Source organism: Herbaspirillum frisingense, assembly GCF_047325095.1.
In the GTDB taxonomy this organism is placed as follows: domain Bacteria; phylum Pseudomonadota; class Gammaproteobacteria; order Burkholderiales; family Burkholderiaceae_D; genus Herbaspirillum; species Herbaspirillum frisingense.
Genome location: NZ_CP168558.1, coordinates 5,178,949 through 5,294,291 on the forward strand (window position 1 = coordinate 5,178,949; position 115,343 = coordinate 5,294,291).

At 64.6% G+C, this 115,343-nt stretch carries 96 protein-coding genes, 1 other RNA gene and 1 pseudogene (2 of these 98 only partly in view); 36 read left to right on the plus strand and 62 right to left on the minus strand.

The features are described 5' to 3' along the window. The 9 genes and pseudogenes from ACEOAC_RS23585 to ACEOAC_RS23625 all read right to left on the minus strand — a co-directional run. On the minus strand, positions 1-71 hold the 5' end (the start) of the coding sequence (locus ACEOAC_RS23585) for a hypothetical protein (protein ID WP_077235785.1). The gene continues 187 nt to the left of window position 1, outside the view; 71 of the gene's 258 nt are visible here — the first part of the coding sequence; it begins with the start codon at positions 69-71; its stop codon lies off the left edge, out of view. A gap of 101 nt (positions 72-172) precedes the next feature. Next, positions 173-436 (minus strand): translation initiation factor IF-1, encoded by a 264-nt coding sequence (gene infA, locus ACEOAC_RS23590; protein WP_102663301.1) that lies wholly within the window; start codon positions 434-436, stop codon positions 173-175. Positions 437-948: 512 nt separating this feature from the next. Next, positions 949-2,001, minus strand: coding sequence for an ABC transporter substrate-binding protein (locus ACEOAC_RS23595; protein WP_413443701.1), 1,053 nt, complete (start codon positions 1,999-2,001; stop codon positions 949-951). Next, a complete protein-coding gene (locus tag ACEOAC_RS23600) occupies positions 1,998-3,206 on the minus strand; it encodes an NAD(P)/FAD-dependent oxidoreductase (RefSeq protein ID WP_413443702.1) in 1,209 nt (402 codons plus the stop codon). The genes ACEOAC_RS23595 and ACEOAC_RS23600 overlap by 4 nt, the downstream gene beginning before the upstream one ends. Beyond that, complete coding sequence (locus ACEOAC_RS23605) at positions 3,203-4,654, minus strand: FAD-dependent oxidoreductase (protein ID WP_413628609.1); 1,452 nt, start codon at positions 4,652-4,654, stop codon at positions 3,203-3,205. The genes ACEOAC_RS23600 and ACEOAC_RS23605 overlap by 4 nt, the downstream gene beginning before the upstream one ends. A 4-nt stretch (positions 4,655-4,658) precedes the next feature. Beyond that, positions 4,659-4,964 (minus strand): annotated as a pseudogene (locus tag ACEOAC_RS23610) ((2Fe-2S)-binding protein); the annotation flags it as partial. Next, the gene (locus ACEOAC_RS23615) at positions 4,961-5,755 is read right to left on the minus strand and encodes an ABC transporter permease (RefSeq protein WP_006713200.1); all 795 of its coding nucleotides are present in this window, start codon (positions 5,753-5,755) and stop codon (positions 4,961-4,963) included. The gene ACEOAC_RS23615 and the pseudogene ACEOAC_RS23610, both read right to left, overlap by 4 nt. A 3-nt stretch (positions 5,756-5,758) precedes the next feature. Beyond that, positions 5,759-6,676: an ABC transporter permease gene (locus ACEOAC_RS23620; RefSeq protein ID WP_413445539.1), complete on the minus strand. Its 918-nt coding sequence runs from the start codon at positions 6,674-6,676 to the stop codon at positions 5,759-5,761. Next, positions 6,673-7,758 carry an ABC transporter ATP-binding protein gene (locus ACEOAC_RS23625; protein ID WP_006713198.1) on the minus strand — a complete coding sequence of 362 codons (1,086 nt, stop codon included), beginning with the start codon at positions 7,756-7,758 and terminating at the stop codon, positions 6,673-6,675. The genes ACEOAC_RS23620 and ACEOAC_RS23625 overlap by 4 nt, the downstream gene beginning before the upstream one ends. Positions 7,759-8,026: 268 nt before the next feature. Between ACEOAC_RS23625 and ACEOAC_RS23630 the strand changes: the two genes are divergently transcribed. The 9 genes from ACEOAC_RS23630 to yacG all read left to right on the plus strand — a co-directional run bounded on the left by ACEOAC_RS23630 (position 8,027) and on the right by yacG (position 16,509). Continuing rightward, a complete protein-coding gene (locus ACEOAC_RS23630) occupies positions 8,027-8,884 on the plus strand; it encodes an IclR family transcriptional regulator (protein ID WP_241812499.1) in 858 nt (285 codons plus the stop codon). Continuing rightward, the gene (locus ACEOAC_RS23635; RefSeq protein WP_413628610.1) at positions 8,881-9,837 is read left to right on the plus strand and encodes a 2-hydroxyacid dehydrogenase; all 957 of its coding nucleotides are present in this window, start codon (positions 8,881-8,883) and stop codon (positions 9,835-9,837) included. Before ACEOAC_RS23630 ends, ACEOAC_RS23635 begins: the two co-directional genes overlap by 4 nt. A gap of 157 nt (positions 9,838-9,994) precedes the next feature. After that, entirely contained in the window at positions 9,995-11,287 is a 1,293-nt protein-coding gene (locus tag ACEOAC_RS23640) for an HlyC/CorC family transporter (protein WP_077235793.1), read from the plus strand. Positions 11,288-11,408: 121 nt separating this feature from the next. After that, positions 11,409-12,545: a GspE/PulE family protein gene (locus ACEOAC_RS23645; RefSeq protein ID WP_413628611.1), complete on the plus strand. Its 1,137-nt coding sequence runs from the start codon at positions 11,409-11,411 to the stop codon at positions 12,543-12,545. Next, the gene (locus ACEOAC_RS23650; protein WP_413628612.1) at positions 12,532-13,773 is read left to right on the plus strand and encodes a type II secretion system F family protein; all 1,242 of its coding nucleotides are present in this window, start codon (positions 12,532-12,534) and stop codon (positions 13,771-13,773) included. Before ACEOAC_RS23645 ends, ACEOAC_RS23650 begins: the two co-directional genes overlap by 14 nt. 80 nt (positions 13,774-13,853) lie before the next feature. Beyond that, the gene (locus ACEOAC_RS23655; protein ID WP_413628613.1) at positions 13,854-14,717 is read left to right on the plus strand and encodes a prepilin peptidase; all 864 of its coding nucleotides are present in this window, start codon (positions 13,854-13,856) and stop codon (positions 14,715-14,717) included. A 9-nt stretch (positions 14,718-14,726) separates the two neighbouring features. Further along, on the plus strand, positions 14,727-15,347 hold the full coding sequence (gene coaE / locus ACEOAC_RS23660) for a dephospho-CoA kinase (RefSeq protein ID WP_413445379.1): 621 nt from the start codon (positions 14,727-14,729) through the stop codon (positions 15,345-15,347). A 191-nt stretch (positions 15,348-15,538) separates the two neighbouring features. Further along, positions 15,539-16,294 carry a cell division protein ZapD gene (gene zapD / locus ACEOAC_RS23665; RefSeq protein WP_006713184.1) on the plus strand — a complete coding sequence of 252 codons (756 nt, stop codon included), beginning with the start codon at positions 15,539-15,541 and terminating at the stop codon, positions 16,292-16,294. A gap of 29 nt (positions 16,295-16,323) precedes the next feature. Next, positions 16,324-16,509: a DNA gyrase inhibitor YacG gene (gene yacG / locus ACEOAC_RS23670; RefSeq protein WP_413445378.1), complete on the plus strand. Its 186-nt coding sequence runs from the start codon at positions 16,324-16,326 to the stop codon at positions 16,507-16,509. Between the two features lie 87 nt (positions 16,510-16,596). On the opposite strand, the gene mutT is transcribed toward yacG, so the two are convergent. The 7 genes from mutT to ACEOAC_RS23705 all read right to left on the minus strand — a co-directional run bounded on the left by mutT (position 16,597) and on the right by ACEOAC_RS23705 (position 25,059). After that, positions 16,597-17,010 carry an 8-oxo-dGTP diphosphatase MutT gene (mutT, locus tag ACEOAC_RS23675; RefSeq protein ID WP_241812504.1) on the minus strand — a complete coding sequence of 138 codons (414 nt, stop codon included), beginning with the start codon at positions 17,008-17,010 and terminating at the stop codon, positions 16,597-16,599. Then, on the minus strand, positions 17,010-17,885 hold the full coding sequence (locus ACEOAC_RS23680; RefSeq protein WP_413445377.1) for an ATP-binding protein: 876 nt from the start codon (positions 17,883-17,885) through the stop codon (positions 17,010-17,012). Before ACEOAC_RS23680 ends, mutT begins: the two co-directional genes overlap by 1 nt. Positions 17,886-18,074: 189 nt before the next feature. Beyond that, positions 18,075-19,310, minus strand: coding sequence for a bifunctional glutamate N-acetyltransferase/amino-acid acetyltransferase ArgJ (argJ, locus tag ACEOAC_RS23685; protein ID WP_006713178.1), 1,236 nt, complete (start codon positions 19,308-19,310; stop codon positions 18,075-18,077). Positions 19,311-19,345: 35 nt separating this feature from the next. Continuing rightward, positions 19,346-20,104 (minus strand): SGNH/GDSL hydrolase family protein, encoded by a 759-nt coding sequence (locus ACEOAC_RS23690; protein ID WP_413628614.1) that lies wholly within the window; start codon positions 20,102-20,104, stop codon positions 19,346-19,348. Between the two features lie 12 nt (positions 20,105-20,116). Continuing rightward, on the minus strand, positions 20,117-20,917 hold the full coding sequence (locus ACEOAC_RS23695; protein WP_413445004.1) for a DUF2272 domain-containing protein: 801 nt from the start codon (positions 20,915-20,917) through the stop codon (positions 20,117-20,119). Positions 20,918-21,083: 166 nt separating this feature from the next. Beyond that, entirely contained in the window at positions 21,084-23,837 is a 2,754-nt protein-coding gene (secA, locus tag ACEOAC_RS23700; RefSeq protein ID WP_413445003.1) for a preprotein translocase subunit SecA, read from the minus strand. Positions 23,838-24,081: 244 nt separating this feature from the next. After that, complete coding sequence (locus ACEOAC_RS23705; protein ID WP_006713171.1) at positions 24,082-25,059, minus strand: M23 family metallopeptidase; 978 nt, start codon at positions 25,057-25,059, stop codon at positions 24,082-24,084. A 53-nt stretch (positions 25,060-25,112) separates the two neighbouring features. Here ACEOAC_RS23705 and ACEOAC_RS23710 point away from each other — a divergent pair, with 53 nt between their 5' ends. Beyond that, a complete protein-coding gene (locus ACEOAC_RS23710) occupies positions 25,113-25,667 on the plus strand; it encodes a DciA family protein (protein WP_413445002.1) in 555 nt (184 codons plus the stop codon). A gap of 130 nt (positions 25,668-25,797) precedes the next feature. On the opposite strand, the gene lpxC is transcribed toward ACEOAC_RS23710, so the two are convergent. The 17 genes from lpxC to mraZ all read right to left on the minus strand — a co-directional run bounded on the left by lpxC (position 25,798) and on the right by mraZ (position 45,806). Further along, positions 25,798-26,733 carry a UDP-3-O-acyl-N-acetylglucosamine deacetylase gene (lpxC, locus tag ACEOAC_RS23715; RefSeq protein WP_413445001.1) on the minus strand — a complete coding sequence of 312 codons (936 nt, stop codon included), beginning with the start codon at positions 26,731-26,733 and terminating at the stop codon, positions 25,798-25,800. A 179-nt stretch (positions 26,734-26,912) separates the two neighbouring features. Next, positions 26,913-27,419: a peroxiredoxin gene (locus ACEOAC_RS23720; RefSeq protein ID WP_006713165.1), complete on the minus strand. Its 507-nt coding sequence runs from the start codon at positions 27,417-27,419 to the stop codon at positions 26,913-26,915. Positions 27,420-27,601: 182 nt separating this feature from the next. Further along, on the minus strand, positions 27,602-28,789 hold the full coding sequence (gene ftsZ / locus ACEOAC_RS23725) for a cell division protein FtsZ (protein ID WP_006713164.1): 1,188 nt from the start codon (positions 28,787-28,789) through the stop codon (positions 27,602-27,604). Between the two features lie 353 nt (positions 28,790-29,142). Then, positions 29,143-30,375: a cell division protein FtsA gene (gene ftsA / locus ACEOAC_RS23730; protein WP_008334543.1), complete on the minus strand. Its 1,233-nt coding sequence runs from the start codon at positions 30,373-30,375 to the stop codon at positions 29,143-29,145. Between the two features lie 10 nt (positions 30,376-30,385). After that, the gene (locus ACEOAC_RS23735) at positions 30,386-31,156 is read right to left on the minus strand and encodes a cell division protein FtsQ/DivIB (RefSeq protein ID WP_413444845.1); all 771 of its coding nucleotides are present in this window, start codon (positions 31,154-31,156) and stop codon (positions 30,386-30,388) included. A gap of 30 nt (positions 31,157-31,186) precedes the next feature. Beyond that, positions 31,187-32,191 (minus strand): D-alanine--D-alanine ligase, encoded by a 1,005-nt coding sequence (locus ACEOAC_RS23740; protein ID WP_234295268.1) that lies wholly within the window; start codon positions 32,189-32,191, stop codon positions 31,187-31,189. Next, positions 32,188-33,615 (minus strand): UDP-N-acetylmuramate--L-alanine ligase, encoded by a 1,428-nt coding sequence (gene murC / locus ACEOAC_RS23745; RefSeq protein WP_413444846.1) that lies wholly within the window; start codon positions 33,613-33,615, stop codon positions 32,188-32,190. The genes ACEOAC_RS23740 and murC overlap by 4 nt, the downstream gene beginning before the upstream one ends. Next, complete coding sequence (murG, locus tag ACEOAC_RS23750; protein ID WP_413444847.1) at positions 33,612-34,694, minus strand: undecaprenyldiphospho-muramoylpentapeptide beta-N-acetylglucosaminyltransferase; 1,083 nt, start codon at positions 34,692-34,694, stop codon at positions 33,612-33,614. Before murG ends, murC begins: the two co-directional genes overlap by 4 nt. Further along, positions 34,691-35,956: a putative lipid II flippase FtsW gene (gene ftsW / locus ACEOAC_RS23755; protein ID WP_006713154.1), complete on the minus strand. Its 1,266-nt coding sequence runs from the start codon at positions 35,954-35,956 to the stop codon at positions 34,691-34,693. Before ftsW ends, murG begins: the two co-directional genes overlap by 4 nt. Further along, positions 35,953-38,106 carry a UDP-N-acetylmuramoyl-L-alanine--D-glutamate ligase gene (murD, locus tag ACEOAC_RS23760; protein ID WP_413628615.1) on the minus strand — a complete coding sequence of 718 codons (2,154 nt, stop codon included), beginning with the start codon at positions 38,104-38,106 and terminating at the stop codon, positions 35,953-35,955. Before murD ends, ftsW begins: the two co-directional genes overlap by 4 nt. Positions 38,107-38,213: 107 nt before the next feature. Then, positions 38,214-39,383: a phospho-N-acetylmuramoyl-pentapeptide-transferase gene (mraY, locus tag ACEOAC_RS23765; protein WP_006465517.1), complete on the minus strand. Its 1,170-nt coding sequence runs from the start codon at positions 39,381-39,383 to the stop codon at positions 38,214-38,216. Between the two features lies 1 nt (position 39,384). Next, positions 39,385-40,827, minus strand: coding sequence for a UDP-N-acetylmuramoyl-tripeptide--D-alanyl-D-alanine ligase (locus ACEOAC_RS23770; RefSeq protein WP_413628616.1), 1,443 nt, complete (start codon positions 40,825-40,827; stop codon positions 39,385-39,387). Beyond that, positions 40,824-42,350: a UDP-N-acetylmuramoyl-L-alanyl-D-glutamate--2,6-diaminopimelate ligase gene (locus ACEOAC_RS23775; protein ID WP_413628617.1), complete on the minus strand. Its 1,527-nt coding sequence runs from the start codon at positions 42,348-42,350 to the stop codon at positions 40,824-40,826. Before ACEOAC_RS23775 ends, ACEOAC_RS23770 begins: the two co-directional genes overlap by 4 nt. Then, a complete protein-coding gene (locus ACEOAC_RS23780) occupies positions 42,350-44,128 on the minus strand; it encodes a peptidoglycan D,D-transpeptidase FtsI family protein (RefSeq protein ID WP_006465514.1) in 1,779 nt (592 codons plus the stop codon). The genes ACEOAC_RS23775 and ACEOAC_RS23780 overlap by 1 nt, the downstream gene beginning before the upstream one ends. Beyond that, positions 44,125-44,397: a cell division protein FtsL gene (gene ftsL / locus ACEOAC_RS23785; RefSeq protein ID WP_077235811.1), complete on the minus strand. Its 273-nt coding sequence runs from the start codon at positions 44,395-44,397 to the stop codon at positions 44,125-44,127. The genes ACEOAC_RS23780 and ftsL overlap by 4 nt, the downstream gene beginning before the upstream one ends. After that, positions 44,394-45,365 (minus strand): 16S rRNA (cytosine(1402)-N(4))-methyltransferase RsmH, encoded by a 972-nt coding sequence (gene rsmH, locus ACEOAC_RS23790; protein WP_413628618.1) that lies wholly within the window; start codon positions 45,363-45,365, stop codon positions 44,394-44,396. Before rsmH ends, ftsL begins: the two co-directional genes overlap by 4 nt. A 12-nt stretch (positions 45,366-45,377) precedes the next feature. Next, positions 45,378-45,806, minus strand: a complete 429-nt coding sequence (gene mraZ / locus ACEOAC_RS23795; RefSeq protein WP_006465511.1) for a division/cell wall cluster transcriptional repressor MraZ — start codon at positions 45,804-45,806, stop codon at positions 45,378-45,380. Between the two features lie 888 nt (positions 45,807-46,694). Between mraZ and ACEOAC_RS23800 the strand changes: the two genes are divergently transcribed. After that, on the plus strand, positions 46,695-46,979 hold the full coding sequence (locus tag ACEOAC_RS23800) for an HU family DNA-binding protein (RefSeq protein ID WP_006465510.1): 285 nt from the start codon (positions 46,695-46,697) through the stop codon (positions 46,977-46,979). 343 nt (positions 46,980-47,322) lie between these two features. Beyond that, positions 47,323-47,802 carry a DUF1348 family protein gene (locus ACEOAC_RS23805; RefSeq protein WP_182993560.1) on the plus strand — a complete coding sequence of 160 codons (480 nt, stop codon included), beginning with the start codon at positions 47,323-47,325 and terminating at the stop codon, positions 47,800-47,802. A 33-nt stretch (positions 47,803-47,835) separates the two neighbouring features. Here ACEOAC_RS23805 and ACEOAC_RS23810 read toward each other — a convergent pair whose 3' ends face one another. Further along, positions 47,836-49,005, minus strand: coding sequence for an enoyl-CoA hydratase/isomerase family protein (locus ACEOAC_RS23810; RefSeq protein ID WP_413444981.1), 1,170 nt, complete (start codon positions 49,003-49,005; stop codon positions 47,836-47,838). Positions 49,006-49,074: 69 nt separating this feature from the next. Continuing rightward, positions 49,075-49,409: RNase P RNA component class A (gene rnpB, locus ACEOAC_RS23815), an RNA gene on the minus strand. Between the two features lie 179 nt (positions 49,410-49,588). Here rnpB and ACEOAC_RS23820 point away from each other — a divergent pair. Together ACEOAC_RS23820 and ACEOAC_RS23825 are read left to right on the plus strand one after the other, a co-directional pair. Continuing rightward, entirely contained in the window at positions 49,589-50,863 is a 1,275-nt protein-coding gene (locus ACEOAC_RS23820) for a D-amino acid dehydrogenase (protein ID WP_413444980.1), read from the plus strand. Positions 50,864-50,948: 85 nt separating this feature from the next. Next, the gene (locus tag ACEOAC_RS23825) at positions 50,949-51,701 is read left to right on the plus strand and encodes an HpcH/HpaI aldolase family protein (protein ID WP_413444983.1); all 753 of its coding nucleotides are present in this window, start codon (positions 50,949-50,951) and stop codon (positions 51,699-51,701) included. Between the two features lie 25 nt (positions 51,702-51,726). Here ACEOAC_RS23825 and ACEOAC_RS23830 read toward each other — a convergent pair whose 3' ends face one another. From ACEOAC_RS23830 to ACEOAC_RS23840, 3 genes are all read right to left on the minus strand, one after another. Further along, complete coding sequence (locus ACEOAC_RS23830; protein ID WP_413444979.1) at positions 51,727-52,734, minus strand: aldo/keto reductase; 1,008 nt, start codon at positions 52,732-52,734, stop codon at positions 51,727-51,729. A gap of 351 nt (positions 52,735-53,085) precedes the next feature. After that, a complete protein-coding gene (locus ACEOAC_RS23835; RefSeq protein WP_413445626.1) occupies positions 53,086-54,114 on the minus strand; it encodes an AraC family transcriptional regulator in 1,029 nt (342 codons plus the stop codon). Positions 54,115-54,419: 305 nt separating this feature from the next. Continuing rightward, positions 54,420-55,433 carry a LysR family transcriptional regulator gene (locus ACEOAC_RS23840; RefSeq protein ID WP_006465501.1) on the minus strand — a complete coding sequence of 338 codons (1,014 nt, stop codon included), beginning with the start codon at positions 55,431-55,433 and terminating at the stop codon, positions 54,420-54,422. A gap of 420 nt (positions 55,434-55,853) precedes the next feature. On the opposite strand from ACEOAC_RS23840, the gene ACEOAC_RS23845 reads away from it, so the two are divergent. The 5 genes from ACEOAC_RS23845 to ACEOAC_RS23865 all read left to right on the plus strand — a co-directional run bounded on the left by ACEOAC_RS23845 (position 55,854) and on the right by ACEOAC_RS23865 (position 63,361). Beyond that, positions 55,854-56,717: an alpha/beta hydrolase gene (locus ACEOAC_RS23845; RefSeq protein WP_413628619.1), complete on the plus strand. Its 864-nt coding sequence runs from the start codon at positions 55,854-55,856 to the stop codon at positions 56,715-56,717. Between the two features lie 10 nt (positions 56,718-56,727). Beyond that, on the plus strand, positions 56,728-57,927 hold the full coding sequence (locus ACEOAC_RS23850; protein ID WP_413628620.1) for an efflux RND transporter periplasmic adaptor subunit: 1,200 nt from the start codon (positions 56,728-56,730) through the stop codon (positions 57,925-57,927). A 101-nt stretch (positions 57,928-58,028) separates the two neighbouring features. Then, positions 58,029-61,253 (plus strand): efflux RND transporter permease subunit, encoded by a 3,225-nt coding sequence (locus tag ACEOAC_RS23855; protein ID WP_006464058.1) that lies wholly within the window; start codon positions 58,029-58,031, stop codon positions 61,251-61,253. A 33-nt stretch (positions 61,254-61,286) separates the two neighbouring features. Beyond that, on the plus strand, positions 61,287-62,804 hold the full coding sequence (locus ACEOAC_RS23860; protein WP_413628621.1) for an efflux transporter outer membrane subunit: 1,518 nt from the start codon (positions 61,287-61,289) through the stop codon (positions 62,802-62,804). A gap of 53 nt (positions 62,805-62,857) precedes the next feature. Further along, the gene (locus tag ACEOAC_RS23865) at positions 62,858-63,361 is read left to right on the plus strand and encodes a DUF1993 domain-containing protein (RefSeq protein ID WP_413445074.1); all 504 of its coding nucleotides are present in this window, start codon (positions 62,858-62,860) and stop codon (positions 63,359-63,361) included. Between the two features lie 118 nt (positions 63,362-63,479). On the opposite strand, the gene ACEOAC_RS23870 is transcribed toward ACEOAC_RS23865, so the two are convergent. The 5 genes from ACEOAC_RS23870 to ACEOAC_RS23890 all read right to left on the minus strand — a co-directional run bounded on the left by ACEOAC_RS23870 (position 63,480) and on the right by ACEOAC_RS23890 (position 71,206). Continuing rightward, positions 63,480-64,964, minus strand: a complete 1,485-nt coding sequence (locus ACEOAC_RS23870) for a SulP family inorganic anion transporter (RefSeq protein WP_413445075.1) — start codon at positions 64,962-64,964, stop codon at positions 63,480-63,482. A 90-nt stretch (positions 64,965-65,054) separates the two neighbouring features. After that, positions 65,055-65,795 (minus strand): response regulator transcription factor, encoded by a 741-nt coding sequence (locus ACEOAC_RS23875; RefSeq protein WP_006464062.1) that lies wholly within the window; start codon positions 65,793-65,795, stop codon positions 65,055-65,057. Beyond that, a complete protein-coding gene (locus tag ACEOAC_RS23880) occupies positions 65,792-67,861 on the minus strand; it encodes an ATP-binding protein (protein WP_413628622.1) in 2,070 nt (689 codons plus the stop codon). The genes ACEOAC_RS23875 and ACEOAC_RS23880 overlap by 4 nt, the downstream gene beginning before the upstream one ends. A gap of 8 nt (positions 67,862-67,869) precedes the next feature. Continuing rightward, positions 67,870-69,474 carry a hypothetical protein gene (locus ACEOAC_RS23885; protein WP_413628623.1) on the minus strand — a complete coding sequence of 535 codons (1,605 nt, stop codon included), beginning with the start codon at positions 69,472-69,474 and terminating at the stop codon, positions 67,870-67,872. A 76-nt stretch (positions 69,475-69,550) separates the two neighbouring features. Beyond that, positions 69,551-71,206: an HD domain-containing phosphohydrolase gene (locus ACEOAC_RS23890; RefSeq protein ID WP_413444777.1), complete on the minus strand. Its 1,656-nt coding sequence runs from the start codon at positions 71,204-71,206 to the stop codon at positions 69,551-69,553. A gap of 479 nt (positions 71,207-71,685) precedes the next feature. Here ACEOAC_RS23890 and ACEOAC_RS23895 point away from each other — a divergent pair, with 479 nt between their 5' ends. Then, the gene (locus ACEOAC_RS23895) at positions 71,686-72,459 is read left to right on the plus strand and encodes a 3',5'-cyclic-nucleotide phosphodiesterase (protein ID WP_241812523.1); all 774 of its coding nucleotides are present in this window, start codon (positions 71,686-71,688) and stop codon (positions 72,457-72,459) included. Positions 72,460-72,536: 77 nt separating this feature from the next. Here the strand turns inward: ACEOAC_RS23895 and ACEOAC_RS23900 are convergent, their stop codons facing one another. The 4 genes from ACEOAC_RS23900 to ACEOAC_RS23915 all read right to left on the minus strand — a co-directional run bounded on the left by ACEOAC_RS23900 (position 72,537) and on the right by ACEOAC_RS23915 (position 82,077). Further along, positions 72,537-73,316 carry a FecR domain-containing protein gene (locus ACEOAC_RS23900; RefSeq protein WP_413444776.1) on the minus strand — a complete coding sequence of 260 codons (780 nt, stop codon included), beginning with the start codon at positions 73,314-73,316 and terminating at the stop codon, positions 72,537-72,539. A 22-nt stretch (positions 73,317-73,338) separates the two neighbouring features. Continuing rightward, positions 73,339-77,541 carry a beta strand repeat-containing protein gene (locus ACEOAC_RS23905; protein ID WP_413628624.1) on the minus strand — a complete coding sequence of 1,401 codons (4,203 nt, stop codon included), beginning with the start codon at positions 77,539-77,541 and terminating at the stop codon, positions 73,339-73,341. A 1-nt stretch (position 77,542) separates the two neighbouring features. Beyond that, positions 77,543-79,192: a ShlB/FhaC/HecB family hemolysin secretion/activation protein gene (locus tag ACEOAC_RS23910; RefSeq protein ID WP_413444177.1), complete on the minus strand. Its 1,650-nt coding sequence runs from the start codon at positions 79,190-79,192 to the stop codon at positions 77,543-77,545. A 611-nt stretch (positions 79,193-79,803) separates the two neighbouring features. Beyond that, a complete protein-coding gene (locus ACEOAC_RS23915) occupies positions 79,804-82,077 on the minus strand; it encodes a CHASE2 domain-containing protein (protein WP_241812527.1) in 2,274 nt (757 codons plus the stop codon). Between the two features lie 216 nt (positions 82,078-82,293). On the opposite strand from ACEOAC_RS23915, the gene ACEOAC_RS23920 reads away from it, so the two are divergent. Beyond that, a complete protein-coding gene (locus ACEOAC_RS23920; RefSeq protein WP_413444175.1) occupies positions 82,294-83,136 on the plus strand; it encodes an aldo/keto reductase in 843 nt (280 codons plus the stop codon). Between the two features lie 18 nt (positions 83,137-83,154). Here ACEOAC_RS23920 and ACEOAC_RS23925 read toward each other — a convergent pair whose 3' ends face one another. From ACEOAC_RS23925 to ACEOAC_RS23945, 5 genes are all read right to left on the minus strand, one after another. After that, positions 83,155-83,820: an aspartate/glutamate racemase family protein gene (locus tag ACEOAC_RS23925; protein ID WP_006464072.1), complete on the minus strand. Its 666-nt coding sequence runs from the start codon at positions 83,818-83,820 to the stop codon at positions 83,155-83,157. 22 nt (positions 83,821-83,842) lie between these two features. Beyond that, a complete protein-coding gene (locus ACEOAC_RS23930; protein WP_077235829.1) occupies positions 83,843-85,291 on the minus strand; it encodes an MFS transporter in 1,449 nt (482 codons plus the stop codon). 467 nt (positions 85,292-85,758) lie between these two features. Beyond that, positions 85,759-86,607 (minus strand): MurR/RpiR family transcriptional regulator, encoded by an 849-nt coding sequence (locus ACEOAC_RS23935; RefSeq protein ID WP_413628625.1) that lies wholly within the window; start codon positions 86,605-86,607, stop codon positions 85,759-85,761. A gap of 81 nt (positions 86,608-86,688) precedes the next feature. Beyond that, the gene (locus ACEOAC_RS23940) at positions 86,689-87,945 is read right to left on the minus strand and encodes an Hsp70 family protein (protein ID WP_039875855.1); all 1,257 of its coding nucleotides are present in this window, start codon (positions 87,943-87,945) and stop codon (positions 86,689-86,691) included. A 214-nt stretch (positions 87,946-88,159) separates the two neighbouring features. Then, a complete protein-coding gene (locus ACEOAC_RS23945; RefSeq protein WP_077235831.1) occupies positions 88,160-88,906 on the minus strand; it encodes an SDR family oxidoreductase in 747 nt (248 codons plus the stop codon). 179 nt (positions 88,907-89,085) lie between these two features. Here ACEOAC_RS23945 and ACEOAC_RS23950 point away from each other — a divergent pair, with 179 nt between their 5' ends. After that, positions 89,086-89,976: a LysR family transcriptional regulator gene (locus tag ACEOAC_RS23950; RefSeq protein WP_413444173.1), complete on the plus strand. Its 891-nt coding sequence runs from the start codon at positions 89,086-89,088 to the stop codon at positions 89,974-89,976. Positions 89,977-90,016: 40 nt separating this feature from the next. On the opposite strand, the gene ACEOAC_RS23955 is transcribed toward ACEOAC_RS23950, so the two are convergent. Next, positions 90,017-90,760: a CDP-diacylglycerol diphosphatase gene (locus ACEOAC_RS23955; protein ID WP_413444172.1), complete on the minus strand. Its 744-nt coding sequence runs from the start codon at positions 90,758-90,760 to the stop codon at positions 90,017-90,019. Between the two features lie 211 nt (positions 90,761-90,971). Here ACEOAC_RS23955 and ACEOAC_RS23960 point away from each other — a divergent pair, with 211 nt between their 5' ends. Then, positions 90,972-91,436, plus strand: a complete 465-nt coding sequence (locus ACEOAC_RS23960) for an Lrp/AsnC family transcriptional regulator (protein WP_241813603.1) — start codon at positions 90,972-90,974, stop codon at positions 91,434-91,436. Positions 91,437-91,567: 131 nt separating this feature from the next. After that, positions 91,568-92,662, plus strand: coding sequence for a saccharopine dehydrogenase family protein (locus ACEOAC_RS23965; protein ID WP_413444171.1), 1,095 nt, complete (start codon positions 91,568-91,570; stop codon positions 92,660-92,662). A 16-nt stretch (positions 92,663-92,678) separates the two neighbouring features. On the opposite strand, the gene ACEOAC_RS23970 is transcribed toward ACEOAC_RS23965, so the two are convergent. From ACEOAC_RS23970 to gcvA, 3 genes are all read right to left on the minus strand, one after another. Beyond that, a complete protein-coding gene (locus tag ACEOAC_RS23970) occupies positions 92,679-93,440 on the minus strand; it encodes a glucose 1-dehydrogenase (protein ID WP_182993534.1) in 762 nt (253 codons plus the stop codon). Positions 93,441-93,503: 63 nt separating this feature from the next. Continuing rightward, the gene (locus tag ACEOAC_RS23975) at positions 93,504-94,340 is read right to left on the minus strand and encodes an EamA family transporter (protein ID WP_413444170.1); all 837 of its coding nucleotides are present in this window, start codon (positions 94,338-94,340) and stop codon (positions 93,504-93,506) included. A gap of 89 nt (positions 94,341-94,429) precedes the next feature. After that, on the minus strand, positions 94,430-95,332 hold the full coding sequence (gene gcvA / locus ACEOAC_RS23980) for a transcriptional regulator GcvA (RefSeq protein ID WP_413444169.1): 903 nt from the start codon (positions 95,330-95,332) through the stop codon (positions 94,430-94,432). Between the two features lie 135 nt (positions 95,333-95,467). Here gcvA and ACEOAC_RS23985 point away from each other — a divergent pair, with 135 nt between their 5' ends. The 3 genes from ACEOAC_RS23985 (at position 95,468) to ACEOAC_RS23995 (ending at position 97,681) form a co-directional block, all read left to right on the plus strand. Continuing rightward, positions 95,468-96,130 carry a transcriptional regulator gene (locus ACEOAC_RS23985; protein ID WP_039875813.1) on the plus strand — a complete coding sequence of 221 codons (663 nt, stop codon included), beginning with the start codon at positions 95,468-95,470 and terminating at the stop codon, positions 96,128-96,130. A gap of 112 nt (positions 96,131-96,242) precedes the next feature. After that, a complete protein-coding gene (locus tag ACEOAC_RS23990) occupies positions 96,243-97,223 on the plus strand; it encodes a threo-3-hydroxy-L-aspartate ammonia-lyase (protein WP_006464085.1) in 981 nt (326 codons plus the stop codon). A gap of 98 nt (positions 97,224-97,321) precedes the next feature. Continuing rightward, on the plus strand, positions 97,322-97,681 hold the full coding sequence (locus ACEOAC_RS23995; protein ID WP_077235840.1) for a 5-carboxymethyl-2-hydroxymuconate Delta-isomerase: 360 nt from the start codon (positions 97,322-97,324) through the stop codon (positions 97,679-97,681). A 171-nt stretch (positions 97,682-97,852) separates the two neighbouring features. On the opposite strand, the gene ACEOAC_RS24000 is transcribed toward ACEOAC_RS23995, so the two are convergent. Further along, the gene (locus tag ACEOAC_RS24000; RefSeq protein ID WP_006464087.1) at positions 97,853-98,263 is read right to left on the minus strand and encodes a hypothetical protein; all 411 of its coding nucleotides are present in this window, start codon (positions 98,261-98,263) and stop codon (positions 97,853-97,855) included. A 605-nt stretch (positions 98,264-98,868) separates the two neighbouring features. Between ACEOAC_RS24000 and ACEOAC_RS24005 the strand changes: the two genes are divergently transcribed. Then, the gene (locus ACEOAC_RS24005; RefSeq protein WP_241813608.1) at positions 98,869-99,963 is read left to right on the plus strand and encodes a GGDEF domain-containing protein; all 1,095 of its coding nucleotides are present in this window, start codon (positions 98,869-98,871) and stop codon (positions 99,961-99,963) included. Between the two features lie 96 nt (positions 99,964-100,059). Here ACEOAC_RS24005 and ACEOAC_RS24010 read toward each other — a convergent pair whose 3' ends face one another. Beyond that, positions 100,060-101,286, minus strand: a complete 1,227-nt coding sequence (locus ACEOAC_RS24010; RefSeq protein ID WP_413444328.1) for an arabinose transporter — start codon at positions 101,284-101,286, stop codon at positions 100,060-100,062. Between the two features lie 176 nt (positions 101,287-101,462). Between ACEOAC_RS24010 and ACEOAC_RS24015 the strand changes: the two genes are divergently transcribed. After that, positions 101,463-102,095, plus strand: a complete 633-nt coding sequence (locus tag ACEOAC_RS24015) for a TetR family transcriptional regulator (protein WP_241813610.1) — start codon at positions 101,463-101,465, stop codon at positions 102,093-102,095. Here the strand turns inward: ACEOAC_RS24015 and ACEOAC_RS24020 are convergent, their stop codons facing one another. Continuing rightward, a complete protein-coding gene (locus ACEOAC_RS24020) occupies positions 102,096-103,118 on the minus strand; it encodes a LacI family DNA-binding transcriptional regulator (RefSeq protein WP_413444327.1) in 1,023 nt (340 codons plus the stop codon). Between the two features lie 6 nt (positions 103,119-103,124). On the opposite strand from ACEOAC_RS24020, the gene ACEOAC_RS24025 reads away from it, so the two are divergent. The 6 genes from ACEOAC_RS24025 (at position 103,125) to ACEOAC_RS24050 (ending at position 110,021) form a co-directional block, all read left to right on the plus strand. Next, complete coding sequence (locus ACEOAC_RS24025; RefSeq protein ID WP_413444326.1) at positions 103,125-103,421, plus strand: hypothetical protein; 297 nt, start codon at positions 103,125-103,127, stop codon at positions 103,419-103,421. Positions 103,422-103,479: 58 nt separating this feature from the next. Continuing rightward, entirely contained in the window at positions 103,480-104,643 is a 1,164-nt protein-coding gene (locus ACEOAC_RS24030) for an ABC transporter ATP-binding protein (protein WP_413444325.1), read from the plus strand. 72 nt (positions 104,644-104,715) lie between these two features. Beyond that, entirely contained in the window at positions 104,716-106,692 is a 1,977-nt protein-coding gene (locus ACEOAC_RS24035; RefSeq protein ID WP_413444324.1) for a beta-galactosidase, read from the plus strand. 176 nt (positions 106,693-106,868) lie between these two features. Then, on the plus strand, positions 106,869-108,113 hold the full coding sequence (locus tag ACEOAC_RS24040; RefSeq protein WP_413444323.1) for an ABC transporter substrate-binding protein: 1,245 nt from the start codon (positions 106,869-106,871) through the stop codon (positions 108,111-108,113). An 85-nt stretch (positions 108,114-108,198) separates the two neighbouring features. Next, a complete protein-coding gene (locus ACEOAC_RS24045; protein WP_241813615.1) occupies positions 108,199-109,149 on the plus strand; it encodes a carbohydrate ABC transporter permease in 951 nt (316 codons plus the stop codon). Positions 109,150-109,169: 20 nt separating this feature from the next. Continuing rightward, the gene (locus tag ACEOAC_RS24050; protein WP_006464096.1) at positions 109,170-110,021 is read left to right on the plus strand and encodes a carbohydrate ABC transporter permease; all 852 of its coding nucleotides are present in this window, start codon (positions 109,170-109,172) and stop codon (positions 110,019-110,021) included. Between the two features lie 11 nt (positions 110,022-110,032). Here the strand turns inward: ACEOAC_RS24050 and ACEOAC_RS24055 are convergent, their stop codons facing one another. Further along, positions 110,033-110,881, minus strand: coding sequence for a hypothetical protein (locus tag ACEOAC_RS24055; protein WP_413444322.1), 849 nt, complete (start codon positions 110,879-110,881; stop codon positions 110,033-110,035). A 260-nt stretch (positions 110,882-111,141) separates the two neighbouring features. Between ACEOAC_RS24055 and ACEOAC_RS24060 the strand changes: the two genes are divergently transcribed. Continuing rightward, on the plus strand, positions 111,142-111,288 hold the full coding sequence (locus ACEOAC_RS24060; RefSeq protein WP_158243296.1) for a hypothetical protein: 147 nt from the start codon (positions 111,142-111,144) through the stop codon (positions 111,286-111,288). Between the two features lie 59 nt (positions 111,289-111,347). Here ACEOAC_RS24060 and ACEOAC_RS24065 read toward each other — a convergent pair whose 3' ends face one another. Next, entirely contained in the window at positions 111,348-112,820 is a 1,473-nt protein-coding gene (locus ACEOAC_RS24065; RefSeq protein ID WP_241813617.1) for an efflux transporter outer membrane subunit, read from the minus strand. Beyond that, on the minus strand, positions 112,820-115,343 hold the 3' portion of the coding sequence (locus ACEOAC_RS24070) for an efflux RND transporter permease subunit (protein ID WP_241813618.1). Its footprint extends 620 nt past the window's final position; only the last 2,524 of its 3,144 coding nucleotides appear in the window; its start codon lies off the right edge, out of view; the stop codon is at positions 112,820-112,822. The genes ACEOAC_RS24065 and ACEOAC_RS24070 overlap by 1 nt, the downstream gene beginning before the upstream one ends.

Below are 115,343 nucleotides of genomic sequence, written 5' to 3' on the forward strand. Positions count from 1 at the left end.
TGCCGTCCACTGCATCTCAGCGACACGCGGAAACCCTTGTACTGCTCCAGATGTTCGACCGGAAGATGCATATTCTTTTTCTCTCGCAAAACCGATCCATGAGCGCGTGCTAGCCAGTCACGCCGGATGGCGTGGTGGCATATCCAGGCGACGCGATGCGTCGCGCCAGCGATCAGCGGCGACGGAAGCCCGGACGGGGGCCGGTGGGGCCGCGCTGCTCCAGGTGACGGAAGATGATGCGGCCCTTGTTCAGGTCGTAGGGCGACAGTTCCAGGGTGACCTTGTCACCGGCCAGAATCTTGATGAAGTTCTTTTTCATGCGACCAGCCGTATAGGCGATCAGCGAGTGGCCGTTGTCCAGCGCGACACGGAAGCGCGAATCAGGGAGGACTTCGGAAACTTGTCCTTGCATTTCAATCAGTTCTTCTTTTGCCATTTTCTCTTTCTTGTGCATGAGCGCGCGACCTCCAGCGAGGAAGGGCTCGGGGATTTGCAATCTCTGGCTTTGACGACTGGCCACGCAAACAGGCGGCCGGGAGCGTTAAGGTCGGAGGACAGGCGAACGCGCTTGCGGTGAGACCGATAGCGTTGGTTCTTTACTCGGGGAAGCGGATGAAGATGCGGATCACGCGGATTGCAGGGATCGGACTGCGGCAAGGCGCGTGGAGATCAGGATTTCCGCTCTTTTCTTGAGCGATCCCCTCATTATACGCGAATTTTGCCTTGAAGGCCAATGCGCCCCGTACGCCACGCTCATCTACGCCACAGCAGAATCGAGAACGATTGATCCATCCGGCAGATAAGCTGCGGTACCGGCACAGAAAAAAAACGCCACCGCGAAGGGTGGCGCCAAAGACTGCCAGAGGTTCTGTCATTGGCCGCAATCGGCCAGATGATCCGGCTGCGCCATAGGAGCAGATCACGCGCCGACCTCGCCTGCACGGCGAATCATCGTTCGATGGTGCGGCTCCAGCGGGTATTCCAGACGGCACGGTTCTTGTTGATCTCGTCCCAGTCCACTGCCCGCGCCGCCTTCACGAAGCCATTCATGCGGGCCTGTTCGGTCGCTGCCGGGCCGCTGACCTGGACCTTGGTATTGGTCGGGTTGTAGTTGCCGTTTTCCAGCGCCAGGGCCTGCGCCTGCGGCGAGAGCAGGTAGGCCGCCAGTTCCTGGGCCAGTTGCGGCTCGGTGTTGTTGGCGATCACGCACTGCGCCACCATCAGCACGATGGCGCCTTCCTTGGGCTGCACATATTCCACCGGCACGCCCTTGCTCTTGAGGATGGTGGATTGGGTCGGGGTGTAAGGGAACAAGGCGGCTTCCCCGGTCTGCGCCATCTCGGAGATCTTGGCCGAGTTGGAGATGTACTCCACCACATTGGGGCCGATGGTCGATGGCCAGGCCTTGAAGCCCGGATCGACGTTGGCATCGGTACCGCCCTTGAGCTGGTTGAAGGCAAGGAAGGCATGCAGGCCGAAGGTCGAGGAAGGCAGCGACTGGAATACCACCCGCCCCTTCAGTTTGGGATCGGCCAGGTCCAGCCAGGAGGTCGGCGGCGCCCAGCCCTTTTCCGCATAGACCTTGGTGTTGTAGGCCAGGCCAGTGACGCTGATGGTCACGCCGGTGGCCATGTCGTCCTTGATGTGCGCCACCGGCAGCAGGTTGGCCAGGTTGGGATTGGGCTTCTGTTTCTCGCACAGGCCCATGCCGACGGCCCGGTACATGACACCATCATCGAGAAACATCAGGTGCATCTGCGGCTTGTCCTTGGCGGCCTGGGCCTTGGCCAGGATATCGGCGGAACCGCCCGGCACCACAGCGATCTTGACGTTGTGCTTCTGTTCAAAGGGGCCAAAGACCGCTTGCGTGAAGGTCTTTTCCATGTTGCCGCCGTTCATGCCGATGTAGAGCGTGCGGGTCTGCGCCTGGGCGCCGCCACAGGCCAGCAAGGTCATGCCAAGGGCGGCGGCCAGCGCGCCGGGACGGGAAAGCGACATCATGAGATCTTCCTTTCAGGGTGGGAGGACAGCAGGTCGGAGGTATCTGTGCCATCGGTGCCGACCACGGAGATAGTGGAGACGGCAGGCCTGGGCGCAAAACGGGCAATCGAGAATGCATCCAGGTCGATATTGCTGCGGCCATGCAGCACCAGCTCGGCCAGCGCTTCGCCGGCAGCCGGGCCGATCTGGAAACCGGCGCCGCAGAAGCCGAAGCCATGCAGCAGGCCCGGCTGCGTGCTGCTGGGGCCGATCACCGGGTGGTGGTCCGGCAGGTAGCCTTCCACTCCGCTCCAGGTGCGGATGATGTGGACATGCCGCAGCGCCGGCAGCAAGGCCGCCGCTTGCGGCAGCAGGCCGAGGATGGAATCGTGCGAGGCGCGGGCGCGCTGTTCATCCAGCACGTAGCCGCGACCACCGCCCAGCACCACGTTGCCACGGGCCACCTGGCGGCAATAGATCGATCCCCCTTCCACGCCCAGGCTCCAGGGCAGGAAATGCGGGATAGGCTCGGTCACCACCATGCTGGGATGACCGCTGGTCAAAGGCGCGGCCTCACCGAAGGCTTGCGCCACCCGGTTGGCCCAGGCGCCGGCGCAGTTGATCAAGACCTCGGCGCGCAACTGCAAAGGCGCTTCGCCATGCCGTGCTTCAGCCACGAAACTCTGGCCGTCATGGCCCACCTGCAATACTTCGCAGCCCTCGATGATGCGCGCCCCGGCCGCCTGCGCAGCGCGGGCAAAGGCCGGCGATACCAGACGCGGATTGGCCTGGCCGTCTTCCGGACACAAGGAGCCGCCGACCGCCGCGCCGCCCAGCCAGGGGCATTGCTCACGCAGCCGCTCGCCGCTGATCAGTTCGATGCCCAGCCCATAAGGCCGGCTCAGTTCGGCGTAGGCTTCCAGGGCCTGCATGTCGGCTGCGCTACGGGCCAGCTTGAAGTGGCCACTGCGTTCATATTCGCCGGTGGTGCCGATGAGCGACTCCAGCTCGCCCCAGATCTGGTGCGCCCGCTGCGACAGCGGCAACTGCACCTCGGGCCGACCCTGGCGACGCACGCCGCCGTAGTTCACGCCACTGGAACGCGAACCACAGAGATCGCGCTCGAGCACCGTCACGCGACGGCCGGCCTTGGCCAGCACCAGCGCAGCCGATGCGCCGACGATGCCGCCGCCGATGATGAGCACTTCAGTGGAAACGGTATTCACGATGCATCCTCCCCGGCATGCAAGGCAATGACCTGCGCTGACGGCAACGCAGTCGCCGGCACATGCATGCCCATGGGAATGGGCTTGATCGGCGCCTGACCGCGCAGGCGACCGACCTCGGCCACCGGTATCGCAGCCGCATGGGCCAGTATCTCCGCTGCCGCGGCACCGCACATGCGTCCCTGACAGCGCCCCATGCCCACGCGGGTCAGAGCCTTCAGGCGATTCATTTCAGCTGCGCCTTTTTCGCGCACGGCTGCGCGCAACTCTCCGGCGCGGATGTTTTCGCAGCGGCAGATCACCAGATCATCGGGGGCGTTGGCCGCCCAGTGCTCCGGGAAGGGAAAGGCCCGCTCCAGCCCCACGCGGAAGGCGCCGATCTGCGCGAGCGTGGCCTCGATCTGCGCCACCCGGGCGCCATCGACGGTGATGCCGCGATCCTGCAACAGCGCCAGCGCGGCAAGCTCACCGGCCAGTTCGGCAGCGTCCGCACCCATGATGCCGGCGCCGTCGCCGGCCAGATAGACGCCCGGCACGCTGCTGCGGGTAGCGCGATCGCGCACCGGCAGATGCGCCCGCTGCAGCGGGTCGAAACGGAAGCGGCAACCCAGCAGGTCGGCCAGTTGCGTTTCGGAGCGCAGGGCATAACCGAAGCCGACGGCATCACAATCGATGCGCCGCTCGGCACCCGCCCTGGCGCCAGCGCGGGCAGGCGGGTGACGACGCCAGACCACGCTCTGCACGCGCGACTCGCCCTCCACCCGCAGCACCTCGGCATGGGTGTGGACGGGCACGCCATGCAGCCTCAGCCAGGCCAGATAATAGATGCCCTTGGCCAGCAAGGCCGGCTGGCCCAACATGGCCGGCAGTGCCGCGATGCGGTCGGCCAGGCTGCTGCTGTCGAGCACGGCGGCCACATGGGCGCCGGCCTTGGCGTATTGATAGGCCACCAGATACAGCAGCGGACCATTGCCGGCCAACACCACCGAGCGGCCGATGGCGCATCCCTGGAACTTGAGCGCAACCTGCGCGCCACCCAGCGTATAGACGCCCGGCGTGGTCCAGCCCGGGAAGGGCAGGACGCGGTCGGTGGCGCCGGTGGCGACAATGATGTCTTCCCAGGCCAGGGTGGCCGCGGACTGGGCCTGGCCATCCATCAGGTCGAGCAGGCCGGGCTGGGCATTCCATACCAAGGTCTGCGGACGATAATCGATGGCCTCGCGCAAGGCATGGAAGGCGGCATGCACCGACTGCGCGCGCCCGGCCTCGAAACCATAGAGCGTCTTGCGGCTGCGCCGGAACCCGCCGGGCGGCTGACGATAGATCTGGCCGCCCGCCTGGGCCGCCTCGTCGATCAGCACCGGCCGCAGGCCATGGGCCAGCAGTGTCTGCGCCGCACGCACGCCGGCCGGTCCGGCGCCGACGATCACGGGAGGAAGTCGGCTCATGCGCCCTCCCCTGGCCGCTGCGCAATTGCATGCCGGCGCGGATGAAGGTGGAGCAGGCACGCAGGCGTTCACCGCTGTCGGTGGCGATCCAGCAATCCTGGCAGGCGCCCATCATGCAGAAGCCGGCGCGAGGCTGGCCGCTGAATTCATTGCGGCGCAGGCTGCCGGCGCAGGTCAGCACGGCGGTCAGCACGGTATCGCCTTCCAGCGCGGTGACGGCGCGACCATCGAGGGTGAAGCTGACAGTGGCGCGATCCTGCTCGGCCAGCCGTACCAGCTGCGCACCCTGGGGAGAAGCGAAATCGCTCATGTGCGCCCCACCAGTACGCGGTCCAGGCCGTAGACCCGATCCAGGATGATCATCGCCACCGCCGTGATGGCCACCATCAGGGCCGACACCGCCGCCATCATCGGATCGATGGATTCGGTGGCGTACATGTACATGCGCACTGGCAGCGTCACCGTCGAAGGCGAGGTCACGAAGATGGACATGGTGACTTCATCGAAGCTGTTGATGAAGGCCAGCAGCCAGCCACCGGTGATGCCCGGCAGGATCATCGGCAACGTGATGCGCAGGAACACCGTGGAGCGGCTTGCCCCCAGCGACAGCGCGGCCTGTTCGGCACTGCGGTCGAAACCGATCAGCGCGGCCATGATCAGGCGCATGGTGTAGGGCGTCACCACCAGCGAGTGCGCCAGCACCAGCCAGCCGAAACTGCCGGCACCGCCCACCACCGAGAACAGGCGCAGCAAGGCCACGCCCAGCACCAGGTGGGGAATGATCAGCGGCGACAGGAACAGGCCCTGCAAGGCGCCCGACCAGCGATGCGGATAACGCACCAGCGCCATGGCCGCCGGAATGGCCAGCACGGTGGAGATGGTGGCCGCCGCCAGCGCCAGCCACAGGCTGTTCCAGAAGGAGCTGACGAAATCGGGGAATTCGAATACCGCCTTGAACCAGCGCAGCGAGAATTCCGGCCCGTTCATGGTGAGGGTGTTTTCCGGGGTGAAGGCGATCACGCACACCACCAGGATCGGCGCCAGCGTGAAAAGGATCACCAGCGCATTGAACAGCAATGCAATCGGTCCGTTCTTGTTCATGGTTCAGCCCAGCGCTTTCTTGTAGCGACGTTCGATCATGCGGTTCCAGCCCAGCATGATGACCAGGTTGGCCACCAGCAGCAGCAGCGCGATGGCCGCGCCCAGGGGCCAGTTCAGTTCGTGCAGGTATTCGTCGTAGATGATGGTGGCCATCATCTTCAGGCGACGTCCGCCCAAGAGACCCGGAATGGCAAAGGAGCTGGCCGACAGGCCGAAGACGATCAGGCTGCCCGAGAGAATGCCCGGCATGATCTGCGGCAGCACGATACGGCGCAGCACGGTCACGGGCGAGGCGCCCAGCGACAGCGCGGCATTGGCCACACCACCATCGAGCTTTTGCAGCGAGGTCCACACCGGAATCACCATGAAGGGCAGCATCACGTGCACCAGGGCGATGACGATGGCCGTCTCGGTATAGAGCAGCTTGACGCGACCAAAGCCCAGCGCCATCAGCAGGCTATTGATCAGCCCTTCCGGCCCCAGCAGCATGCTCCAGCCGAAGGCCCGCACCACCACTGAAATCATCAGCGGCGCCAGCACCACCAGCAGCATGACGGAGCGCCAGGGCTTGCGCATGCGATTGAGGATGTAGGCTTCCGGCGCGCCCAGGACGATGCAGATCAGCGTGACCAGGCCGGAGATCCACAGCGTGCGCCAGAAGATGGCGTAGTAGTAGGGATCGGTGAGCACCGCCTGGTAATGCTCCAGCGTGAAGGTACCGGCCTTGGGACCGGTCTCGGCGTCATAGGCATTGAAGGACAGCACGAAGGTCAGCAGCAGCGGGATCAGCAGCATCACCGTGCACAGCAGGATGGCCGGAGCCGACATCAGCCAGGGCAGGCTGCGCTGGCCGGGGGCCTTGCCACCTTGCGGTGCCGTCACGACGGGTGCCACCGCCGGCGAGGTACCGGCCGCACTCATGCCGGCACCCGTTCGTCGCTACGGGCGGTGGAGACCAGGCGCAGGTTGAAGTCGCTCCAGACCAGGCCCAGCGTCGCGCCCTGCTCCAGCGCCTCGGCGCCATCGTTGGGGGCAAGCACGGACAGCAGTCCCAGCGGCGTCTGCACCTCGTACATCCACTGGCTGCCCAGAAAGAAGCGACGTACCACCTCGCCATTGCAGCGGCCCTGGCCGGGCTCGGTACAGCGGATCTTTTCCGGACGCAGGCCCAGCACCACGCGACCACCGCCACGCAGGCCACTGTCGTTGCTCTCCAGGCTGAGCATCATGCCGCCCACGGCGATGTCAGCGCGCTCGCCGGCAGCGCCCACCACCTGGCCTTCCAGCAGGTTGGCCTTGCCCACGAAGGTGGAGATGAAGCGATTGGCCGGATGTTCATACACATTGATGGGACGGCCCACCTGGGTGATATGCCCGGCCTCCATCACCACCACGCGATCGCTGATGGACATGGCCTCGCTCTGGTCGTGGGTCACCATGATGGTGGTGGTACCGACCTTGCGCTGGATGTCGCGCAGCTCGAATTGCATTTCCTCGCGCAGCTTGGCGTCCAGGTTGGACAGGGGTTCGTCCAGCAGCAGCACGGGCGGCGCGATCACCAGCGCGCGCGCCAGGGCCACGCGCTGACGCTGGCCGCCGGACAGTTCACGCGGATAACGGGCGCCGTGCTTTTCCAGGTGCACCAGGGCCAGCGCCTGGGCCACGCGGTCGCGCTTCTCGGCGGGCGCGCACTTGCGCATCTCCAGGCCGAAGGCCACGTTCTGCTCCACCGTCATGTGCGGGAACAGCGCATAGGTCTGGAACACGATGCCCAGGCCACGAGTATTGGGCTTGGCATGGGTGATGTCGCGGCCATCGAGTTCGATGCGGCCGCCGCTGACGTTCTCGAAGCCCGCAATCATCTGCAGGGTGGTGGTCTTGCCGCAACCGGAGGGTCCCAGCAGGGAAATGAATTCCCCCTTCTCCACCGTCAGGTTGAAGCCCGATACCGCCTGGGTATCGCCGTAGAACTTACTGACATTGGTCAGCGTGAGAAATGACATTGCAAGCTCCCTGTCGCAAAGTTCGGGCGCTGCGCGGCTGGCGGGCTTGTCGGCCGGCGGGCACTCCGATGCATTCATCTGTAAAGTCGCATCCACCTCAAGGACTGGGGTGATATGCGCGTCTCCTGTTTCGTTATTGATGCAATTTCGGTGCCAATTCTGCTATCGTATTTCGACAGACAGGAAATTTTTAATAATTATTTCGTCAGATGGAATAACTCGGAGGGCATGACGCCACCGATTCCACCCAGCAGACAACAGCCCCCTCATGAGCGACGACAACGACGAGGCCTCCTCGACCACCGCCCCGGCCAGCCTGCCGGTCAACGGCATCCAGCGCACCTTCGCGGTGTTGCGCGCACTAGCCGATGCACCACCGCAAGGCATGCGGGTGACCCAGGTGGCCAAGGCCATCGGCCTCACGCAAGGCACCACGCACCGCCTGCTGCAGGCCCTGGTCAGCGAAGGCGTGGTGGAGCAGGATGAACGCAGCAAGCTGTACCGCCTGGGGATGGACCTGTTCGCGCTGGCCGCGCGCGCCGGCAATGCCTCCGACCTGCGCAGCCTGTGCCGGCCGGCGCTGCTGCGCCTGTGCGGCAGCCTGGGCGACACTGTCTTCCTGCTGGTACGCTCGCGCTTCGACGCGGTCTGTGTGGACCGGGTCGACGGCCCTTTCCCGATCCGTGCCTTCACCGGGGACATCGGTGGCCGGGTGGCACTGGGCGTGGGCCAGGGTGCGCTGTCCATCCTCGCCTTCCTGCCGGAACAGGAGCGCGAGGAAGTGATCCGCTACAACGTGCCGCGCCTGCGCGAGTTCGGGGTCTATGACGAGGTCTACCTGCGCACCGAAATCGAGCGTGTGCGTGAAACCGGCTACGCGGCACGCCAGGCGGGTCTGCTCGACGGCATGGCCGGCCTGGGCGTGCCGCTGTTCGACTGCAGCGGCGCCATCGTCGGCGCGCTCAGCGTAGGCACGCTCACCTCGCGCCTGACCGAGGAGCGCCTGCCGACCGTGGTACAGATGTTGCAACGGGAAGCCGCGGCGCTGTCGCGCCAGATCAATCCCTTCGATCCGGCATTGCGCCGTCCCATGCATCAGGCCAATCCTGTGGAGCCCCGCCCATGAGTTCTTCCTCCCCCGTACTGCTGGTCAAATCCGGCGGTGCCGCCGCGCTGCCGGAGTGGCGCGCCAGTTTCCATGAGTTCGCCCCCGGGCTGGGACTGGAGGTGTGCGCCTGGGACGACCCCGAAGTCGATCCGGCCCGGGTGGAATATGTCCTGGTCTGGCAACCCGAAGCGGGGCGCCTGGCCCGCTTCCCCAACCTGAAGGCCATCATCAGCAGCGCGGCCGGGGTCGACCACATCCTGGCCGATCCGCACTTGCCGGACCTGCCCATCGTGCGCATGGTCACGCCCGAAACCCAGCAGCGCATGGCCGAATTCACCGTCATGAGCAGCCTCATGCTGTTGAAGGACATGCCGCGCATCGTCGCTCAGCAGGCAAGGGCGCAATGGCTGGAGTTCTCCACCCCGCGCACCGCCCTGGAAACCCGGGTGGGCGTGCTCGGTCTGGGGGCGCTCGGGCTGGCCACGGCGCGCATGCACGCCACCATCGGTTTCGACACCGCCGGCTGGGCGCGCTCGCCGCGCAGCGAAAAGGGACTGAGCTGTTATGCCGGTGCCGACCAGTTGCCGGCCTTCCTGGCGCGCACCGACATCCTGATCTGCCTCCTGCCGGAAACCGAGGACACCCGCCACCTGCTCGACGCCGACCTGCTGCGGCAGTTGCCACGCGGCGCGGGCGTCATCAACGTCGGGCGCGGCAGCCACTTGTGCCTGCCCGACCTGCTGGCCGCGCTGGACGAGGGCCAGCTGTCGGGCGCCGTGCTGGACGTGTTCGATGAAGAGCCCTTGCCTGCCGACGCGGCGGTCTGGCGCCACCCCCGCGTGCTGGTGACGCCGCATGCGGCGGCGACGCCATCGCGGCGGGAGCGCGCCCGCCAGGCGGCGGTAGCGATCTCGGCCATGCTGGGCGGGCTGCCGCCACCGCATCTGTATGACCGCGTGCGGGGTTACTGAGGGGCAAGCGCCCCCTTCCGCGCCGGCCCGGCTTGCGGGATAGGCGCCCATCGTCTAGACTTTGGCGCTCGCTGGCCGCCCTGCCCGCCCTGGCCACAGGCAAGCAGGTCCGCCGAATCCCTCCCGTGCGCGAGGGCAATCAACCTGACGGCAACGTTTGGATACCGTACCCATATGGGTGCAAGCACTTGCACTCCTGATCCTGATCCTGCTCTCGGCCTTCTTTTCGATGACCGAGACGGCGCTGATGGCCGCCAACCGCCATCGCCTGCGGCACCTGGCCAAACAGGGCAATCGTGCCGCCATCACCATCCTGTGGCTGCTCGATCGCACTGAACGACTGCTGTCGCTGATCCTGATCGCCAATACCCTGATCAATGCACTGGCCACCGCGCTGGTGACGGCGCTGGCCATTACCGCCTTCGGCAACCACCAGCGCGTGATCACCGCCGCCACTGCCTTCGTGGCGGCCCTGCTGATCATCTTTGCCGAAATCGTCCCCAAGGTGATCGGCGCCACCTATCCCGAACGCATTGCCCTGTTCACCAGTTTCGTGCTCAAGCCGCTCATGCGGCTGGCCAAGCCGCTGATCTGGTTCGTCAACATCTTCGTCTCGGCGATCCTGAAGCTGTTGCGCATCAAGACCGGGGCGCGGGCGGCCGAACAGCGCATCTCGCCGGAAGAACTGCGCTCCATCGTGCTCGAAGGCGGCAGCTTCATCCCGCAGAAGCACAAGAGCATCCTGCTGAACCTGTTCGACCTGGAAAAGATCTCGGTGGAAGACGTGATGACGCCGCGTGCCCAGGTCGAGGCCCTGAACCTGGCCGCGCCGGTGGAAGAGATCCTGCACCAGCTGGCCACCTGCTATCACAACAAGCTGCCGGTCTACGAAGGGGAAATCAACCATATCGTCGGCATCCTGCATGTGCGCAAGACGGTGTCGCTGTTCCGCCAGGAAGAGGACATCAGCCACGACGATATCCGTGCCCTGCTGTCGGTACCGTATTACGTGCCGGTGGAAACCGACGTCTTCACGCAGCTTCAGTATTTCCAGGAGAATCACGAGCGCCTGGGCATCGTCGTCGATGAATACGGCGAGGTGCAGGGCCTGGTGACCCTGGAAGACATCATCGAAGAGATGATCGGCGAATTCACCACCTCCTCGCCCGGCTCCTCGGGTGAAGGCTTTGGCTGGGACAAGGACGGCAGTTGCCTGCTCGAAGGCAGCACCACCCTGCGCGACATCAACAAGCGCCTGGGCCTGACGCTGCCGCTGGATGGCCCCAAGACCATCAACGGGCTGCTGCTGGAAACCCTGCAGGACATCCCCGAAGCCAGCGTGGCCGTGAAGTTCGAGGGCTGCGTGATCGAAATCGTGCAGGTCCAGAACCAGGCGATCCGCATGGTCAAGCTGATCGCCGTGCCGCAGTCGCAAACGCGAGGCGACTAGGGCCTGTTCCTATATCGAACTCTGCCGACTTTGCCGCAGGCAATCGGCCAGCCTGCTTGGCCGCGCGCAAGCTTGCGTGGGAGACTGGCTCCCCTTTGCGCGGAGGAGTCCCATGCCAGTCATGCAAGCTCAAACCCCGGCGGTGGCCGATGACGATGTCCCGGTAGTACGCCTGCTGCACAAGCTGCTGGCCGACGCCGTCGGCATGGGTGCCTCCGACCTGCATTTCGAACCCTTCGAACATTTCTTCCGCGTACGCCTGCGCGTCGATGGCGTGCTGCACGAACTGGCGCAGCCACCGCTGACACTGCGCGATAAGCTGGCTACCCGCCTGAAGATCCTGGCGCGTCTGGACATCGCCGAAAAGCGCCTGCCCCAGGACGGCAAGATGCGCCTGGCACTGGCCCAGCGCAGCATCGACCTGCGCGTCTCCACCCTGCCTACGCAATTCGGCGAAAAGATCGTCCTGCGCATTCTCGATACCGCCCAGGCCAGCTTCTCCATCGCCGAGCTGGGCTATGAACCGGCCCAGCAGGAAGCGCTGCTGCAAGCCATCGCCCGACCGCATGGGCTGGTGCTGATGACCGGCCCCACCGGCTCGGGCAAGACGGTCTCACTGTACGCCTGCCTGCAGCGGCTCAACCGCCCCGGGGTCAACATCGCCACTGCCGAGGACCCGGTGGAAATCAACCTGCCCGGCATCAACCAGGTCGGCATCAACGAACGCGCCGGGCTGGACTTCGCCACGGCGCTGCGCGCCTTCCTGCGCCAGGACCCGGACGTGCTGATGGTGGGCGAAATCCGCGACCTGGAAACCGCCGACATCGCGGTCAAGGCGTCCCAGACCGGGCACCTGGTGCTCTCCACCCTGCACACCAACGACGCCCCCTCGACCCTCACGCGCCTGCTCAACATGGGGGTGCCGGCCTACAACATCGCTGCGTCGGTGAGCCTGATCGTGGCACAGCGGCTGGTACGCAAGCTGTGCCGCTGCCGGCGTCCGGCGCCGGGCAAGCCATCCACCTATGTCCCGCAAGGCTGCCCGGCCTGCAACCAGAGCGGCTATCGCGGCCGCACCGGAATCTACCAGGTGATGCCGGTCAGCGCCGCCATGCAGGCGCTGATCCTGGCCCAGGCCGGCACGCTGGAGCTGGCACGCCAGGCGCAGGCCGAGGGCATCATCGACCTGCGCCGCGCCGGGCTGCTGAAGGTCCTGCGCGGGGAAACCCGCATGGGAGAGATACTTGCCGGCACCTGAACCAAAACACTTCCGCTGGGAAGGCCTGGATCGGCACGGACAGCCGCAGCGCGGTGTCCTGCAGGCCAGCGACGAAGCCCAGGCGCGCGCCCAACTACGCCGCCAGGGACTGCGGGTGGCGCGCCTGCGGCGAGAGGCAGGTAGTGTCGGCAGCACCACCACCCGGGTCGCCCCCCGCAAGCCCTCCCGCGCCCGCATCAGCGACAAGCAGATCGCGCTCTTCACGCGCCAGCTGGCCACCATGCTGCAGGCCGGTCTGCCGCTGCTGCAGTCGCTGGACATCGCCATCCGGGGCGCCGGCCAGGGGCCACTGGCCGGCCTGCTGGGCGAAGTGCGGCAACAGGTGTCACGCGGCGACAGCCTGCTCGCCGCGCTGCAGCGCCATCCGCGCCATTTCGATGGCCTGTTCTGCAACCTGGTGCGCGCCGCCGAGGAGGCCGGCATGCTCGACAGCATGCTGGAGCGCATCGCCCTCTATCGCGAGAAGTCGCTGGCGCTGCGGGGCAAGGTCAGGGCGGCGCTGGCCTATCCGGGCGCGGTGGTGCTGGTGGCGATCGTGGTGACCGCCGTCATCATGCTGTGGGTGGTACCGGCCTTCGAGCAGATGTTCCAGCAGTTCGGCGCCGAACTGCCGCTGCCCACCCGCATCGTGATGAACTTGGCGCGCGTGCTGGGCCGCTACTGGCCGATGCTGTTGCTGGGCCTGGCCGTGAGCGGCTTGCTGGCCCTGCATGCCTGGCGCCGCTATCCGGCGCTGCGGGCGCGGGTGCAGCGGCTGAGCCTGTCATTGCCGATCTTCGGCAGGCTGTTGCGACAGGCTGCGCTGGCACGTTGGAGCCGCACCTTCGGCACACTCTTCGGTGCCGGCATCGCCCTGGTGGAAGCGCTGGAAACCGTCGCCGGAGCGGCCGGCAACGTGGTCTTCGCCGAGGCCTCGCTGGCGGTGCGCGATGCGGTGCGCAATGGCGCATCCCTGCATGGCGCGATGCAGGCCACCGGGGTCTTCCCCGACCTGGCGGTGCAGATGACCGCCGTGGGCGAGGAGGCCGGCGCGCTGGACGCCATGCTGGGCAAGATCGCCGAACTCAACGAACGCGAGGTCGACGAAGCCGTCAGCGCCCTCACCAGCCTGATGGAACCCGTTATCATGGCGGTGCTTGGCGTGGTCATCGGCGGGCTAGTGGTCGCGATGTATCTGCCGGTATTTCGCATGGGTTCGGTGGTGTGACGGTAGACGGCACGACCGGCCTGCTGCGGCTACTCCCCCCTGCGGCCTGACTTCACGACCCGATACGACTGAACCCGACGATGCATTTCCTGGAAGCCTACGCCCTCCCCGGCAATCCCGCCCTGGCCGGCCTGGCGGCCCTGCTGGGCCTGCTGGTGGGTAGCTTCCTGAACGTAGTGATCCACCGCCTGCCCATCATGATGCTGCGCGAGACCGCCAATTTTGTGGCGATGGAGCGCGGCGAGGCCCTGCCGCATCAGGATCGCTACGACCTCTGGCTGCCCCATTCCGCCTGCCCGCACTGCGCCCGGCCGCTGGCGCCGTGGCACAAGCTGCCGGTGCTGAGCTGGCTACTGCTGCGCGGCCGCTGCAGTTTTTGCCAGGCCAGGATCAGCGCGCGCTATCCGCTGGTGGAGCTGCTGACCGCGCTCCTGTTCGCCCTGGTGGCCTGGCGCTTCGGACTGGGCGCCACCGGGCTGGCCGTCATGCTCTGCAGCGCCTTCCTGATTGCGCTCGCCTTCATCGATGCCGACACCATGCTGCTGCCCGATGACCTGACCCTGCCGCTGCTATGGCTGGGGCTGCTGGTGAACCTGAACCATCGCCTGGTGGCGCTGCCCGATGCAGTGCTGGGCGCGGCCGCCGGCTATGGCGTGCTGTGGCTGATCTTCTGGATCTTCAAGCTGGTCACCGGCAAGGATGGCCTGGGCTATGGCGACTTCAAGCTCATGGCCGCCCTGGGCGCCTGGCTGGGTTGGCAGGCGCTGCCGCTGGTGCTGCTGCTGGCCTCGGTGATGGGCGCCCTGCTGGGCCTGGCGCTGATGGTCGGCGGGCGCCACCAGCGCGGCCAGGCCATTCCATTCGGCCCCTGCCTGGCCGGCGCCGGCCTGCTGGCCCTGCTGCTGGATGGCACCTGGCTGAACCTGACTCACTTCGCTTACTGAACCTATCCCATGACTTCCTTGACTGAACGCTTCACCATCGGCCTGACCGGCGGCATCGGCAGCGGCAAGACCACGGTGGCCAATCTCTTCGGTGAACTGGGCGCCTCGCTGGTGGATACCGATGCCATCGCCCATGCCCTGACCGCGCCCGAGGGCCTGGCCATTGCCCCCATCCGCGCCCATTTCGGTGACGAATTCATCGATGCGCGGGGCGCCATGGACCGCGCGCGGATGCGCCATCACGTGTTTTCCCATCCCAACGCCCGCCATGCGCTGGAAGCGATCCTGCACCCGCTGATCCGCAGCGAGACGGTGCGCCAGGCCGAGGTCGCCACCGGCAGCTACGTCATCTTCGTGGTGCCGCTGCTGGTGGAATCCGGCACCTGGGTCGGGCGCGCCAGCCGCATCCTTGTGGTCGATTGCCCGGAACAGGTACAGGTGGCCCGCGTCATGCAGCGCAACGGCCTGCAGCGCGACGAGGTGGAAGCCATCATGGCCGCCCAGGCCAGCCGCCAGGCGCGTTTGGCGGTGGCGGACGACGTCATCGACAACGGTGGTGACAATGCCGCGCTGCCCGAACAGGTGAATGCGCTGCATGCGCGCTACCTGGCCCTGGCGGGCGCGGTGTGATTGATGGCGGGGGTGGTGGCGGCAGCAGCGGCGCCACGTTACCTAAGGCTTCATTTGATGAGGCCTGCATTTGTAATTTTCTGCTGCATGGGTCAGAATCACAAACATTGCAATGTTGACGAGGTATTTTGCACCAGCGCGCCTGTCAGCGGCCTTCAACAAGTCCGGTTCACCGATAAAGGGATCATGCTTTGATCGTCTACGAATACCCTTTCAATGAGCGTATTCGCACGCTGCTGCGACTGGAAGACCTCTACGAGAAATTCGTCTTCTTCCTGCACCAGGAAAGCCCGCATCAGCATCACATCGCCCTGGCCACCATTTTCGAAATGCTGGAGGTAGCTGGACGCGCCGATCTCAAGTCCGACCTGCTGCAAGAGCTGGAACGGCAGAAACAGATCCTACTGGCCTATCAGTCCAATCCCAATGTCGAGCCGGAGATGCTCAACGCCATCCTGGCCGAAGTGGACCAGGCCAGCACTGCCCTCTCGGCCGCGCAAGGCAAGACCGGCCAGAACATCCGCGACAACGAATGGCTGATGAGCATCCGTGGCCGCACCATCATCCCGGGCGGCGCCTGCGAGTTCGACCTGCCGGCCTATTACGCCTGGCAACAGCATTCCTTCGAGCGCCGCTTCCAGGACATTTCCAACTGGTTCGCCCCGCTGATCCCCTTGTTCGACGCCATCGGCATCGTCATGCGTCTGCTGCGCGAATCGGGCCATGCCGTGAAGATCAACGCCGAAGGCGGCAGTTACCAGCAGATGCTGCAAGGCAAGGTCTACCAGATGCTGCGGCTGTCGCTGGATATCGAACTGGGTGCGATCCCCGAGATTTCCGCCAACAAGTACATGCTGTGGGTGCGTTTCACCCAGCAGGATGGCGACGAGAAGCCGCGCTCCTTCGAGGGTGAAGTCCCCTTCGAACTGGCCCTGTGCGGCTTTTGACCTGTAACGAACGAATTGAAGTAACGCGTATGGCGACGATAGTGGATTGCCCGACCTGTGGCACCAAGGTGGAGTGGAGTGAAAAGAACAAGTATCGGCCGTTCTGCTCCGAGCGCTGCAAGCAAATCGACCTTGGAGCCTGGGCGGAAGAAAAGTACACCATCCCCGCAGTGAACCTGCCGCTGGAAGACGAAGGGAACAAGCCCGTACAGTGATGACGGGCTTTTTCCTTCACATTTGCTCAAATCCCCGCTTTTGAATCCTGCATGGCTGGCAATGCCAGGGCCAAGGCTTGAGCACGCTCACGCCGGCTCGCCGTAGCGCAACTGGTCCAGCCACTGGATCAGCGGAATGGTCGCCGGCAGCAGCGGCTGCACGCCCACGCTCCCCTGCCAGGCAAAGGCCTGGCCTTCCAGGCTTTGCGGCTCGCCACGCCACTGGCGGCTGATGTAGAAGTGCAGGCGCACATGGGCATGCGGATAGACGTGTTCGACGCCGCACCAGGGTTCGCCGTCCAGCACCTCGATACCCAGCTCTTCCTTGAACTCCCGCTGCAGGGCCGCGAAGATGCCTTCGCCCGGCTCCACCTTGCCACCCGGGAACTCCCAGTAACCGGCATAGGGCTTGCCTTGCGGGCGCTGGCCCAGCAGCACGTCACCGTTGGGCTGCATCAGGATGCCCACGGCGACGTCGATCGGCTTGGCGTCCTGGCTCATCAGGCCTGCGCCTTGCCGGCGTAATCACGGGCGAACTGCCAGGCCACGCGACCCGAGCGGGAACTGCGCTGCAGCGCCCAGCGCAGCGCATCGGCACGGGCTTCGGCGATCTGGGCGTCGCTGCAGCCGAAGTGGCGCAGCCAGTGGGCGACGATGTCGAGGAAGTCGTCCTGCTTGAAGGGGTAGAAGGTCACCCACAGGCCGAAACGCTCGGAGAGCGAAATCTTTTCTTCCACCGTCTCGCCGGGATGCAGGTCGCCATCCTCGGTGTGGGTATAGGTGCTGTTGTCGGAGAGGCGCTCCGGCATCAGGTGACGGCGGTTGGAGGTGGCGTAGATGAGCACATTGTCCGATTGCGCGGCGATGCTGCCGTCCAGCGCCACCTTCAGCGCCTTGTAGCCGCCCTCGCCTTCTTCGAAGGACAGATCGTCGCAGAAGACGATGAAGCGCTCCGGGCGCGCTGCTACCAGTTCGACGATGTCCTGCAGGTCATGCAGGTCGTCCTTGTCCACCTCGATCAGGCGCAGGCCACGCTCGGCGTACTGGTTCAGGCAGGCTTTGATCAGCGAGGACTTGCCGGTGCCGCGTGCACCGGTCAGCAGCACGTTGTTGGCCGGGCGGCCTTCGACGAACTGGCGGGTGTTCTGGTCAATCTGTTCCTTTTGCGGGCCGATATTGTGCAGGTCGGACAGGCCGATCCGCGAAATCTGGCCCACGGCCTGCAGGTAGCCGGCGCGCTGGGCGGTGGCACCGCGCCAACGGAAGGCGACGGCGGCGTTCCAGTCCGGTTCGCGGGCGGCGGCATTGGGCAGGATGGCTTCGACGCGCGCCAGCAAGGCTTCGGCACGCTGCAGGAATTGGTCTAACTGGGTCATGGTGATCAGTGCTTGGGATGGGCTTGAGAGTAGATGCGACGCCACATTGTGGCGCAACACGGCAGCGGCCTGCGTGAATTAAATTGTTCCGAGGGCGCGGGCATTCATGTTGCCGCCACCATCCCGGGCGCGCCGCCGGCCCGGGGATGGTGGGCTGGCGGGCGCGCGGTGACAGGTCCTGTCAGGAGATCAGGAACGGTAGTCGGCGTTGATCGACACGTAATCGTGCGACAGGTCGCAGGTCCAGATGGAGGCCTTGGCCGTGCCGCGCGCCAGCTTCACACGGACCACGATTTCGGCCTTCTTCATGACGCGCTGACCGTCTTCCTCGCGGTAGTCGGGGTTGCGACCGCCGTCCTTGGCGACCCAGACATCGTCCAGCCAGAGGTTGATCCTGGACACATCCAGGTCGTCGATGCCGGCATAGCCGATGGCGGCCAGGATGCGGCCCAGGTTCGGATCGGAGGCGAAGAAGGCGGTCTTGACCAGGGGCGAGTGGCCGATGGAATAGGCGATCTGGCGGCATTCCTCGACGCTCTTGCCGTCTTCCACCGCCACTTCGATGAACTTGGTGGCACCTTCGCCATCACGCACGATCTGGTGCGCCAGATGCTGCGAGAGGTCGGTGACGGCGGCGGCCAGTTGCTTGTAGTCGTCGCTGTCGGCACTGGTGATCTCCAGTTCGCCGGCGCCGGTGGCCATCAGGATGAAGGAATCGTTGGTCGAGGTGTCGCCATCGATGGTGATGCAGTTGAAGGAGTGGTCGGCGGCATCCTTGACCAGCTGGTTCAGCAGCGCCTGTGGCAGCTTGGCGTCGAAGGCCAGGAAGCCCAGCATGGTGGCCATGTTGGGCTTGATCATGCCGGCGCCCTTGCTGATGCCGGTCATCACCACCTGCTTGCCGCCGATGCTCAGGGTGCGCGAAGCGGCCTTGGGCTGGGTGTCGGTGGTCATGATGGACTCGGCCGCGTTGAACCAGTTATCGGCCTTGAGGTTGCCGATGGCCTGCGGCAGGCCGGCGATGATGCGTTCTGCCGGCAGCGGCTCCAGGATCACGCCGGTGGAAAACGGCAGGATCTGCTGCGGCTCCACGCCCATCTGCTGGGCCAGGGCGGCGCAGACCGACCTGGCGCGCTGCAGGCCTTCTTCACCGGTGCCGGCGTTGGCATTGCCGGTGTTGATGACCAGTGCACGGATGGGCTTGGCGGCGCTCAACTGGGCCAGGTTGGCCTGGCAGATCTGCACCGGTGCAGCGCAGAAGCGGTTCTTGGTGAATACGCCGGCCACGGTGGCGGTCTCGGCCAGCTTCATGACCAGCACGTCCTTGCGATTGGCCTTGCGCACGCCCGCCTCGGCATGGCCGAGTTCGATGCCGGCAACGGCTTTGAGGTCGGAAGGGACGGGGATCGGGGAATTGACGGCCATGGCGAGCTTTCAGCGTAAAAATCGGAACGCGTATTTTAAACACTTTCCGTCAGCGGCTGATGACGCAGGAAGCCGGTTTCGACGATCTCGGCGCACATCACTGCCCATTGGGCATACTGGCCGGGGCCGGGGTGGAAGCGGTCCAGCGCCATGCCATGCGGCAACGCCCATTGCAGCGAGCAGTAGCGCAACGCCGGGTCGCGCCCTATCCAGGCGCGCAATGCGCCATCCAGCTTGCGGGCGCAGCACCCCAGATACCAGCGCAGCGGCTGCGGCGCCAACGGCAGCAGATGCATGGGGGGCAAGCCGGAAAAGACGATGTGTTCCACACCGGCCTGCGCCATCAGGCGCTCGCTCAGCCGGCGCAGGTTGGCGACATAACGGCGGGCCGACGTCTGCGAGGTCACGTCGTTGACGCCCAGCGCTACCACCAGCACGGTGGCCGGGCCGATCTCGTGACGCGTCAGCAGGTCCAGGGCTTCCAGCGAATTGACGCCGCTCTGCGCCACCAGTTGCCAGGCCACCGGCCGGCCGCTGCGGGTGGCGAGCTGGCGCGCCAGCGGCTGGGCCAGCGCCTGCTCCTGATGTTCCACACCGACACCGGCGGCCGAGGAATCTCCGACCACCAGCACCCGCAGCGGCGCGGTGGCAGCGCTGGCGCTGACATAGCTGGCCGGTATCTCCACGCCGCTGCGCGGGCCGCTGGCCTCGGGCAGGCGCAATGCGGTCTTACGCAGGCGCCTGCCCTGCAGCAACAGCAGCGGTCCGAGCAGGATCTTGGACAGGATCAACATGCGATCTGCCGATCAGGGCAGCAGGTTCTTGACCACCACCAGCCAGGGCCGCTGCGCGATCCGCTGCGCCCGGCCCTGGTCATCGACCGGAATCAGCGATTCAGACACCGAGTTGAAGACATTGCCGCCGATCACCCCGGCCCAGCCATCCTCGGCATGGACCTCCACCACCATGTCGCAATGCCCTGCCAGGCCGGGGCGTATCTCGTCGATGGAGGTCGCATTGTTGTTGCCGCGTGGAGCGCAGATCAGGTCACCGGGCGTGAGCGGCTCACTCTCGGGCGGGCGCAGCACGAATTGCGGCGAGGGACGCGACTGGCGGTCCTTGAGGAAGCTCAGGTAGTTGAAATGGGTTTCACTGGGCGCGAAGTCCTGCGGCGCCACATTGCTGCTGACCATCAGCCAGGAAATGAAGGCCGCCGACCAGGCCTGCTGGCAGTCGGCACCAGTCAGGTTCTTGCCGACCGCATGCCAGTATTCGGCCACGCGCTGCACGGCCTCGCCTTCATCTTCCAGCAGGCCCAGGCGCGGAGCGCTGAAGGGATCGTGGCGCATGTCGATCTGCTGGTTGCCGAAGAAATCCCACTCGGCCCTGGCCGCCGCCACCAGCGCCGCGCGGGTGGGCGCAGCAGTGCTGATGGCCACCGCTGGCACGCCGGTGTTGGTGATGGGGATGGCCGGCGTGACCGGGGCATAGCCGGCGTTGTCGCTATCGCGCCATTGCGGCAGCGGCGACGAGGCGCAGCCGGCCAGCAGCAGGGCTGCAGCCAGCGCGCCGCAAAGGGCGGGACGGAAAGACGTGGCGGATATCATCTTCTTGTTCTCCTGGAGGGCGGACAATCTGGCGGGGCCTGGCGGCCGGTGCGCTCATCATAAGGCCTGAAGCACAGCAGCGCGTAGCGACAGCCACCAGCAAAAAGGCCGTTCACCCGGGCGGGGGAACGGCCTTCTCTTCGACAGCGGGCGGACGATCAGATGATCAAGCCAGCTTGCCGTGGCATTGCTTGTACTTCTTGCCGCTGCCGCATGGGCAGGGGTCGTTGCGACCGACCTTGGGGTACTCTGAACCATCGTCGCTGTCGGCCAGGGCCGTCGGCGCCAGCAGTTCCTCGGGCGCGGCTTCCGGATTGAAGTCGGCGTGCTGGTAGTTGACGTTGATGGGCGAGCCACCGGACATGCTTTCCTCGGCCGCTTCGATTTCCTCGCGGCTCTGGATGCGGACCGTCATGACCACCTTGATCACTTCGTTCTTGATCAGGTCCAGCATCTGGGCGAACAGTTCGAAGGCTTCGCGCTTGTATTCCTGCTTGGGGTTCTTCTGCGCATAACCACGCAGGTGGATACCCTGGCGCAGGTGATCCAGCGCCGCCAGGTGTTCGCGCCAGTGGTTGTCGATGCTCTGCAGCATGACGCTGCGCTCGAAACCGGCGAAGGCCTCCACGCCGACCACGGCGACCTTGGCGTCGTAGGCGTCCTTGGCAGCGGTCAGCAGGCGCTCCAGCAGGTCTTCGTCGGACAGATCCGGCTCGGCTGCCAGCATCGCTTCCAGCGAAACGTCGAGCTGCCATTCGCCGGTCAGCGCAGCTTGCAGGCCGGGGATGTCCCACTGCTCTTCCATCGACTCGGCCGGCACGTACTGGCGGAACAGGTCGGTGAAGACGCCATCGCGCAGGGAGGCGATCATCTCGGCCATTTCCACCGATTCCAGCAGCTCGTTACGCTGCTGGTAGATCACCTTGCGCTGGTCGTTGGCGACGTCGTCGTATTCCAGCAGTTGCTTGCGGATGTCGAAGTTGCGGGCTTCCACCTTGCGCTGGGCCGATTCGATGGAGCGGCTGACGATGCCGGCCTCGATCGGTTCGCCTTCGGGCATCTTCAGGCGGTCCATGATGGCGCGCACGCGGTCGCCAGCGAAGATGCGCAGCAGCGCATCGTCCAGCGACAGGTAGAAGCGCGAGGAACCCGGGTCGCCCTGGCGGCCGGAACGGCCACGCAACTGGTTGTCCACGCGACGCGATTCGTGACGTTCGGTACCGATGATGTGCAGGCCGCCGGCATTGACCACGTGGTCGTGCAGGGACTGCCATTCATCGCGCAGCTGCTGCGACCTGGCGGCCTTGTCGGCGTCCGACAGGGACTCGTCGGCCTCGATCAGCTGGATCTGCTTGCCCATGTTGCCACCCAGCACGATGTCGGTACCGCGACCAGCCATGTTGGTGGCGATAGTGATCATCTTGGGACGGCCGGCCTGGGCGACGATCTCGGCTTCGCGAGCGTGCTGCTTGGCGTTCAGGACGTTGTGCGGCAGCTTGGACTTGGTCAGGATGCCCGACAGCAGTTCCGAGTTCTCGATCGAGGTGGTGCCCACCAGCACAGGCTGGCCGCGCTCGTAGCAGTCCTGGATGTCCTTGACCATCGCCATGTACTTCTCTTGCGCGGTCTTGTAGACCTGATCCTGGCGGTCCTTGCGGGCATTGGGACGGTTGGGCGGGATCACGACGGTTTCCAGGTGATAGATTTCCTGGAATTCGTAGGCTTCGGTATCGGCCGTGCCGGTCATGCCGGAGAGCTTGCCGTACATGCGGAAGTAGTTCTGGAAGGTGATCGAGGCCAGGGTCTGGTTCTCGTTCTGGATCTTCACGCCTTCCTTGGCTTCCACCGCCTGGTGCAGGCCGTCGGACCAGCGGCGGCCGGTCATGAGACGACCGGTGAATTCGTCCACGATCACCACTTCGCCGTTCTGCACCACATAGTGCTGGTCGCGGTGGTACAGGGTGTGGGCGCGCAGGGCGGCGTACAGGTGGTGGATCAGGGTGATGTTGGCGGCGTCGTAGAGCGAGGCGCCTTCAGCCAGCAAGCCCATCTGGGTGAGGATTTCCTCGGCCTTGTCGTGACCGGCTTCGGTCAGCAGCACCTGGTGGCTCTTCTCATCCTTGGTGTAGTCACCCGGGACTTCGATCTTGCCCTTGCCGTCGGGGGTTTCCTCGCCGATCTGCAGCGTCAGCAGCGGCGGCACGGCGTTCATCTTGTGGTACAGCTCGGTGTGGTTCTCGGCTTGGCCGGAGATGATCAGCGGGGTACGCGCTTCGTCGATCAGGATCGAGTCCACTTCGTCGACGATGGCGAAGTTCAGGGCGCGCTGCACGCGGTCGTCGGCATCGAAGACCATGTTGTCGCGCAGGTAGTCGAAGCCGAATTCGTTGTTGGTACCGTAGGTAATGTCGGCGGCATAGGCCTCCTGCTTGACGTCGTGTTCCATCTGCGACAGGTTCACGCCGGTGGTCAGGCCCAGCCAGCTGTACAGGCGACCCATGTCCTCGGCATCGCGCTGGGCCAGGTAGTCGTTGACGGTCACCACGTGCACGCCCTTGCCGGCCAGGGCATTGAGGTAGGCCGGCAGGGTCGCCATCAGGGTCTTGCCTTCGCCGGTACGCATTTCGGCGATCTTGCCGAAGTGCAGGGCCATGCCACCGATCAGCTGGACATCGAAGTGGCGCATCTTGAGCACGCGACGGCTGGCTTCGCGGCAGACCGCAAAGGCTTCCGGCAGGATCGCGTCGAGCGCTTCGCCGCCGGCGATACGTTGCTTGAATTCGGGCGTCTTGGCTTGCAGTTCAGCATCGGTCAGCTTCTCGACCGAGGGCTCCAGCGCGTTAATCTGGCGGACGATTTTTTGATATTGTTTGAGCAGACGCTGGTTACGGCTGCCGAAAATCTTGGTCAGGAATGACATGCTTGGATTCTATAAAAGCGCCGATGAATGATCCGGCAGATAGACGTTTGGCACCCGGCCGTGGGGTTCCGGCCGACAACGCCCGAAAATAAACCATGGATTTTAGCACGCAGGCCCGCGCCAATGGCTTTACGGCCCGGCCCGGGGCGGTAAAGCCTTAGATCGGGCAGGTTTGCAAGGTTTCAAGGTGGAAGGGGCGCGTGAAGAAATATTCATGCCGGCGCGCCCGGCCGGGGGCCAGGGCTCAGCGACCGGCCACGAACACCGGCATCTGCTTGGGCTGGTTGCCACCATTGGCGCCCAGCGCCAGGAACTTGCGCGGGTCCTGGGCGATACCACGGATGCGCACCTCGAAATGCAGGTGGGCGCCAGTGGAACGGCCGGTGGAGCCAACATCGGCCACATGCTGGCCACGCTTGACGATGTCGCCCACCTTCACATAAAGGCGCGAGGCGTGGGCGTAACGGGTGATGATGTTGTTGCCGTGGTCGATTTCCAGCATGTTGCCAAACTGGTAATGATATTCCGAGGCAATCACCACGCCGGCAGCCGCTGCGACGATGCGCGTACCGACCGCAGCCGGGAAGTCCAGCCCTTCATGGAAGGCGTTGTGGCCGGTGAACGGGTCCAGGCGCCAGCCGAAGCTGGACGAATTGTAGGCGACGTTGACCGGCTGGTTGGTCGGCAACAGGCGCGACTTGATCTTGTCACCCATCAGGGTGGATTCGACGGCGTTGAGGTAATCGGTGCGATGCCCGGCATCCACGGCCAGGTTGTCCAGCATGCGGCGCAACTCGTCCAGGCCGACATCGCGGCCCGGACCGGCCAGGCTGGAGACTTCGGCGCCGCCGCGACCGGGCGACTCCTTGAAGTTGAATTCCTCGGGACGGATGCCGGCCAGGCCCTGCACCCGCTCGCCCAGCGCATCCAGGCGCATCATCTGGGCCTGCATCTCGCCGACCTTGACGGCCATCATGGCCAGGTTTTCCTTGAGGAATTTTTCGTTGCGGCCGTCCTCTTCCTGGCTCATCGATACCGCCAGCTTGTGCAGCAGCGGGGAGGCATCGGGGTCACCGGCCTGGCGCAGCAGGAAGTAGGTGATCAGCGTCGAGGAGCCGGCGATCAGGCCGACCAGCAGGAACATCAGGATGAACAGGTGCTTGCTGCCCAGCGTGACGGAACGGGCTTTGGTGAAACGGGGGTGCAGCAGGATAATTTGCATCTTTGCTCCTTGGTCTCCGGCCGGTCAGACACCGGATGTGATAAGGTTTAAAGATGAAGTACCCATCTACGTTCACCCCTTATCGGCCTGCCCCCACGAGCGCCCAACGCATGGCGAAGAGCACGAAGGGAGCCGCGGATTTCTTGCGGTCGAATTCGACGATGGCGGCGCTCTTGCCCGCCCTGGCTCGCATGGGCACGCTGCAGCAGTCGGTCGCCGCGTCGTTGCCGGCGATGTTTGCCGCGTGTCAGATCTTGCAGTTCGAAGCTGGCGTGCTGGTCATGAGCGCGCCCAATGCAGCGCTGGCGGCCCGGTTGAAGCAGCAAACCCCGAGGCTGCAGGACCGCCTGCTGAAGGACGGATGGCAGGTTAATTCAATCCGAATCAAAGTGCAAGTTGGCAAAACTGCCCCTCCACCTCCACCCAAACGGGTGCTGGAGCTGACCGACGGCGCCCTCTCCTCCTTCGCCGAGCTCAGCAGTACGCTGGCCAGCGACCCGCGCAGTCAGGGTCTGAAGGATGCGATCGATGCCATGATACGGCGTCGCGACGGTCGCAGATCGACCAAGCAGGCAGGGGAATCGTCGCCATTTCCCGAGGGAAGCTAGACCCGCCCGCCCCTGTCCTGATAAAAGATTTACAAGATTTTTTACCAGCCCACTCTGCAGCGCCAAAAAGAAGCGCCCCGGTCCAGGCCGGGGCGTCTGTATTCAGGGCTGCTGCTGTGCGGTTAAGCGATCAGTTCAGCGCCCACTCCTGCTTGGCCTGCATGACGTAGGTCTGCGGCGCCTGTTCCAGCTTGTCGAAGCTGACGATTTCATAGGCGTCGGGTCGCGACAGCAGTTCGCGCAGCAACAGGTTGTTGAGCCCGTGGCCGGACTTGTGGGCGTCGTAGCTGGCCAGCAAGGGATGGCCGATGATGTAGAGGTCGCCGATGGCGTCCAGGATCTTGTGGCGCACGAACTCGTTGTCGTAGCGCAGGCCGTCGGCGTTGAGGATGCGGTACTCGTCCATGACGATGGCGTTCTCGAAGGAGCCGCCCCGCGCCAGGCCCATGCCGCGCAGGGTTTCGACGTCCTGCATGAAGCCGAAGGTGCGCGCGCGGGCGATTTCCTTGACGTAGGAGTCGATGCCGAAATCAACTTCGGCGACCTGGCCGGTGCCATCCACGGCGGGGTGGTTGAATTCGATGAAGAACTTCAGGCGGAAACCGTCATAGGGTTCCAGACGTGCCCATTTTTCCTTGTCACCGCTGCCTTCGCGCACTTCCACCGGCTTCTTGACGCGGATGAATTTCTTGGCCGCATTCTGTTCCTGCAGGCCGGCCTGCTGCAGCAGGAAGACGAAGGACGAGGCCGAGCCATCCATGATGGGGATTTCTTCGGCGGTCAGATCGATATACAGGTTGTCGATGCCCAGGCCGGCGCAGGCCGAGAGCAGGTGTTCGACGGTGGAAACCTTGGCGCCATCCTTGGTCAGGGTCGAGGCCATGCGGGTATCGCCCACGCCAGTGGCCATCATCGGCAGCTCGACCACCGGGTCCAGGTCGACGCGACGGAAGATGATGCCGGTGTCGGGCGCGGCCGGGCGCAGGGTCAGCTCGACCTTGGTGCCGGAGTGCAGACCGACGCCGGTGGTCTTGACCAGATTCTTGATTGTGCGCTGTTTCAACATCCGGCCATTATAGCCAAGATGCCCGCTCGCCGCCCCGCTACGGCGCGGCTTTGTTGCAAATCGTTCCCATCTGCAAAGACGCGCCAGTGCGGTCTCGCAACGACTTCTTGCACGACTTGCCATTTCCACAAAGCAAAACGGCATGCCGCAGCATGCCGTCGCAGGATTCCCGGAGGAAATCAGCCCAGTTGGCCCAGCAGGGTCTCGGCGTTGGACACCTCGAACTTGCCCGGTGCTTCCAGGTTCAGCTGCTTGACCACGCCATCTTCCAGCAGCATCGAATAGCGCTGCGAACGCACACCCATGTTGCGTTCGGTCAGGTCGAACTCCATGCCCAGCGCCTTGGTGAAGGTGGCGCTGCCGTCGCCGAACATGCGCACGATGCCGGTGGCCTTCTGGTCGCGGCCCCAGGCGCCCATGACAAAGGCGTCGTTGACCGAAAGGCACCAGATCTCGTCCACACCCTTGGCCTTGAACTGGTCCGCCAGGGCGATGTAGCCCGGCACGTGCTTGGCCGAACAGGTCGGGGTGAAGGCGCCGGGCAGGGCGAACAGGGCAATCTTCTTGCCCTTGACCAGGTCGGACACCTTGAAGGCGTTGGGGCCCAGGCTGCAGCCTTCGGTCTCGGTCTCGATGAATTCGGTCAGGGTGCCTTCGGGCAGGCGGTCGCCGATCTTGATGGTCATGGTGTTTCCTCGTCTGGTTGTATAAGTGATCTAGGTGATGAATCTGGCCCGATTGATCGATCGGACAGATGAGTTGCCCGCAGGCGACGCACGAAAAAACGCCGCGCACCAGGCGCGGCGTTAGTATGCCTCGGAACCGGCCGGCCTGCTTCGACTGCGCAGGCCAGCACCGAGCACCCGACTCAGTCCGCCTGCTTGCGCAGGAAGGCGGGGATGTCGTAGGTTTCCATGCCGTTCTTTTCCAGCGCGCGCACGGTGTCGGAAGCCGACTCGCGACGCCACACGGCCGGAGCCTTCAGGCCACCGAAGGCAGCAGCCGGTTGCGCTGCGCCTTGCGGCATGACGCCACCGACGGCCATCATCGGTTCGTTGTGGGTACCGGTACGCATGACCGGGGTCTGCACCAGTTGCACGGCCTTGCGGGCACGGCCCAGGCCGGTGGCCACCACGGTGACGCGGATCTCGTCGCCCATGCTGTCGTCGTAGGCGATACCCTGGGCGATGGAAGCGTCAGGGGCAGCGAAGGCACGCACGGTCGCCATCACTTCCTTGATTTCCTTACCCTTCAGGCCACGGCTGGCGGTCACGTTGACCAGCACGCCGCGGGCGCCCGACAGGTCGATGCCATCCAGCAGCGGCGAGGCCACGGCCTGCTCGGCGGCCACGCGGGCGCGGTCCACGCCGGCAGCGGTGGCGGTACCCATCATGGCCTTGCCCTGCTCGCCCATGATGGTCTTGACGTCGTTGAAGTCGACGTTGATGTGACCCGGGACATTGATGATCTCGGCGATACCGGCCACGGCGTTGTTGAGCACGTCGTCAGCATGGGACAGCCATTCGATCATGCTGTCGTCTTCGTAGATCTCTTCCAGCTTTTCATTGAGGATGATGATCAGCGAATCGACGTGCTGGGTCAGCTCTTCCAGACCGGCGTCGGCGATGTCCATGCACTTCTGGCCTTCGTAGGAGAACGGCTTGGAGACCACTGCCACGGTCAGCGCGCCCAGCGACTTGGCCACCTGCGCCACCACCGGTGCAGCACCCGTGCCGGTGCCGCCACCCATGCCGGCGGCGATGAATACCATGTGCGCACCGCGCAGGGAATCTTCGATGCGGGCACGGGTTTCCTCGGCCAGACGGCGCCCGACGTCAGGCTGCATGCCGGCGCCCAGACCGGTATCACCAATCTGGATGACGTTATGCGCCTTGGATTGCTTGAGCGCCTGGGCATCCGTGTTGGCGGCGATGAATTCGACGCCAGAGACACCCTTGTTAATCATGTGCTGCACGGCATTGCCGCCAGCACCGCCAACGCCAACGACCTTGATGATCGTCCCCAGCGTCGCATTGTCGACCATATCGATTTCCATGATGACTCCTTTAAATATATGTGTCCTGCAGCTGGCAGTTGATAGGCATCACGCGGTGTGACGACTAGCAACTGATCACTGCTGTCTATATGTTCAATTCCCTGTTGTTGCTGCTGTAACTTTTGAAACCAATACTGCCGATGCCACGAATGCCACGAATGCTACGAATGCCACGAATGAATGTTGCGAGTCATGCCTGCTACCGCTATCCCAACAAAACCGTCCTGCCCATCTGCTGGCGTACCGTCCATGTCGACTGCCTGAACCCTACAGCCGTTACGCCAGCGCCCACCAATGTTTTTACATCCTGATGCATTCCACAGCCCGCCAATGTTGCTTGCGGGACGCGGTCCTCAGAAGTTGCCGAGGAACCATTCCTTCATGCGCTGCCAGACCGCCTTCACCGAGCCTTCCTGGCGGGTCACGATGTAGCCGCGCAGGTATTGCTTCTTGGCTTCCTGCAGCAGGCCCAGCACGGTCGAGTAGCGCGGGCTGCGCACCACGTCGGCCAGCTGGCCGCTGTATTCGGGCGTTCCCAGGCGGGCCGGCTTCAAGAAGATGTCTTCGGCCAGTTCGGTCATGCCCGGCATCATCGCCGAGCCGCCGGTGAGGACGATGCCGGAGGACAGCACCTCTTCGTAACCCGACTCGCGCACCACCTGGTGCACCAGCGCGAACAGCTCTTCCACACGCGGCTCGATGACCGCCGCCAGCGCCTGACGCGACAGCGTGCGCGGATTGCGGTCGCCCAGGCCCGGCACTTCCAGTGTCTCCGTCGGATCAGCCAGGATCTGCTTGGCCACGCCATAACGCAGCTTGATCTCTTCGGCCTCCAGCGTCGGCGTGCGCAGGGCCATGGCGATGTCGTTGGTGATCTGGTCGCCGGCAATCGGAATCACCGCGGTGTGCCGGATCGCGCCTTCGGTGAACACCGCCACGTCGGTGGTGCCGCCGCCGATATCGACCAGCACCACGCCCAGCTCGCGCTCGTCGGTGGTCAGCACCGAATCGGCCGAGGCCATCGGTTGCAGGATCAGGTCCGAGACTTCCAGGCCGCAGCGGCGCACGCACTTGACGATGTTCTGCACCGCCGACACCGCGCCGGTGACGATGTGGACCTTCACTTCCAGGCGGATGCCGCTCATGCCGATGGGCTCGCGCACATCTTCCTGGTTGTCGACGATGAATTCCTGCGGCACCGTGTGCAGCAATTGCTGGTCGGTCGGGATGTTGACTGCCTTGGCAGTCTCGATCACGCGGGAGACGTCGGCCGCCGTGACTTCCTTGTCCTTGATGGCCACCATGCCGCTGGAGTTGAAGCTGCGGATGTGGCTGCCGGCAATGCCGGTATAGACATTGCGGATCTTGCAGTCGGCCATCAGCTCGGCCTCTTCCAGGGCGCGCTGGATGGATTCGACGGTGGCTTCGATATTGACCACCACCCCCTTCTTGAGCCCCTTGGATTCGGACTGCCCCAGCCCGATCACTTCGTGGCGGCCGTCGGGCAGCACCTCGGCCACCACCGCCACCACTTTCGAGGTGCCGATGTCCAGGCCGACGATCAGATTTTTTGCGTCTTTTGTCATAGCGTTCCGCTTATTTCATTTTCCCGTTCATTGCCGCCAGCACCATTCCATCCGCCTTCAACGCCATCCCGTTGGGATAGCGCAAGTCGACACTTTCTATCTTGCCCTGCAATCTTTCCAGCAGTTGCGGATACACCGCCACCAGCCTTGCCACACGTTCCTTCAGGACCGCATCGCCCTGATCACGCCCCAGTTCGACCGTCATGCCGTTGTCCAGGCGCACCGTCCAGGCATAGCGATTGGACAGCACCAGCGACTCCGGCTCCAGCTTGATCGGTGCGAACCACTGGCGGAACAGCGCCAGCCGCGCCACTACCTGCTGCTCGCTGCCGGGCGGGCCATCGAATTCCAGCAGGTCACCGTCGTCCTCGGCCTCGGCCAGGTTGGCGGTAAACACATCGCCCTTCTGCGACAACAACTTGCCATCTTCACCCCAGGTACCCAGGGCCTTGTGTTCCTCGATCTTCACCACCAGCCGGTCCGGCCATTCGCGCCGCACCATGGCCTTGCGCACCCAGGGCACGGCCTCGAAGGCCGCCCGCACCGCCGTCAGGTCGGCGGTGAAGAAATTGCCGTGGATGCGCGGCACCGCAGTAGCCCGCACCGTCAACGCATTGACCTTTTCCAGCGGCAACTCGCCGGCGGACTCGATACGTATCGTGTGCAGCGTAAACATCGGCCGCTGCGCCACCCACCACAAACCGGATGCCACCAGGGCCAGCAGCACCAGCGCAATGAGCGCACTGCTGATGGCGTTGAGCATCTTGACGTCCTGCCACATCGACGCGCGCGCTCCCTTAGACCCGAACCATCACGACTGGCCCGCCTGCGGCGTCCAGTCCTTGGAAGGCGTCATGTCCAGCGCCGCCATCTGCAGGATTTCGCAACACAGGTCCTCATAGCTCATGCCCACCGCCTTGGCCGCCATCGGCACCAGCGAATGACCGGTCATGCCGGGCGAGGTGTTGATTTCCAGCAGATAGGGTTCGGCCTTGCCATCGGTCTCGCGCAACATGAAATCGACCCGGCTCCAGCCGCGGCAACCCAGCGCATTGAAAGCCTGTACCGCCAGATCACGCAGATGGCGAGTCAGTTCCTCGTCAAGCGGGGCCGGACACAAATATTTCGTGTCATCGGTGAAATACTTGTTCTGGTAATCATAGTTACCCTCCGGCGCACGGATCTCGATGACCGGCAAGGCACGCGCCTCACGGCCCGTTCCCAGCACCGGCACGGTCAACTCGCGGCCGCGAATGAATTCTTCGGCCAGCACCACGCTGTCATAGCGGGCGCACAGGTCGAAGCCTTCCTGCATGTCCGAATAGCCGTTGACCTTGGCGATGCCGATGGTCGAGCCTTCGTGCGGGGCCTTGAGCATCAGCGGCAGGCCCAGTTCGTCCGGTACCAGGCGCAGCTGCTCGCGGCTTGTGGCCTTGGCGTCCAGCGTCAGGAAGCGCGGCGTGGGCAGGCCGTGCGAGAGCCAGATGCGCTTGGTCATGACCTTGTCCATGGCGATGCTCGAAGCCATCACACCGGGGCCGGTATAGGGCAGGCCCATCTGTTCCAGCGCACCCTGCAGGGTGCCGTCTTCGCCATAGCGGCCATGCAGGGCGATGAAGACGCGATCGAACTTCTCGGCCTGCAGTTCGCCCAGCGAGCGCACGGCGGGGTCGAAGGGATGCGCATCCACGCCCTTGCTGCGCAAGGCCTGCAGCACGCCATTGCCCGACATCATCGACACTTCACGTTCGGCCGAACGGCCGCCGAAGAGCACGCCGACGCGGCCGAAGGCCTTGATCTGGTCCTGGCTGATCATGCGGCCCCCTGTTCGTTCTTGCCGCCGGCCTGTGCCACCAGGCGCGCCGGTACGGCGGAAATCGATCCCGCACCCATGGTCATGACCACATCGCCATCGCGCACCACGTTGCGGATGGTCTCGGGCATGTCGCCGATGTCATCGACGAATACCGGCTCCACCTTGCCGGCAGCACGCAGGGCATGCGCCAGCGAGCGGCCGTCGGCGGCCACGATGGGCGATTCACCGGCCGCATAGACCTCACCCAGCACCAGCACGTCCGGCGAAGACAGCACCTTGACGAAGTCCTCGAAAAGATCGCGGGTGCGGGTATAGCGGTGCGGCTGGAAGGCCAGCACCAGGCGGCGGCCCGGATAGGCGCCACGGGCGGCGGCGATGGTGGCGGCGGTTTCGACCGGGTGGTGACCGTAGTCGTCCACCAGGGTGAAGTGCCCGGCCGGCTTGCCCTGGGCATCGGTGATCGGCACTTCGCCGTAGCGGGTGAAGCGGCGACCGACGCCATTGAATTCGGTCAGCGCCTTCTGGGTGGCGGCGTCATCCACGTCCAGCTCGCGGGCAATGGCGATGGCGGCGCAGGCGTTCTGCACGTTGTGCATGCCGGGCTGGTTCAGGCTCACCTGCATTGGTGCATAGCCGTACTGGATCACGGTGAATTCCATCTTGCCGTCCACCGCCTTGGCGTCGATGGCACGCACGTCGGCGTCTTCATGGAAGCCGTAGGTGAGGATGGGCTTGGAGACCATCGGCATGATCTCGCGCACGTGCGGATCATCCAGGCACAGCACGGCCACGCCGTAGAACGGCAGGCGCTGGGTGAATTCGACGAAGGCCTGCTTCAGACGCGCGAAGTCATGGTTGTAGGTCTCCATGTGATCGGCGTCGATGTTGGTGATCACCTCAATGACCGGCATCAAGTTCAGGAACGAGGCATCGGACTCGTCGGCCTCGGCCACGATAAATTCTCCGGTACCCAGCTTGGCATTGGCGCCAGCGCTGGTGAGACGGCCGCCGATGACGAAGGTGGGGTCCAGCCCGCCCTGCGCCAGCACGCTGGCCACCAGGCTGGTGGTGGTGGTCTTGCCGTGGGTGCCGGCGATGGCAATGCCCTTCTTCAGGCGCATCAGCTCGCCCAGCATCACCGCACGCGGCACGATGGGGATGTGCTTCTTGCGCGCTGCCAGCACTTCCGGATTGTCGCCCTTGACGGCGGTGGAGGTGACGATGGCGTCGGCGCCTTCGATGTTCTCGGCCGCGTGGCCATAGCGGATGCAGGCACCCAGTTGCGCCAGGCGCTGGGTGGCGGCGTTGCTGCCCAGATCGGAGCCAGAGACGCCATAGCCCAGGTTCAGCAGGACCTCGGCGATGCCGCTCATCCCGGAGCCGCCGATACCGACGAAGTGGATGTTCTTGACGCGATGCTTCATGGTGTTACCAGTCCTTCCAGCACGCGCGCGATTGCCTCGTTGGCATCGCGCCGGCCTTGTTCGTATGCCGCCTGCGCCATTTCATGGCATGCAGCGCGGTCCAGTTTCTGCAGCAAACCGGCCAGGTGTTCCGGCGTCAGTTCGCGTTGTGGCAGGTGGATCGCCGCCTTGTTGGCAGCCATCCACCTGGCGTTGTCGATCTGGTGCGAGGTCGTCGAGACCGCCAGCGGTACCAGCACACTGGCCACGCCAGCGGCGGTCAGCTCGGAGACCGTGATCGCGCCGGCGCGGCAGATCACCAGATCGGCCTCGGCGTAGCGACGCGGCATGTCGTCGATGAAATCGAGCACCTCGGCCTGTACGCCGGCAGCGTCATAGGCCGCGCGCAGCGCGACGATATGCTGCTTGCCTGACTGGTGCGTGACTTGCGGGCGCAACTCGGCAGGCAGCCGGGCCAGTGCAGCAGGCACGTTGTCGTTCAGTACCTTGGCACCCAGGCTGCCACCTACCACCAGGATCTTCAGCGGGCCGGTGCGCGTGGCATAACGGTCGCCCGGTTGCGGCAGGGCGATGATTTCCTTGCGCACCGGATTGCCGGTGACCTCGGCCTTGCCGGCCGCCCGGCCGAAATCGGCGGGGAAACCGAACAGCACCTTGTCGGCCAGCGGCGTCAGGGTCTTGTTGGACAGCAGCAGCGCCGCGTCGGCATTGACCAGCACCAGCGGCTTGCCGCGCAGGCGTGCCATCGCACCACCCGGCACGGTGACGTAGCCCCCCATGCCGAGCACCACGTCCGGGCGACGCTGGCCGAGGATGCGGAAGCAATGGAAGAAGCTCGCCGCCAGGCGCCACACGCCCTTGACCGTATGCATCAGGCCCTTGCCGCGCAGACCGGCGAAGACGATGCTGTCCATCTCCACGCCGTGGCGCGGCACCAGATCGCGCTCCATGCCGTGGGTGGTACCCAGCCAGGATACCTGCCAGCCACGCGCGCGCATGGTCTCGGCAATGGCCAGGCCGGGGAAGATATGACCACCGGTCCCGGCCGCCATGATCAGCAACTTGCGCGGCGCGCTCATAGGCGACCTCCGCGCATCAGAACCCGGTTTTCGTAATCGATGCGCAACAGGATGGCCAGGCCGACGCAGTTCAACAGCACGCCCGATCCCCCGTAGCTCATCAGCGGCAAGGTCAGGCCCTTGGTGGGCAAGAGACCCAGGTTCACACCCATGTTGATGAAAGCCTGCACACCCAGCCAGATGCCGATGCCCTTGGCCACCAGGCCGGCAAAGGTCAGGTCCAGCGCGATGGCCTGGCGGCCGATCTCGAAGGCGTGCTTGACCAGCCAGTAGAACAGCAGCACCACCACCAGCACGCCGACGAAACCGAGTTCCTCGCCGATCACCGCCAGCAGGAAGTCGGTGTGCGCCTCCGGCAGGTAATGCAATTTTTCCACGCTGCTGCCCAGGCCCACGCCGAACAGCTCGCCCCGCCCGAAGGCGATCAGCGAGTGCGACAACTGGTAGGCCTTGCCCAACGCATTTTCTTCTTCCCAGGGATTGAGGTAGGCGAAGATGCGCTCGCGCCGCCAGGGCGAGGTCACGATGACCAGCGAGAACACGCCCACCAGCGTAGCGCCGATGCCGCCGAACCAGACACCATTGATACCGCCCAGGAACAGGATGCCCATGGCGATGCAGACGATCACGCCGAATGCACCCAGGTCGGGTTCCAGCAGCAGCAACAGACCCACCAGGCCGACCGCTGCGGCCATCGGGAAGAAACCCTTGACCAGCTTGTGCATCACCGCCTGCTTGCGCACCGTGTAGTCGGCCGCATAGAGGACGATGAACAGCTTCATCAGTTCGGAAGGCTGCAGGTTGATGATCTTCAGCGAGAGCCAGCGCTTGGCGCCGTTGACGCCCTTGCCCACGCCCGGCACCAGCACCATCAGCAGCAGGATCAGGGTGATGCCGAACAGGTAGGGTGCCCACTTCTGCCAGGTCTCGATACGCACGCGGAAGGCCAGCGCGCCAGCGATGATGGAGACCACGATGAAGATCGCCTGGCGGATCAGGAAATGGTAATTCGAATAGGACGCGTACTTGGGCGAATCCGGCAAGGCCACCGAGGCCGAATACACCATCACCATGCCGAACAGCATCAGTAGCAGGACCACCCAGATCAGCGGCTGGTCGTATTCCATCATGCGCGAACGCTGCTCCAGACCGATGCTGCCCGATGCGCTGCCACGACCGGCACGGACCCGGCCGGCGGCCACCGGCGCAGCCTCCTTGAGGCCACCCAGCAAGCTGCGCATCGAGGACAGGTTCAGTTTCATGCCAGTACCTCGCCACGCGAGAGCGCCAGCTCACGCACCGCATCCACGAAGACCTCGGCACGATGGGCGTAGTTGCGGAACATGTCCAGGCTGGCGCAGGCCGGGGACAGCAGCACGATGTCGCCGGCGCGCGCGATCTCGCCAGCTTTTTCGACTGCGGCTTCCAGGCTGGCGCAATCGATCAGCTCGACACCGCTGTCGGCCAGCGCTGCCCGGATGGCGGGGGCGTCACGGCCGATCAGCAGTACGGCGCGTGCATATTTCTGCACCGGCAGGTCCAGCGGCGAAAAGTCCTGGCCCTTGCCGTCGCCACCGGCGATCAGCACGATGCGGTTCGGACGACCACCCAGGCCCAGTCCGTTCAGGGCCGCCACGGTGGCGCCCACATTGGTGCCCTTGCTGTCGTCGTAGTAATCCACTTCCTGGATCACGCCGACCAGTTCCACCCGGTGCGGCTCGCCGGTGTAGTCGCGCAGGCCATGCAGCAGCGGCGCCATCGGCAGGTCGATGGCGCGGCACAGGGCCAGCGCGGCCAGTGCATTCATGGCGTTGTGGGCGCCGCGGATCTTGAGGGCATCAGCCGGCATCAGGCGCTTCAGGGTGACCGGAGGTGGCAGCATGTCCTTTTGCTTGCGGCGCCGCTTGCCTTCCGGCACCTCGTCGTCTTCATGCACGAAGGCATTGGCCAGCCACTGCATGCCGTTGTCGTTGACCAGGCCGAAGCTGTTGGGCGCGGCCGGTTCGTCCAGGCCGAAGGTCGACAACGGCGCGGCGCCGGAGGCCATCTCCATCACCAGCGCATCGTCACGATTGAGTACGCGCACGGTGCCCTGGCCGAAGATACGGGCCTTGTCGGCGGCATAGTTTTCCATGCTGCCGTGCCAGTCAAGATGGTCCTGGGTCAGGTTGAGCACGGTGGCCGCATGCGGCTGCAGGCTGTGCGTGGTGTGCAACTGGAAGCTGGACAGCTCCAGCACCCAGGCCTGCGGCATGCTGCCACGGTAGGTCGGCTCGGGCGGCGGCGGTGGCGGGACTTCCACCAGCGCGTCTTCTTCAGCCTTTCGCGAGACTTCCATGAAGTCACCCAGGTTCATCGCTTCGCCAGTTGTGGCGGGCATATCGGGATCGGCCTGCGGCACGACGTCGGAGGCCACTTCCAGGGTGGCGGCGACGGCGGGATCGACTGTTTCTGCAGCAACCGGCGTTTCGGCCAGCTCAGCGTTTTCAGGGGCTGCGGTCGTCTCTGTGGTCTCAGTGGCCTCAGTAAACTCAGCGGCAGGCAGGTCTGTTTCGACAGACTCGTGCGGCTGTTGCACCGGTCCGGTCGCTTCGCCGTCGTCGGCCGTTGCCAGCAGATCCAGCTGCGGGGCAGCGGGTGCATCAGTCGACAGATCAGCAGACGAATCTGCGGACGGTTCGACGGACGAATCAGCCGGCAGATCGGCCTGCAGCACCGGCACGGCAATCGCTGCCGCTTCTTCGATACGGGCGGCGGCGCGACGATGTTTTTCGGCCTCGGCCGCCTGCTGGGCATCCAGCACCGCTTGCTGGGCGGCTTGCGCCTCGGCTTCGGCCTGCGCCTGGGCTGCGGCGATCGCATCCTGCTCGGCCAGTTCGGCCAGGAAGACCTTGTCCCGGATCACCGCTTCGCGCAACACATCCAGCGCGGCCGGGCTGATATTGCCGGCCACTTGCACCGACAGACCGGCACGCTGGCACAGCAGGCCGGTCAGGCGCGTCACCGTGGTCTTGCCGTTGGTGCCGGTGATGGCCAGGACCTTGGGCTGGTACAGCGTTTCTTCGCGCAAGGCGGCCAGCGCCTGGGCGAACAGTTCGATCTCACCCCACAGCGGCAGGCCACGCTCGGCGATGGCCGGCATCAAGGGGGCCAGTTCGCCATCGGGCGCCAGGCCCGGGCTGACGGCGACGAAGTCAACGCCCTCCAGCAGGGAGGGCGACAAGGCCTGGCCCAACACGGCCTGGGCCTCGGGTGCGTCACCGCGCAGGGCGGTCAGGCGCTCGGCCAGGGCCGCTTCGCCACGGGTATCGGCCACGCGCACGCTGGCGCCGCAGTAGACCAGCCACCGCGCCATTGCCAGGCCGGACTCACCGAGTCCGAGCACCAGAACGTGTTTGCCCGAGTAATTCATCGTTGTTTCCAAACTCACTTCTCTAGAACCTGCTTGCTACAAAGGCGCCCCTGACATGGTCGGCAAGGGCGCCGTGATTTCTTTCCTGCTACGGGGTGAAGCAGACTTCAGCGCAGCTTCAGCGTCGACAAGCCCACCAGCACCAACATCATTGTGATGATCCAGAAACGGACCACCACCTGGGTTTCCTTCCAGCCCTTCTGCTCGTAGTGATGGTGCAGCGGCGCCATCAACAGCACGCGGCGGCCGGTGCCGAACCGCTTCTTCGTATATTTGAAATAGGCCACCTGGATCATCACCGACAGGGTCTCGACCACGAAGATGCCACCCATGATGAAGAGCACGATTTCCTGGCGCACGATCACGGCGATGGTACCCAGGGCGCCGCCCAGCGCCAGCGCACCGACGTCACCCATGAACACCTGCGCCGGGTAGGCGTTGTACCAGAGGAAGGCCAGGCCCGCGCCACCCATGGCGCCGCAGAAGATCAGCAGTTCGCCGGCGCCCGGGATGTGCGGGATGAACAGGTATTTGGCGTAGCTGGCATTGCCGGTCAGGTAGGCAAACAGGCCCAGCGCGGCACCCACCAGCACGGTGGGCATGATGGCCAGGCCATCCAGGCCGTCAGTCAGGTTGACGGCATTGCTGGTGCCGACGATGACGAAATAGGTCAGCGCGATGAAGCCCCACACACCCAGCGGATAGGTGACCGTCTTGAAGAACGGCACGATCAGGTCGGCCTTGGGCGGCAGGTCCAGGCTGAAGCCGGAACGTACCCACGCCACGAACAGGTCGAAGACCTTCATGTTGCTCACTTCCGAGACCGAGAAGGCCAGGTAGAACGCTGCCACCAGGCCGATCAGCGACTGCCAGAAATACTTTTCGCGCGAGCGCATGCCCTGCGGGTCGCGATAGACCACCTTGCGATAGTCATCGACCCAGCCGACGGCGCCGAAACCGAGCGTGACGATCAGCACGATCCAGACGAAACGGTTGGACAGGTCGGCCCACAGCAACGTGGAAATGCCAATGCCGATCAGGATCAGCACGCCGCCCATGGTGGGGGTGCCGGACTTGATCAGGTGGGTCTGGGGACCATCGGTGCGCACCGCCTGGCCGACCTTCATGCGGGTCAGCATGCGGATCACGGCCGGGCCTGCAATCATGCCGATCAACAACGCCGTCAGCGTGGCGAACACCGCGCGGAAGGTGATGAAGTTGAACAGGCGCAGAAAGCCGAAATCCTGTTGAAAATTCTGTGCGAGCCAGACCAGCATGCTAATGGGTCTCCTGTTGATGTTGCGTGTTGGATTCAACGTTGACCAGATGCTGTACAACTCGCTCCATCTTCATGAAGCGTGAACCTTTTACCAAAACGGTCGCACCTTGCGGTGCGGCCTGCTCCACCGCTGCATTGAGGGCAGCGATATCGTCGAAATGCCGAGCCTGTGCGCCGAAGGCCGCGACGGCGTGCCTGCTCAGCTCGCCCAACGCGAAGAACAGCGGGATGCCGCGGCTGTGCGCATAGGCGCCGATCTCGGCGTGGAATTGCGGCCCCTGGTCGCCGACCTCGCCCATGTCGCCCAGCACCAGCACGCGTGGGCCGCTGATGGCGGCCAGCACGTCGATGGCGGCGCGCACCGAATCGGGGTTGGCGTTGTAGGTGTCGTCGATCACCAGGGCTCCGCTGACGGCCTGCTTGCGTTGCAGGCGGCCATTGACCGGGGCAAAGCTTTCCAGGCCGCGCACCACGGCCTCGACCGCGATGCCGGCACCCAGTGCGCAGGCAACTGCCGCCAGCGCATTGCGAACATTGTGTTCACCCACGGCGGCCAGCTCGAGCTTGAACTGTGCCGGGGGAACGGCCAGCCCCTTGACGGTGACCTGCAGGCTGCTGCCGAACGTGCCGGCCTGATAGGTAGCGCTGACATCGGCTTGCGGCGTGAGGCCGAAGCTCAGCACGCGCCGCGTGCCGGCCTCTTCGCGCCAGAGGGCGGTGAAGTCGTCGTCGGCCGGGAATACGGCCACGCCATCGGCCGGCAAGTGGCGGATCACGGCGCCGTTTTCACGCGCTACTGCTTCCACGCTGGCCATGAATTCCTGGTGCTCGCGCTGGGCATTGTTGACCAGGCCCAGCGTCGGCGCAGCGATGCGAGAGAGGACCGCGATCTCGCCCGGATGGTTCATGCCCATCTCGATGACGGCAGCCTGATGCTGGTCGCGCAGGCGGAACAGGGTCAGCGGCACGCCGATCTCGTTATTGAAGTTGCCACGCGTGCCCAGGTAGCCGTCTTCACCGAAGGCGGCTGCCAGGATCGCGGCGATCATTTCCTTGACCGTAGTCTTGCCGTTGCTGCCGGTCACGCCGATGACCGGGATCGCGCGGCGGTGACGCCAGCCATGGGCGATCTGGCCCAGCGCGGCGCGGCTGTCCGTCACCACGATGGCCGGCAGTGTCAAGCCCGGCGGTACGCGTTCGACCACTACGGCGGAAGCACCCTGGGCGGCCACGGCATCGAGGAAGTCATGCGCATCGAAACGCTCGCCGCGCAGCGTCACAAACACATTGCCGGGCTTGACCGCCCGGCTGTCGGTGACGACGTCGTTGAGGATCAGCTCACCGGCCGGCGCATTGATGACACCAGGCACCGTATGGGCCGAGGCCGCAGCCTCGGCGGTGCGGATCCATTCCAGCATCTGGCTGAAGTCGAACCGCATCATGCGCCCCCCATCATGGTCGAGCGCGCAGCCAGCGCCAGGGCGACATGGTCGGCGTCGAGGAAGGGCAACTTCTTGCCGGCGATTTCCTGGTAGGCCTCATGGCCCTTGCCGGCCAGCAGCACCACATCCGCCTTGGTGGCGTGGCGGATGGCCCACAGGATGGCGCCGGCGCGGTCGGCCAGCAGCACCGGTTCCACGCGGCTCATGCCGGCACGGATCTGTTCGATGATGGCTTGCGGGTCTTCGCTGCGCGGATTGTCGCTGGTCAGCACCACATGGTCGGCCTGCTCGGCGATCTGGCCCATCTGCGGGCGCTTGCCCGGATCACGATCGCCCCCGCAGCCGAACACGCACCACAGCTGGCCGCCGCGCTGGGTAGCGACCTGACGCAGCGCGGACAGGGTCTTGTCCAGCGCATCGGGGGTATGCGCGTAATCGATCACGATCAGTGGCACGTCCGGCCCGCCGAACTGTTGCATGCGGCCGGGCGCGGGCGTCAGGGCGGCAGCGGCCGCCACGACGGCGTCCCAGGCCAGTCCTTGCGTCAGCAGCACGCCCATGATGCCCAGCACATTGCTGACATTGAAGCGGCCCACCAACTGGGTCTTCACCTGGCCGCAGCCGAAGGGCGAATCGACATGGAACACGGTACCGGCATGGCTGCTGCGCAACTGGCTGGCGCGCAGCGTGGGGATACCGGCCGCCTGGGCGTCAGCCTCTTCGGCCAGCGCGTAGCCGATCACCGGCACCTGGCGACCCGCCAGCAAGGGCAGCAGGCGCAGGCCCATGGGATCGTCCAGATTGAGCACGGCGTGCTTCAAGCCGGGCCACTGGAACAACTTGCGCTTGGCGTCTTCATAGGTCTGCATGTCACCGTGGAAATCCAGGTGATCACGCGTGAAATTGGTGAACAGGGCGACATCCACATGCATGCCGTTCATGCGCCCTTGTGCCAGCCCGATCGAGGAAGCCTCGATGGCCAGCGCCGTGACGCGCCCCTGGGCCAGCCGGGACAGGCTGCGCTGCAGCAGCACGGCGTCCGGGGTGGTGTAGCCGGTCACATCAAAGCCCTGCTGCTTGCCGCCAACGAAGCTGCCCACGCCCAGGGTGCCGATCACGCCGGCATTGCTGATGGCCGGCAGGCGCGACAGGGCGCTCCCCAGCCACCAGGCGCAGGAGGTCTTGCCGTTGGTACCGGTGACGGCCACGGTCAGCATGCCCTGGTCGGGCTGCCCATACCAGGCGGCGGCAATCTCGCCGGCCTGCGCCTTGAGATCGGGCACGGCCAGGTGCGGTTCGTCGACCTCTTGCGGCCAGGTGTAGCCCTCGGCTTCATAGACGACCGCAGCCGCACCGCGCTCGACGGCATCGGCGATATAGGAGCGTCCATCGGCATCGCCCACGTAGGCGAAGAAGACGTCGCCCGGCGCCACGCGGCGCGAATCGGACGTCAGTTGCGCAGACGGAGCCGCCTGGCGCAGCCAGGCGAGTATCTCTTGCAGGCTCAGAACGCGCTTGGACATTACATGCTCTCCTCAAGCGGTTCTTTGGGAATGATGATGTTGGTCACGCTGGAGTCCGGCGGCACGTTCAATGCACGCAAGGCATTGGCGGCCACGTTGGCGAACACCGGGCCGGCCACCGGGCCGCCATAGTGCTGGCCTTGCGGCTCGTCGATCATGACCGAGATGATCAGGCGCGGGTCCGACATGGGGGCGATGCCCGAGAAGGACGCCACATACTTGCGCACATACTTGCCGCCCTCGATCTTGTAGGCGGTACCGGTCTTGCCACCCACGCGATAGCCCGGCACCTGGGCCTGCGGCGCGGTACCACCGGGGGCGACCACGGTTTCCAGCATGCGGCGCATCTGCAGGGCGGTATCGGCCGAGATCACGCGCTGGCCGATGGGCGAGTCGGTGACCTTGGTGAAGGACAGCGGAATGATGTCGCCATTGCGGGCGAAGATCAGGTAGGCATGCGCCAGCTGGATCAGCGATACCGAGATACCGTGACCATAGCTCATGGTGGCCTGTTCGATCGGACGCCAGGACTTGTACGGACGCACGCGGCCGGCCACGGCACCCGGGAAGCCGAACTTGGGCTGCTGGCCGAACCCGACCGTGGTGAACATTTCCCACATCTCTTCGGGCGGCATGCCCAGGGCGATCTTGGCGGTACCGATGTTGGACGATTTCTCGATGATCTGGGCCACCGTCAGCGGGCCATGGGCATGCGAGTCGCCGATGGTGGCGGTGCCGATGGTCATCTTGCCGGGCGCGGTCTGGAACACGGTGGAGGGTGTGACGCGATGGGTGTCCAGCGCCAGCGCCACCGTGAACGGCTTGAGCGTCGAGCCCGGTTCGAAGGTATCGGTCACGACCCGGTTGCGCAGCTGCGCGCCGGTCAGCACCGAGCGGTCGTTGGGGTTGTAGGTGGGCAGGTTGGCCAGTGCCAGCACTTCGCCGGTCTTGGCGTCGACCACGATGATGCCGCCGGCCTTGGCCTTGAACTTCTCCACCGCTTCCTTCAGTTGGGTGAAGGCGATGTACTGGATCTTGCTGTCGATGGACAGGGTCAGGTCGCGGCCGTCATGCGGTTCGCGGATGGATTCGATGTCTTCCACCACACGGCCCAGGCGGTCCTTGATGACGCGCCGGCTGCCGGTCATGCCGGCCAGTGTCTTCTGGGCGGCCAGCTCCATGCCGTCCTGCCCGGCATCTTCGATGTTGGTGAAGCCGACCACGTGCGCCATCACCTCGCCCTCGGGGTAGAAGCGCTTGTATTCCTTGCGGGTTTCCACGCCGGGGATACCCAGCTTGACGATCTTGTCGGCGGTATCCTGCTCGACCTGGCGCTTCAGGTAGACGAAGCTGCGATCCGAATCCAGCTTCTTGCGCAGCTCGGCATCGCTCATTTCCAGCAGCTTAGCCAGTTGCACCAGCTTGTCCTTGGGCGCGGCCTGGACGTCGTCGGGAATGGCCCAGATCGCCTTGACCGGCACCGACGAGGCCAGCACCTGACCATTGCGGTCGGTGATCTTGCCGCGCGTGGCGGGCAATTCCAGGGTGCGGGCGTAGCGCGAGGCGCCCTGCTTCTGCAGGAAGTCGGTGGACACGCCCTGCAGCCACAAGGCCCGTACGATCAGGGCGACAAAGGCCACGAACAGCACGAACAGCACGAAGCGCGAGCGCCATGCCGGCAACTTGACCTGCAGGATGGGATTGGAGGAGAAGGCCACGCCCTTGGAAGCCGCCACGCGGCTGCCTGCCAGGTTGGGACGCGGAGGCATCTTGGTCATTGCGCCCCCACGGTGAGGTATTGGGTGCGGGCGGCGGTGACCGGCATCATGTTCAGGTCACGCCGGGCCAGTTCCTCGATGCGGGCGTTCTTGCCCAGGGTGGACTGGTCCAGTTGCAATTGCGCCCAGTCGACATCAAGCTGGCGAGCCGCGCTCTGGGCGCGCTCAAGCTCGATGAACAGGCTGCGTGCCTTGTACTGGGCGCTCACCACCGATAGCGCGCACGCCACCAGCAGGGCCGTCAGCAGCAGGCACAGGCGGCCGGTCACGCAGCCACTCCAGCGGCAGGTGCCACGATCAGCTCCAGGCCGCGCATCACCGCCGAGCGCGCACGCGGGTTGGACTCGACTTCAGCCGCGCCGGGCATGACCCGCGGCAGCAGGCGCGCAGGGGCCTGCGGCAGGTCGATCGCACGAATCGGCAGGCGGCGGTCGGGCTGCGGTGCATGGGCCTTGGATGCCATGAACTGCTTGACGATGCGATCTTCCAGCGAGTGAAAGCTGATCACAACCAATCTCCCGTGCTGCGCCATCTGACGGAACGCTTTTTCCAGTCCTACCTCGAGTTCTTCAAGCTCTTGATTGACGAAAATCCGTACAGCCTGAAATGTGCGAGTGGCCGGATCTTTGCCTTTCTCGCGGGTTTTGACGGCCTGTGCCACGAGCGCGGCAAGCTGTCGTGTGCTTGAAATTGGCTGGATTGCCCGGCCAGCAACAATCTTCTTTGCAATCTGAAGAGCAAACCGTTCTTCCCCATAATCACGTATCACCTTTGCAATCTGCTGTTCGTCTGCCGTTGCCAGCCAATCCGCTGCCGACATACCACGCGTGGTATCCATGCGCATGTCCAGCGGGCCATCCAAGCGAAAACTGAAGCCGCGCGCGGCGTCATCCACCTGCGGCGACGAAATACCCAAATCCATCAACACCCCGTCAACCTGCGCGATGCCGCGTTCGGCAAGCGCCTGGTCCATGGTCGCGAAGCTGTCGTGCACGATCTCGAAGCGTGCATCGTCGATCTTCTGCGCCGTGGCAATGGCCAACGGGTCCTTATCAAATGCGATCAGACGGCCCTGTGGGCCCAACCTGGAGAGGATGGCGCGGCTATGACCGCCGCGACCGAAGGTACCGTCCAGATAAACGCCATTGGCGCGCTCGCCCTCGATGGCCAGCGCGTCCACGGCTTCTTCCAACAGCACGGTGCGGTGCTGCAGCTCGGGCACCGGTTGCAGATTCATCTTGTCCGGCCGTCAGAAGGAAAAATTACTCAACACATCCGGCATACCGCCCGCCACAGCCTCGGCTTCACTTTCAGCCAGCTTGACGGCATCCCAGATTTCGAAATGGCTACCCATGCCCAGCAACATCACGTCGCGCTGCAAACCAACGGCGGCGCGCAACTCCGGCGCGATCAGGATGCGGCCGGCACTGTCGAGCTCCACATCCTGGGCATTGCCCAGGAAGATGCGCTGCCAGGCACGGGCCGACATCGGCCAGTTGGCGATCTGCTCACGATGCGTCTCCCAGGTCGGGCGCGGGAAGAACAGCAGGCAACCATGCGGATGGCGCGTCACGGTGGCGCGCCCTTCGCACTGCACAATCAGGGCGTCACGATGCTTGGCCGGAATGGTCATCCGTCCTTTGGCATCGAGATTGAGTGCTGACGCGCCCTGGAACACTGTTTTTTCCTTCGCCTCTGGCGAGTGAGATTGCTGATCGGGTGTGGTGTCACCTTAGGCAAATGCAAATGAATCCACAAAATGCCCCACAAAAAAACACTTTTTGACACTGCCGCCCACTTTAGAGGATGCACTATTGCAGGTCAAGCGGTATACACAGGGAAAAACGGCGATTTTGCTAATAAAGTCAAAGACTTAGCGCACTTCCTTAAAACAGCGTTTTCAGAAGTTTTTCGAAGAAAATTAAGGACTTAGCATTTACATTGAAGGTGCAACCTGAGCTTTACACATGTGTTTATCGTCAGAATTGCGTAACTACGCGGATTTGCGCGGCATGGAAGAGCTGGCGTGCGCGATTTCGGGGCGGTGACCGGGGCGCTCGAAACGAGCTCTCGCCACCCTCCGATTTTGCGAGTGCAAAGAGAAAGCGACATGGATTTTGCAGTGCAACTTTAGTTCCCCGGAAGCTTGCCGATCGCGCACTGAAACGATAAAAAAACCAATCCGGGACGTCGGCCGCGATCAGACACGAACAGCCGATGAAGAAAACAGAGTCGCCAATGCCCGACGAAATGGACGACGAAATGGCGGATGTGCCGGCGCGTGAGCACAGTTCTTGATCAAATTCTTCATCAAATGAATGCCCTGACGCGTTTTTGTTTTGACTTCGGCGGCGACCACCTTTTACTATCCGTGTCTTTGGGGAGATCGATACACCAAAACGGGGCCTCCACGGTCCGTTCAACGGTGCTGAAAAGCAGGTCGATTTTTTTCAATCAAGGTCGGTCAAGACCAGGTCAAATCGGCTGAAAACGCAGATAGGGCTTGCGAATCCGCCTCATTCCAGTGCTAAAATCTGGGCACCTTAACAGTGAAAGGAATTTAAAAGTGAACAAATCTGAATTGGTTGACGTTATCGCCGCCGACACCGAAATCTCCAAGGCAGCAGCTCAGCGCGCGCTGGACTCCGTCATCGAGAACATCATCAAGGCCGTGACCAAGGGCGATACCGTGCAATTGGTTGGCTTCGGTTCCTTCTCCACCGGCAAGCGCGCTGCCCGTACCGGCCGCAACCCGCAAACCGGCGAAGAAATCAAGATCGCCGCTGCAACCACCGTGAAGTTCTCGGCTGGCAAGGCTTTCAAGGAAGCCGTGAACAAGAAGAAGAAATAATTTCACGCATTTGAATGCCATGAAACAGATTCATGGCATTCAAATCGAGGCCGATCCACTCGGATCGGCCGTCCTCCCCCTCCACCGCCTCCACTCCGCAGTACAGCCCCGCAGTAACCTCCCCGCAGTAGCACGCATCGTCAGCACAGTTCTCCGCACGCGCTGCACATACCGCCTCGCAAGTCCGATCCATCCCTCATCTCCGTTTGCCAAGGCAGAGCGTAGCGCCTAGAATTTTTTCGGTCTCATATGAACTGAATGCCGTTGCACCCGCGTTTTGTTCCCGTCTTCCGCCACATTCCATGACCTGCCGGCTGGTCCGGCGCACCCGAGGAGACCGTCGATGAATAGCCCCGCCCAACGCCCGCCGCTACCACCCTTCACTCGTGAGACCGCAGCCATGAAGGCTCGCGCCGCAGAGGACGCCTGGAATTCCTGCGACCCGCAACGCGTTTCGCTGGCCTATACCGAGGACAGCCGCTGGCGCAACCGTGCCGACTTCATCACCGGCCGCGCCGAGATCGTCACGTTCCTCACCCGCAAGTGGACCCGCGAACAGGATTACCGTCTGATCAAGGAAGTCTGGGCGCACGAAGGCAACCGCATCGCCGTGCGCTTCGCCTACGAATGGCACGACGATTCGGGACACTGGTACCGTTCCTACGGCAATGAGAACTGGGAATTCGACGAGCATGGCCTGATGAGGACCCGCCATGCTTCCATCAATGACCTGCCCATCAAGGAGTCCGAACGCAAGTTCCACTGGGACCGCTCGGCCCCGCGCCCGGCCGACCACCCCGGCCTGAGCGCACTGGGCCTCTAATCCGCAGCGGTGCGGCCAGGGCTGTTTGCTGGTTCAGGCGGCCAGGTCGGCCAGGTCGGCCAGCGGATGCTGGTCTGGCGACCACGGATCGGCAAAGAAGCCCTCCACCCATTCCGGCGTGGCAGCACCCAGGGAAGCCGGATTCCATTGCGGTTTCTGGTCCTTCTCGATGATCAGCGCACGGATACCCTCGACGAAATCCGGCCGCGCCGCGCAATGCAGCGACACCACGAATTCCAGCCGGAATACCTCGGCCAGCGACAAAGGACGCACCCGCTTCTGCAAGGCGTAACCTAGCCACGCCGAACCAGGCGACCCGGCGCGCAGGGTCGCCATGGCCTTGGTCAGCCAGGGGTCATCGGTCTGCAGCGCGAGGATGCCGTCCACGATCTCCGGCAGGCTGGGCTGGCGGCACAGGGCCTCGATCTGGTCGTAATGCGTCCGCAGGTTGGACGACGCAAACACCGCCGCCCCCTCCTGCACCGATGCGCCCTGCGCAGCCGCCAATACGCGATCGAGCAACTCCGCATCATGCCCCTGGCCCCACGGCTGCTGCAGCAGGGCATCGATCACCGACTGCTTGGCCGACTGCGCCACCCGGTAGTCCGCCAGACCGGCGAAGAGCGCATCGTTGGCGTTCAGGTTGGCCCCGGTCAGCGCCAGGAACACCCCCGTCTTGCCCGGCATGCGCGCCAGGAACCAGCTGCCACCCACGTCCGGGTACAGGCCGATGGTGATCTCCGGCATCGCCAGGCGCGACTTTTCAGTGACCACCCGATGGCTGCAACCGGCCATCAGACCGATGCCACCGCCCATAACGATGCCATGCCCCCAACACAGGATGGGCTTGGCGAAGCTGTGGATAAGATAATCCAGGCGATATTCCTGCTCGAAGAATTCGGCCGCGTAGTGATTGGCGCGGATGTCCTCGCGCTCGGGCGAGGCGTGATGTTCGCGCATGGAACGATAGAGTTGCTGCAGGTCGCCACCGGCGCAGAAGGCTTTTTCACCCTGCGCCTGCAGCAGCACCATCGCTACATCAGGATCGGCCTGCCACCGCTGCAGTTGCGGCGTCAGCAGGCTCACCATCTCCAGCGAGATGGCATGCAGGGTCTTTTCGGAAGCGAGGGTGGCGATGCCGATGCGGCGGCCGTTGGCGGCTGTCAGTTCTTCGAACAGCACGGGTGCGGCAACTTGGTTCATGGGTCTCCTGGGGTCTCTTGCGCGAACCCGCAGTGCCCGCGGGCCGCAGTGTTTTAATGGAAGGAAATTCAGTGAAGCAGGCCGGTAGGCCGGATTCTGTTACGGCGGGAAACCCGCTATGACAGCCATTCCTCTAGGCGACGGATCACTCCGCCGCTCAAGCTTTCTACCCGCACGCTCCGCGAGCCACATCAACGCGTGCCTATTTGAAATTGCTCCGGGTGGAGGTTACCGCGTTTCACCGTAACTTAATACGCTCGTCTCTGTGGCCCTGTTCCTCGCCTTATACCGGCTTGCGCCGGCTTTCAGCGGACGGCCGTTAACCGTCACCCTGCTCTATGGAGTCCGGACCTTCCTCCCGCCGCCTCCTTGCGAAGGCGGCCAGCGGCTGTCTGGCCTGCATCGGGCGCTATTGTAGCGCAGCATCGCCCGGCGCCGGAGATTGATGGTGCAAAACCCTTGTGCGCGAGCGCACAAGTTCATGCCGATTCGGCATGTGACACCCGGGCGCCTCTTAGGTAGTCTCCTGCTGATCCGCTGCAGCTAGGGCTGCGCGGTTCTTGACTGACTTCCACGAAACACCATGCATATCTGCGTATTGGGCGCCGGCGTAATCGGCGTGACCACTGCCTACCGCCTGCTCCAGGATGGCCACCAGGTCAGCCTGATCGATGCACACGACCAGCCCGGCGCCGGCACCAGCCAGGGCAATGGCGCCCAGCTCAGCTACTCCTACGTGGCGCCGCTGGCCGACCCCTCGGTCTGGACCAAATGGGCTTACTACATGTTCAGCAAGGAATCGCCGCTGACCATCAAACCCACCCTGGACGGCGCGCAATATCGCTGGCTGGCCCAGTTCCTGCGCTGCTGCAACGCCGAGCGCGTGCGCCACACCACCCTCGACCTGCTGCAACTGGCCTTCTATAGCCGCGACCAGCTGACCCAATGGAATGCCGGCCTGAACTTGTCCTTCGACTACCAGCGCTCCGGCAAGCTGGTGATGTTCACCGATGCCCAGGGACTGGAGTCGGCCGCTGCACAGGTACGCTTCCAGGCGCAATACGGTTGCCAGCAGGAAGTGCTGGGCGCGGCCGAATGCATCCGCATCGAGCCCGCGTTGGGTCACTCGCAACGCGACTGGGCCGGCGGTGTCTACACCCCCAGCGAGGAGGCCGGCGACTGCCCGCGGTTCTGCCGCGCACTGGTGGACGTCATGCAGGCCGACCCGAATTTCCGTTTCATCGGCGGCGCACGCGTGGACGCCGTACGACGTGACGACCGTCAAGGCCGGGCCCTGCGCGCCGTCCAGGCCGGCGGCCAATGGCTAGAGGCCGACCGCTTCGTCCTGGCGCTGGGTGCCGACAGCACCGACTTCGCCCGCCTGCTCGACCTGCGCCTGCCGCTCTACCCCCTCAAGGGCTACAGCATCACCGTGCCGCTGGAGGACGACACCAGCCGCACAGCGGCGCCGCAGGTCTCCATCACCGACATCGCCCGCAAGATCGTCTACGCCCGTCTCGGACAGCGTCTGAGAGTGGCCGGCCGCATCGAACTGGTCGGCCAGGACCGCAGCATCCCGCGCCGTGCCATCGAAGAACTCAAGAACGGCATGCGCGAACTCTTCCCCGGCTGCCGGCTCGGCGACGACGCCACGCTCTCGCCGTGGATGGGCTTCCGCCCTGCCACCCCGAGCGGGGTCCCCATCGTCGGTCGCTCACCGGTGAACAACCTCTATCTCAACATCGGCCAGGGTGCGCTGGGCTGGACCCTGGCCTGCGGCAGCGCAGCGCTGCTGGCCGACCAGATCGCCGGCCGCACCCGCGCCATCGACGACACGCCATTCCAGTACCGGGCCTGAAGAAGTTTCATGCGACGCCCCCGCAATCGGAATTAACATGGAGCCTCGCCAGCGCCTTGCTGGCCTGATCCATGGGAGACGAACGATGCGGGAAAACCGGCTGCGCACCCTCTTCGCGCAACAGCAACTAGCCCTCTCGGGCTGGATTTCGATGGGCAATTCACTGCTGGCCGAAGTGGTCGCGCACAGCGGCTACGATGCGGTCACGGTGGACCTGCAACACGGCCCCTTCTCCATCGAATCGGCCCTGCCGATGCTGCAGGCCATCTCCAGCACCGAGGCCGTGCCGTTGGTGCGCTGTTCCGAGAACAGCCTGGGCGAAATCAACAAGCTGCTCGATGCCGGCGCCTATGGCGTCATCTGCCCGCTGATCAACACCGCCGATGATGCCGAACGCTTCGTGCGCGCCTGCCACTACTCCCCCCGCGGCGGCCGCAGCTATGGCCCGGCGCGCGGCTTCCTGTATGGCGGGGCCGATTATTTCGCCCACGCCAACAAGACCATCCTCACGCTGGCCATGATCGAGACCCGAGAAGGCTACGCCAATGCTGAAGCGATTCTGCAGGTACCCGACCTGGACGGCATCTTCATCGGCCCCAGCGACCTGGCCATCGAACTCGGCCTGCCCCCGGACGCCTATGGCGACCAGCGTCTCAACGACGCCATCGATCATCTGCTGGCGCTGGCGCGCAAGCTGGGCAAGTACGTGGGAATCTTCGCCGGCACCATGGACATGGCGCAGCGCATGAAGGCGATCGGCATGGACCTGGTGGTGCCGGGCACCGACATCCAGCAGATCAAGGCCGAAGGGGCGAGACGTATCAGCGCCTTGCGCTGATACGTCGCTCAGGGCTGAGCCTGGCTCAGCCCCGCACCACCCGACCGAAGAACGGATAGTTGGGATCGTTGTAGCCATGCGTGGACGCATGCCCCGGCGTGACCAGGCTGTCCACCAGCGCCTCTTCCTCGGCCGTGATCTTCAGCTCGGCCGCATCGTAGTAATCCTCCATCTGCGCCAGCGTGCGCGGGCCGGCGATGACGCTGCTGATGGCCGAATTGGCCAGCACCCAGGCGGTGGCGAACTGGCCCAGCTTGATGCAGCGCTGCTCGCAGTGCTGCTGCAGGCGCTGCGCGATCAGCAGCGATTCTTCCCGGAATTCGGTTTCCATCATGCGCTTGTCGCCGCGTCCGGCACGGGTATCCTCGGCTGGCTTCTGGCCCGGCTGGTACTTGCCTGTCAGCACGCCACGCGCGATCGGGCTGTACGGCACCACGCCCAGGCCATAGTGGGCGCAGGCCGGCAGGATTTCCACTTCCGGCTGGCGGTTCAGCAGGTTGTAGTAAGGCTGGCAGACCAGCGGCAGCGGTACATTGTTCTTCTCACACAGGCGCGCAATCTCGGCGATGCGCCAGCCACGGAAGTTGGACACGCCAAAGCCGCGGATCTTGCCGGCGCGGATCAGGTCGCCCAGGGCCTGCACCGCCTCTTCCAGGTTCTCGTCCTGGTAGTCGCGGTGCATGTAGAGGATGTCCAGGTAATCGGTATCGAGACGCTTGAGGATGTTCTCGGTCTCGCGCACGATCCAGTTGCGCGAATAGTTGGACTCATTGGGCTGGTTGCTCATCGGATTGCCCAGCTTGCTGGCCAGCACCCACTCATGGCGCTCTCCGGCCAGCAGCTTGCCGACGATCTCCTCCGACTTGCCCTTGGTATAGACGTCGGCCGTGTCGATGAAATTGACGCCGTGTTCGCGGGCCGAGGCCACGATGCGGCCGGATTCCTGCAAGTCGGTCTGGTCACCGAACATCATGGAACCCAGGCACAGGGCCGATACCTTGAGGTTGCTCTTGCCGAGGCGACGATAGTGCATGCTGTCTCCGAATCGAAAAATGGGTGTGGATAAGTTAGGGCCTGTTCACACTAAATCTGCGAGTGCGAGAGGTCGTCAAGCGTTGACTGCCTAGGCGCAGCGACGCGCCGTAGTGGTGCTACGGCAAGGAGCTGCAACAACGGCAGGCGACGCTTGCCGGCCTCTCCCGGAGGGTTGCGCCCAGAAGGCGCGCTGGCGGCGTTGCACGGCAAGGCTGGTGGCACCACCACCAGCCTTGCCGCGCGCCTTGCCACCACGCCTTCTGGGCGCAACGCATCTCGCAGATTTAGTGTGAACAGGCCCTAGGTGCGGCCATCATTCTAGCGCCGTGCCGCCGCACCCGCCGGGGACTCACAGCATCGGCGCTTCTTCTTCCTGCCAGCGCCGCTTGTCGCGCAAGGGCGGCGCACCGAACAGACGGCTGTATTCGCGACTGAACTGCGACGAGCTCTCGTAACCGACCCGATGCGCCGCCGTCGCCACGCTGGCGTCGGCCGTCAGGATCAGCTTGCGCGCTTCCTGCAGGCGCAGGTTCTTCTGGTATTGCAAGGGACTCATGGCCGTCACCATCTTGAAGTGATGATGCAGCGACGACACGCTCATGTGCACCTCGCGCGCCACGTCCTCGATGCGCAAGGCCTGGTCGTAACCGTCCTTGATCAGGCGGATGGCCTTGGCCACGCGGTTCATCTGGCTGTCCTGCAGCACGGTCTGGCGCAGCAGCGCACCCTGGCCGTTCATCAGCAGCCGGTACAGGATTTCACGCCGTATCATCGGCGCCAGGATGGCCACGTCACGTGGTGACTCGTGCAGGCGCAATAGTCGCAAGACGGCATCCAGCAGTTCGACATCGAGCCGGTTCACGTACAGCCCGCGGGCCGCGCCTTCAGTGAGATGGGCCGCCGCCGGCAGGTTCTCGTCACCGATCAGTTCACCGATCTCCTGGGTATCCAGTTCCAGCCGCAGGCCGAGATAGGGCTCATCGGGGCTGGTCACCATCACCTTGCCCACCACCGGCAGATCCACCGAAGCCACCAGGTAGTGCATGGGATCGTATTCGTAGATTTCATCCCCCACGAAGATGCGCTTGGAACCCTGTGCGATCACTGCGAAGACCGGTTTCTGCACCGCGTGCTTGGGACCGGTGGGGCAGGTGATGCGATAGATTTCCAGGTCGGGGATGGCAGTGGCCAGCATGCCTTCACTGCCGGCGGTATAGCGCTCCAGCAGCTGCAGCAACTCCTGCTGCATGGCGTGGAAACGGGCATCGGCGGCCAGGTCGGCCTCGGACCGGGTGGGCGCCATCGAGGTGGGCGAGCTGTCATGCTCCAACAAGAGCAGGGGCGCGGAATCCTGGACAGCGTGCAGATCGAGATCCATGGTGTTCTCTCAACAAGGGACAAGCGGCAGCTTAACGCTTGCGCAGCGCTGCCTGATTCTCCGGCAATCACACACGGAGGATCAGGCAAGAAGTTTGCAGAATCAGGTATGCCCGGCAGCGATTGGGCGCGATCATGATGAGGCCGTCACGGCAACATCGGCCCGCATGCCGCACACACAGGCGACCCGGTGCGACGACACAAAAAACAGGAACAGAGAATCAGGCAGAAAATCGGCAGCTTTCGGCACGCCAAAACCTGCGGCCCGCCTGCATAATCCTCGCCGAACTGATCATCAGGCAAACGTCAGAACACACTCTCGGCGATGTTGTACTGCTCGACCACGGTCCGTACGGTGCTGACTTCAGGCTTCTTGACGAAGCTGCATTCGCTCTCTTCCATACCCATGGTGCAGGCCTTGTGCAGCGGGCAGGTGGCAAACAGCTCGGCCACCCAATCGACGAAGGCACGCACCTTGGGCGAGAGGTGACGGTTGTGCAGGTACACCACCGAGATCGGCATGGGCGCCGGCTTCCACTGCGAGAGCAGTTCGACCAGGCGGCCTTCCTCGATGTGGCGCGTCACCATGTACAGCGGCGCCTGCACCATGCCGAAGCCCTGCAGGGCGCATTCGACGTAGGCATCGGCCTCGTTGACCGAGAGCTTGCCATCCATCTTCACCTCGCGCGTGACACCGTCGACCACGAAATCCCAGTCGATGGTGCGGCCGGTGCGGCTGGAGAAGTAATGCACCGCTTTGTGCTGCTGCAGGTCCTCGATGGTATGCGGCACGCCGTGGCGCTCGAGGTAGGACGGTGCGGCACAGGTGACGGTCTGGAAGGTGCCGATGCGGCGCGCCACCATCGATGAATCCTGTAGCTCGCCGATGCGGATCACGCAGTCCACCGCCTCCTGAACCATATCCACCGGGCGGTCGCCCATGCCCATGACCAGTTCGATGTCGGGGTACTTGGTATAGAAGTCGCACAGGTTGGGCAACAGCATGAGACGCCCGACCGAGCCCGGCACATCGATGCGCAAGCGCCCCTGGGGCCCGCGCGTGACATTGCGGAATGACTGCTCGGTCTCGTCGACGTCAGCCAGGATGCGCACGCAGCGCTCGTAGTAGGCCGCGCCATCGGGCGTGAGGCTGATGCGGCGCGTGGTGCGATTCAGCAGACGCACCCGCAGCATGCTCTCCAGGCCCTGGATCAGGGTGGTGACGGTAGTGCGCGGCAGGTTCAGGTTGTCCGCAGCGCGCGTGAAGCTGTTGGCATCAACCACAGCGGTAAAGACTTGCATGGCCTGGAAACGGTCCATCGCTCTCTCCTAAGTGCCGGCGTCCGGGAGAAACCGGAGCGGCAAGCGGGGGCAGGACTAGCACAGGGAAGACCAGGCGCCGCCCCCGGCGCGCCGATTGCCCTGGTCCGGGCGGTCCCGACGGTACGGCCAGGCCCGCTCGAATTGAATCAATTTACAACAAATAACCGCCAATTACGCGGCAACTACGCGCTTCCCCGCGCTATTGCACCAGAAAAACACTGGTGCAATCAGTCAGGAAATCCGTACTTGGCAGCCTCAGACATCCCAGAAAGGAGCCCCGCCATGACCGAACTTGTCATTGCGATTGTTCAGACCTACCGAACAGTGTTGTTGGATTATATGTGTTTATTCGCGACCCTGCTGTGCCGCACAATCCGTCTCATTCTTGGACAGGTGGCTTCGGCCCGGGCGCACATCATGCAAGCCTCGCATTCGCTGGATATCCGCAATTTCTTCGTTCCCGGCCCGCTGGGACGCATCCCCGTGCGCCTCTACCAGCCGGCGCAGGCCGCCGCCAAAGGCGAGCAGCGGGCGCTGGTGATGTACTTCCACGGTGGCGGTTTCACCAGCGGTTCGCTGGATGATGCCGACGCCCCGGCCAGCTTCATCGCCCATCATGGCCAGGCCGTGGTGCTGTCGGTAGGCTACGCGCTGGCGCCGGCCAAACCCTTCCCGGCCGCCCCGGAAGACGCCTTCGCCGCCGCCAGCTGGGCCTGCAAGCACGCCGACGAACTCAATGTCGACCTCGACCGCATGGTGGTGGCCGGCGACGATGCCGGTGGCAGCCTGGCCGCCAGCCTCACCCTGATGACCCGCGACCGCTGCGGCAAGCCGCTGGCCGCGCAGGTGCTGATCAGCCCCATGCTGGATCCGAGCATGCGCCTGCTGGGCGATGCCGGCCGTCTGCAATCGGACCTCACTGCCGAAACCTGCGCCGCCAGCTATCGCCAGTACCTGCCGCAGACCATGCAGCGCCTGCACCCCTATGCCGCACCGCTGGAGGTGAGCCGCCTGGCCGGCCTGCCACCAGCCTTCATTGCCACTGCCGAGCGCGACGTGCTCTGCCCGGAGGCCGAGAAGTACGCCTCCAGCCTGATCCGCGCCGGTGTGCCCACACAGGTCTCGCGCTTTGCCGGCATCACGCACGGCGCCCTGCGCACGCACCTGCCGCTGCTGAAAGAAATCGTCAATTTCCTGCGCTGTCGCTTCGCCAGCCTGCAACGCGACGAATCCGGTCACGACTTCATGCCCTTCAAGCTCCACCCCTCCACTCCATTCTGAGGATAAGAACATGCAAACTCCTGCTCCCCTGCGCAAGCGCTTCGCCCTTACTGCCACCGTCCTGGCCGTCATTGCCCTGTCGGTCGGCGGCGCCATCTCGGTGGTCGGCCTGTCGGCCAATGCCTCCACCGCCCCCACTGCAGCTTCTGCCGGCGCACCGGTCGATGTGGCCGAGGTGGTCCAGCGCCAGATCATCGACTGGCAGTCCTACTCCGGCCGTATCGAAGCGGTCGACCGCGTCGAAGTGCGCCCCCTGGTCGGCGGCACGCTGACCGCCGTGCATTTCAAGGATGGCGCGCTGGTCAAGAAGGGCGATGTGCTCTTCACCATCGACCCGCGTCCCTATGAAGCCGAAGTGGCCCGCGCCGAAGCCCAACTGGCCGGCGCCGAAGCCCGTGCCGGTTACACCGCCACCGACCTGGCCCGCGGCCAGCGCCTGCTGGGCGACAACGCCATCGCCAAGCGCGACTTCGAGGAAAAGCAAAACGCCGCCCGCGAAGCCTCGGCCAATGTCGCCGCCGCCCGCGCCGCCCTGCGCGCCGCCCGCCTGAACCTGGAATACACCCGCATCACCGCCCCAGTCTCGGGCCGCATCTCGCGCGCCGAAGTCACCCTGGGCAATGTGGTCACCCCGGGTGCGGCCAATGCCCCGCTGACCACCCTGGTTTCGGTGGCCAAGGTGTACGCCTCCTTCGACGTCGATGAACAGAGCTTCCTGAAATACGTCAACCCGGCCCGCGCCGCTGGCACCACCGTCCCGGTGGAACTGGGCCTGGCCAATGAGGACGCTTACTCCCGCAAGGGCCGCGTCGGCTCGGTGGACAACCGCCTGGACACCGCCTCCGGCACCATCCGCGTGCGCGCCGTGTTCGACAACGCCGACGGCCAGCTGGTCCCCGGCCTGTACGCCCGCGTACGCCTGGGTGGCGGCGAGCCGCATGCCGCCGTGCTGATCGATGAAAAGGCCGTCGGCACCGACCAGGACAAGCGCTTCGTGATGGTGGCCGACAAGGACAACCACGCCAACTACCGTCAGGTGGTGGTGGGCGCCGGCCATGACGGTCTGGTGGTCATCGAAAAGGGTCTGCAGCCGGGCGAACGCATCGTGGTCAACGGCCTGCAACGCATCCGTCCGGGTGACGCCATCACCCCGACCGTGGTGCCGATGCAGGCCCAGGCTGCCAAGGCTGGCGACGCCGGCAAGGCCTGATCCCGCACGGACCTCATTCGCATTCAAGGAAGAACAAGCCGCGGGGGCGCATCGCCCTCCCGCAAGGGCGGTTGCATCCCGACGGCTGACAAGGAACCTACATGAATATCTCTAAATTCTTCATCGACCGCCCGATCTTCGCGGGTGTGCTGTCGGTACTGCTCTTGCTGGGCGGCGTGCTGGCCATGCTGCAGCTGCCCATCTCGGAATATCCCGAAGTGGTGCCGCCCTCGGTGGTGGTGCGCGCGCAATATCCCGGCGCCAACCCCAAGGTGATCGCCGAAACCGTGGCCTCGCCGCTGGAAGAGCAGATCAACGGCGTGGAAAACATGCTCTACATGCAGTCGCAGGCCAACAGCGACGGCAACCTCACCATCACCGTCAACTTCCGCCTGGGCGTGGACCCCGACAAGGCGCAGCAGCTGGTCCAGAACCGCGTCTCGCAAGCCCTGCCGCGCCTGCCGGAAGACGTGCAGCGCCTGGGTGTGACCACACTCAAGTCCTCGCCCACCCTGACCATGGTGGTGCACCTGACCTCGCCCGACAACCGCTACGACACCACCTACCTGCGCAACTACGCGGTCCTGAACGTCAAGGACCGCCTGGCACGCATCCAGGGCGTGGGTGAAGTGGGCCTGTTCGGCTCGGGCAACTACGCCATGCGCGTCTGGCTCGATCCCAACAAGGTGGCCCAGCGCGGCCTGACCGCCAGCGACGTGGTGCGCTCCATCCGCGAACAGAACGTGCAGGTGGCCGCCGGTGTGATCGGCGCCTCGCCCAGCGCGCCGGATACCCCGCTGCAGCTGTCGGTGAACGCGCAAGGCCGCCTCAAGACCGAAGGCGAATTCCGCGACATCATCCTGAAGGCCTCGCCGGACGGCGCCACCACCCGCCTGGGCGATGTCGCCCGGGTGGAACTGGCCGCCTCCGAATACGGCCTGCGCTCGCTGCTGGACAACAAGCCGGCCGTCGCCATCCCCATCTTCCAGGCTCCCGGCGCCAACGCGCTGGATGTCTCGACCCAGGTGCGCGCAGCGATGAAGGAACTGTCGGCCGACTTCCCCAGCTCGGTCAGCTACAGCATCGTCTATGACCCGACCCAGTTCGTGCGTGCCTCCATCGAAGCGGTGGTCCACACCCTGCTGGAAGCGATCGCCCTGGTGGTGATCGTGGTGATCATCTTCCTGCAGACCTGGCGTGCTTCCATCATTCCGCTGTTGGCGGTGCCGGTGTCCATCATCGGTACCTTCTCGCTGATGCTGGGCTTCGGCTACACCATCAATGCGCTGTCGTTGTTCGGCATGGTGCTGGCCATCGGTATCGTGGTCGATGACGCCATCGTGGTGGTCGAAAACGTCGAACGCAACATCGGCGCCGGCCTCTCGCCGCGTGACGCCACCTATCGCGCCATGCAGGAAGTGTCCGGCCCCATCATCGCCATTGCCTTGACGCTGGTGGCGGTGTTCGTGCCGCTGGCCTTCATGACCGGCCTGACCGGCCAGTTCTACAAGCAGTTCGCGATGACCATTGCGATCTCCACCGTCATCTCGGCCTTCAACTCGCTGACCCTGTCCCCGGCCCTGGCCGCCCTGCTGCTCAAGGGTCATGGCGACAAGCCGGACTGGCTGACGCGCCAGATGGACCGCTTCCTGGGTGGCTTCTTCATCCGCTTCAACCGCTTCTTCAACCGCGCCTCCGACAACTACGGCACCGGCGTGACCGGCGTGATCAAGCGCAAGGGCGCCACCATGGGTGTCTATGTGGTGCTGCTGGCCGCAACCCTGGGCGTTTCCTACATCGTCCCCGGCGGCTTCGTGCCGGGCCAGGACAAGCAATATCTGGTGGCCTTCGCACAACTGCCCAACGGTGCTTCGATTGACCGCAGCGAAGAAGTGATGCGCAAGATGAGCGACATCATGTTGAAGGAACCGGGTGTGGCCAGCGCCATTGCCTTCCCCGGCCTGTCCATCAATGGCTTCACCAACAGTTCCTCGGCCGGTATCGTCTTCGTGGGCTTGAAGCCCTTCGAAGAGCGCAAGAGCAAGGAGCTCTCGGGCAATGCCATCGCCGCGTCGCTGAACAAGAAGTTCGGCGGCATCAAGGAAGCCTTCACCGCCGTCTTCCCGCCACCGCCGGTGATGGGCCTGGGTACCCTGGGTGGCTTCAAGATGCAGATCGAAGACCGTGACGCACTGGGCTACGCCGAACTGGACAAGGCCGCACAGGCCTTCATGAAGGCCGCCGCCAAGGAACCGGCGCTGGGTCCGATGTTCTCCAGCTACCAGATCAACGTGCCGCAACTGGATGTGGAACTGGATCGCGTCAAGGCCAAGCAGCTCGGCATCCCGGTGACCGACGTCTTCAACACCATGCAGATCTACCTGGGTTCGCTGTATGTGAACGACTTCAACCGCTTCGGCCGTGTCTATCAGGTCCGTGCCCAGGCTGACGCACCCTTCCGCGCCAAGGCCGAGGACATCGCCCAACTGAAGACCCGCAACACTGCCGGCGAGATGGTGCCGCTGTCCTCGGTGGTGAAAGTCAAGCAGACCTTCGGCCCGGAAATGGTGGTGCGCTACAACGGCTACACCGCCGCCGACATCAACGGCGGCCCGGCCCCGGGTTACTCCTCGGACCAGGCCCAGGCCGCCGCCGAACGCGTGGCTGCTGCAACCCTGCCACGTGGCATCAAGTTCGAATGGACCGACCTGACCTACCAGAAGATCCTCGCAGGCAATGCCGGCGTGTGGGTGTTCCCGATCAGCGTGCTGCTGGTGTTCCTGGTGCTGGCTGCCCTGTATGAAAGCCTGACCCTGCCGCTGGCCGTGATCCTGATCGTCCCCATGAGCATCCTGGCCGCCCTGACCGGCGTCTGGCTGACCCGTGGCGACAACAACATCTTTACCCAGATCGGCCTGATGGTCTTGGTGGGCCTGTCGGCCAAGAACGCCATCCTGATCGTGGAATTCGCCCGCGAACTGGAGATGCAAGGTCGTACCGCCGTACAAGCCGCCATCGAAGCCAGCCGCCTGCGTCTGCGCCCGATCCTGATGACCTCGATCGCCTTCATCATGGGTGTGGTGCCGCTGGTGACTTCCTCTGGCGCCGGTTCGGAAATGCGCCATGCGATGGGCATCGCGGTGTTCTTCGGCATGCTGGGCGTGACCCTGTTCGGTCTGTTCCTGACCCCGGTGTTCTACGTCCTGCTGCGCACCATCGACCGCCGCCAGCTGCACTCGGCCTCTCATCATGAAGCCCCGATGACCGCCGGTTCGCATGTGCCGCAAGTCAGCCACGCCGCCCCCGGCCCGCAGGATGATCGCTGATCCCCGGATCAGCCCATGAATGGAGCAAGAAAAATGATGACTCAATCGATGACCCGCCTGCTGCGCCCCGTGCGCATCGGCTCGGCCCTGCTGGCCACCTTGCTGGTGCTGGCCGGCTGCTCGGTGGCGCCCACCTACGAGCGTCCCTCGGTGGATACCCCGGCCGCCTTCAAGGAAGCCGCCCCCAACACCCAGACCGGTGAAAACGGTAGCCAATGGAAGGCCGCCCAGCCGGCCGAAGACATCGCCCGTGGCGAATGGTGGAAGATCTTCGGCGACGACCAGTTGAACGCCCTGGAAGACCGCGCTCAGCAGGCCAACCAGGACCTCAAGGCGGCCGCCGCGCGGCTGGGCCAGGCACGCGCACTGACCCGCGATGCACGCTCTGGTTACTTCCCGCAGATCGACGCCGGCCTGGGTGCCACGCGTCAACGGCCCTCGCCGGCCTCGCAGGGCTTGCCGGCCGATGCCAACACCCAGCCCAACACCCTGTACCGGGCGCAACTGGGTGTGTCCTATGAAGTGGACCTGTTCGGCCGCGTCGCCTCCACGGTCGATGCCGCCACCGCCGATGCCCAGCGCAGCGAAGCGCTGTTCCATTCGGTGCTGCTGGCCTTGCAGGCCGACGTCGCGCAACAGTATTTCCAGGTGCGTGAACTGGATGCCGCCGCCGAACTCTATCGCGGCACCGTCGATCTGCGCCAGGAATCGCTGCGCCTGGTGCAGCGCCGCTTCGATGAAGGCGACATCAGCGAAGTCGACGTGGCCCGCGCCCGTACCGAACTGGCCTCGGCCCAATCGGAAGCGCTGGGCATTGCCCGCCAGCGCGCCACCGCCGAACACGCCCTGGCCATCCTCTTGGGCCGTACCCCGGCCGAGTTCGCGCTGCCGCCGCAACCGCTGAAGCGACTGGCGATCTCGGTCCCGGCCGGTCTGCCCTCGACCTTGCTGGAGCGCCGTCCCGACATCGCTGCCGCCGAACGTGCCATGGCCGCCGCCAATGCCCGCGTGGGCGTGGCCAAGTCGGCCTTCTTCCCGGCCCTTAACCTGACCGGTGGTCTGGGCTACGAGTCGGCCCAACTGGGTGATCTCTTCAACTGGTCCAGCCGCACCTTCCTGCTCGGCCCGCTGGTGGGCACCGCCCTGACCATGCCGATCTTCGATGGCGGCCGTCGCCAGGCCGGCGTCGATCGCGCCCGCGCCAGCTATGAAGAACAGGTCGCCACCTATCGCGGCACGGTCCTGAATGCCTTCCGCGAAGTGGAAGACAACCTGGCCAACCTGCGCATCCTGGACGACCAGAACCGCGCCCAGGACGAAGCGGTCGCCTCGTCCTCGCGTGCGGCCCGGCTCTCCCACACCCAGTATCGCGAAGGCGCGGTCAGCTACTTCAACGTCATCGATGCCGACCGCACCGTGCTGCAACTGCAGCGCGCCTCGGTCACCCTCGATGGCGAGCGCGCCCGCTCCACGGTCAACCTGATCCGCGCCCTCGGCGGCGGCTGGAGTACGCCGCAGCCGGCTGCGACGCAGGTATCTTCACGCCAGTAATGTTCCCGTCCCCGGTCTCCGGGGACGCTCATCCACTTTCATCCAGGAAAAAAATGTCCATCACCCTGCACGAAGTCGGCATCACCCCGCTGATCCGCGCCCTGCACAATCTGTCCTCCCTGCTCGACAAGGCCGAGCAGCATGCCGACCAGCACAAGCTGGAACCGCAGCAGCTGCTCTCGGCACGCCTGTACGAAGACATGTATCCGCTGACCGCCCAGGTACAGCGCGCCAGCGACACCGCCAAGGCCACCGCCAGCCGCCTCTCGGGCGTGGCCGCGCCGGCCTTCAGCGATGACGAGACCAGCTTCGACGAACTGCAGGCCCGCATCAACAAGACCATCGTCTTCCTCGAATCCATTCCCGCCGACGCGGTCGATGGCCAGGAAGACCGTGTCATCACCATGAAGCTGCGCGGCGAAGAGCGCAGCATGAGCGCGCGCGAATACCTGCTGGTGTTCGGCCTGCCCAATTTCTTCTTCCACATCACCACCGCCTACGACATCCTGCGTCACCAGGGCGTCAAGCTGGGCAAGATGGATTTCCTGGGTCTGTAATCCCGGCACACCCAGACAAAAACGGCCCGCATCCTGCGATGCGAGCCGCTTTCCAGACCAGTTTCCCGTGGTACTTTGGCCCGCCTCCTTATCGAGGGCGGGCATTTTTTTTCATGGCTCAGTCCACATGCGGCACGCCCGCCCGCTGCAGCAACTGGCGGCATCGCTGGGACAGTGCCACCACGCGCAAGTCCTTGCCCAGCCGCACATAGCGCTCGGCCAGCGTCTGCACGGCGGCAATGGCCGAATGGTCGGCCAGGCGCAGGTGGCGGCAATCCAGCGTGATCTGTTGCGGGTCGTCCTGGGTCGCGAACAGTTCCAGGAAGCGCGTGGTCGAGGCAAAGAACAGGGTGCCATGCGGCAGGTAGGTACGGCTGCCATCGTCTTCGTCGACTACCTCGGCACGCACTTCGCGTGCGTGCTCCCAGGCGAAGTTGAGCGCGGCGATCACGATGCCGCACAACACCGCCACCGCCAGGTCGGTCAAGACGGTAATGACGGTGACGGCGATGATGACCAGCGCATCATTCCTCGGCACCTTGCCCAGCACCCGCAGCGAGCCCCAGGCAAAGGTCTCCTGCGCCACCACGAACATGACGCCGGCCAGTGCCGCCAGCGGGATGCGCTCGATGGCCGGAGACAGGAACAGGATGAACAGCAGGATCATCACCCCCGCCACCACACCCGAGAGTCGCGAGCGGCCGCCGGAGCCGAGGTTGATCATGGTCTGACCGATCATGGCGCAACCACCCATGCCGCCGAACAGGCCCGAGACCACATTGGCCGCGCCCAGCGCCAGGCATTCCCGGTTGGGCTGGCCACGGCTGGCGGTGATTTCGTCGGTCAGGTTGAAGGTCAGCAGTGTTTCCAGCAGGCCGACGATGGCCATGAGCACCGCATACGGACCAATGATGCGCAGCGTCTCCAGTGTCAACGGCACGCTGGGCAGATGCAGCGGCGGCAAGCCACCGGCGATCTGCGCCATGTCGCCCAGGGTACGCGTGTGCAGGCCACTGACATAGGTCAGCAGACCCACTCCGAGAATGGCTGCCAGTGCAGGCGGAATGGCCTTGGTCACGCGTGGCAGAAGCCACACCACCAGCATGGTCGCCAGCGTCAGGCCGATCATGATCCACAGCGACGTCCCCTGCAGCCACTGCGGCCCGGACGGCGTACTGGTACGGAAATGTTCCAGCTGCGACAGCGCGATCACGATGGCCAGGCCATTGACGAAACCCAGCATCACCGGATGCGGCACCATGCGCACCAGCTTGCCCAGCCTGAGCGCACCGAAGGCCAGCATGATCAGGCCTGACAACACCACCGTGGCCAGGAAATACTGCGCCCCGTGTTGCACCACCAGCGCCACGATCACCACCGCCATCGAACCGGCGGCCCCCGAGATCATCCCCGGCCGGCCACCGAACAGCGCGGTGATGGTGCAGATGAAGAAGGCGCCATACAGCCCCATGAGCGGATTCAACTGCGCCACCAGGGCGAAGGCGATGCATTCCGGCACCAGGGCGAAGGAAGTGGTGAGGCCGGCCAGCACGTTCTGGCGGAGTTCGCGCAGGCGCGATGACGGAGGGGTGACGGTGGTCATGGAAGAAACATGGAACAGGAATTGGACAGGCGCGCAGCTGCGCCGCAGGAACCGCAATGCGTCAGGGAGGGACGCGCCGACAGTCCCGCGCTAGCCCCACAGGGTCTCGATCTCGGCATCCAGGAAATAACCGGCGCCGCGCTCGGTGCGCAGCAGGGTCGGGTTCTTGGGATCGGCTTCCAGCTTGCGGCGCAGTCGCAGGATCTGGACATCGATGGCACGGTCGTAGACTTCGTCGAAGGCGCGCGTGCTCTCCAGCAGGTGCTCGCGCGAGACGATGCGCCCCGGCGCGCCCAGGAAGGCCACCAGCAGGCTGAATTCGGCATTGGTCAGGCTCACCTGGCGCTGGTCCGGCGCGGTGAGGCGACGGGTGTTCAGGTTCAGGTCCCAGCCGGCGAAGCGGTAGGCACGCGGGTGCTTGCTGCGGGTCACCGGCGCCGCGGGGGCGGCTGGCGTGGCGGTGCGGCGCAGTACGGCACGCATGCGGGCCAGCACTTCGCGGGGCGAAAACGGCTTGGTGATGTAATCGTCGGCCCCCAGCTCCAGGCCCATCACCATGTCGGCCTCTTCATTGCGCCCGGTCACGCAGATGATGGACATGCTGCTCTCGGCCCGCCAGCGACGCGCCAGCTCGGCGCCATCGATGTCGGGCAGACCGAGGTCCAGCAGCACCATGTCATAGACCGATTCCTGCACGGCGCTTTGGGCCTGGGCGCCGGTGGCGGCGCTGTCGACCGAGAGGCCGTGGCCGCTCAGGTAGTCGACCAGCAGTTGGCGCATGGCCTGGTCGTCATCGACGACCAGCACCCGGATGGGAGGGGTAGTGCTCATGGAGTTCCTTGTTCGGTATCGGGCAGCGCGGTCATGATAGCGCGTCGCAATGCAGCTCGCTCAAGCGGCTTGGTCAGGCCGGCAACGCCCAGCGTCCTTGCCAGGTCCACCACGTGGGCCTGACCGGAGCACAACACCACCGGCAGATCGGCGCGCAGTTCGCGCAGGGCCGCGATGAGGGCATCACCCTGCATCTGCGGCATGTCCAGGTCGGTGATCACCAGATCCACCGCCAGCGGCTCCAGGGCGAATTCCTCCAGCGCCAGCCGCGGGTCGTCGAAGACGATGGGCGCATAGCCCAGCGCATCCAGCCATTGCGCACACAGTGTGCGCTGGGCCGCATCGTCGTCGACCACGAAGATGCATTGGCCCTGCCCGCTGGCGACCTGCTCATCGTGCAGCTGGTCGGCGTCGGACGTCGGTTCCGGTGTTGCCGCAGGCGACGGTAGATCAGTGGCGGCCGCAGCCGGCAGCAACAGCCGGAAGCGCGTGCCCCCGGCATCACTGGCAACGGCCACGCCGCCTTCGTGTTCGATGGCGATGCCGGCCACGATGGCCAGACCCAGTCCGGTTCCCTTGCCGCCCGGACCGTCGCGCGTGGTGAAGAAGGGTTCGAACAGCCGCGACAGGTGCTGCGGGGCGATGCCGCTGCCGTCATCCACCACCTCCAGCCACACCGCCTGCTGTTGCGGCAAGTCGCCGGCCAGGGGCGCTTCGGCTGGCGCCTCTCCGGCATGCAGGCTGACCACCACTCGGCTGCGCGCAGCCTGGCTGGCATTGCGGATCAGGTTCAGGGCCACGCGCGAGAGCTGCCCGGCATGGCCTTGCACTGCCAGCGGCTGGGCCGGTGGCTGGAACTCGATCACCACGCCGGCCCGGCACAAGGGACGGGCCAGCCGCACCGCCTCGGCCACCGGCTCGCGCAGGTCCAGCAGGCTGCGCTGGCGATCCCCGCGACGTCCCGCCAGCAGGATCTGCTCCGTCAGTTCGCGCCCCCGACGCACTGCCGATACCACCTCCGACAGCGGGCGCTGGGCCGGCGCGGCCGGGTCCAGTTGTTCCTGGGCCAGTTCGGCATAGCCACCCGCAGCGCCCAACACGTTGTTGAAGTCATGGGCGATGCCACCGGCCATCAATCCCAGCGATTCGAAGCGGCGCATCTGTTCCATCCGTGCCGCCAGCGCCTGCCGCTCGCGCATGGCCACGGCGATGAAGAAGGTCAGCATGGCCAGGCCGGCCAGGTCGACCTGCAGGCTCCAGGTGCTGTCCAGCCCTTCCTGGCGATAGGGGCCCATATCGTAGAGCGTGAGCAAAACCGCCATCACCGCGGCCAGGCTGGTCACCAGGGTGGCACTGCGCATGCCGCCATACAGGGCAGCCCCGGCCAGCACCAGCGACAGCAGCACACGCTGCACTTCGCCCGACCAATCGCAGGCGGCACATGCCAGCAATACCGCCACCACGGCCGCGGCACCGAGCAAGGAGGGCCGATCGCCGCGCAGGCTGCGCCAGTGCAGCTGCGACCAGACCAGCCAGGTCGGCGTCAGGACCAGGATCGCCAGACCATTACCCACCAGCAACGTGCGCCATTCGGCCCACCAGCCGGCCGGCATCACATCGGCCGCCAGGCTTGCCCCCAGGGCCGCCACCAGCGCCACCACCAGCAAGGGCAGGAGCGCCACGAAGCGGCCCAGCTTGTAGAGACCGTCGAACTGCCCGTCGCGACTGACGAAGCGTCGCCCCAGCCAGATGCAGGCAACGATCTGCACCACGTTCAACAGCGCGAAACCGGCGTCGACCTGCACTGGCAGGCTATCCCGGTCGCCCACCACCAGCATGGCCACGAACACCGCCAGCAGATACGGGAACCAGTCGCGCGCCGGCTTGCGCCACAGCAGCGCGATCATCAGCGCGGGGGCCGGGGCGGCAATCGGCGCCAGGGTGGTGCTGTCCTGCAGGTTGGCGGCGGGAATGGCCAGCAGCGTGTAGACCACGCCGCACAGCAGTGCCGACAGCAGACTGCGGAACATGGCGGCCAGCGGACGTTGAGGGATAGATGGGGTCATGGCCAGCCTCAGTTGCGCGAATACAGGACCCGCAGCGCCACCCTGCGCTCTTCCGGCGGCAGCTGGTTGACTGCGCGCAGGTAGGCGATGGAGGCATCACAGGTGGCATCCGGATCGGCCTGGCGACGTAGCGCCGAGGACAGCAGCTTCAACTGTTCCTGCGTCAGCGGCGCCAGCGCCTTGCGGAAGACGCGGGTGCGCTCGGCCAGGGTGTAGCGACCGGCATTGGCCGGATCGGCATCGCGCAACAGGCGCTGGGTCATCTGCTGCTCGCGGTTGGCGAATTCCTGCGGCAGCACGGCCTGCGGTGCCTCGCGGCCGGCGGCGGCGTCCGCGCGCGAGCGTGGATAGATCAGTTCGGTGCAGGCCGCCGTGCTGATGCCACGCAGGGCGACCGCTTCATCCAGCAGCAGCTGCTGGAACTCGGCCAGGGATTCGTCGGAAGCGATCGGCAGCAGGCGGCGGCTCAACAGGCCGACCTGCTCGCGGCCGACCGCCAGGATGTCGGCGTCCGACGCATGCGCCTGGACCTTGGCCCAGGCCAGGTCGATGGTGTGGGCAAAGTCGGCAGGATGGTAGCGCGCCATGATGTCGAACAGCGCGCCCTTCTTGAACTCGGCTTCCAGGATGTCGCGCGAGCTGGCGATGGTGGCGATCTGCGCGGTCTCGCCCCCTGGCGCCAGCCGTGTCAGGACACCGGCCTGCAGCAACTGGCCCAGTTCCGGATACCAGCTGCGGGCGGCCGGGGTATCGGCAATGTGTTCGATGAAATCGTGCGGCAGACCCAGCTTGCCGTAGGTGTCGAAGGTCAGCTTGCGGTCGAAGCTCTTGTTGATGCGGTCGTCACCACCCACCGTGTAGAGCGTATGAAAACCGATATGCGCACGCGGGTCCATGGCGCGGTCGCGGCCGGCCAGGAAGGCCAGCGTGCAGGAAGAAGAACACTCCTGCTCCACATAGGTATTGAGCCGGTGGCGACGGATCACCTCGCCCACCAGCTTGCCCTCGCGCACCCAGCCGCCGGCCGAATACAGCACCACGGTCTGCACCGAAGGATGCTGTTGCAGCAGGCGCTCCAGGCCATCGGCCGCGCCATCGTTCATGCCACCCTGCAGCAGCAGCGACTTGCCGTCCACTCGCAACTGGTAGACCACCGGCGGCCCCAGCTGCTTGCCCAGGGCAATCTCGAACTGCTCGCGCAAGGAGGGCGCGGCGCGCCAGGTACTGGTGGCCATGCTGATGGCGCCACAGACGATGAGGAACTTGACCACCACCTCGGCCCAGCGGCGTCCGCCCCGCGCCACGTGCTTGCTGGCCGAACGCCAGCAGCCGCAGACGCCCCAGGTCCAGGCCAGGTAGCTGAAGGCGGCGATCCCCAGCACGCCGGCCATGCCATAGCGTGCTGGCATGTCATTGGTCAGGCGCGCCAGGACCGAGATGGCCAGCGCCGGCACCAGCGAGGTCAGCAGGACGGTATGCAGCCAGTAGGAACGGCCCAGCGAATAATCGCCGCGCCAATGACGGCGCAGGAAACTGGCGGGCGGGCTGACGGGAGCGGAAGATCGGGTTACTGCCTGGTACACGTGGTGCTTTTCCTCGATGCGAGCCCGCATGCGGCGGGCTCGTCTTCAATGACGGGTGACTTTATGCAGCCGTGAGCATAACCCAGCTTGGCCCGGATGTCGGCTCTCAGCCGCCGTGACCGGGAATGCGCGACAGGTCGACTTCGTCGATCTGGCTGGGATGCATGAACTGCTCGGCATACTTTTCATAGATGCGTTCCCGCACGAAGAGGTCGAACAGGTCCGGGTCGATATGGTCGCGCGCCTTGAAGCCGGCCAGGATTTCCACCGCCTCGTTGAGGGTATTGCCGCGCTTGTAGGGACGGTCAGCGGCGGTGACGGCCTCGAAGATGTCGGCCACCGCCATGATGCGCGCCTGTACCGACATCTGGTCCCGCGTCAGTCCCTTGGGGTAGCCCTTGCCATCCATGCGCTCGTGGTGGCCGCCGGCAAATTCGGTGACCCGCGAGAGCTGCTTGGGCCAGGGCAGCGACTCCAGCATGCGGATGGTGATGACGATGTGGTTGTTGATGATGGCGCGCTCGGCGTCGTTGAGCGTCCCGGCGCGGATGCGCAGGTTGCCGGCCTCTTCGTCATCGAGCAGCTTGCGCAGCTGGCCATCCGGGCCGCGCCAGGTCCGCTCGGCGATATCCAGCACGCGCTGCTGGTCTTCGGCGCGCATGCCTTCGTTGCCATAGTTGATCTTGCGCAGAAAGGCCCGCTCCTCATCCATCTGCATCACGTCGGCCTGCAGGGCGGCTTCCAGCGCAGCCGACTTGTCCGCGCTCAGGTCCGCGCCCAACGCCAGTTTTTCCTGCAGCATGCGGATTTCGGCATCGCGCTTCAGGACCTCGAAACGGGTATCGATCAGGTGGATACGGTCGAAGATGGTCTCCAGCTTGGTGGCCTTCTCGACGATATGGCTGGGCGAGCCGATCTTGCCGCAATCGTGCAACAGTGCCGCCAGCCACAGCTCGCGACGGTCGGCATCGGTCATGCGGAAATCAGCCAGCGGGCCTTCGGTGGCATTGTGGGCCGCCTCGGCCAGCATCATCGCCAGCTGTGGCACCTGCTCGCAATGGCGGCCCGTATGCGGGGATTTTTCGCCGATGCCGATGTTGATCAGCTTGATCAGGCTTTCGAACAGGTTTTCCAGGCGACCGATCAATTGCTGGTTGGTCATCGCCATGGCCGCCTGCGATGCCAGGGCCTCGATGAAGCGCTGGTCGGTCTCGGAGAAGGGGATCGGTTCACCACTGTCGGCATCGATGGCATTGATGAGCTGCAACACGCCCACCAGTTCGCCCTCGTGGTCCTGCATCGGCACCGTCAGGATGGACTTGGACTGATAGCCATACTTCTCGTCGAACAGGCGCATGCCGTTGAAGTTGAAGCCACTGGCCTGGTAGACGTCCGGGATGTTGACCGAATTGCGGGTATTGGCGGAATAGGCCGCCACCGCCGCCAGGTTGGGCTGGCCGTCCGGCAGCGTCAGGGCGATATCGGGAATCGAGATCGGCTGACCGCTGCTGCCACCCTGGTGCATCTTGAGGGTCTGGTTGACCGAGATGTAGAAGCTCAGCGCGTCGCCATTTTCTGTCGCGCGGTAGAGGGTGCCGCCGTCGGCGCGGGTGATATCGCGCGCGGTCAGCAGGATGCGTTCAAGCAACAGTGGGATATCGCGATTGCTGCCCAGCTCGCGGCACAATTCGGTGAGCCGCTCCAGCCGGTGCGCGATGTCGCGATGCTGGCCGGCACTGGGACTGAGGTCGTGGATATTCATGCTGCCATCTCCCCAGCGCGGCAGTGGTGGCACGGGCCGTGGTGGCAGGCTCGGGCTGCTGGATGGACTGCTGGCGACATGCTGCTCCCTGATGCGTTGGCGTATGGACATGACCCGGTGATTGCCGGCCGGCAAACCCGCGTTTTCTTCAGATGCTTTTCGGGCATCATGGCGATTCTAGAACGACGGCGCACGCCGTCTTGCAGCGAACTTGGGGGGATTTGGGCGCCAATTCTACGCTTGTCAACGCCGCGCCGGCGGCGTGCGGCGCATTTCCCACTGCCGCGCCGCAACTGCTGAGCTCAGGGATATCCTGATTGCACTACAGCGCCGAATCCCTTACCATCACAATCTGTTGCATAACTTGCCACACTTTCCGCAAAGCCAGTCCCGGCGGGGGTTTCCGGACTGCAACGCGCATCCCTGAGGAGCTTCCATGATCTTGCAGGGACCTTAACACCCTGAAAGCGGCAACGACGATGCGTGTAGAAATTCTCGGCTGCAGTGGAGGCATCGGTGGCAACGGCATGCGCACCACCTCCCTGCTCATTGATGACGATATCCTGATCGACGCCGGCACCGGCGTGGGCGACCTGTCGCTGCAGCGACTGGCCGCCATCGACCACGTCTTCATCACCCACGCCCATCTGGATCACATTGCCTGCCTGCCGCTAATGATCGACAGCGTCGGCGACATGCGCAGCGCCCCGCTGACCATGCACGCCACGGCGCAGACCCTGGAGATCATCCGCAAGCACATCTTCAACTGGCACATCTGGCCCGACTTCAGCGTCATCCCGAATGCCGAGCAACCCTTCCTGCGCTTTGCCACCGTCGAGCAAGGCCAGGCCGTCCGCATCGGACAGCGCAGTATCACCCCGTTGCCCGCCACGCACACCGTGCCGGCGGTGGGCTACCACCTGCGCAACGAACACAGCGGCGCCTCGCTCGCCTTCAGTGGCGATACCTCCATCTGCCCGGCGCTGTGGGAAGCGCTCAACCGCATCGACGCCCTGCGCTACCTGATCATCGAAGCCGCCTTCGCCAACCGCGATCGCGAACTGGCGCTGCTCTCCAAACACCTTTGCCCCAGCCTGCTGCTGCAGGAGCTGCAACATCTGCAGAGCACGCCCGAGGTACTGGTCACCCACGCCAAACCCGGCCAACTGCAGGAAATTGCCAGCGAGATTGCCGCCGGCACCGGCATGCACCGTCCGCGCATGCTGGCCACCGGGACCGTGCTCGACTTCTGAAGCCGGCCGGCTTCAACAAAAAGGGCGCCGCACGCAAGTGTCGGCGCCCTTTTTTCAGGCTTGCTGCAGCGAATGCATCACTGCACTACACAGGCATCCAGCTTGGCCGCACCAATCTTCTGCGTACCGTTGTTGCCGTTGCTGCTGATGGCCGGCGGCATGGTCACCTGCACGCCCTGCGACGGCGGCACGATCACTGGCGGCAAGTTCCTCGACTGCACGAAGCCGAACTGGCCCGCACTGAAGACCTGCAAACCACCCGGGTTGCTGACCACGATGGCACCGCTCACCACATCCACGTGCAGACCGTTGTCTGGCGGCTGGCCGCTGGGGGTCGGTACGCCACCGCAATCGTTCTGGCAGTACAGCGCGCCGAAGTGGGTGCCGCGAATGCCGATGGTGGCCGTGGGCGTATCGAAGTTGACGGCTTCGTGATTACGCTTGCCGACCAGTCCGGTCACGGCGCGCAGGCCGCCCTTGACCAGGCCGATGGCCACCGAGTCGTTCTTCGGTTCCTTCTCGTCGTAGATGTATTTGTTGACCGCCACTTCGGTCCCCGGACGCAGGACGATCTCGGCATTGTCCAGGAACTTGACGCGGGTATAGGTCTCGCGCTCGGTGATCAGGGTATCGCCCTGCAGGATGGCCGATTTCACGGCCAGTACCACGCGCGAACCATCGGCATGACGCGCCGTGAGCACGCCCGACAGGTGGGTCACCTGGCCGACCACCGGCTGCGCCTGCGCATGAGCCGGGGCGGCCACGACCAGCAGCCACAGCGCCAGGCCCAACGCCAGCAGTTGCGCGGCCACTTGTTGCCGGACCAGTCCCGGCAGGTTTTTCTTGAAGGAGTTCATAGGCGTGATTTGATCCGGTTCATCAGGTGCACATCGGCAGCGGTTTCTTGACCTGCTTGCGATCGCCACCCTCATCGCCGAAATTGTCGGCGGTGCCGCCCACGGTCTGGCCGCTGGCATTGTTCTGCTGCAGGACATCGCCGGTATGGTAGGCCGCCGAATCCGACAGCTGCGCATTGTTCAGCGTAGCCTGCAGGTTCTGGCTCTGCTGGTTCTGCTGCTGCTGCACTGCCTGCGCGGTCTGGCTGTTGGCCGAGCTGCTACTGGTGCTGCTACTGCTGGCCGCCACCGGCGTACGGGTACCGTTGGCGTCGGTGATGGTCACCCCTTGCGCGTAGCCGATCACCGCGCCGGAATCCACTGACAGCAGCGCCACGCCCGGCGGCGAGGTGGAGATGTTGGCATTGATGGTCATCGAATCGCCGGCCGAGAGCGTGATGTTGCCGCCGGTGGAGACCAGCACGCCATTGACGGTCAGCGTGTCGTTGCTGCCCGACGAAGCCCCGGCAGTCAGCGTGATACTGCCGGTGGCGCTCACCCCGCCCGAACCGATGGTCAGCGGGCTGTGCGTGACCAGGCTCACGGATCCGTTGGAACTCTTGACCTGGCCGGTGGTGTTGATGCCCAGCAGCGACAGCTTGCTGGCCGCGCTGGTGACCGTGCCATTGGCGCTGGTGGGCAGACTGCCGAGGAAATCGGCACTGCTGCCGATGGCCGTGGTCTGCGCACCGCCCGTATTGTCGATGCTGATATTGCCGCGCGTGGTGTTCACGCCATTGATGCTGACCACGCTGGCGTCGCTGGTATTGAGCGAATTGGTGAGGCTGATGTCACCCGTGCCGTTGTTGTTGGCCGCGAAGCCCGCCACCTGGTTACCCGAATTGCTGAGTTTGATGCCGGTGGTGGCCGCCGCGATCAACTGCCGCGTCACCCGCAGCGAAGTACCGCTGTTCTGGCTGACGTTGCCGCTCTGCGCTTCCAGTACCAGATTGTTGGCGGTGATATTGCCCACGGCCAGAGCGCCGCTGGCCTGCGACAGCGCTGCGTCGGCCAGGGTCAGATTGCCACCGGTCTGGGTAAAGCCTTCGGCCACCACCAGGCGCGAGCCGGTATTGCCGGTCACGGTGCCGTTGGAGACGGTCAGGTTGGACAGGCGGACATCGCCACCCAGTGTCAGGTTACCGGCGGTCAGATTGACCGTCATGCCGGACTGCGAGGCATTGGCGATGGTCACGCTGCCCTTCAGGAGCGTGGTCTCCCCCTCGATCATGTCAGTACCGCCGATGTTGAGGGTGCCATTGCCGCTGGTGGTGCCATTGAGAATCAGAGCCGTCGTGGCATTGGCAGCCGCCGAACTGCCGACACTGACGTTGGCCGTCCCCTGGATGCTGGCACTGTTGCGGACCGTCAGGTTGCCGCTCTGCTGATACAGCTGGCCGCCCTGGGCGATCTGCAGACTGCCGATCACGTCATCCCCGCTGTCATGCCGCAGGCTGGTGTTGGCCGCGATGATCACGGTATCGATCTGGGTCGGAAGATAGGTGTCGCTGGTGCTCTCCCCCTGGCTGTCGGCCCAGCTGTAGCGGCTGCCCCAACCACCCTCGCTGTTAGCCGCGTAGAAGGTCTCGGCGCCCCTGAACTGCAGGCTGAGCGAGCCGCCGTCACCGTAGACCGCCTTGATCATCTTCTCGTCGCTACCGACTTTGACCACATCGCCGGTCACGTAGCGGAAATAGCTGTCCCCGACGCCGGATTCGCTGAAACCGAAATCGAAGACATCAAAGCTGGCGTTGCTCGTCGGAACATAGTTGCCGAGCAGTCGTGTCTTGAGGGTACCGTCCAGGTTGACCGAGCTGGTGTTGAGGGTGACGCGGTCATAGCTGCTTGGGCCGGCGATGTCGACCAGCATTCTGCCGGCCGCATTCTGCGTGAAACTGTTGGCATTGATGGTGAGGCTGCCCACCGTGCCATCGCCACCCGGCGCCAGGGTACCGTTGTTGATGACCGAACCACTGGCGGTGAGCGTGCCGTTTCCGGAAATGGTGCCGTTGGCCGCATTGGTGATCTGCTTGACGCTGATCGTGGCGCCGGCCATGGTCAGCGTGCCGTTGTTGGTCACGCTATTGCTGGCGCTGACGATGGAGGTCTGGTTGCCCAGGTTCATCTGGCCATTGTTGACCAGTCCGTTGGAACCATCCAGGCTCAGGTTCTGGTTCACGCCGCTGATGTTGAGCGTGCCATTGTTGGTCCAGGTGGCATTGCCCGAGGTATTGAGGGTGGTACCGGATGCATTGAGCAGTATCTTGCCGTTGGCATTGTTGACCACATCGCCGCTGGAGGTAATCGAACCGCTGGAATTGACGTTGATGGTGCCATTGTTGCTGATGCCGCCGCTGCCCACGACCAGATTGTTGCTCCCCCCGCTGAGCAGGTTCACGGTACCGTTGTTGTTCACCGAATCGACGTTGAGCTGGCTGCCTCTCATCGTCAACACGCCGGCACTCCCCAGCTCCAGGGCAGCGGCAGTCAACAACCCTCCCGTACCGAGATCGACCGTGCCATTGCTGATGAGCAGATTCCCTTTGCTGGAGCCATCCTTGACGTCCATCGTGCCACCGTTGAGCACGACGCGCGCGTTATTGCCGATGGTCGTCTGGTGACTGGAACTGACCACCGCCACCCTGAAACTGTCCGTCTGCACTTCCTGGTAGCCGCTTTCGAGGTTCAGGTCCAGCTTGCCCGCCGTGCTGGTGATGTTGGCGTTGATGGTGATGTTGTTAGCCGCCTGCAGCGTCAACGTCGCATCGTAATCACTGGTCTTTTCGATGGCGGCGCTGACGGTGATGTTGCCGGCCTGGTCGCCGCCATCCGTGCCTGTCCTCAGGCGCACGCTGGTGCCGTTGTTGAGCTGGTTGCTGATGGTACTGGCACTGATCTGCGAGCCGTCTTCACCAGAATACACGGCATAGGAGGTGCCACAGCTGCCACCACTGCCGGTCAGGGTGCCATTGGCCACCACCTCCAGGTCATATGGATCGATCAGCCAGGTGCCGCCCGAACCGACCGTGGGCACCTTCACCACGTCCAGTTGCTTCAGGCCCGATGTGTCGACGAAACCGCCCTGCCCCGGCGCGCCGGTGGCCGAGACATCGCCATCGATGAAGGCCTTGTTGCTGGCGAACAGCGTGACGTTACCGCCCTTGGTGCCATCGGCGGTGATACTGGAACTGGCGGTGGTGGTGAGATCCTGCGAGGCGCGCAGGAAGATGCGACCACCTTCGCGCACCACGCTGGAGGCGCTGATGACGCCGCTGTTGGTGATCAGGCCCGCAGCCACGCCGATGCGCCCGGCTTCGGCGGTGATGCTGCCCAGGTTGGTGACGTTGCCGGCGCTACCGGTGACGTTGACCGTCACGCCCGGCGTAGCGGTATCGGCCAGGGTCACGGTCTGGCCGGCGGCCAGGATCACCTCGCCCTGCGGGCTCTTGATGATGCCGCTGTTGGAGACGCTGCTGCCGATCAGGTAGACGCTGCCACCGGTGGCCGATTCGATCTTGCCCTGGTTGTCCACCAGACCGGCCGTACCCTCTTTGGCGAAGTTGAGCTTGCCGGCCAGGAAATCACTGTCGCTGATGGCCAGCGAGGTGGCGATGAAACGCGCCGCATCGATGGTACCGCTGGGGCCGATCACCACGCCGTTGGGGTTGTATAACACCACGGTGCCGGTGGCGGACAGCTTGCCGTAGATCTGCGAGATATCCGCGCCGGTCACCTTGGCCAGCAGTGCTGCCGCTGCATTGGGCTGGTTCACGTTGACCGCTGCATCGGCGCCGATGCTGAAGGAGGCGAACTTGGCGATGGCCTGCGGCGAGAGCTGGTTGATGTTGAGCGTGTTGCCGTTCTGGGTGAAGGTGACATTGCCATTGACCACGCTCCAGCCGTTGGGCAAGGTCCCCGGCGCGGGCGCCGCCGCCAGTACCGGTGCCTGCCACGCACCGCAGACGGCGGCCGCCGCCAGCGAGATGCGCAGCCCCGGCGCCAGCAGACGCTGCCAGGAGCGACGCAGCAGGCGCGACAGCAATTGCGGCAGCGGCTTGCTGGGACGCCAGGACAGCGTCAGCTTGCGCCTGCCCACCCGCACCGTGATCGACGGCGGCAGCAATTCGATGGCCGGCTGGACCGGGCGTTGCGTGGAAGCAGAAGCGGAGGTGGATGTCGAAGTCATGTCAGAACCCCAGGATTGCGCTCAGATGGGCGTTGAGATCGCCGCGTTGTTCGGTCACCGAATTGCCATTGAGCAGTACGCGCGCCACGTCCAGGCGCAGGCTGAAATCACGGCCCAGGGTGTAACGGACGCCGGCACCGAAGCTGGCCAGCGTCACGGTGGAAGGCAGCGTGGAAGCGGACGTCACGTTGTTGTTGGCACCCCGGCCGGCATCGAAGAAGGCCAGCAGGCGCATGTTCCCGCGCACCTCCTGCTTGGCCAGCAGGTCGGGCGTATAGACTTCGCTGTTGAGGACCACGCCACTGTCGGCGGCCACCGCACGTTCGGTAAAGCCGCGCACGGTATTGGCACCCGCCATGCCGAACTGCTCCACTGGCGGCAGGGCGTGCGGTGAAATCTGCAGGGCGCTGGCCAGGCGCACCTGCCAGTCGTTCTCGAAGCCCTTGAACCAGGACGCGCCGCCACGGATGGCGATGAAATTGTCCATCGACCGGCGCGAGCCGGTGAAGAGCGAATAGCGGTCCGTCACATTCAGGCTATCGTTGCGCCGTGCCTGGCCGGTAGCCAGGTTGCGGGCGATGCCCAGGTTGTAGTCGATGATCTGGCCCACGCTCTGGCGCTGCGCGCTGTAGCTGACCGACAGCGGCAGGGTGGAGTAAGGCACGCAGGTGTTGATGTTGGCGCCATTGAGCAGGCCGCCGGCGATGGCGCAGGACGACTCGACCTTCTTGTAGTCCGCCCCGAAGACCAGCTTGCTGCTCCACTCCCCGCTGCGGGCAAAGAAGTGGTTCCAGCGCAGTGCATAGACTTCGCCACGGCCGGTGATGTTGAGGGTGGAATTGAGCGCCAGCGTCTGACCCGAGCTGACATTGGATTTACCGTAGATGAAATCCAGGCTGTCACCCAGCGCATACAGCGGCACCCGATAACCCAGCGAATACAGGTCCACCTTGGCGCCCGAGGGCGAGTCCGGCGAGGTGGTGTAGGCCACCGTGGCCACATGATCGCGATTGAACAGGTTGGAGTGCTGCAGGGCCACGCCGGTACGCCAGCGGCCGGTATCGCCGCTGCCGGTGTTATCGACGTTGAGCAACAGGCGCAGCGGGTTTTCATCCTTGACGCCGACGGCGGCATCGATCTGGTTGCTGGTCTCGGAAGCCGTCAGGTTGACGTTGATCTGCTTGCCCGGATTGTCGTTGGCCAGTTGCACCGACTCCGAAATGCGGCGCAGGTTGGGGGCGCTGCCCTCGCGCAGGTCGGGAATGCTGGCGCGGATGTTCTGTTCGCTGAAGTAACGGTTGTCGCTCACCACCACCTTGCCGATGACCGCCTCGACCACCTGCAGGCGTACCACGCCGCCGGTCAGTTCCTGTTCCGGCACGCTGACCTGGACGGCGCTGTAACCGGCACTGCGGTAGGCGTTTTCCAGTGCCTCCAGGGCCTGCTGGATATCGCCGTAGACCCGGCCCGGGCCGGTGAAAGGCGCCACGACGGCATCGATGCGGGACGGCGACAAGAGGCTGTTGCCTTGCACGTCATAGCGGCGGATATCGAAGCGCTCATCCCTGGGCGCCGACATGGCCACACCCGGCGCGGGCGTGGCCGTTTGCGCCATGGCACCCGCGGCTGCGCCCAGCAGCGCCATCCCCATTACATAATGCGGCAAGCATCGTTTCATCGTCTCAACAGCCATGCCTGCGGCAAGGCTCTCCCTGTTTTCTTGTTTGCGATGTGCATCGCCCGCGCGACGCACCCCTGCCCCCTCCCGCCATGTCCTTACACCACCGATCACCCCGATCAATGGTGCAGGCGCGCAGGCACGCGACCGTGGACGACACAACGATGCCCTGTCCACGGCGATGACGCCCCACAGCGAAATACGAATACGAGAAGGAACCCCTGAAGCAGAATCATCCGGACACCGATGTTTCCCTTCTTGCGGGAGGGATGGATCGCTTCCGGATACGCTGCCGCCTTTCCAGGCGGCACCGCTTATTGATGCTTGTAAAGTATACTGACTAGTCCTGACCGAGTCGACAATAATCGACGTTTAACCGCCTCCAGTGGGCGTTTGCGCCACTTTTAGCCGAAACAAATTTCCACACGGAAATGAATTTCCCCGGCCAGATGTAAAGAATTTCAAGCCGCCTCAGGGGGTGAGAGCAACTGTCCATTGCACCGTCGAATCGGGTTCGCACCCCACCCGACAACGACCGCCAGGATGCGATGGTCGACCCGGATGTCGTCGTCCTTCAGGCGCGTCTATTTGGTCTCGAAGGTGGTCACGCCATCCCAGTCTGCTGCCGGCGGCGTGACACGATAGTGGGCGATGCGCTCCAGGTAGAGCGTGTACAGACCACGCGGCTGCTCCTGCTGCAGGGCCAGCAAGGCGGCCTCGGCCTCGTCCCAGCGTTGGGCGCGCACCAGCGCCAGTGCCGCATGCCAGCGTTCGACCTCGGCGCGCAGGACGGCGTCGAGTTCGTTTTCCAGTGCCAGCGGTTCATAGATCGGTACCGGCTCGTTCTTGCCCTTGACCCGCACCCGGTCCAGCTCGCGATAGGCGAACTGCGGCGCTGCCTGGCGCGTGGCCTGGCCCACCAGCACGCCCACGCCATAGACCTTGGTGATCGATTCCAGCCGCGAGGACAGGTTCACCGCGTCGCCCATGACCGTATACGCCTTGCGGATCTTCGAGCCCATGTCACCCACGCGCATCTGCCCGCTGTTGAGGCCGATACCGATCTTCAGCGGCGGCCAGTTGCGACGGATGAATTCCTCGTTGAGCAGCAGCGTGGTCTGCTGCATCTTCAGCGCCGTGGCGACCGCCCGGGCGGCGTGGTCGGGCAGTTCCAGCGGCGCGCCCCAGAACGCCATGACGGCGTCGCCGATGTACTTGTCCAGGGTGCCGCGATTGCCGCGGATGTCTTCCGACATCGCCGTGAGATAGACGTTGATGTATTCGCGCAGCTCATTGGGCTGCAGGCTCTCGGAGATGGTGGTGAAACCGCGCACGTCGGAAAACATCACGGTCAGCTCGCGGATCTCGCCCTCCATGTTGTAGCTTTCCGGATTGGCGGCCATTTCGGCCACCAGCTCCGGCGCCACATATTCACCGAACAGGTTGACGATGGCCTTGCGGTTGCGATACTCGAACAGGTAGCCCCAGGCCAGGTTGGAGATAAACAGCATGGCCACCAGCAGCAGCGCGGTGGCCAGTGGCAACACCATGCCGGCACTGTCGTAGAGCCAGAAGTTGAGCCCGCCCAGGGCCGCCGCTGCCCCCACGGTGAGCAGCATCGATGCCAGCGGACCCAGCATCGGCAACAGCAGACCCAGCAGCAGGCCCACCAGCAGCACCTGCAAGGCATCGTAACCCTGCGCGAAATCGGGCCGGGCCTTGAAATCATCATCGATGATGGAGGCGATCAGGTTGGCATGGATTTCCACCCCCGGATAGACCGGGTTGACCGGCGTGGCCCGCAGGTCGTTCAAGCCCGGCACGGTGGTGCCGACCAGCATGATGCGGCCATCCAGCTGGTCATGCGGATAGGTGCCACGGATCACGTCCACCGCCGGCACGTAGCGGAAGGCGCCGCCCTTGGGCCCACCGGCGCCGCGATAGGTGACCAGTGTGGTCAGGTGCCGCTCCACGGGGATGAACAGGGGCTGCGGCCTGGCTTCCACGGCAATGCCGGCCAGTGCGCCATAGTCGCGCAACTGCCCCTCGAACAGCACATCCTGGCGCTGCAGGAAGACCGGCTTGATGCGCCTGCCACCCAGCGCCACCCGTGAAGTCGCCAGTGCCAGCGATTCGTAGAAATGATCACCCACCTGCGCAATGAGCGGCACGGCGCGGATCAGGCCGTCGTCATCCGGGATGGGATTGAAGAAGCCGCCCGCCCGGGCCGCTGCCTGCAGCTGCGGCAGGTTGGCGCCGTACGCCTGCCAGTGGGTCACATCCAGTGCACGACCGCCCAGGTCGGCCACGCTGAAGGCCGGCGGTGGCAACTGCCCCTTGGCGATAGCACCCGACTCATTGGAGAGGTTGTAGCCCATCACCACCGGTTGTCCCTGCAGGGCCTCGGCCAGGCGGGCGTCGTAGTCCATCTGCGGCTTGAGCACCTGCAGCTGTCGCGCCAGCTGCGGCACATCCTTCAGCGGTCCCTGCGCCAGCTGTTCCAGGCGACCATAACCGGAGCTGGTATCGGGTTCGGCGAACACCACGTCAAAGCCCACCGATTGCGCCTGGTAGGTCTGCGTCATCTGCCGCACCAGTTGCGCCACCACGTCCCGGCTCCAGGGCCAGCGGCCGATCTCGGCGATGCTTTTCTCGTCGATGTCGATGATGACGATGCGCGGGTCCAGATCGGGCTTGGCCACCCGCATGCGCAAGTCATAGAAGAACAGGTCCAGTCGCTCCACCAGGCGGTTGGGCAGCATGCCCATGACCTGCGCACCCGCCACGCCGGTCAGTACCAGCGCCAGCAACCAGCGCGCCCAGTATTTGCCAAAGGCGGTACGCAAACGACGCAGCATGGACTTTCCCCCGGATTCCCTTTTTGATTGGCTGCGATCATGCCAGTAGTTGGTCGCCGCCACAATCGGCGCTCTGTGGCCATATTGCCTGGCAGCATCACCAGCTATCGGCCGGGCATGGATGAGCCCCATTGGCACGGCGCGATGAACCGATGGCGAAAATGGGTTCTAATGTTTTCCCATCCACTCTTTCCACCCTTCTTCCTGGAGCCACAGATGAAGCCCATCCCGCTGATCACGCTGCGCAATGGCGCGCAGGTCCCCGTTCTCGGAGAAGGTACCTGGAACATGGGCGAATCCCGCGCCGCTGCCGCCACCGAGGTACGCGCCCTGCAGGCCGGCATCGACTTGGGCCTGACCCTGATCGATACGGCCGAGATGTACGCCGACGGCAATGCCGAGCGCATCGTGGCGCAGGCCATCGCCGGCCGGCGCGAACAGGTCTATCTGGTCAGCAAGGTCTTGCCGCACAACGCCAGCAAGCGCGGCACCATCGCCGCCTGCGAAGCCAGCCTCAAGCGCCTGGGCACCGAGCATATCGATCTCTACCTGCTGCACTGGCGCGGCTCCCATCCACTGGCCGCCACCATCGAAGGCATGCAGACCCTGGTGGCGCAAGGCAAGATCGGTGGCTGGGGGGTGAGCAACCTGGATACCGACGACATCGGGGAATTGCTGGAGGAACCGGAGGGCGAGCACACCCTGTGCAACCAGGTGCTCTACAACCTGTCCCGTCGCGGCATCGAATACGATCTGCTGCCGCAGGCGCAGGAAAGCGGGATGGCCGTCATGGCCTATTCGCCCATCGAACAGGGCCGCATCCTGAAGAACCCGGCCTTGCACGCCGTAGCGCAACGTCACGGCGCGACACCGGCACAGGTGGCGCTGGCCTGGGTAGTGCGACAACCGGGCGTGATCGCCATTCCCAAGGCGGCCGACGTCGCCCACGTCGAGGCCAACCGCGCCTGCCTGGCGTTGGCCCTGGACGAGACCGACCTCAAGGAACTGGATGCCGCCTTTCCACCGCCCCGCCGCAAGGTACCGCTGGCAATGCTGTAAGCCGCTTGCAGGCGATGCTCAGGCTGCTGCTTCCAGCGCCTGCAAGGACTTCAGCAGATGACGCACCGCCGCCGGGATCGGTGCGATCACCGGCACCGTGAATCGCCGTGCCAGGGCAATGGCCGCCTGGCCCAGCGGGCCGCCGCCGATCACCACCGCCTGCGCGCCATCGATCTCCACGCATTCGCGCACGGCCTGGGCCAGGGCCTCTTCCAGTGCCTGCGGATCGGTCGCCAGCACACGCGGATCGCCCGCCGTCAGGCGGATACCGGTATAGAGTCCGCCTACCCCGGCCTGCACCGCCTTCTCGCCGATCACCCCGGCCAGTTCGGGCGTAACGGTGGCGATGCCGAAACGGCGACCGCCCTGGGCGGCCTCCAGCATCGAGGCTTCGCACAAGCCTGCCACCGGGCGTCCATCCAGCGCGCGCAGGCGTTCGATACCCGGATCACCGAAGGCGCTGATGATCGCGCCCACGCTATGCCGACCGGCCTCGCGCCAGTTGCGTTCCACCTCGGGCGCAGCCGCCGCCAGCTCGTCGGCATTGACGATCATCCCCGGCCCCTGCCCGGCACTGACGCCACTGATACCATAGGCGGCCGGCAGCTCGGCGCGGGCGATGGCCACCATCATGTCGGTGGTGGCACGGGAAGCGTTGGGGTTGATCAGCAGGATATGCGGCATGCCAGTCTCGACGGAAAATGCATCAGCTACGCGCCGCCACCGCCTGCACCGGCGCTTCGGGGGCGTCGTCCTGCAGCGGCGCATCGGGCGACTTGCCATAGGTTTCGGGAACAGTGCGCACGGCCAGCGTGAAGATGCCATACATGGCCGCGATCATGCCGAACACGCCGGCCAGGCCAAAGGCGTCGAACAGGCGTCCGGCCACCAGCGGCATGAAGGCGCCGGCAGCGGTGCCGGTGGCCAGGATGAAGGCGGTGCCGAAGGCGCGCACCCGGGTGGGATAGAGTTCCGGCGCAAAGATCCAGATGGTGGTGTTGAGCAACAGCACGAAGAACTGGAATACCGCACCGGCCGCCAGGATCAGTACGATGTTCTTGGCCAGGAAACCGATGGTCAGCGCCGCCAGGCAGGCGCCGATGGCACCTGCCGTCAGCACGCGCTTGCGCGGCAGGTGGAAGCCGAAGGCCGAGGCAGCAATTGCACCCAGCAGGCTGCCGCTCTGCATCACCATGGTAAACAACAGGCTCTTGGACATGGTGTAACCCAGGCTCACCAGGATGGTCGGCATGAGCGTCAACACCGAGATCTGCGCGCCATAGGTCATCCAGATGGCAATGCACAGTGGCAGCGTGCGGCGGGCCAGCGCCCCCTGGAAGATTTCCATCGAGCGTACCTTCACCGGTGCCGCCTGCTCGCGCTTGCCATCATCGCTGATCCAGGCCTGGCCCTGCGGCGCCGGGCCGGACAGCTTGCCACTGGCCAGGCGCGCCAGCACCTGATTGGCCTCGGCGATCTTGTGGCGCGACAGCAGGAAACGCGGGGTCTCCGGGATGTAGCGACGGTAGAAGGCACCCAGCAGGGCCGGCAGCATCAGGCAGAAGAACAGCCAGCGCCAGCTGTTCTCGCCCGGGAACAGGGTGAAGACCAGCAAGCCGAAGGCCGGCGCCAGGAAGTTGCCCATGCCGCCGGCACCGACGTTGACCAGGCCCACCGCCGTACCACGGAACTTGCTGGAGCAGAACTCGGCCAGCATGGTGACCGCAATGGCGATCTCCCCGCCCAGGCCAAAGCCGACGATGGCGCGACCGATGGCCATGACGGTGAGGTCCGGTGCCAGCGCACAGATGCCCGCACCCAGCGTGAACAGCAGCAGATCCAGGCTCAGCATGACACGACGGCCATAGCGGTCCGCCACCAGCCCGGAGACGATGCGACCGATGGCCGCGCTGGCGAAGGTAACGGTATTGAGCAGGCCGATATCGGTGGCGGACAGCCCCCACTGCTGCTTGAGCAGGGGACCGACCAGGCCGATGGCGTTCTGTTCGAAACTGTCGAACAGGCAACCAATCAGGATCAGGAAGATGATGGTGTGGTGCGAACGGGTCACGCCGATCTTGTCCAGCGCGCCGTCCAGCTCGGCTACGCGCGGCGAATTCGGGATGTCCGGCGACGAAAGTGTGGGTCCAGCCATGGTCTGCTCCTCGTGCGTAGGGATGGCAAATGAATGCTGCTCGGTCTGCGGTCGAATCAAGGCTGTGGAACCACGGCTACTGCATGTCACCGTTCGGATACTGTAGTCCAGCATGCCCGCAAATGGAAGTTTGATTTCAATAAATAGTATTTTATGAAATTTAAATTTCACTCACGCCAGGCTATTAGCAATCTGCATGCCAGCAATGCTTAATGTATGAAATCCAGCTTTCAGGAACATCGGCGTAGCCGGCAAAGCCGCCAGGAGTGGGGATGTCGGAAGAGATAGGAAGCCAGGTCGCCCGTTAGGGGCGCCCTTTCAGGTGTGCCATCGGGTGCGCCCCGCCGGGGCAGCGACAGATACCTCGACAGTCACCGCGCACCGTACCAGTGCGCCACCTGCATGAAAACAGGGAGTCAAGCCGGTAGATTCTCTGAAATCAATATTTCAAACCGGCAAGCCGGGGATTACTCGAAATCCCCCAGCTCCTCATGCTCCTGCTCCACCGCCGCCAGCCGCTTGCGCCCGGCGGCGCCGCTGGCATCGATGACCAGGGTGGCCAGCAGGTCGCACAAGGCCATCACGCCGACATGGTTGTCCAGCGGGCCGGGACCGCGACACTGGGCCTGCAGCGACCAGCGGGCCTGGGTGCAATCCGGCGAGGCATGGTCGCTGATGTAGAGGATAGGGGCAGCGGCGCGCACGGCCGCCTGCAGCAGGCGGTCCATCTGGCTGGTCTGGCGACGGGTACCGAAGACGATGACGCAATCGCGCTCGGACAGGCCGGCGGTGTATTCGGCCAGGGTCTCGCCGGGACCGGGGATGACCATCACCCGCGGCAGCACCTGGATGATCTGCCAGCGCAGGTACAGCGCAAAGGCCTGGCTGCTGCGGCTGCCGAAGATCAGCACCTGCGGGGCGCCGACGATGGCGCGGGCGATCTCGGCCATGGTGGCATCGGACAGGCGCTCGAAGGTGGCTGCCAGATTGGCCTGCGACTGCTGGAAGTGCGCCGTCACCGAGCGCACCTGGCGTGCCGCACCGGCACTGCTGCCGTGGAACAGGGGCGAGCCGACTTCCTGCTCCTCGCGCACGTGACGGCGGGCCTCTTCGTAGCTGTCATAGCCGATACGGCGGATGAACCGGCTCACCGTGGAGGGCGACACGCCGGCCAGCTGCGCCAGCTCGTTGCCGGCGTAGCTGGCCAGTTCACCCGGGAATTCCAGCAGGAAGTCCGCCAGCAGGCGCTCGGTGCTCGACAACTCGTCCAGTTTGCTGCGCACCCGGCGCACGAAGGATTCGGAAGAAGGTCTCATGGTGGCGCGGGCCGGGCCCGCTGCGGTGCTATCAGGATCGCCGCATTGTATAGCAGCTATCGCGACACGAAAGGCCGCAGTTCAACCAAACTTGCGCGCCGCGTCGATGGCCAGGCCACTGCCGATGCTGCCGAACAGGTCACCTTCCACATGGCGTGCCTTGGGCGCCAGGGCCGCGATGCGTTCGCGCAGCAGGCGCACGCCGCTGGAGCCACCGGTGAAGAACACGCTGTCGATATCGTCGGCGCGCAGGCCGGCCTGCTTCAAGAGCGCCAGCACGGTCTGCTCCACCGTCTGCACCAGGTGGTCGACGGCGGCATCGAAATCGCTGCGCTGCAATTGCAGCTGCTCTGGATTGCGCAGGCGCTCCAGGTCCAGCACGGTCTGCTCCGCCGAGGACAGCGCGATCTTGCCGGCTTCCACCTGCAGGGCCAGCCAGTGGCCGCAGCGCTGCTCCACCACATCAAGCAGGCGGGAGAAGCGCTCGCGGTCGGCCACCTCGCGCCCCACGTCCTGCAATTGCTGCCAGGCCTTGCGGGTGTAGAGCTGGTTGATGGTGTGCCAGGTGGCCAGGTTGAAGTAATAGCTGGAGGGGATCTCGGCATTGCCCTGCAGGCGGCCGCCCAGGCCGAGCAGCGGCATGACGCAGGCCAGGCTGAAATACTTGTCGAAGTCGGTGCCGCCGATGTGCACGCCGCCATTGGCCAGGATGTCGTCACGGCGCTCGCTGCGCTGCGCCCGCTGCGGCGACAGGCGCACCAGCGAAAAGTCGGAGGTACCCCCGCCGATGTCGACGATCAGGACCAGCTCTTCCCGGTCGATGCGCGACTCGTAGTCGAAGGCGGCGGCGATCGGTTCGAACTGGAAGGCGATGTCCTTGAAACCGACGTCACGCGCGATCTCTTCCAGCGTATCCTGCGCCAGCTGGTCGGCAGCCGCATCGTCGTCCACGAAATGCACCGGACGCCCCAGCACCACGCTGGAGAACGAGGTGCCGGCGGCACGCTGGGCGCGCTGCTTCAATTCACCGATGAACTGCGACAGCAGGCCACGATACGGCAGCGCCCGACCGCCGACCTCGGTCTGGCCATCGATGGCACCGGAGCCCAGCAGGCTCTTGAGCGAGCGCATCAGGCGGCCTTCATAGCCGGCCAGGTATTCCCCCAGTCCGGCGCGACCATAGCTGAAGCTGTTCTCGTCGGCGTTGAAGAACACGACCGATGGCAGCGTCGCACGGCCTTCTTCCAGCGGCAGCAGCAGGGAATCCCCCGCATCCGGGCGCAGCCAGCCGACGGTGGAATTGGAGGTGCCGAAATCCACACCGCACGCGTTCGCCATCGCCATCGATCACTCCTTGTTTTTTCGGCCGGCAATCATATAGAAAAGCACCGTGCTTGTCTGCACGGATGTCCGGCAGCGTTTGAAGCAAGCAACATGCCGTGCGCATTTCCTTGCCGTGGCGACAATGTCAGGACGACAAAAGGCGCCGGGCGGCATGTCTGCCGTCCCGACGCCTTCTATGGCAGCGGATCGCCTGAGGCCTGTGGAAAACTTAGAATTCCTGGGCCACCGGACGCAGCACCACTTCACTGATGTCCACATTCTCCGGCTGCTCGATGGCATAGGCGATGGCACGGGCCACCGAATCGGCGGGAATCTGGTTGGCTTCGTACCAGGCCTGCACGGCGGCCGAGGTTTCCTGGTCGCTGCTATGCGTCTTCAGTTCGGAATCCACCGCCCCCGGGGAAATGATGGTGGTGCGCACGCCCTCCGGTGCTTCGGTACGCAGGCCCTCGGAAAGTGCACGCACGGCAAATTTGGTGGCGCTATACACGGTTCCCATACCGGCGAAGACCTTGATCCCGGCCACCGAGGCCACATTGATGATGTGACCCGAGCCCTGGGCGGAGAAACGTGGCAGTGCAGCGGCCACGCCGTAGAGCACGCCCTTGATGTTGACGTCGATCATGCGGTCCCATTCCTCGACCTTGAGCTTGGCCATCGGTGCCAGCGGCATGATGCCGGCATTGTTGACCAGCACATCGATGCGGCCGAAGTGCTGCACGCCCTGCGCCACCAGCGCTTCCACATCGGCGCGGCGGGCGACGTCGGTGGTCACCGCAATGGCCTCGCCACCGGCGGCGGTGATGTCGGCCACCAATTTCTGCAGGCGCTCGGTGCGACGCGCACCCAGTACCAGCCGTGCGCCCAGGGAGGCCAGATGGCGCGCCGTGGTTTCGCCCAGTCCACTGCTGGCGCCGGTGATGACGATGACCTTGTTCTTGATGTTGTTGCTCATGATGAATCCCTTTCCATGGATAGTGTGAATGTCTGCCTATGTGTGTTGCTGATGCTGTCGGTGCTGCGGATGCTGTGGTTGCTGCGGTTACTGCATATCGATGGACGGATTATGGTCACGGCGACTATGCCAAACAATGGAAATGATAAGATTACAGAATTCCAATTCAAGGAATCATCATGCTCAACCGACTGGAGATGCTGCGTATCTTCTGTGCAGCCGCCGACGCCGGCAGCTTCAAGGATGCCGCCATCCATCTCGGCATTTCGCCGCAGGCGGTCACCCGCGCGATCCAGGAGCTGGAGCGGCTGCAGGGCGAGATGCTGTTCCACCGCAACACCCGCCAGGTGCGCATCACCAGCTTCGGCGAACAACTGGCCGAACGCGCCCGCACCAGCCTGCAGCAGCTTGATGGCCTGTTCGCCCCGGATCCGGCCAGCCCGCCGGACGACATGAGCGGCGTGGTGCGACTGGCCGCGCCCTCGGCACTGGGGCGCAGTCGCCTGTTGCCCATCGTGGAAAGGCTGGCCAACGCCCATCCCGGCCTGCGCTTCGACCTGCGCCTGACCGACCAGCGTGCCGACGTGGTCGGCGAAAAGATCGACATCGGCATCCGCGTGGGGGCGTTGCGCGACAACCGCTTCGTGGTGCGCCGGCTGGGCAAGACCCGCTTTCATGTCGTAGCCACCCCGCGCTTCCTGCGCCGCCACGGTACCCCCGCCAGGCTGGAAGACCTGCCCGCCCTGCCCTGTACCGGCATTCTCGACCGCGACACCGGCCGGCTGTGGCCATGGATGTTTGCCGGGGATCGCCAGATGAACGCCGACCATGCGCGCTTCGTCTGCGATGACTCGGAAGCGGAATACCTGCTGGTCAGGGATGGCATGGCCATCGGTCAGATTGCGGGCTTCCTGTGCGATGACGACATCGCCGCCGGACGCCTGGTGCCGGTGCTGGGGGAACATGAACCGGAACCCTGGGATACCTATCTGTACCGCCCGCAGCGCGGCCCGGTGCCGCCACGGCTGCGCCTGGTGTTCGATACGCTGGTACAGGAGCTGTCCGACTGAGGAACTGAGGAACTGAGGGCTGGGGGAGTGATCTGCTCCGCTACCAGCGGCAGTCGTGGTCCATCAGGACTTCGGCGCTGCCCGGCTCCTGCAGGGCGAAGTTGACCGGCATGTTGACCAGGAAGAAGCCGGCACTGCCGTCGGCCAGGCGCACCCCGGTCAGCAGCAAGGACTGCGAGGCCATGTTGGCGGCTGCATAGGTGCTGCGGGCGGCGGCCAGCCGGAAGGGATCATCCTGCTGCAGCGCATCGGCAGGCAGGCGCATGACCCAATAACGATGGCCCTCGAAATGCCAGGGTAGCCACTGCTTCAACGGATCGTCGCGATGCCCGGCCAGGCTGGCGGCAACGTCGCGCCGCATGCAGTCCATGTGCAGATGCAGGTGCAATTGCGAACGTGCGGCGGCGGAGTTGATTTCCACACCCAACTGCTCATCTTCCAGCGGGCGCCCCAGCGTCTGCGCCACGCGCCAGCGCTGTTCCCAGGCGTAGGCCCAGTAGCGGGGCGCATCCTCCCTTAACAGTTCCGGACTTTCGATACCGGTCAGGCGCCGGGTCGGCATCAGCAGGTACTGGGCCGGACCCACCAGATCCTTCAGGATCACGAAGCCGCGTTGCAGGTCCACCATGGCGCAGGGCTGCGGCTGCCCCCGCTCCTGCATGGATGGCACACATTGCTGGCTGGTGATTTCCCACAGCTTGTGGGGATCGGCGGCTGCGGTGGCGGACGGGCTGCACAGCAGCAAGAGAGGGCAGATCAGGAGCAGGCAAGAGAATGGTCGCATCGATGTCATTCCCGGCAGTAGGGCCACGGCGGCCCGGTTGCAGTGGGTGGCAGGCTGCGTAGATTACCACCTGGGCATGTCGGCTCCATGACAGCGACCATGGCAGGTATGTGGGCCGGCTCCTCTCCTATCTGATCCTGGACTACACTGACGCTCTGTAGCGCCATTTCGTCATTGTGTCGTATCCATCAACAGGACAGGAGAACCGGAAATGATCAGGCTGGACCACCTCGACGACATCGACCGACAACTGCTCTCCATCCTGCAACTGAATGCCCGGGAACCGGTGGCCGAGATTGCCCGCCGTCTGGGCGTGGCGCGCACCACCGTGATTGCACGCATCGCCCGGCTGGAGCAGGCAGGCGTGATCGGCGGCTATACCCTCAAGCTCGGAAACGACGTGGTCGATCCCAGTCTGCAAGCCTATGTGGGCGTCACGGTGCAGCCGCGCGCCGGGCGCGATGTGGTCCGCCGCTTCGGGCGCATCGCCGAAGTCCAGCAATTGTGTGCCGTCAGCGGCGAGTTCGATTACGTCGCCTGGCTGCGCGTGGGCACTCCCGAACAACTGGACAAGATCCTTGACCAGATCGGCGAGATGGAAGGCGTCATCAAGACCACGACCTCGGTGGTGCTGGCGCGCAAGATCGACCGGGGCGATGTGGCCAAGACCCGCTGACGCTACATAGTGACTAATTGACGCTACATATCGTCTGCAATATTGCTGCTTTCTGACGATCTGCCAATGTATTCTGTCGTGACGGCTACCTAGAATGAATCATCCGTTCACCTTCATTCTGGAGAGTCATCATGCGTACCGTCCTCCTCGGCTCCGGCCACATCGGCCAGACCATCGCCCGCCTGCTGGCCACTGCCGGTGATGGCCGCACTGGTCACCACACCCACGACTACAGCGTCACCATCGCCGACCGCGACGCCCACGCCTTGCAGGCAGTCTCAGGCCTGAATATCGAAAAGACGGTGGTCGATTCCACCGACCCACAGGCACTGGCGGCACTGCTGCGTCAGGCCGATGTGGTCGTCAATGCCCTGCCCTATCACATGGCGGTGCCGGTGGCGACGGTGGCGCGCCAGACCGGCACCCACTATTTCGACCTGACCGAAGATGTGCAGGCGACCGCAGCGATTGCAGCGCTGGCGACGGATGCCCCCACCGTCTTCATGCCGCAATGCGGACTGGCGCCGGGCTTCATCGGCATCGCCGCGCATCACCTGGCGGCCGGTTTCGACGAGGTACACGACATCAAGATGCGGGTGGGCGCCCTGCCGCAGTTCCCCACCAATGAATTGAAGTACAACCTGACCTGGAGCGTGGACGGTCTCATCAACGAATACTGCCATCCCTGCGCGGCGCTGCGCGATGGCGAGCGGGTCAGCGTCGACGCCCTGGCCGACCTCGAACATTTTTCACTGGACGGTGTCGAGTACGAAGCCTTCAATACCTCCGGTGGCCTGGGCAGCCTGTGCGAGACGCTGGCCGGCAAGGTGCGCAATCTGGACTACAAGTCGGTGCGCTATCCCGGTCACCAGCAGCGCATGAAATTCCTGCTGGGCGATCTTGGCCTGCGCCATGACCAGGCCCTGCTCAAGGACATCCTGCGCAAGAGCGTGCCGGCCACCATGCAGGACGTGGTACTGGTGTTCGTCACCGTGAGCGGGCTGCGCGATGGCAAGCTGATGCAAGAGGTCTTCACCCGCAAGATCTTTGCGCGGCAGTCCGATGGCCGCTGGCAGAGCGCCATCCAGGCCAGCACCGCAGCCGGTGTCTGTGCGGCGCTGGACCTGTTCCGCGAAGGCAGGCTGCCGGCCCGGGGCTTCATCCGGCAGGAGCAGATCGCCCTGCCGGATCTACTGGCCAACCGGTTCGGCGCGGTCTATGCCTGAGGCAGTGGCCGGCGGCTCACTTGCCGCCGGTGACATCAAGAAAGGTGCCGGTGATGAACGATGCTTCTTCGCTGGCCAGCCACAGGACGGCGCGCGCCACCTCTTCGGGCTGGCCGCCCCGGCCCATCGGGATACTTTCCCTGACCCGGTTGACCCGATCCGGCTCGCCGCCGCTGGCATGCATCTCGGTATAGATGTGTCCCGGCCGGACACAGTTCACGCGGATGCCTTCGCGAGCCACTTCCTTGGCGAAGCCGGTGGTGAAGGTCTCCAGCGCGCCCTTGGAGGCAGCGTAGTCGACATATTCATTGGGGCTGCCGAGCCGGGCCGAGGCCGAGGAAATATTGACCACCGCGCCGCCGCGTCCCTGGTAGCGATAGGCCATGCGCCGCAGCGCCTGCTGGGCGCACAGCATGGGACCGATGGCGTTGACCGCGAAGACACGCTGCATGCGTGCGTAGCCCAGGTCTTCCAGCCGTGACTGGCGCTCCAGCATCGCGGCATTGTTGACCAGCACATCGATGCGTCCGAAGCTGTCATCGATGGCGGCGAAGAGCCTGGCCACCTGCTCCGGATCGGCGCTGTCGGCCTGCACCGCCAGGGCGCGCTGGCCCAGCCTGCGCACGTCGTCTGCGACGGATTGCGCCGCCTGCTCGTTGGCGAGATAGCTCAGCGCGACATCGTAGCCGCGTGCAGCGGCCAGCCGGGCCGTGGCGGCGCCCATGCCACGGCTGCCGCCGGTGATGAGGATCAGAGGGGATGAGGAAGGGACGGACATGGTCGTTCTCCGAAAAAGTAAAACGTGAAACCTGTCTGGCGGCGCCTGGAGCCCATGTCCGCTTCAGCCGATCAGGACCGTGCCGGCAGCGATGGCGGCGCACGCCAGCAGGCGCGCCAGGCCTAGGGATTCACCCAGGAACAGGTAGCCGATCAGCGCCGCGAACAGCACGCTGGTCTCGCGCAGTGCCGAGACCGCGCCCATCGGTGCCAGGTCCATGGCGTAGATGACGATGCCATAGGCCAGCAGCGAGACCAGTCCCCCGGCAAAGGCGCGAGCGAATCCCGGCTGCAACATGAAGATCACACGCAGGCCGCGTGGGCGGCGCAGCGCGAGGTAGACCAGCGGCATGAGCAGTCCCCAGCCCGCTGACATCCACGCGGTATAGGCCAGCGGCGCCCCCGAAAGACGCACGCCGATGCCATCGACCACGCTGTAGGCCGCAATGAAACAACCGGTCGCCAGCGCATAAGGCAGGCCCGGCAGCGCCAGCCCGCCTCGGCGAAACGCCAGGGCTACGATGCCACCCGACACCAGTACGATACCCAGCAGAACCACCGCGCTCATCTGTTCACCTGCAAAGACGGCGGCACCCAGGGTCACCAGCACCGGCGAACATCCGCGTGCGATCGGATAGGTCTGGCCCAGCTCACCGGCCCGGTAGCTGCGCACCAGGAACAGGTTGTAACCGACATGCAGCAGCGCCGAGCCGGCTGCATAGGGCCAGCTGGCCGCTAGCGGCGAAGCCAGGAAGGGCATGGCAGCGAGGCTGGCCAGCGCCACTGCCATGCACATTACGGTCATCGACCAGAGGCGGTCGCCGCCGGCACGCAGCAAGGCGTTCCAGGCGGCATGCAGGAAGGCGGCGAAGAGGATGAGCAATACGATGGGCAGGGACATGCACCATGGTAAGCACGACCGGGCGCGGACCCAAGCGAAGTCTCCTCATCCCCACATGAGCAATTGCTCATGCCACGCGGTCATCAAGGTCAATAGCCTTGTGCCGCCTGCAGGGATTGCGCCATCATCCACGCGCGGAAGCTGGCCACATGCGGCTGCACCTCCACGCCCTGGGGGCAGACGAAGTAGTAGGCCAGGGGCGAAGGCAGGGCCAGCGTGAACAGCCTGACCAGGCTACCGCTGGCCAGCTCCTGCTCCACATGGCCGCTGCGGGCCAGGGCCACGCCCTGGCCCAGCAGGGCTGCTTCGATGGTCATGTTGGTATCGGCCAGCCGTACGTTCTCGCGCAAGGCCGGTGCCGTCACGCCGGCTTGCTGGAACCACAGGTCCCACTTGGGCACCATGTCGGCGCCGGCACGGGTGAGCAGGGGATAGCGCAGCAGGTCGGCCGGCTTGTGCGGCTTGCCCAGGCGCTGCAGCAAGCCCGGGCTGACCACCGGGAAGATCTGTTCGCGGAACAGGAACTCCGAGAACAGGCCCGGGTAGGGTCCGGTACCAAAGCGGATGGCCACGTCCGGCTCGCCGGGCATGAAGCGGATGGCGGCGTCGGTGGTCTCCAGCGTGACCAGGATGTCGGGATGGTCCTGCGCCAGATCGGGAAGTCGCGGCAACAGCCACTTGAGCGCGAAGGAATAGGTGGTGCTGACCTTGAGCCTGACGCGTCCATTCTGCTCACGCAGTTCGCCCAGGGTGGATTCCAGCTTCATGAAGAACTCCCGCACCACCGGCGCCAGCGCCGCGCCGGCTGGAGTCAGCGTGAGCGACTTGCCACGCTGGAACAACTGCACACCCCAGAGTTTTTCCAGATGCCGCAGCTGGTGGCTGACCGCGCTCTGGGTGACGTGCAATTCCTCGGAGGCGGCGGTGAAGGTGGCGTGCCGGGTCGCGACTTCGAAGGCGCGCAAGGTGGCGGTGGGGGGCAGGTCTCGCATGGGCCGGACTCTCGGAACGGGAGGTCGTCAGCATCGCCAACCTCGTATGAACGGATGCTCATGATAGCAAGCGCCGGCCCGGGCTGCGCAAGGCAAGCTGCGGCGGAGTATACGTAAAGTCTAATTTTAGATAATATGTATTGCATGACTTCACGCTCCCGCAAAAAGAAACCCGACCGTCCCGACCATGCCCTGCTGCTGTCGCAATTGCAGCAGGTGGCCCTTGGGCTGGGCGAGACCTTCGCCCCCTTCTGCGAAGTGGTGCTGCACGACCTGCGCGATGCGGACCATTCCATCGTGGCCTTGCACAACAACCTGTCCGGGCGCGAAGTGGGCGACGCCACCACCGAACTGGGCCTGGCACGCATCGCCGACGAAAGCTATCCGCAAGTGCTGACCAACTACGCCAACACCCTGCCCGACGGGCGCCAGGCCAAGAGCACGTCGATCGGCATCAAGGACGCCGATGGCAAGTACGTGGCGGCGCTGTGCATGAACATCGACCTGACGCTGTTCGGCGCCTTGCAGGGCATGCTGCGCCAGTTCGGCGGCATCGATGGCGCGGTGCGCGTGGCCGAGACGCTGGAGCCGGCCGGCGCGGACGCCCTGCGCAGTCGTATCGACGATTTTGCGACGCGCCTGTCGACCACGCCGCGCAGCCTCAAGGCCGAGGACCGCCGCCAGTTGATGCGCGAGCTGCGCCAGAGCGGCTGCATGGATGTGCGCCGGGCGGCCGAGATCGTGGCAGCGCACCTGGGCGTCTCACGTGCGACGGTCTACAACGACGAGAAGGACTGACCCGCCCCGCACCGACGTCGGCTCATCCTTCTGATTGCGCTCTCGAATCCCTCTGACTCCTGTCTACTCCCTTCGACTCTCATCGACTCCACCCTGCCTCCAAAGGAAAATCATGATCCCCGTTTCCAGCGCCACCGAATTGCCCAGCTTCGCCGATGTCCTGCTGGCCGCCGAACGCATCAAGCCCTGGGCGCACAGGACGCCGGTGCTGCGTTCGCGCACTGCGGACGCCGAGCTTGGCGCGCAACTGTTCTTCAAGTGCGAAAACTTCCAGCGCATGGGCGCCTTCAAGTTCCGTGGGGCGATGAATGCGCTGTCACAATTTGATGCAGACCAGCGTCGCCACGGGGTGATCACCTTCTCTTCCGGCAATCACGCACAGGGGACGGCGCTGGCCGCGCAGTTGCTGGGCATCCCCGCAGTGATCGTGATGCCGCAGGATGCGCCGGCGGCCAAGGTCGCCGCCACCCGTGGCTATGGCGCCGAAGTGGTCACCTATGACCGCTACACCGAAGACCGCGAAGCCATCGGTGCGCGCCTGGCGGCCGAGCGCAAGATGACGCTGATCCCGCCCTACGATCATCCGCACGTGATGGCCGGCCAGGGCACGGCCACGCTGGAATTGCTGCAGGAGACCGGACCGCTTGATGCGCTGTTCGTCTGTGTCGGTGGCGGCGGCCTGCTGTCGGGTGCGGCACTGGCGGCCCGCGCGCTGGCGCCGGACTGCAAGATCTACGGCGTGGAACCGGAGGCCGGCAATGATGGCCAGCAATCGCTGCGCGCCGGTCATGTGGTCCACATCGATACCCCGAAGACCATCGCCGATGGTGCGCAGACCCAGCACCTGGGCAAGTACACCTTCGAGGTGATCCGCCAGCTGGTGGACGACATCCACACCGTCAGCGACGCAGAACTGATTGCCGGCCTGCGCTTCTTCGCCGAACGCATGAAGATGGTAGTGGAGCCGACCGGCTGCCTGGGCTTTGCTGCCGCCCGCAAGTTAAAGGACCAGTTGCAGGGCAAGCGGGTGGGCGTGATCATCAGCGGCGGCAATGTGGACCTGGGCAAGCTTTCCGCTTACCTGGCCAGCTAATCGTTTACACCAATATCATCGTCGGCGATTTTGGCTTACAGTCGCAGGCAGCCTTAGCCCGCACACCCCTCATCTACCTAACAAGGATTGGAACCACCATGCCCCATCTCGTAGTGGAATACACCGGCAATCTCACCCTCGACGTACAGCCCACCCTGCTCAAGCTCAACCAGGCACTGGTGGCCAGCGGGCACTTTGACGAAAACGCCATCAAGGCGCGCGCCGTGCGTCTGGATGACTACCTCGTCGGCACCGCCGCCGATGCCAAGCGAGCCTTCGTGGCACTGCGCCTGTCCATCCTGACCGGCCGCACGCTGGAAGAAAAGAAGCAGGTCGCCGACCTGCTGGGCGCGGCCATCCAGAAGGACCAGAGCTGGCCGGCACAGACCCAGGTGCAGATCACGGTGGACGTGGTGGACATGCAGCGCGAGACCTACTTCAAGCTTGCCGTGCAGTAAGCGCGGCAGCGCCCACAGCACGCGAGGGGAAGCGTTCCCTTGATCTGCGTGGGTGCTGGAACGCAGGAACGAAAAAGCCGTCCGGTATTTGCCGGACGGCTTCTTTTTTGGTGCTGTCGATGGGGGTGCGCTGACCGGTATTGTTCTTCTGCAAGGTCAGCAGCAATGTCCTCAGGAGGCCAGCGCCGGCTCGCGTGCGACTTCGCGGAACTGCACCACATTGCCTTCCGGATCGAAGCCATCGCAGGCACGGAAGTCCGGCCCGCTCCATTCGGCGTCGGCGGGCTTCATGCCACCGCCGAGCTGTTGCGTGCTCAACCTGGCCTGGGCCAGCGAGCGCACCGGCAGGAACAGCTTGACCGGCACGTTCTCACGCAACACCGGTGGCGCGCTGATTTCCAACGTGGCTGCTGCGGCGGGCGGAATGGCATGGATCACCAACAGGAAATCCTCGGCCTCGATCACTACCTTTTCTGCATGGGCATGCTTGGGAACCACCGCCAGCACCTGCGCATAGAACGCGGCGAGGCGGGCTACATCTTTGGCGAACAGGACTGCGCCTGCTTTGGGCTGGGTCGACATCTCTGCTTTCAAAAACGTTGATCGGATCTAGGGCCTGTTCACACCTGATATCCGATTGCGGATGTGAACAGGCACTACAAGGAACGGCAGAGTTTATTTACGAGCGCGCAGCTTTGCAAGCATTAATCGTCACCTTGTGGCGACATGATTTTGTCGCCTCATGGCGACGCCTGAATGTCGCCTCTTTTCGCTCTATTGCAGAGCAATATAAGAATCCGCTGACACGCGAAAGTGGCGCTGTCCGATGGGCATTTCCGAGGGCGCAATTTATTGTTACGCATCGCCGTGAAGACACTGGCAAAACGTCAATTGTCGGCATGATCAGCGAAGCTGTTCTTATGTGATCGGAATGGCATCGTTTCCGCTACAACGAGGTATAAATTGTAAGCGGATGTTCCAAAGCGGTTTACTTCGGGACGTGATCTGCTACCTTGATGTCGCAGGGCAACATGATGTGCGGTGATGTACGGTTGATGAAGAAGAAAAATATTTCCGTCCGCGCACCAGACCACCAGAACATCCTGCACCGTCCTCCCCACTGCCTCACACGAAGCACCGACGGTGAATCAAATAAAACGAAACCCAACCCTCACGAGCAACGCGCCATGAACATTCGAGATTTGCACGCCCAGTACACTCCCGAACGCTCCCTCTTCCAGCGTACCCAAGGCCGCCAGCGCGGACTGACCGACACCCGCGTCGAACTGGCGCACACCGACAGCGACGCCGACGCCTGGCTGGAACCGGCACTCTCCGACTTCATCTCGCTGGCCTCCAGCGTGTGCGGTACTCCCATGGGCATGTTCAGCCAGCTGCATCCCGACATCGGCCTGCAGCAACCCTATCTGTCGGTGATCAACGGCCGTGGCGACAGCCGCAACCAGTGGTGGCACTTCCCCGGCCAGACAGGCGTGCTGCGCAATGCAGTGGACTTTTCCTTGTGCGACATGGCGGCCCGCACGCCGGGCGTGGTGACCGAAATCACCGATCTGCGTACTGTCGAACGTTTTGCTGTCAGCGCCCTGGCCAATGGCACCCCACCGGTGCGGTTCTACGCCGCCGTGCCGCTGGTGTCGGGCAATGGCGACATCATGGGCACGCTGTGCGTGATGGACCGCGAACCACGCGCCCTGTCCGCTACGCAACGTGATGCCTTCCTGAAGCTGGGCCGCCAGCTCGAAGCCCTGCTCGACAGCCATCGCGCCATGCAGAAGCTGGAGCAGCAGACCATGACCGACTCCTTGACCGGCATCGGCAATCGTCGCAGCTTCGATTCGCGCCTGCGCGAAGAATGGACCCGCCACCTGCGCAATGCGCGACCGCTGTCGATGCTGATGGTGGATGTGGATTATTTCAAGCAGTACAACGACACCTACGGTCACCCGGCCGGCGATGCCATGCTGCAGCAACTGGCAAGGGTGCTGCGTTCACCGCTGCGTGCCAGCGATTTCCTGGCCCGCTACGGTGGCGACGAGTTTTCGCTGATCCTGCCCGATACCGACGAGACCGGCGCACAGCAGGTTGCCGATCGCATCAAGCAGGCGGTGGCACGGGTGAAGTGGCCGCATACCGATATCGAGATCAGCCTGGGCGCAGCCACGGTAACGCCCTCCGAAATGTGCGACTTCAGCGCACTGCTGCATGCGGCCGACCAGGCCATGTACCAACGCAAGCACGGCCGCAATCCACGCAACGCCTGAAGTCTGCAGGACCCGCTGCAAACCAATGACGCCGCTGCACAGACAGCGGCGTTTTCATGTCAGCGCCCTAGGGACTGACGCGCTACGCAACGGTGCTCATGTCCCCTCGCCGGGTGAGCGCATCAGATGCAGCGCCACCACCATCGACAATCCCACCAGGACCGCTCCCGCCAGGTACACACCCTGCACACCCACCTGGCTGGCCAATGCGCCGGCCAGGGGGCTGGTGACGCCCAGCGACAGATCAAGGAAGGCCACGTAGGCGCCCATGGCTAGGCCACGGGTCTGGGGTGGCGCGCGGCGCATCGCCTCCACGCCGAAGCCGGGGAAGGCCAGCGAATAGCCGAAGCCGGTCAGGGCTGCACCGGCATAGGCCAGCGCGCTGGCATCGGCCTGCCAGATCAGCAACTGACCCAGGGCTTCGATCAGCACGCAGACCAGTGCCACCCTGGCGCCACCGATGCGATCAGGCAGATGCGAAAACAGCAGGCGGGCGATGATGAAGGCCACGCCGAAGCTGGTAAAGGCCAGCGATGAGTCGCCCCAGCCACGTGCGGCGAACAGCAGCGCGATGAACGCAGTGATGACACCGAATCCGACACTGGACAGGGCCAGCCCCAGCCCAGGTTGCCATACCGCGCCCAACACCTTGTAGAAGGGCGTGCGACGACTGGCGCCGGGTGCCACCGGGCGCAGGCCGGCGATGAGCGCCAGTGCCAGCAGGGCGATGGCCAGGCTCACCAGGCAGATGCCGGCAAATCCATATACATGGCTGACCGCCACCCCCAGCGGCGCTCCGCAGGCCATGGCGGCATAGATGGCGATACCCAGCCAGGCCATGACCTTGCCGCCATGCTGCGGACCGACCAGCGCAATGCCCCAGCTCATGGTGCCGGTGACCACCAGGCTCTCGCCCAGGGCCAGCACCACGCGGCCGGCGAGCAGGACCAGCACCGACAGCGCAGGTCGATCCAGCAGAGCCAGGGAAGCAAGATAGATCAGCGCCGAAACCGCAGCGGCGATGAAGCCCATGACCACCGCGCGCTTGGCCCCGTGCAGGTCGGCCTGGTTGCCGGCCCAGGCACGGGACAGCAGGGCTGCCGCGAACTGTGCGCCAACCACCACGCCGACCATGGTGGCATTCATGCCCAGGGCATCCTTCAGATGCAGGGGCAATACCGGCAACTGCAGGCCGATGGTGAGAAAGGCGATGAAGACCGCCAGCGTCAGCGGGGCGAGCCTGAGAAAGACGATGAAGGACGCCGCGCCGGGGCTGGCCAGCGGCGTCAGGGAAGCAGGCTTGTCAGCCGGTTTGATAGTCATGGTATGTCCTTGGAGATAGACGAGGTGAGGATGCCTGCCGGGCCTGCACCGTTCCGATTGAAGGTCGCGGCCACCCAGGCTAGAATGCGACGAATCCGTCACATCCTGTTGATAAGCAGTATGCGATCATTTCGTCAGGTTTTCCATTCGCATTCCCTACGACCACTTCCTGCACCATGCCCAAACCCCGCCGCCCCCAGATTTCCCTGCGCAAGACGCCGCAGCAGGCCCGCTCGACCGAGCTGGTCGCCGCCATTCTCGAAGCGGCTGTTCAGGTTTTGCTACGCGAGGGGGCGCAACGGTTCACGACCGCGCGGGTGGCCGAGCGGGCCGGTGTGAGCGTGGGATCGGTGTACCAGTATTTTCCCAACAAGGCGGCCATCCTGTTCCGTCTGCAGGCCGACGAATGGCAGCAGACCACCGGGATGGTGCGCCAGTTGCTGCAGGACCAGCACAAACCACCCGCGAGGCGACTGCGGGAACTGGTGCATGCCTTCATCCGCAGCGAATTCGAGGAAGCCCAGGTCAGGCTGGCGCTGGCCGATGCAGCACCGCTCTATCGCGATGCGGTGGAGTCCGAAGCCTTGATCCAGGAGTGGGATGCGATCATCGCGACCTTCATGCGCGAGGCCCTGCCGGGCGTGCCGGCACCGCGACGCAAGCGCGCTGGCGAACTGGTGATGACCACGCTCTGCTCGGTGGGCGAACATCTCTCGCGCAGCGCGCAACAGCCCAAGGCCGTCCGCGCCTATGGCGAAGCCATGGCCGACATGTTCTGTGCGTATCTGGAGAGCCTGCAGGTGCGCTGATCAGCCCTTGCGCTTGCGTGGCGCTGCGGTCGAGGCGCGCTCCACCAGTTGCGGCGTGGCGGTCACCCGCATCACCGGCGAAGGGCTACGGCGCTCGATCAGCGCCAGCAGCAGATCGATGGACATGCGGGCCGCCTCTTCGGTCGGCACTGCCACCGTGGTCAAGGCCGGACGCGAGACCCGCGCCCACTGGATATCGGTGATGCCGGTGACGGAAATGTCACGCGGCACGTTCAGCCCGAGATCGGCGATGGCATTCATCGCGCCCAGTGCCGGCAGGTCATTGCTGGCAAAGATGGCGGTCACCTGTGGATGTTCCTTGAGCAATTCCATGGTGGCGCGATAGCCGGCCTCGACGGTGTCGTTGATGTAACGGGTGCGCTGCAGCGGGTGCGTGTGACCGGCCTGCGCGCAGGCGCTGGAAAATCCGCGATAGCGTTCGGCATGGATGCCGCTCTTCTTGCTGCCCACCAGCGCGGCGAAACACTGGTGACCCAGCCCCAGCAGATGACGCGCAGCGATTGCGCCGGCCTCATGGAAGTCCACTGCGATGCAGGGCAGCTCCGGCGGCGCATCGGGCTTTTCCCACATGCACAGCACGACCGGTGCACCGCGCTGTTCGGTCTTGCGCAGCTCATCCATGGGCAGGTTGGCATTCATGATCAGCACGCCATCGGACAAGGTGCCGGCGATCTGGTCGAGATAGGCGCGGCCAATATCGGGATCGTCATTGGTGTTGCAGACGATCAGGAAGCGGCCACGATCACGCGCGGCACGTTCGGCGGCCAGGGCGAACTCGGGATAGAAGGGGTTGGCGATGCTGGAGACCACCAGCGCCAGCGTCGGCGCCCGTCCCTCGGCCAGTGCGCGCGCCGTCAGGTGCGGCCGATAGCCGAGCTGGGCGACTGCGTCCAGCACACGCTGGCGCGTCTGCTCGCCGACCTTGCCGCGCTGGCGCAGGACGTTGGAGACGGTGGCCGAGGTGACACCGGCCAGACGGGCGACTTCGGATAAGGTGGTCATGGCTGCATGGAGTTGGAAGCCCTCGCATTCAATCCGCTTATGTCGGGCTTGTCAACGCAGTCCACCACCACGGCGCGAGCCGATAGCCCGGCAGCTGACAATTTCCTGTCGGCCTGCGGTTACAGGATTGTTGTTGCAGGGCCGATTCAAGATGGGTATGATCGACCGAAATTATTTGCCGCCACCAAGGCGGCAACACGATCAGAACAACGACGTGGAGACAACCCCGATTGCACACAGGAAACTCAGGCGATCTTTTTTTTGGATAGTTTGATTAAGCGCTTAACCTCAGGCTCGACCTGACGTCCGCCCTGCCCTTGCGGCGTCCTGACCTGCAATCCATTTCTGTAAGGAAGACGTGATGGCCAGCATCAGCTTGCGTGCAGCACAAAAAGCCTACGGCGATGCGCCGCCGGTGATCCGCAATGTGGACCTCGACATTGGCGAGCATGAATTCTGTGTCTTCCTTGGCCCTTCCGGCTGTGGCAAGTCGACCCTGCTGCGGGTGATCGCGGGGCTGGAAGACCTCTCCTCCGGTGATCTCTTCATCGGTGGGCGCCGTGTCAACGATGTGCCGTCGGCACAGCGCTCGGTGGCCATGGTGTTCCAGAGCTATGCGCTGTTCCCGCACATGACGGTGTTCGAGAACATGAGCTTCGGGCTGACCCTGGCCAAGCTGCCCAAGGTCGAGATCGAGCAGAAGGTGCGCGAGGCTGCACGCATCCTGCAGCTGGAAGAACTGCTGCAGCGCAAGCCCAAGGAATTGTCGGGTGGCCAGCGCCAGCGGGTGGCGATCGGACGTGCCATCGTGCGACGTCCGGGCGTGTTCCTGTTCGACGAACCGCTGTCCAACCTGGATGCCACACTGCGCAGCCAGACCCGCATCGAGATCGCCCGTCTGCACCGCCAGTTCGAACAGGCCAGCGTGGTCTATGTCACGCACGATCAGGTCGAGGCCATGACCCTGGCAGATCGCATCGTGCTGCTGCATGCCGGAGCCGACACGCAACGCTTCGGCAGCATCGCCCAGGTCGGTACACCCATGGAGCTGTACCACCATCCGCGTAACCGCTTCGTGGCCGGCTTCATCGGTTCACCGCGCATGAACTTCCTGCCGGTGCAGGTGGTCGGCGTGCAGGACCAGGGCATCCTGGTGCGCCTGACCAGCAGCGACGAGACTGTGCTGGTGGCCGCGCAGGGCGCCGTACAGCCGGGCCAGATGCTGACGCTGGGCGTGCGACCCGAACATATGGAGATCGGCCATGGCAGCCCTGCTGGCCAGCAGAGCCAGTACGGCATCACCCGCGAGGTGGTGTTGGTGGAACGCCTGGGCGAGCAGACCTACGTGCATCTGGATGAGCCAGCCGGTCAACCGCTGGTCGCCAAGGCCGCGGGGGATGCCCACATCGCCCGTGGCGAACGCCTGCGCGTCTCGGTGTCTCCCGACTGCACCTATCTCTTCGACCAGGACGGCGTGGCGCTGGCGCGCAGGCAGCCTGCTCCCGGTCTGGCTGCGGCGGCCTGAACCACGGGCTACGGCCGCGACCACCGCCGCACCTCTCCTTCCACGCTTCACTACCGCTAAGGAATCACGACCATGTCGTTACGATTGGGAGTCTGTTACTACCCTGAACATTGGCCCGAGGCCATGTGGGAAAGCGATGCGCAACGCATGCAGGCGCTGGGCATCAAGCAGGTGCGCATCGGCGAATTCGCCTGGAGCCGCATCGAGCCGTCGCCGGGCGACCTGCGCTGGGACTGGCTGGACCGCGCCATCGACGTGCTGGCCCGGCATGGTCTGGAGGTGGTGATGTGCACCCCGACTGCGACGCCCCCCAAGTGGCTCATCGACCGCCATGACGATGTGCTGGCAGTCGATGCCCAGGGTCGCGAGCGCGCCTTCGGTTCGCGACGTCACTATGATTTCTCGTCCGACTCCTATTACGAAGAATCACAACGCATCGTGCGCCTGCTGGGCGAGCGTTATGGCCAGCACCCGGCCGTGACCGCCTGGCAGCTGGACAACGAATACGGCTGCCACCAGACCGTGGTCAGCTATTCACCGTCGGCGCAGCGCCGCTTCCGCCAGTGGCTGCGCCAGCGCTACGGCAGCATCGATGCGCTCAACAGCGCGTGGGGTACGGTGTTCTGGAGCATGGAATATCGCAGCTTCGATGAGATCGATGCGCCCATCGGCACGGTGACCGAAGCCCATCCTTCGCATCGCCTGGACTACCGCCGCTTCGCCTCCGACGAGGTGGTGCGCTACAACCGCATGCAGGTCGAGATTTTGCGTCCGCTCTCGCCGGGTCGCTTGATGGTGCACAACTTCATGCAGATGTTCCTGGAGTTCGATCACTATCCGGTCGCGGCCGACCTGGACGTGGCCACCTGGGATAGCTATCCGCTGGGCGCGCTGGAGGTGATGTGGTTCGACCAGGACACCAAGGCGCGCTGGCTGCGCACCGGCCATCCGGATTTCGCCAGCTTCAACCATGACCTCTATCGCGGCATGTCGGTCCAGCCCTTCTGGGTGATGGAGCAGCAGCCGGGGCCGGTGAACTGGGCACATTGGAACCCGCATCCGCTGCCGGGCATGGTGCGTCTGTGGAGCTGGGAAGCCTTCGCCCACGGTGCCGGCTGCGTCTCCTACTTCCGCTGGCGCCAGTGCCCGTTCGCGCAGGAACAGATGCATGCCGGCCTGAACCGTCCGGACAATCGCCTCGACGTGGGCGGCTCGGAGGCCGAGCGCGTGGCGCAGGAAATCCTCGCGGTCGAAACCAGCCATGGTGCCCTGGCACAGCCACGCGGCAAGGTGGCGCTACTGTTCGACTATGACGCCAAGTGGCTCTTCGAGATCCATTTCCAGGGTATCGACTTCGAATATGCGCACTTCGCCTTCGACTACTACTCCACCCTGCGTGCGCTAGGGCTGGATGTGGACATCGTGCCGCTGCACGCGAACCTCGATGGCTACGCCATGATCGTGGTACCGCCGCTGCCCATCGTGCCGGACGACCTGCCGGGTCGCATCGCGAAAAGCGGCGCGCAGGTAGTGTTCGGCCCGCGTAGCGGTTCCAAGACCGTCTCGCTGCAGATTCCCGACACGCTGCCGCCGGGCTCCCTGCAAGAGTTGCTGCCGATGCGCGTCTGGCGTGTGGAATCGATGCGTCCCAACGTCAGCGAGCCGGTGCAATGGGGTAGCGAACAAGGACAGGGCCGCTACTGGCGCGACCTGATCGAAGCCGATGGCGATGGTCTGCAGACCATCGCCCGCTTCGGGGATGGCCACCCCGCCATCGTGCGCAAGGAACGGGCCCATTATCTGGCCGGCATCTTCGATGCCAACCTGACCATGCGCTATTTCGAAGAGGTCGCACGCGCCGCCGGGTTGACACCCCAGCGTCTGCCGGAAGGCCTGCGCCTGCAGCAGCGCGGCGGCCTGCAATTCGCTTTCAACTACAGCGATGCACCGATACAGCTACCGCACTCCGATACCGCACAGTTCCTGGTGGGACAGGCCCGCCTGGAACCGCAGGGCGTGGCGATCTACCGCAGCAGCAAACCCGATTAGGCAGGACGCCGGCCTCACTCTGGAAGAACGCACGGCAGCCGCGGCTGCCGCGCACAAGCAGGCAAGAGACCTGCGCAAGATGGGCAAAGAACCTGGCAGAACTGAAAAAGAAGCTGCGCAGGTCGGTCACAGCATCGACAACGCAGCTGTTTTGAAACCAACATTCGGAGACGACAATGAACAAGATGATTCGCATGTCCGTGATCGCCGGCTGCCTGGCCGCATCCGCCTGGAGCAGCGCCGCCATGGCCGGCACCCTGGCCGTCAACATCGCCTACAAGGGGGCGGTCCAGCGCGCGGTATGGCAATCGACGATGGATGAATTCAAGAAGGCCAACCCGGACGTGGACATCAAGGCGTCCTTCATCGAGGAAGAGGCCTACAAGGTGCAATTGCCGGGCTGGCTGTCGACCCAGGCGCCGGACATCATCAACTGGCACAACGGCGAGCGCATGGCCTTCTACGCCAGCCGCGGCCTGCTGGAAGACCTGAGCGAAGACTGGAAGAAGAACGGCTGGGACAGCACCTATGCTTCCACCAAGGAAGCGTCTTCCTGGCAGGGCAAGCAGTATTCGGCACCGACCGTGTACTACTCCTGGGGCATGTTCTACCGCAAGGACCTGTTCAAGAAGGTCGGCATCGCCAGCGAACCCAAGACCTGGGATGAATTCCTGGAAGCCTGCAAAAAACTCAAGGCCGCCGGCATCGCCCCGGTCGCCGTCGGTGGTCGCGACGCCTGGACCCTGGCCGGCTGGTTCGATTACCTCGACCTGCGCATCAACGGCAATGCCTTCCACCAGCAGCTGATGGCCGGCGACGTCGCCTACACCGACCCTCGGGTGAAAAAGGTCTATACCGCCTGGAAGAGCCTGATCGACAACAAGGTCTTCATCGACAACGCCCTGTCCTACGACCTGGACGGCGCCCAGCCCTTCTTGTTCCAGGGCAAGGCCGCCATGATGCTGATGGGAACCTTCATCGCCAAGGGCTTCCCGGCCAAGCTGGCACCGGAGATGGGTTACTTCCAGTTCCCCATCATCGATGCCGCCATGCCGACGGCCGAGGAAGGTCCGACCGAATCGATCCACATCCCGGCCAAGGCACGCAACAAGGCCGATGCGCACCGCTTCATCGCCTTCGTGGGAACACCCGCCATCAGCGCCAAGCTGGCCGAGGGCCTGGGATCGCTGCCGGCCAACAGCAAGTCGCCGGCACCGAGCGACCCGATCTCGCGCATCGGCTTCGAGATCCTGTCCAATGCCAAGGGCGGTATCTCGCAGTTCTATGATCGCGACATGACCAAGGAAATGGCCGATGAAGGCATGAAGGGCATGCAGAAGTTCGTCAGCGATCCGAACAAGCTCGATGATGTCCTCAACGATCTGGAACAGGCCCGCAAGCGCATCTACAAGAAGTCCTGAGCGCTGGCAGATAGTGACCCACCCGGGCCATTCCGGTCGCCGACGGCGGCGGGAATGGCCCGCAGAAATTGAAGGAGACCCTGCCATGCTCGCGCCCACTTCCGCCGCGCAGCCGCCTGCGACCGATGCAACGGCCACATCTGCCACATCTGCGGTATCAGCCACCCCGGCCAGCAGCCCGCAGCGCAGCGCCGCCCGTCGCAACCGTGCCGCCTTCTGGTTCCTGGCGCCGGCCTGCGTGATGACGCTGGTCTATGTGCTCTATCCGATCCTGTACACCATCTATCTCAGCTTCTTCAGCTGGGATGGCATGACCGATCCCAGGTTCGTCGGCCTGGCCAACTACGTCGAACTGTTCCACGCGCCGACCTTCTACACGGCGCTCAAGAACAATGTGCTATGGCTGCTGATGTTCCTGCTGGCGCCGCCCATGGGCCTGGCCATCGCGCTCTACCTGAACCAGAAGATGCGTGGCATGCGCGTGGTGAAGTCGCTGTTCTTCGCGCCCTTCGTGCTCTCGGGGGTGGTGGTGGGACTGATCTACAGCTGGTTCTATGATCCCAGCTTCGGCCTGCTGTCACTGATCCTGGGCCGAGGCGTACCGGTGCTGGGTGACGCCCGCTACGCCACCTTCGGCATCATCTTCGCGGCGCTGTGGCCGCAGACTGCCTATTGCATGATCCTCTATCTCACCGGGCTGACGGCACTGAACCACGACCAGGTAGAAGCGGCGCGCATGGAAGGCGCCAGGGGCTGGAGCATGCTGCGCTACGTGATCCTGCCGCAGCTGCGCTCGACCACTTTCATGGCCTTCGTGGTCAGCATCATCGGCGCGTTGCGCAGCTTCGACCTGATCTCGGTGATGACCAGCGGCGGACCTTACGAGAGTTCGACCGTGCTGGCCTACTACGCCTACGACCAGGCCATCAAGTATTACCGCCAGGGTTACTCGGCCGCGGTGGCAGTGACGCTGTTCGCCATCATGCTGGTCTACATCATCTACCAACTGCGCCGCATGCTGCGCGCCGAACGCTAACGAAGAAAAGAGGGATCGCCATGTTTCCCATGCCGATAGAAAAATGGAAGCCGTTCAATCGGGCGCTGTACCGTATCTCGGTGCCGGTGGCCCTGCTGATCTGGCTGCTGCCGATGCTGACCGCGCTGGTGACCTCGGTGCGCTCCAACGATGAACTGATGGCCGGCAACTACTGGGGCTGGCCGCAGGACTTCGCCATGCTGGAGAACTACCGCGAAGCGCTGACCGCCTCGCCCATGCTGCATTACTTCTGGAACAGCTGCCTGATCACCATTCCTTCGGTGATCGGCGCGATCTCGCTGGCGGCGATGGCCGGCTTCGCACTGTCTACCTACCAGTTCCGGGGCAATACGGTGCTCTTCGCCACCTTCGTGGCCTGCAACTTCGTGCCGCAGCAGATCCTGATGATCCCGGTGCGGGACCTGTCGCTGTCGCTGGGCCTGTTCAACACCATCACCGGGATGATGCTGTTCCACATCGCCATGCAGACCGGCTTCTGCACGCTGTTCCTGCGCAATTTCATCAAGCAGCTGCCCTTCGAGATGATCGAGGCGGCACGCATCGAAGGCGCCAGCGAGTGGACCGTGTTCTACCGCATCGTGCTGCCGCTGATCCGGCCCGCGCTGGCGGCCCTGGCGGTGCTGGTCTTCACCTTCGTCTGGAACGATTACTTCTGGGCGCTGGTGCTGACCCAGGGGGACGATGTGGCGCCCATCACAGTGGGCGTGGCGGCCCTGCGCGGACAGTGGACCACCGCCTGGAACCTGGTCTCGGCCGGTTCCATCCTGGCGGCGTTGCCCTCGGTGATCCTGTTCTTCGTGATGCAGAAGCAGTTCGTGGCTGGCCTCACCTTCGGGGCCAGCAAGGGCTGAGCCCGCTGCGCCTATTGGGCGGCAGCAGGCGTGGCGGCCACCTCGGGTGGCCCGCTCTTGGGCGGTGGCGGCGGCACGTCGGTGTGGATCATCAATACCGTGCACTGTCGTGCCACCATGCCATTCTTGGCCAGTTGCGGTCCCTTGCCGTTATAGATCTTGGCATTGCCCATGAAGACGCCATCGATCTTGAAGGTCCAGGTGTTGGCGGGATTCTCGAAGCGGTAACCCATGCCATCCAGGCTCAGCGATTCGCCCATGATGGTGCCGGACATCACCTCCTCTGCAATCTTGGTACGGCGCTTGAGGCTCACACGGTTACCATCGACCTCGGCGATGAAATTTGCCTGGAACGGCTTGGAATCCTTGTTGAAGCGGTTGGCATCGCAGGACATGACGGCACGCCAGCGGCCATCAGGCGGGGTCGGATCGGGACTGGCCGTACCGCCCGCGACGCCCGCCGAGGGCAGGACGCCGAGACGGCTGCCCAGCGTCACCGTAACCGAGTCAGGATAATCGAAACCGGCACCGCTGCTGCGATCGACCACATAGCCGATCGGGCCACCCAGCAGCAGGTTTCCCCACACATTGGTGTTGGCGCGCGAGACCACGTTCTGCTGACCGCTCACACCGTCCTTGGCGCATTCCACCAGCAAATCACCCGTGCTCTTCTTGATGGCCACGCTGCCTGGGGTCTTGACGTACCACTTACCGACGTCGTTGCTCAGCGTGCAGCTGGCACCCGAGATGATCTGGCTGCCCTGGTTGGCAATGACTGAAATGGGCTGCGTCTGCGTGCCCGTGATGGAGGCACAACCACCCAGCAGCAGTGCTGCAAGGCATACCGGCATTCTCGACATGGATTCCCCGATTCTCTTCTGTCCGCTCGCGCGGATTTCATTGTTGTTGTGGTTCGAGGCGGCGATAACGCTGCCCCTGAAGACCTACCACCACGCGAGAATATAGCTGAGCTGTTTGCCGGTTGACTGACGAATAACTGACAGCGGAGAAAAATTATTTCAACTGAAATGCGGGCGTCGCTTTTTGACATCCGGGCATGACCGGACCGGTGCAAGATGACTCCATCGACACAGCAATCCGCCACCACAAGGAGCCCATCATGCACACCACCACCCTGCGCCTGGCCGTCTTCATCGGTACGATGAGCATCGCGTTCGAAGCCCACGCCGGTCGCGGCGGGGCGATGCTGATGAAGGACCTGACCCGGCTGTTCAGCCACCTGTTCCAGCAGTACGTGGGCGGTTGAGGAGAGAAGGGGATAGGGAAGGGAGGGGAGCGCCCGCTGGGTGCTACCCTCCTGTCCGTTCAGGGCTTGGCCGCCGCCTGCTGGGGCGGTACCTCGATGCCCACGCCCATGGCCTGGAACAGGGTGGCGGTATCGCTCATGCGGCTGGCCGTGGCACGCACTTCGCCCAGCCTGGCATTGAGATACTGGCGCTCGCCTGCGCGTGCGGCACTGGCCGGGTAGGCGCCCAGCTGGGCGCGTCGCTGGGCATTGCGCCAGCCCTGCTCGCTGGCCGCGCGCGCCGCCGTGGAGGCTTGCAGGGCATCAGCATCCTGGGTCAGCGCCACCAGGCTATCGGCCACGTTCTGGAAGGCATTCAACACGGTCTGGCGATAATTGGCCTCGGCCGCGAGATAGGCCTCCTTGGAAGCGTCGCGCCGGGCGCTGAGAGCGCCGCCGTGGAACAGCGGCTGCGTCAACGAAGCCCCCAGTCCCCACACCGCACCCGCCCCACTGGTCGCCTTGGCCCAGGAAAAACCGGACTGGCCGAAGGAGGCGCTGATGGACAGGCTGGGGAACATCTCGGCCGTGGCCAGCGCCTGTTCGGCGGCAGCCACCTTCAATGCGGCGTCGGCGGCCAGGATATCGGGCCGCTGGCGCAGCAGTTCCGAAGGCAAGGTCATCGGCACTTCGCCGGGGAGTTGCAGACGGGTGATATCCAGATCGGCAGGCGCAGCGTCCGGGGTGCGTCCCATCAGCACCGCCAGCGCATGGCGCGAGGCCTGCCACTGCGCTTTCATGGCGGGCAGGCTGGCGCGCAGCGACTGCGCGCTGGCCTGCGCCGACAACAACTCATCCTGTGACACCGCACCCAGCGCCAGCCGGCGCTGCATCTCCTCGACATCGGCATCGGCCAGCGCCACCAGGCGTTCGGTATGCATCACCTGCGCGTGCAGGGAAGCCGCATTGATGGCCGTGATCACTACATTGGCCGCCACCGAGCGGCGTGCCGCGTCGAACTGGTAGGACTGCGCATCCACCTGGGCTGCAGCCGCCGAGTTGGCGAAGCGCTCCACGCCAAACAGGTCGAAGGTGTAGCTGGCGCGGATCTGGCCGGCGAAGACGTTGTACAGGTTGGTGGTCGGCCCCAGATTGGGCAGCCCCAGGGCGCGCTGGCGCTGGGCCTGGCCGACCGCATCGATGGTGGGCCACAGCGATTCATCGATCTGGGCGCGCAACTGCAGGCGGGCGGCGGCCAGATTGCGATCGGCCTGGGCCAGCGAATGGTTGCTACGCAGGGCCTCTTCCACCCATGCGGAGAGTTCCGGCGAACCATAGGCACGCCACCACTGCGGTACGGCGCGCTGGCCGAGCACGAATTTCTGACGCGCCTCCTGCGGCCCCAGGGTGGCGGGTGTGGCATCGACGGCGTAGTGGGCCGGCTGGGGCGAGGCCGGTGCCTCGCCGGTCGGACCCAGGGCGCAACCGGAGACCAGCAGCGCTGCGGCCAGCGCCAGGGTGCGCGGGGCGGGGGAAAAACGGACGGCGCTCATCAGTGGCTCCCTTGCGCGGCGTTGTCGCGATGATGGGTTTCATCCGGCTTGACCCGGTAGCACAGCGCATACAGGGCCGGCAGGTAGAACAGGGTCAGGATGGTGGCGATGGTGATGCCGCCCATCAGGGCGGTGGCCATCGGGCCGAAGAAGTTGCTGCGCAATAGCGGGATCAGCGCCAGCACGGCAGCGGCCGCAGTCAGCGTAATCGGGCGGAAGCGACGCACGGTGGCACCAACGATGGCGTCGAAGCGGCCACGGCCGGCAGCGATGTCCTGCTCGATCTGGTCCACCAGGATCACCGAGTTGCGCATGATGATGCCCAGCATGGCGATGGTCCCCAACATGGCGACGAAGCCGAAGGGCTGGCCGAACAGCAGCAACGCGCCGACCACACCGATCAGACCCAGCGGGGCGGTCATCACCACCATCAGGGTACGGCCGAAGCTTTGCAGCTGCACCATGAGCAACAGCAGTACGGCGATGAACATCAGCGGCATCTGTGCCGAGATCGAGGACTGCGCCTTGGCGTTTTCTTCCACCGGGCCGCCGACGTCGATACGGTAGCCCACCGGCAGCTCGGCGCGCAGCGCGTCGAGCTTCTGGTTGACATCGTTGGTCACGTCGATACCCTGCACGCCTGCTCGCACATCGGCCAGCACGGTGATGGTGGGCTGGCGGTTGCGTTCCCAGATGACGCCGTATTCCAGCGTGTTGTGGAACTTGCCCAGGGTCGCCAGCGGCACCGGGCCGTTAGGGGTGGGCATGGACAACGTGGCCAGGCGCGAGGGGTCGACGCGTTCGCTGCGCGGCGCGCGCAGATCGACGCTGATGAGCTTGTCGCGCTCGCGGTACTGGGTGATGGTGTAGCCCGACAGTTGCATGGCCAGGAAGTTGGAAATCTGCTGGCTGCTCAGACCCAGCTCACCGGCGCGTTTCTGGTCGATCTCGAAGGAGACCGAACGCTGCGCCGGTTCATCCCAGTCGAACTGGATATTGGTGGCACGGGTCTCCTTGCGCATTTCGGCGGCAACCTGTTCGGCGATGGCGCGCACCTTGGGAATCTGCTCGCCACTGATGCGGAACTGTACCGGGAAGCCGACCGGCGGACCGTTTTCCAGGCGCGTCATGCGGGTACGCACACCGCTGAACTGCTTGCGCAACGGCTCTTCCAGCGCCTTTGCCAGGGCTTCCCGATCTTCCACCGACTTGGCGGTGACCACGAACTGGGCAAAGTTGGGGCTGGCCAGTTGCTGGTCCAGCGGCAGGTAGAAGCGCGGTGCACCGACACCGACGAAGCTGATGTAGTGATCGATCTGCGGCCGGTCCTTGAGCAGGGCTTCCATGCGGATGGCTTCGCGCTGGGTGGCCTCGAAGGAGGCGCGCTCGGGCAGGTGCATGTCGATCAGCAGTTCGGGCCGGTCGGAGCTGGGGAAGAACTGTTGCGGCACCAGCGCGAAGGCGGCCAGCGAACCGATGAAGAGCAGGGTGGTGGCGATCACCACGCGGCCTCGGAAGGCCACGCACCAGGACACCGAGCGCCGCAGCAGGGTGTAGATGCGGGTCTGGTAGATGGGGTGATCGTGGTCTTCCTCGTCATGGCCGGCATGTGGATTGGCGGCGATCTGTTCATCAGTGAGCGCGCCCGGCTTTTCCTTGAGCATGTGGTAGCCCAGCAGCGGGATCAGCACCACCGCCGCCAGCCACGACAGCAGCAGCGCGATGGCCGAGACCTCGAAGATGGAACGGGTGTATTCGCCGGTCCCGGACTTGGCCAGGGCGATCGGCAGGAAGCCGGCCACCGTCACCAGGGTGCCAGTGAGCATCGGGAAGGCGGTGCTGGTGTAGGCGAAGGCGGCGGCGCGGCGGCGGTTCCAGCCCTGCTCCAGCTTCACCGCCATCATCTCGACGGCGATGATGGCGTCATCCACCAGCAGGCCCAGGGCCAGCACCAGGGTGCCCAGCGAGACCTTGTGCAGGCCGATGTCGAACATGTACATGAACAGTGAGGTCACCGCCAGCACGATGGGAATCGAGATCACCACCACCATGCCGGTACGGATGCCCAGCGAGACCAGGCTCACCACCAGCACGATGGCGACAGCCTCGGCCACGGCTTCGAGGAAATCGTCGACCGATTTTTCCACGGCGTGCGGCATGCTGGAGACCGCCGTCAGGGTCAGGCCGGCCGGCAGGCGCTTGCGCAATTCTTCGGTACGCGCATCCAGGGCCTTGCCCAGACGGATGACGTCGCCACCGGGCTGCATGGTCACGCCGATACCCAGCACCGGCTGGCCGTTGGCGCGCATTTCCTGTTCCTGGGGTTCGTCGTAGCCACGGTGGATGGTGGCGATGTCACCCAGCCGGAAATTGCGGTTGTTGAGGTGGATGACCTTGTCTTCCAGTGCCCGCAGGTTGTCGAACTGGCCGGTAGGACGCACATAGACGCGGTCGTTGCCGGTGGTGATCAGGCCGCCCGGCACCACGGCGTTCTGGCCGCCGATGGCATCGGCCAGTTGCTGC

Bases quoted from the DNA above. Each gene is read 5' to 3' on its own strand.
- infA (WP_102663301.1), bottom strand. From the start codon at position 436: ATGGCAAAAGAAGAACTGATTGAAATGCAAGGACAAGTTTCCGAAGTC.
- ACEOAC_RS23595 (WP_413443701.1), bottom strand. From the start codon at position 2,001: ATGATGTCGCTTTCCCGTCCCGGCGCGCTGGCCGCCGCCCTTGGCATG.
- ACEOAC_RS23605 (WP_413628609.1), bottom strand. From the start codon at position 4,654: ATGAGCCGACTTCCTCCCGTGATCGTCGGCGCCGGACCGGCCGGCGTG.
- ACEOAC_RS23615 (WP_006713200.1), bottom strand. From the start codon at position 5,755: ATGAACAAGAACGGACCGATTGCATTGCTGTTCAATGCGCTGGTGATC.
- ACEOAC_RS23620 (WP_413445539.1), bottom strand. From the start codon at position 6,676: ATGAGTGCGGCCGGTACCTCGCCGGCGGTGGCACCCGTCGTGACGGCA.
- ACEOAC_RS23625 (WP_006713198.1), bottom strand. From the start codon at position 7,758: ATGTCATTTCTCACGCTGACCAATGTCAGTAAGTTCTACGGCGATACC.
- ACEOAC_RS23630 (WP_241812499.1), top strand. From the start codon at position 8,027: ATGAGCGACGACAACGACGAGGCCTCCTCGACCACCGCCCCGGCCAGC.
- ACEOAC_RS23635 (WP_413628610.1), top strand. From the start codon at position 8,881: ATGAGTTCTTCCTCCCCCGTACTGCTGGTCAAATCCGGCGGTGCCGCC.
- ACEOAC_RS23645 (WP_413628611.1), top strand. From the start codon at position 11,409: ATGCAAGCTCAAACCCCGGCGGTGGCCGATGACGATGTCCCGGTAGTA.
- ACEOAC_RS23655 (WP_413628613.1), top strand. From the start codon at position 13,854: ATGCATTTCCTGGAAGCCTACGCCCTCCCCGGCAATCCCGCCCTGGCC.
- coaE (WP_413445379.1), top strand. From the start codon at position 14,727: ATGACTTCCTTGACTGAACGCTTCACCATCGGCCTGACCGGCGGCATC.
- yacG (WP_413445378.1), top strand. From the start codon at position 16,324: ATGGCGACGATAGTGGATTGCCCGACCTGTGGCACCAAGGTGGAGTGG.
- mutT (WP_241812504.1), bottom strand. From the start codon at position 17,010: ATGAGCCAGGACGCCAAGCCGATCGACGTCGCCGTGGGCATCCTGATG.
- ACEOAC_RS23680 (WP_413445377.1), bottom strand. From the start codon at position 17,885: ATGACCCAGTTAGACCAATTCCTGCAGCGTGCCGAAGCCTTGCTGGCG.
- argJ (WP_006713178.1), bottom strand. From the start codon at position 19,310: ATGGCCGTCAATTCCCCGATCCCCGTCCCTTCCGACCTCAAAGCCGTT.
- ACEOAC_RS23690 (WP_413628614.1), bottom strand. From the start codon at position 20,104: ATGTTGATCCTGTCCAAGATCCTGCTCGGACCGCTGCTGTTGCTGCAG.
- ACEOAC_RS23695 (WP_413445004.1), bottom strand. From the start codon at position 20,917: ATGATATCCGCCACGTCTTTCCGTCCCGCCCTTTGCGGCGCGCTGGCT.
- secA (WP_413445003.1), bottom strand. From the start codon at position 23,837: ATGTCATTCCTGACCAAGATTTTCGGCAGCCGTAACCAGCGTCTGCTC.
- ACEOAC_RS23705 (WP_006713171.1), bottom strand. From the start codon at position 25,059: ATGCAAATTATCCTGCTGCACCCCCGTTTCACCAAAGCCCGTTCCGTC.
- ACEOAC_RS23710 (WP_413445002.1), top strand. From the start codon at position 25,113: ATGAAGTACCCATCTACGTTCACCCCTTATCGGCCTGCCCCCACGAGC.
- lpxC (WP_413445001.1), bottom strand. From the start codon at position 26,733: ATGTTGAAACAGCGCACAATCAAGAATCTGGTCAAGACCACCGGCGTC.
- ACEOAC_RS23720 (WP_006713165.1), bottom strand. From the start codon at position 27,419: ATGACCATCAAGATCGGCGACCGCCTGCCCGAAGGCACCCTGACCGAA.
- ftsZ (WP_006713164.1), bottom strand. From the start codon at position 28,789: ATGGAAATCGATATGGTCGACAATGCGACGCTGGGGACGATCATCAAG.
- ftsA (WP_008334543.1), bottom strand. From the start codon at position 30,375: ATGACAAAAGACGCAAAAAATCTGATCGTCGGCCTGGACATCGGCACC.
- ACEOAC_RS23735 (WP_413444845.1), bottom strand. From the start codon at position 31,156: ATGTGGCAGGACGTCAAGATGCTCAACGCCATCAGCAGTGCGCTCATT.
- ACEOAC_RS23740 (WP_234295268.1), bottom strand. From the start codon at position 32,191: ATGATCAGCCAGGACCAGATCAAGGCCTTCGGCCGCGTCGGCGTGCTC.
- murC (WP_413444846.1), bottom strand. From the start codon at position 33,615: ATGAAGCATCGCGTCAAGAACATCCACTTCGTCGGTATCGGCGGCTCC.
- murG (WP_413444847.1), bottom strand. From the start codon at position 34,694: ATGAGCGCGCCGCGCAAGTTGCTGATCATGGCGGCCGGGACCGGTGGT.
- ftsW (WP_006713154.1), bottom strand. From the start codon at position 35,956: ATGAAACTGAACCTGTCCTCGATGCGCAGCTTGCTGGGTGGCCTCAAG.
- murD (WP_413628615.1), bottom strand. From the start codon at position 38,106: ATGAATTACTCGGGCAAACACGTTCTGGTGCTCGGACTCGGTGAGTCC.
- mraY (WP_006465517.1), bottom strand. From the start codon at position 39,383: ATGCTGGTCTGGCTCGCACAGAATTTTCAACAGGATTTCGGCTTTCTG.
- ACEOAC_RS23770 (WP_413628616.1), bottom strand. From the start codon at position 40,827: ATGATGCGGTTCGACTTCAGCCAGATGCTGGAATGGATCCGCACCGCC.
- ACEOAC_RS23775 (WP_413628617.1), bottom strand. From the start codon at position 42,350: ATGTCCAAGCGCGTTCTGAGCCTGCAAGAGATACTCGCCTGGCTGCGC.
- ACEOAC_RS23780 (WP_006465514.1), bottom strand. From the start codon at position 44,128: ATGACCAAGATGCCTCCGCGTCCCAACCTGGCAGGCAGCCGCGTGGCG.
- rsmH (WP_413628618.1), bottom strand. From the start codon at position 45,365: ATGAATCTGCAACCGGTGCCCGAGCTGCAGCACCGCACCGTGCTGTTG.
- ACEOAC_RS23805 (WP_182993560.1), top strand. From the start codon at position 47,323: ATGAATAGCCCCGCCCAACGCCCGCCGCTACCACCCTTCACTCGTGAG.
- ACEOAC_RS23810 (WP_413444981.1), bottom strand. From the start codon at position 49,005: ATGAACCAAGTTGCCGCACCCGTGCTGTTCGAAGAACTGACAGCCGCC.
- ACEOAC_RS23820 (WP_413444980.1), top strand. From the start codon at position 49,589: ATGCATATCTGCGTATTGGGCGCCGGCGTAATCGGCGTGACCACTGCC.
- ACEOAC_RS23825 (WP_413444983.1), top strand. From the start codon at position 50,949: ATGCGGGAAAACCGGCTGCGCACCCTCTTCGCGCAACAGCAACTAGCC.
- ACEOAC_RS23830 (WP_413444979.1), bottom strand. From the start codon at position 52,734: ATGCACTATCGTCGCCTCGGCAAGAGCAACCTCAAGGTATCGGCCCTG.
- ACEOAC_RS23835 (WP_413445626.1), bottom strand. From the start codon at position 54,114: ATGGATCTCGATCTGCACGCTGTCCAGGATTCCGCGCCCCTGCTCTTG.
- ACEOAC_RS23840 (WP_006465501.1), bottom strand. From the start codon at position 55,433: ATGGACCGTTTCCAGGCCATGCAAGTCTTTACCGCTGTGGTTGATGCC.
- ACEOAC_RS23845 (WP_413628619.1), top strand. From the start codon at position 55,854: ATGCAAGCCTCGCATTCGCTGGATATCCGCAATTTCTTCGTTCCCGGC.
- ACEOAC_RS23850 (WP_413628620.1), top strand. From the start codon at position 56,728: ATGCAAACTCCTGCTCCCCTGCGCAAGCGCTTCGCCCTTACTGCCACC.
- ACEOAC_RS23855 (WP_006464058.1), top strand. From the start codon at position 58,029: ATGAATATCTCTAAATTCTTCATCGACCGCCCGATCTTCGCGGGTGTG.
- ACEOAC_RS23860 (WP_413628621.1), top strand. From the start codon at position 61,287: ATGATGACTCAATCGATGACCCGCCTGCTGCGCCCCGTGCGCATCGGC.
- ACEOAC_RS23865 (WP_413445074.1), top strand. From the start codon at position 62,858: ATGTCCATCACCCTGCACGAAGTCGGCATCACCCCGCTGATCCGCGCC.
- ACEOAC_RS23870 (WP_413445075.1), bottom strand. From the start codon at position 64,964: ATGACCACCGTCACCCCTCCGTCATCGCGCCTGCGCGAACTCCGCCAG.
- ACEOAC_RS23875 (WP_006464062.1), bottom strand. From the start codon at position 65,795: ATGAGCACTACCCCTCCCATCCGGGTGCTGGTCGTCGATGACGACCAG.
- ACEOAC_RS23880 (WP_413628622.1), bottom strand. From the start codon at position 67,861: ATGACCCCATCTATCCCTCAACGTCCGCTGGCCGCCATGTTCCGCAGT.
- ACEOAC_RS23885 (WP_413628623.1), bottom strand. From the start codon at position 69,474: ATGCGGGCTCGCATCGAGGAAAAGCACCACGTGTACCAGGCAGTAACC.
- ACEOAC_RS23890 (WP_413444777.1), bottom strand. From the start codon at position 71,206: ATGAATATCCACGACCTCAGTCCCAGTGCCGGCCAGCATCGCGACATC.
- ACEOAC_RS23895 (WP_241812523.1), top strand. From the start codon at position 71,686: ATGCGTGTAGAAATTCTCGGCTGCAGTGGAGGCATCGGTGGCAACGGC.
- ACEOAC_RS23900 (WP_413444776.1), bottom strand. From the start codon at position 73,316: ATGAACTCCTTCAAGAAAAACCTGCCGGGACTGGTCCGGCAACAAGTG.
- ACEOAC_RS23905 (WP_413628624.1), bottom strand. From the start codon at position 77,541: ATGACTTCGACATCCACCTCCGCTTCTGCTTCCACGCAACGCCCGGTC.
- ACEOAC_RS23910 (WP_413444177.1), bottom strand. From the start codon at position 79,192: ATGGGGATGGCGCTGCTGGGCGCAGCCGCGGGTGCCATGGCGCAAACG.
- ACEOAC_RS23915 (WP_241812527.1), bottom strand. From the start codon at position 82,077: ATGCTGCGTCGTTTGCGTACCGCCTTTGGCAAATACTGGGCGCGCTGG.
- ACEOAC_RS23920 (WP_413444175.1), top strand. From the start codon at position 82,294: ATGAAGCCCATCCCGCTGATCACGCTGCGCAATGGCGCGCAGGTCCCC.
- ACEOAC_RS23925 (WP_006464072.1), bottom strand. From the start codon at position 83,820: ATGCCGCATATCCTGCTGATCAACCCCAACGCTTCCCGTGCCACCACC.
- ACEOAC_RS23930 (WP_077235829.1), bottom strand. From the start codon at position 85,291: ATGGCTGGACCCACACTTTCGTCGCCGGACATCCCGAATTCGCCGCGC.
- ACEOAC_RS23935 (WP_413628625.1), bottom strand. From the start codon at position 86,607: ATGAGACCTTCTTCCGAATCCTTCGTGCGCCGGGTGCGCAGCAAACTG.
- ACEOAC_RS23940 (WP_039875855.1), bottom strand. From the start codon at position 87,945: ATGGCGAACGCGTGCGGTGTGGATTTCGGCACCTCCAATTCCACCGTC.
- ACEOAC_RS23945 (WP_077235831.1), bottom strand. From the start codon at position 88,906: ATGAGCAACAACATCAAGAACAAGGTCATCGTCATCACCGGCGCCAGC.
- ACEOAC_RS23950 (WP_413444173.1), top strand. From the start codon at position 89,086: ATGCTCAACCGACTGGAGATGCTGCGTATCTTCTGTGCAGCCGCCGAC.
- ACEOAC_RS23955 (WP_413444172.1), bottom strand. From the start codon at position 90,760: ATGCGACCATTCTCTTGCCTGCTCCTGATCTGCCCTCTCTTGCTGCTG.
- ACEOAC_RS23960 (WP_241813603.1), top strand. From the start codon at position 90,972: ATGATCAGGCTGGACCACCTCGACGACATCGACCGACAACTGCTCTCC.
- ACEOAC_RS23965 (WP_413444171.1), top strand. From the start codon at position 91,568: ATGCGTACCGTCCTCCTCGGCTCCGGCCACATCGGCCAGACCATCGCC.
- ACEOAC_RS23970 (WP_182993534.1), bottom strand. From the start codon at position 93,440: ATGTCCGTCCCTTCCTCATCCCCTCTGATCCTCATCACCGGCGGCAGC.
- ACEOAC_RS23975 (WP_413444170.1), bottom strand. From the start codon at position 94,340: ATGTCCCTGCCCATCGTATTGCTCATCCTCTTCGCCGCCTTCCTGCAT.
- gcvA (WP_413444169.1), bottom strand. From the start codon at position 95,332: ATGCGAGACCTGCCCCCCACCGCCACCTTGCGCGCCTTCGAAGTCGCG.
- ACEOAC_RS23985 (WP_039875813.1), top strand. From the start codon at position 95,468: ATGTATTGCATGACTTCACGCTCCCGCAAAAAGAAACCCGACCGTCCC.
- ACEOAC_RS23990 (WP_006464085.1), top strand. From the start codon at position 96,243: ATGATCCCCGTTTCCAGCGCCACCGAATTGCCCAGCTTCGCCGATGTC.
- ACEOAC_RS23995 (WP_077235840.1), top strand. From the start codon at position 97,322: ATGCCCCATCTCGTAGTGGAATACACCGGCAATCTCACCCTCGACGTA.
- ACEOAC_RS24000 (WP_006464087.1), bottom strand. From the start codon at position 98,263: ATGTCGACCCAGCCCAAAGCAGGCGCAGTCCTGTTCGCCAAAGATGTA.
- ACEOAC_RS24005 (WP_241813608.1), top strand. From the start codon at position 98,869: ATGAACATTCGAGATTTGCACGCCCAGTACACTCCCGAACGCTCCCTC.
- ACEOAC_RS24010 (WP_413444328.1), bottom strand. From the start codon at position 101,286: ATGACTATCAAACCGGCTGACAAGCCTGCTTCCCTGACGCCGCTGGCC.
- ACEOAC_RS24015 (WP_241813610.1), top strand. From the start codon at position 101,463: ATGCCCAAACCCCGCCGCCCCCAGATTTCCCTGCGCAAGACGCCGCAG.
- ACEOAC_RS24020 (WP_413444327.1), bottom strand. From the start codon at position 103,118: ATGACCACCTTATCCGAAGTCGCCCGTCTGGCCGGTGTCACCTCGGCC.
- ACEOAC_RS24025 (WP_413444326.1), top strand. From the start codon at position 103,125: ATGGAGTTGGAAGCCCTCGCATTCAATCCGCTTATGTCGGGCTTGTCA.
- ACEOAC_RS24030 (WP_413444325.1), top strand. From the start codon at position 103,480: ATGGCCAGCATCAGCTTGCGTGCAGCACAAAAAGCCTACGGCGATGCG.
- ACEOAC_RS24035 (WP_413444324.1), top strand. From the start codon at position 104,716: ATGTCGTTACGATTGGGAGTCTGTTACTACCCTGAACATTGGCCCGAG.
- ACEOAC_RS24040 (WP_413444323.1), top strand. From the start codon at position 106,869: ATGAACAAGATGATTCGCATGTCCGTGATCGCCGGCTGCCTGGCCGCA.
- ACEOAC_RS24045 (WP_241813615.1), top strand. From the start codon at position 108,199: ATGCTCGCGCCCACTTCCGCCGCGCAGCCGCCTGCGACCGATGCAACG.
- ACEOAC_RS24050 (WP_006464096.1), top strand. From the start codon at position 109,170: ATGTTTCCCATGCCGATAGAAAAATGGAAGCCGTTCAATCGGGCGCTG.
- ACEOAC_RS24055 (WP_413444322.1), bottom strand. From the start codon at position 110,881: ATGTCGAGAATGCCGGTATGCCTTGCAGCACTGCTGCTGGGTGGTTGT.
- ACEOAC_RS24060 (WP_158243296.1), top strand. From the start codon at position 111,142: ATGCACACCACCACCCTGCGCCTGGCCGTCTTCATCGGTACGATGAGC.
- ACEOAC_RS24065 (WP_241813617.1), bottom strand. From the start codon at position 112,820: ATGAGCGCCGTCCGTTTTTCCCCCGCCCCGCGCACCCTGGCGCTGGCC.